Source organism: Shewanella sp. 125m-7 (assembly GCF_052977045.1).
This window is the reverse complement of sequence record NZ_JBRILQ010000005.1, coordinates 1-115,343: the sequence shown is the minus strand read 5'-3', so window position 1 is coordinate 115,343 and position 115,343 is coordinate 1. Positions and strand designations below refer to the sequence as shown.

The following is a 115,343-nucleotide window of genomic DNA, read 5'->3' as shown; positions in this document are numbered from 1 at the left end:
CGTTGATTTAGCCTCTGGCGCAGGCACCATGTTCGTTAATATGATCATGATGTTAGTGGTGCCTTTAGTTTTCGTCAGCATCGTTTGCGGTGTGAGTGAACTAAAAGATCTCAATAGCTTTGGCCGCCTAGGCGGTAAAACATTCGGTTTTTATATCATCAATACCTTAGTGGCAATCTTCGCAGCCTTAGGCGTGGCGTTATTGCTCGCTCCTGGTAAGGGCGTCGATATGTCTAGCGGTGGCGGTGTCGATATCGTCGCAACAGAGCTGCCTAATCTGGTTGATTTAGTCGTCAGCATTGTGCCGAGTAACCCTATTGCGGCATTCGGTTCAGGCAACATGCTACAAGTTATCTTTATGGCATTGTTACTTGGTGGTGTGATTAAGTCTCTTGGTGACGCGGCGCAAAGTGCGGTAAAGGGCTTTCAAGTCGCAAACAAGATCATGATGAAGCTCATTAGTGTCGTGATGCAGCTTGCACCTATTGGTGTATTTGCGTTAATGCTAAAGCTAGGCGCGACGCTTGAAGCAGCCATATTTGGCAGCGTGCTTGAATACCTAGGACTGATTTTAGGGCTACTACTGCTATGGATATTTGTAGTGTATCCCTTTGCCGTAAGTCTGTTTACTCCGGTATCGGCAAAAGAGTTTCGTGCTAAGACTCGTGAGCAAATTTTGTTTTCATTGTCGACAGCGAGCTCAAATGCCACTATCCCTGTGACCATGCGTACGCTAACCGATAAGCTAGGTGTTAGTCGTGCTGTAGCAGGTTTTGGTGTGCCGCTTGGCGCAACCATGAACATGGGCGGCGTGTCGATTTATATCACGATTGCTATCTTCTTTGTGGCGAACGCCTTTGGCGCACCTATCACGATGGAGCAGCTACCCGCATTGATGTTTAGTGTTTTCTTACTGTCAGTTGGCGCCGGTGGCGTACCCGGTGGCGGCATGGTGATGATTGGGGTGCTTATTCATCAGATGGGTCTACCTATCGAAGCATTCGCTATTGTGGCAGCACTTGATCGTTTAATCGATATGGTACTGACCTCTTGTAACGTGGTGGGTGACACTGCTGTTTTGACCATCGTTGATGAAACAGAAAAGAGCAGCGAGGCTAAGGTCGCAGCAGCTCAGGCTCAAGCTTAAACTGCACTAGAACCGCTATTTCACGATAAAAAATGCCAGCAATTTGCTGGCATTTTTGTGTTCGGTTTACAGCATAGAAGCTGCTTATTCTGCTTTGCTTACTTTTCTTTAGTGATGCGCCGACTTAACGCGCTTTGGCTAATGCCTAGCATTTGCGCCGCTGCGGTTTGATTGTTAGCGGTGCGGTTCAAGGCTTCGTGAATTAATGCATCGCTCATTTGTGCTAATGTCGGTAAATTCTTAGGGAAGATAAGCTGGTCGCTATCAGATGAGCTCGCGGGTTTGCTTAGATTAATCGCTTCCATAAACGGGGTGATATTGAGTGAGATCCCATCACTGCGACTGACAGCATCAAACACCATACCTTTAAGCTCATGCAAGTTGCCTGGAAAATCATATTCCGATAACTGCTGCGCCAGTGAGCTGGGTTGTTGCGGCTCTGACAGCCCCATCTCCTTCGCAGCTAAACAAATAAAGTGATTAATAAGCATAGATAAGTCGAGCTTACGTTGTCTCAATGGTGGCAGTTTGATGGTGTGTGAGCGTAGGCGATATAAAAGATCGCTTCTAAATTTTCCTGCTTGATTAAGTGCAAGCAGATCATGCTGGGTTGAGGTAATGATTTTGCACATTACTGGATAGGCTCTGTCGCTGCCGATGGGGTAATACTGTTTATGCTCAATCACATCCACAAGTTTGGCTTGCGCTTCAATCGGCAAATCACCCATTTCATTTAAATACAGTAACCCAGATTGCACCTGGTGCAATACGCCTGCTTGAGCACTGATCTGGCCATCGTCTTGAGTATGAATTTGGCCAAATAACTGCAGCTCAAAGGCTGAAGTGCTAATACCCGCTAAATTGACGTTAATAAACGGCGCATCGGCGCAAATAAGTTGATGGCACGATTTGGCAAACTCATCTTTACCTGTACCACTTTCACCTTGTATAAGGATAGGTTCAGGGCTTAAGGCGACTGCCTCAAGATAGCGGAATTGGTCCAGCAACGCAGGCTCACAGGTGAGGATATTATTAAATACTTCTGGGCGGTTTAAGGTGCGGCTCAGAAAGCGCTCTTTAATTCTTAAGTAGTTGCGCTCAAGGCCAACCACTTCTAATGCGCGGCGCACAGTACGGGCAAGGTCGTCGACCTTATCGGTTTTAATAAAGTAGTCGTAAGCGCCATTTTTAATGCAGCGCACGGCGGTGTCGACTTCGTTCACGCCGGTGACGATTAACACGCGTGTCTTAGGAAACTCACTGCGGATCATCTCTAGTAAGTCTTCGCCAGAGTGAAACGGCATGGTCAGATCGAGCAGCACAAGGGCGTAGTCACCGGTCTGTAATCGACTCATCACTTGGCGGCTATCGACGCAGGTATCAATTTTCGCTTCCGGTACTAGGCGGTTAAGCGTGATAGAAAGCGTTCTAAGCCAAGAGGCTTCATCGTCAACAAGAAGAATATTTCTAGCAAGTTTCATGTGATACCAATCCTATTAAATATCTGTTCTAGAGCCTCTGAGGCTTTTCAATTTAAGGCGTATTGATGAAGAAATTAGTACTCAAGCGGAAAGCGTATTTTGATCACCGTCCCTTCGCCAAGGCGGGAGGTGATCTGCATATCGGCTTTATGCTCTTTAATGATGCGACTACACACAGTTAATCCAAGCCCTGTACCACCACTTGAGCGGCGGGTGGTAAAGAAAGGCTCGGTAATTCTCTGCAGTGTGGCTCTGTCCATACCTGCGCCTTTATCGCTAACAATTAAGCAGATATGTTTGTCTTCGACACAGGTTTTGATATTGATATGATCGCGACTTTCATAGCTGTCGGTATCTTGCCTGATGGCGTGGCAGGCATTTTGAATCAAGTTGATTAGCACTTGATGCAGTTGCTGTGCATCACCGAAAACAACCGGGCTCGGGATCATGAGGTCGGTGGTAACGATAAATATCTTGGTCTGATTGGCGGTTAGGCGCAGCGACACTTCAACCACCTCATTAAGGCTAATGGGTTGATATTCATTAGTCAGTGTTGGCAAGGCGTAACGCTTAAGGTCGTTAACGATACGGCTTATGCGCTGAGCACCTTCGTGGATTGACTGACTGCTTAAGTCGAGCTCGTTTATCGCCAATTCCGGTGCCATTCCTGCAACTGACCAAAAAGGGTTTTGCAGCTGATAGTTATGGCTCGCCTCAGACAAGTCTTTCAGGGCGTCGCTGATAAAGGCGATTGAATGGATAATGATGCCTGTGGGGTTATTGATCTCATGGGCAATACCGGCAGAGAGCTCACCAAGTGATGCCAGGCGGCTGGCCTCATCATTGGCTTGGCGAAGCCTGTGCTGTTCGGTGGCTTCTTCTAGCAATATAACCACCTGTTGTTTGCTGATTGGGTGTAGCTGCAGTTGCCAATATTGGTTGTTGATCTGCATATCCGCGGTTTGTGACTTTTGCTCAATCAGCGCGCCTGAGAGTGCATGGCTTAAGTTAAAGCTTTCGCCATCAATATAGTGAAACTCAGGGTTTGTCAGTAGGTCGTTATTATTGTCGTTACTCCACAGGCATTCGCCTTGCTGATTAAACAGGGTAACGCCATGGGGAATGCCATCGAGTACAGATTGGAACTGGCTCGACAAGCTTGAAATCGCCTCTTCGGCTTTTTTACGTTGTGCTAATTCTTGCTTAAGTGCCTTGGAGCGTTTACGTAGGCTAAGGCTGATAAAGCCAGTTAAAAGCATGCCGACAGCAGAGAGCAGGCTGACAAAGATGGCGAGTGACAGCATTCTTTTTTGAGCAGAGTTAAGGTCGACTTTCTCGCGGCCGGTACCAAACCACTTATTGACTAACCGGTCGTACTCCCCCGAGAGCTTTAATTGTCTGAGGGAATCATTTATCTGGGCCATCTCCTCAGCATGTTTATAGTTACTGACAAAATTAAAGGCACCATAGATCAAGGGATCGCTAGAGCTTCTAATAGACGGATACAGCGGCATGAGTCGCCGAGCAACAAAGTTCTCGGCAATCACCACATCAACTTCACCTTTTATCAGTAACTGAAAACCCGTTTCATATAGGTCGACATCGACACGGGTAAAGTCCTGCTTTTTACCTGAGATATACACATCGACAAAGGCCCCTTTTTTAATCGCCACACGCTTACCTTCCAAGTCGTCCCAGCCATTGATAAATGACTTGCCCTGTAAGGTATACGCTTTGGCGTGGGTGGCATAAATGGGGTCGGACTGACTTAGCTCGCGATCGATAGTGATAGGGCTGACCACAGCGATAACATCAATGAGTGAGTCACGGTCATGTACATCGTTAAGCAGTTGTTGAAAGCTTTTGCGGCGGATCACAATGCGTTTGCCCATGAGCTGACCGATGCGGTCCATTAACTCAAGGTTAAAGCCTTGATCGACGCCATTGTTACGCCACTCTAATGGAGCCGTCTTTGAGTGAACGCCAAACACGATACTTTGCTTTTCATGTGTCGGTTCGGCATGGACGGCAAAAGAGAATGCCATTAGGTAAAGAGTGCAAAGGCTGCAAACTAAGTTAACAAATGTTTTCATATTTGAATCTTAGCATGAGCTTATACAGTATAACTGTGCGGAGTTTCTCGCTTTTAAAGCAAGATTTACTGGCTTTAAGTGCTAATGAACCCTTGGTTTAACAGGTTTTTTCATTTCCAGCATATTCAAATTTTGATATTAACTGGATTTGTGATCTCGTTAACCTAGTCTTATGCATTTTTGCATAACTGCCTATCAGGTTATGCATGTTTGCATGGCCGCTTTTACAAGCTGTGATCGAGTGTTCAGTTTCTCAAGCTACTTGGTACATGCAGTTGATGGCTTAACGCAATAGGCAGACAATTACCTCGAATTGAGTATTTAAGACAGCGTTTATGACTGTCGTATATAACGTGATAGCTTTTTGCGCTGCTAAGAACAGCAATAAAAAGGCGAGGAAATGAGATGAAAAACTTTAAAAAAGCAGTGTGTATTGCAACACTTCTCGGCTCAGCAGGCCTTATGTCTAACGCCATTGCGGCAGACAACTTGGCAGAATTCCACGGTGAAAACCAAGAGTGTGATAGCTGCCACATGCCAGATGGTGAGCTTTCAAACGACAGCTTAACCTACGAGAACGAACAGTGTGTAGCTTGTCACGGTACACTCGCTGAAGTTGCTGAAGAAACTAAACATGAGCACTACAATGCCCATGAATCTCATTTCCCTGGCGAAGTGGCTTGTACTTCTTGTCACAGCGCTCACGAAAAATCGATGGTCTACTGTGACTCTTGCCATAGCTTCGACTTTGACATGCCTTACACTAAGAAGTGGGAACGTCATGAGCCAAGCATCGATGAGTTATTAAAAGACACTGAAGATCGTCAAGCAGCCCTTGCTGCAGCGCCACATGACACAGTTGATGTGGTTGTTGTCGGTTCAGGTGGCGCAGGTTTCTCTGCCGCAGTATCTGCAGTTGATCACGGCGCTAACGTGATTCTAATTGAAAAAGAACCTGTTATTGGCGGTAACGCTAAGTTAGCCGCGGGTGGCATGAACGCCGCATGGACTGATCAGCAAAAAGCCAAAGGCATCAAAGACAGTGTTGAGTCTATGTACAAAGACACTATGAAAGGTGGTCGTGACCTAAACGAGCCAGCGCTAGTTGAAGTACTCACTTCACACTCTAAAGGTTCTGTTGATTGGTTAACCGCAATGGGCGCAGATCTTAACGACGTAGGTCGTATGGGCGGCGCATCAGCCAACCGTTCACACCGTCCAACAGGTGGTGCAGGTGTGGGTGCACACGTAATCCAAGTACTTTTTGATAACGCGGTTAAGCGTGATGTTGATATGCGTATGAACACCCGTGGTATCGAAATTCTTAAAGACGATAAAGGCAATGTTAAGGGCCTACTCGTTAAAGGCATGTACAAGGGTTACTACTGGATTAAAGCTGACGCAGTTATCCTAGCAACAGGTGGTTTTGCTAAGAACAACGAGCGTGTATCAAAACTTGATCCTAAGTTAAAAGGCTTCATCTCAACCAACCAACCTGGTGCCACAGGTGACGGTATTGACGTAGCAGGTAATGCTGGCGCGGCGATGACAGATCTACAATACATCCAGGCTCACCCAACATTATCTGTTAAAGGTGGTGTGATGGTTACTGAAGCGGTTCGTGGTAACGGCGCAATCTTGGTTAACCGTGAAGGTAAGCGCTTCGTCAACGAAATCACCACACGTGATAAGGCTTCTGCAGCGATTTTGAACCAAACAGGCAAATCAGCCTTCCTAATCTTTGATGACTCAGTACGTAAGTCACTAAGTAAGATTGATAAGTATATCGGTCTAGGTGTTGTACCAAGTGCTGACTCGCTAGTTAAGCTAGGTGAGCAGACAGGTATTGACGGTAAGAACCTAACTGAAGCTGTTGCACGCTACAACACACTTGTTAAGAGCGGTAAGGATGCAGACTTTGAACGTCCTAACCTACCTCGTGCTCTTAACGAAGGTAACTACTACGCAATCGAAGTGACTCCAGGTGTTCACCACACTATGGGCGGCGTGAAGATTGACTCTAAAGCTGAAATCATGAACGCGAAGCAGCAAGTTATTCCAGGTCTATATGGCGCAGGCGAAGTCACTGGTGGTGTTCACGGTGCTAACCGTCTAGGTGGTAACGCTATCTCTGATATCGTCACCTTCGGTAGAATGGCTGGTGAGAATGCAGCAGCTTATTCTAAGAAGAATTAGTCTAAGAAAAACTAATCTTAGATTGTTAGTCGGGGTTGGGATTTGAGTTAAGTTTCAGCCTTAGACTAGAAAACAAAAGCCTTCATCTTATAGATGGAGGCTTTTTTGTATCTGCAACTTTTGCGTTTAGTTGCATAAGTCTCAGTGCAATCAAACTTCGTTTGATAAAGGTCGTGGCGTTGCCACATTGGTAATGCATCAGGCTGAGCCTGACCAACGTCGTGGGATTCCATCCCACCCCCAGGCAAGGAGGACTGTTCGTCCTTATCCTCCTTGCATCCACCATGACGCCCCGACGAAGTTGTTGATCCTCATACTCCAATAAAAATTGCCTAACGGCTCAGATGGGACATCCATGTCCCCCCGAGCCTGAACCATCATCCATGATGGTTCCACGGCATTTTCATCTACGTATTTCGGCAACTCCGATGGGGATTGGGTGTTTCCTGTGAGTGTGGCAGCTCGATTTTGCCCCAAAACGTGTTTACCTTTGTGTAAAGGTGAAGCTAATCGCCTCCAGCGGGGGAATGTGCAGATACTGCTGAGGCTCGCTGCGAGCACGTCCTTGTGAGCTCAACGAAAACGTCCCTGTTTTCGACGGCCTCAACCGCATCTACACTGGGTAATTGGTGCCTTCATTTGGGCCGTATAGGTTTGATTGCTAGCTTGGGAATGCCCCAAAACGTGTTTACCTTTGTGTAAAGGTGAAGCTAATCGCCTCCAGCGGGGGAATGTGCAGATACTGCTGAGGCTCGCTGCGAGCACGTCCTTGTGAGCTCAACGAAAGCGTCCCTGTTTTCGACGGCCTCAACCGCATCTACACTGGGTAATTGGTGCCTTCATTTGGGCCGTATAGCGGTTTGTTGTCTAACACGGAAATGCCCCTTTCCTTGTTAGTGAACTGATTTTTCTTGGCTCAATCATGTACTATTTGACTTAATTTTTTTCATATCGGTAATGTAACCAGTAGTTTTAAGACAGTACAAGGAATCGAGTAGTGCTAAATAAAGAAATCGAAGATCTAGGCTTAGAAATTGATATTGCATGTGATAACAATGATGTTTCAAAGCTAGAGGAACTGCTAGTTAGCTGTGATTCTCTTATGGAAAATGAGATAAGCGAGAATTGTTCAGTCTTGTTTTTCTATAAAGCCAATTGTTATGCAGCACTTCGTATGATTGAGCGAAAAGACGTAGATGATACTTGGAGTTGGTATCAGGAAAGGCAAGTTGCCGAGATACTTAACCTGCGAAAGGCCGTCGCAGAGTCTGGCTTTGAGAAACTTCATGAGATAATGCAGTGTAAAATACTGACAAATATAGCTAACGGAATGAGTTCACTAGGGCGAGCAATTGAATCAATTAACTACTATGAAAAAGCCCTGTCTCGTATTGATAATTTTGCTATGGCACTAGGTAATAAAGCAATTGCCCAAGTCCACTATGGACAGCATCTATATGACTATGGGCATAGTGGTATTTTCTTTTTCCATGCCCATAATGAGCTAAATCGTTTTGGTAGTGAGCCGCTACTATGGGATTGTGGTATTCAACAGGATGCTCTAGAAGCTTTTATTGGTTATAGAGACTTCACGGAAGACGTTCTAGAGGATATTGAGTTCGAACGTAAATTTGATTTTAATAACTTCTCATTAGGTAAGCACCAAAAAGAGCAGGATTACAGAAGATGGTGCTTACAACATAAGCTATTTATAAACCCTTTGAATGATGTGTTTACCGCTACAATTGCTGCAAATGATATTCTGCACTTACCTAGTCATGTCTACGACATCGGAGAAGAGCCTAGATTTCCTAAGTACTTTAACTTGCTAAAGCAAGAGTTCATAGTTGCTCGACATATGCTGTACGAGTTTACTACCGCCGATTTCGAACACTATTCTGACAATGACGTTCTGCTACAGAATGGTTTGGATGGTGTGCATCTGGGGTACCGAAATGAGTTACTGAAAAACTCGTTGAGAGTTTCGTATTCTATCTTCGACAAAATAGCTTTGTTCTTAAACGACTATATGAACATTGGATTAAAGGTAGACTCTGTAAATTTCCGTAATATTTGGGGAACGTACAATAAGAAAAAGAAAGCGCTAGAAATCAATCCATGCTTCCTAGAACGTGAAAACTGGCTATTACGAGGTTTATACTTCTTATCGAAAGATTTGTACGACCCAAACTTTACTGATGTTGCTGAACCAGAAGCTAGAGAATTACATAGCATTAGAAAAATGGCAGAACATAGGTATCTGGGTATTCAGGAGTACCCAGCTCAAGTCGATGATACTGAGTACATGAAGTATATAACTGTTGATGACTTAGCCGATAAAGCATTAAAGATGCTGAAATTATCCCGTGAAGCATTGATTTATCTTTCTTTAGCAATGCACACAGAAGAGCGTCAACGTGAAGAAGCAAGGGGTGATGGAATCGTAATGCCTATACAATCAACACGTCTTTAAAATGGTTGTAATTCTAGCCAATTAGAAAGTATCTGATGTCGTTATAGTTGGCACTTTCTAACTCGAAAGAGTATATGTCGGGTCAGAGTAAACATTCAAACACCTAGCTTGACGTTCACGATTTAGCCTACAGAAAACACCTATTCCCCATCGAAGTTGCCGAAGTACGTAGATAAAAATGCCGTGGAACCATCATGGATGATGGTTCAGGCTCGGCGGGACATGGATGTCCCATCTGAGCCGTTAGGCGATTTTTATAGGAGTATGAGGCCCGTATCTAATGCATGTAACTTCGTCGGGGCGTCATGGTGGATGCAAGGAGGATAAGGACGAGCAGTCCTCCTTGCCCGTGTGTGAGCTGGAAGCTCACGACTTTGGTCAGGCGTAGCCTGATGCATTTAAAGCTCGGGTGCGGGCGAAGCGCCGCGACGTTAGTTGTTAGACGAAGTCTAACTTAAAAGTCAGGCGCAGACTGATAGCGATAAGCCCCAGCGCCAGAGCTAGGCGAAAAAAGTTCGGCGCAAAAAAAAGCGCAACCCTAATACCATAGGATTGCGCTTTTTCTTTGATTTCCCTAGGACCTAGAACTTAGAACCTAGGACCTAGAACCTATCTTACCCTAGAACCTATACAGCAGGTTCTTCGCTGTAATCAATACCATGATATTCAAGACACGCATCAACTTCATTGGCTGAGCCTAAGATAACCGCTACACGTTGGTGAATCTCAGTTGGCTCAATATCCATAATGGTTTCATAACCCGTAGACGCTTTACCGCCTGCTTGCTCTACCAAGAATGCCATTGGGTTAGCTTCGTACATTAAACGTAGCTTGTATGGCTTTTCTGGGTTCTTATTATCTGTCGGGTAAGTGAAAATACCGCCGCGACAAAGTACGCGGTGTACGTCGCCAACCATGGCCGCAATCCAGCGCATGTTAAATGACTTTTCACGTGGGCCAATTTGACCTAGCAGCAAGTCGCTGATGTAAGTCTGCATTGGCGCTTCCCAGAAGCGTTGGTTTGACATGTTAATCGCAAACTCGCCAGTGTCTTTGCTGATAGCCATTGCGCCATCTGTTAGCAAAAACTCGTTAGTTTCTGGGTTTAGGGTAAATAGCTGTACGCCTTTACCTGTGGTTAGCGCTAGCATAGTTGATGGGCCGTATAACACGTAACCTGCTGCAACCTGGTTGCGACCTGCTTGTAAAAAGCTTTTCTCGGTTAGCTCACCTGCTGGCGCTGGCAATACTGAGAAGATCGTGCCCACAAGTGAGTTAATGTCGATGTTTGATGAGCCATCTAGTGGATCAAAACACACTAGAAACTCACCGTTGGCATCGGCTTCAACCACGTAGTCTTCTTCTTCCGATGCGATACCGCGCACTGTACCGTCAGCCTTGAGAGCATCTTTGAGCATATCATTGGTGATGATATCAAGTTTCTTCTGCGTTTCGCCTTGAACGTTTTCTTGCTCAGTTGCGCCTAACACGCCTGCTAGTGCGCCGTGGCGTACTGCGTGGCTAATCTCTTTTGAGGTGTTCGCTAGGGTCAGGATCAGTTTTTCAAGAGTAGGAGAAATTGCTTGTGATGTCAGGTTTTCAGCCAGAGTTTGCATCTTGTTTCCTATGACAATTCAACATTAGTAAATTGAGTTTAAGGTCGGGTTCTTTGATACACCCAAATAGCACCTTGGGTATATTCATTATTATTGTGGCGATGATACCCCAGAATGCTAGTTTTTTCAGCCGTAAAGATTTGCTTTTTAACTGTGAACGCTTGCTTATTTACGCTAACGGCTTGCTTCACCGCGCTAAGGGCTTCCTTCTCAGGGCTAAAGGCTTCCTTCTCAGGGCTAAAGGCTTCCTTCTCAGGGCTAAAGGCTTCGACGAGGTGGGGGATTTTTGTTTTAACGGCGATTAAGGCACAATGTAGTCGAATTTTCAGCCGAACTTTCAGTTAAATTTTAGTTGAAGACTATTTAGCGATTAATCCAGGGAATAATAATGACAAAAAATTGGATGAGTTTACTGTTGGCGTCCTTGCCAATGGTGTTAACGCCAGCGGCTATTGCCCAAGCTTCTCCTGCGCTTAAGGGCGGCAGCGAACCATTAACCATTGAACGTATGTATGCTTCACCCGCTCTTGCGGGGAGCAGCCCACGCGGACTAAAACTGTCACCAGATGGTAAGCGGGTTACCTATCTTGCTGGGCGTAAAGATGATCAACACCTATACGACTTGTGGCAGATGGATGTGGCAAGTGGCAAGCAGAGTATTCTAATCAACGCCGATAAGCTTGAAGCGGGTGAGCTTTCTGATGAAGAAAAAGCCCGTCGTGAGCGTCAACGAATATATGGTCAAGGGATCATGGAATACTTTTGGTCAGATGATAGCGCGGCGATTTTAATCCCTGCCGCGGGTCAGCTGTATTACTACTCTGTAGCCGATAATAAGGTCAAATTGTTGGAGACGGGTGAGGGGTTTGCGACGGATGCCAGACTGTCACCAAAAGGCCATTTTGTATCGTTTGTGCGTGAGCAAAACCTCTATGTACTGGAGTTAAACACCCAAAAAATTACCGCGTTAACGACCGATGGTGGCGGCGCGATTAAAAACGCCATGGCCGAGTTTGTTGCCCAAGAAGAGATGGGCAGAATGACGGGTTACTGGTGGGCGCCCGATGAATCTGCGATTGCCTATACCCGTATCGACGAGTCTGGCGTTGAGTTGGTGACTCGCAACGAGATTTATGCCGATGGAATTAAGCTGACCGAGCAGCGTTATCCCTATGCCGGTGAAAATAACGTTAACGTTGAGCTGGGCGTCGTATCACTTAACAGTAAAAAAGTGGCTTGGGTTGATTTAGGTAAAGACACTGATATTTACCTGCCGCGAGTAAAATGGTTACCTGACAGTAAGCACTTGTCTTATCAGTGGCAAAGCCGCGATCAGCAAGCGTTAGATCTGCGCGTGGTGGCGATTGATGATATTAAAAACGATAGAGAATTAGTTAACGAGCGCAGTGAAGCTTGGGTAAATCTTAATGACGACCTGCATTTTTTAAAGCAGCAAAAGGCATTTATCTGGGCGTCTGAGCGAGATGGCTTTAATCATCTGTATTTGATCGGCCTAGATGGCAAGGTTATTCGTCAGCTAACCTCTGGTGATTGGGCGGTTGATGCGGTTGAATATGTTGACGAAAAAGCTGGCGAAATTTACTTTACCGGTCGCAAGACTAAGGTGACTGAAAAGCAACTTTACCGTGTGGCACTCAGTGGTGGCAAAGTTGAATCTATTAGTCAGCGCAGCGGGATGCACGAGGCGGTATTTGCCGACAATAAACCTGTGTACCTCGATTATTTTAGTAGTCTTTCACAGCCGCCACAGGTGAGCCTGCACGACCGTAGCGGTGAGCGCCTAGCCTGGGTTGAGCAAAACGAAGTTAAAAAGGGCCACCCGTTATATAACTACTTTGGTTTATGGCAGGTACCTGAATTTGGTGAACTAAAGGCTGAAGATGGCCAGATGTTGCAATATCGCATGTTCAAACCGACGAACTTTGATGCATCGAAGAAGTATCCTGTGGTGGTGCGCGTTTATGGCGGCCCACATGCGCAGCTGGTGGTGAACAGTTGGAGTCATCAAGACTACTTTACTCAGCACCTGTTGCAACAAGGCTATATTGTTTATCAGCTCGATAACCGTGGCTCGGCGCACCGTGGCACCAAGTTTGAATATGTGATTTATAAGCAGCTGGGTGAGGTAGAGGTTAACGATCAGAAGGTGGGCGTGGATTACCTACGTACTTTGCCTTTCGTCGATTCTGATAATATCGCAATTTATGGCCATAGCTATGGTGGTTACATGGCGTTAATGAGCCTATTTAAGGCGCCGGATTACTTTAAGGCGGCTATTTCAGGTGCGCCAGTATCAGACTGGTCACTTTACGATACTCACTACACTGAGCGTTACTTAGGCCACCCTGAGACGAATGCAGAAGGTTATGAGGCCAGCAGTGTGCTGCCGTATGTGACCGGCTATCAGTCAGGTTTGCTGATGTACCATGGTATGGCTGATGATAACGTATTGTTTGAAAACAGTACGCGCGTGTATAAGGCGCTGCAGGATGAGGGTAAGTTGTTTCAGATGATCGATTATCCGGGCTCTAAGCACTCAATGCGTGGTGAAAAAGTGAGAGTGCATTTATATCGCTCGTTAGCAGACTTTTTAGACCGTCAGCTAAAGTAATTGGTTTGTTCTTGATTATTAAGTGTAAAGCGTAGTGGTGATTAATTATTAATGATCATTGCTACGTTTTTAATAATGATGAATTTGGAATTAAATATTATTAATTATAAATTTTAGAGTGAAAATTATAGCAGCGAGCCACTGAAGTATTGGTAAATAGTATTCGATTTTTACACACAACTTTTTTGAGTTAATATAAAATAACTACTACTTTATAGGTAGTGTGGCGGTTGATTGCTTGGTAGGGAAAAACTTTCCTCTAAAGCAGTATTAAATTTCAGCCTCAGTTAAGCTCTGTTTTATTTAAGTAGATACTCTAATTAAGGGCGGTGTTATTGCGCCTCGTTGCAATGATTCATAACCGTATAGACATAAAAAAAGCCAGTCAATTGACTGGCTTTTTTCTCTGTACTGATTTAACTATACAGATTTAATATAGCTATCAGCGCAAATGCAGAGGCTTAGAATTAATCTTCTAAGCTACCGCAAAAACGGTAACCTTCACCGTGGATTGTTGCGATGATTTCTGGCGTATCAGGCAAGCTTTCGAAGTGCTTACGGATGCGACGGATTGTTACGTCAACAGTACGGTCGTGTGGCTTAAGTTCACGGCCAGTCATCTTCATTAGAAGGTCTGCGCGGCTTAAGATCTTACCTGGGTTCTCAACAAAGTGAAGCATAGCGCGGAATTCACTGCGCGGTAGCTTGTATGACTCACCTTGTGGGCTAACTAGAGAACGACTGTTGATTTCAAGGCTCCAACCGTTAAAACGGTAGAACTCAACTGCGCTTTTCTCTTCTGAATCTGTACCAGTGCTATTAACGCGAGTTAATAGGTTACGAGCACGAATAGTCAATTCACGTGGGTTGAATGGCTTAGTGATATAGTCATCAGCGCCAATTTCAAGACCAAGGATCTTATCAACTTCGTTATCACGGCCTGTTAGGAAGATTAGACCGATATTATTAATTTCACGAAGTTCGCGAGCTAATAAAAGACCATTTTTACCTGGTAAGTTAATATCCATAACGACCAAGTTAATTTTGTTGTCTTGCATAGCCTTATGCATTTCAGCGCCATCATTGGCTTCAGTTACCACATATCCTTCTGCTTCAAAAATACTTCTCAGTGTGTTTCTTGTAACGGCTTCATCTTCAACAATAAGAATGTGCGGGTTTTGCATATTAATTACCTAATTTCTGTCTATTTCTAACCATGAGTATAATCAATTTTATACTCCATCTAGTTATGCTGATAATTCACTGATACACGTAGGTGCTTTCAAAACTGGCTCGAAACAGCAACACACTGCATGATTAGCAAAAGTATGGGTATCTCACATATGGAAAAACGTGAACTGTATAAACTTCGATTAACAATAATAGGAAAAAGTTCCTTAACTACCGTTTACTATGAAGTTTAAATGTTAAATCAAACATAGGTCACATTTGATACAGCTGTGTGGATTACTCTTCTAACTGTTTCAGATATGTGTAACAAAATGTGTTCGTTACATGTATTCAGTGTGAGTCAATCAACAAGCCCTATTGTACTCGTTTTAGGCATTTGTTAACAAATGAAATGTTAACAAAATTCCTCGATGATATGATTTAGATCACTATTTATTATTTATCTATCTGATTATATTATGTTTGATAAAAACGTTGACTGTGACCTGCATCACGTAGCTAGGAGGGGCCAACGAGTTTGCTATAATAATTCCACCTAAATTGGAGAATTTGTTAGCAATGAATAACTCAGTCGACAACCTTTGGCGCTATTATCAACAAACAGAATTCTTGGTTACTCAACCTTTATCTGCTCAATTATCCTTCGCTATTATCACTGCATATAACCCAAGAGGAGTGGTACTGACTCCTTGCCAAAATGGTCTTTTGGACCGAAAACTTCAACATGAAATACACAGATCGGGCTTTCCCTATCGGGCAATGATAGGCGCATCTCAAGATAGAAAGCATATGGAAAAGAGTTGGGCAATATCATCCGATAAGGCCTCGGCCATTAAACTCGGTTGCCAGTTTAATCAAAATGCCATTTATTATGTTGAAGCAGATCAATTGCAGCTTGTTCCTTGCTTGCTGCCTTGCCAAGAAACATTGTTGGGCGCATTTTCTCCTCGGGTCAATTGGGTGATGGAGCTTCCTGATATAGTATGAAATTAAATCATCTAAGATTTCCATTGACTTAATTGGTTATTTTTTGATATTTTTTAACCTGTTATTTTGTATACAAAGCAGCTTTTTTCGAAAGCAATTTACTTCATACAAGGTAAGTACAGAAGAGGAGCGCTAACTAGGTAGTAAGTTGGAGGGGGCCAAACCCCTATGATGGCTTATGAGGGAGATTAGCGCCGAGATATTCAATGCCATTTGGTCAGGCTTGAATGTTGGTTGTGCAGGCTGAATCCTGTCGATTGTCACCAATGTTTTTTATGGTGGAGAGCTTCTGGTGACGATCGCTGTTTCCCAATTTTTTTGGGGGGCATATCATGGCACCAGGCTCTTCGAACGAAGTTAGTTCGGAGCTTATTTCATGTTAGTTATTCAAAATACCCTATTGAGTCAGTGTCAGCCGTTTCTATTGAGTGTGGAGGCGGGTCTATGTCGTTAGTCTCATCTTCAGTTAGCTCGCAGACGCAACCACAATTAAATGTCGCCAAGTTCGGTGGCACCTCGGTGGCGGACTATGACGCTATGCAGCGCTGCGCCGATATCATTATTGCTAATCCGCAAACTCGTGTGGTTGTTGTGAGCGCATCGAGTGGCGTGACCAATCACTTAGTTGCGCTAACCCAAGAGACAACGTCTAGCGAAGACACTAAAGCATTAATCAAGCAAATCGCATCTATTCAATATCAAATTCTAGATAGCCTTGGAAACCCAAGTGATATTGCCGCTAAAGTCGACGCTATTTTAAGTCATATCTCAACCTTAAGTGAGCGCTTAAGCTTGACTCGCAGCAAAGCGGTAATGGATGAACTTTTATCCCAAGGTGAGATGTGCTCATCGGTATTCTTTGCGGCGGTTTTGAGAGAAAAAGGCGCTAGTGCTGCAGCATTTGATGTACGCCAAGTACTACGTACCGATAGCCATCATGGCCGCGCTGAGCCACAAATAGAACAAATTGCACAGCTTGCTCAAACGCACCTTAAGCCACTACTTGCAGAGCAAGTGATTGTGACTCAAGGGTTTGTGGGCGCAGATAGTGAAGGCAACACCACAACCCTTGGCCGTGGTGGTAGTGATTATTCAGCCGCATTGCTGGCCGAAGCATTGCAAGCGACAGCCGTTGAGATCTGGACCGATGTTGCCGGCATTTACACTACAGACCCAAGACTTGCACCTAATGCGAGTCCTATTGCCGAAATTAGCTTTAATGAAGCCGCTGAGATGGCGACCTTTGGCGCTAAAGTTTTACACCCTGCAACAATATTACCTGCTGTAAGACAAAAAATTCAGGTGTTTGTTGGCTCAAGCTGGGCCCCTGAACAGGGCGGCACTTGGATCCGCCATACGGTGCAAAGTGAGCCGGTATACCGCGCCGTTGCAGTGCGCCGGGATCAAACGTTACTTAATCTTCATAGTTTGCAGATGCTACATGCTCAAGGTTTTCTTGCTGAAACCTTTGCCACGCTTGCACGCCATAAAATCAGTGTTGATTTGATCACCACCTCAGAAGTGAACGTGGCATTAACCTTAGATAAAACAGGCTCTGACTCAAGTGGGCAGGGCTTACTTAGCGAGGCGTTATTGCAAGAGTTGTCGCAACATTGCCGCGTGCGTGTCGAAGATGGGTTGGCCTTGGTCGCCGTGATTGGCAACAATATCGCCTCCACAGCGGGTGTCTGTCGCCGCGTGTTTGAAGTACTGGAAACCTATAATGTACGTATGATCTGCCAAGGCGCGAGTCCACATAACTTGTGTATTTTGGTTGATGAGGCCGAAGCGGCTAATGTGATCCGCGCCTTGCATGAAAACTTATTTGAAGCATAGTAAAGCCAACGCCAACGAGGAATTTTGCATTTTATGGAATTTACCCAATCGAGCCTGAAAGTCGGTGAGTTGGCAACGGGACAGGAACTTAATGTTCCTGTTTATCGTATGGTCGGCAAAGATCTCAATGCACCTAAGGTTTTTATCCAAGCGAACGTACATGGCGCTGAGGTGCAGGGCAATGCGGTTATTTTTCAGTTAATGAAACGACTGGAAAAACTAAATGTAATCGGCGAGATAACTCTACTTCCCTTAGCTAACCCGCTTGGTATCAATCAAAAAAGTGGTGAGTTTACTCTAGGGCGCTTTGACCCGATCACCGGGGTTAATTGGAATCGTGAATACTTAGATCACAAGATTGATGTGGCAAGTTGGTATCAACGGCATAGTCACTTAGATGATAAAGCCTTGATTCAGGCCTACCGCTTACATTTAAGTGAATTATGCCAAGCCCATTTAAACAGTGAATGGGGCGTAACAACAGGCAAACGATTGGCGGTCAGCTTACAATCATTGGCTCATGAAGCTGATATTGTGATTGACCTGCATACCGGACCTAAATCGTGCAAACATCTATATTGCCCTGAATATGATGTCGCCTCAGCAGCCTATTTCTCGATCCCCTTTAGCTTAGTCATCCCCAATGATTTTGGTGGTGCCATGGATGAAGCGGCATTTTGCCCTTGGTGGCAATTAACCGAATTTGCACAGTCTCAAGGTCGTTGCTTCACGGTGCCAGTATCGGCATTTACCTTAGAGCTTGCGAGCCAAGAGCGTATCGATATGGATGATGCGGCTGGCGATGCCGAAGGCATTTTGGCTTACCTCAGTTATCGTGGAGTGGTCAGCGAAAAGATCCAAGCTGCAAAAATGGCAAGATATGGCTGCTATCTAAAAAATTATAAGAAGTTTCACGCGCCAACAGCGGGGTTGGTCGAGTACAAAGCCGTATTAGGTGAATCGCTCAAAGCGGGGCAGCCACTGGCGAACATTTTAAGGCTGGATCTATATGGCACAGATAAAGAGTTTACGCCGTTAAGCTTGAAGCAAGACTGTGTACCTATCCTGCATTTTGCCTCGGCCTCGGTCTACCAAGGCACGGAACTCTATAAGGTGATGACCAATCTGTTTGAGCTATAGTTGGTCGAGAGCCAAGCTTGCGGCGTTGTAAAGCCTAATTCATGTTAGTCATGCCGTTCACTTAAGGAAGTCACTCAAAGAAAATTCGATGACTTCGAAAGATAAGAATGGACCACGAAGAAAAGCCACCCCGAGTTTTTCTTTTCTTGGTGTCTTCAGTGTAGCAAACGAAGTGAGCGCTTCGTCGTTTATTGCTTTTGTTTATTAATCTGTATCGGGCTCAACTTACCAGCATTAAACCCATATTAGCCTTTTTACTGGCAATTTAGATTACTCGCTTTTATTGCCAGCTTTGGGAATTGCCTATGGCTTAACCGCCCGTACGATGGGGTTCTGTAAACTGATGAGGGTTTCGGTCGATTGGATCTCATCGATAGACTGAATACGATTAATCAGCACATGCTGCAGACCATCGATAGACTGGCACATTACCTTTACAAACACACTGTAGTTCCCCGTGGTGTAATAGGCCTCAACCACCTCTTCTAGTGCATTGAGCTTAGAGATGGCGGCAGGGTAGTCGCCTGCGCTTTTTAAGTTAATGCCGATAAAACAACAGACATCATAACCCAGAGCTTTGGGGTTGACGGTAATTTGCGCCCCAGTGATGATCCCTGCTTGCTTCATTTTTTCGACGCGAACATGGATGGTGCCGGCGCTTACGCCGAAACGTTTAGCTAATTCTGCGAATGGTGTTCTGGCTTCTTTCATTAACGCAGACAGAATTTGATTATCGAGAGAGTCTCGTTGAAATGGGGCTTCCATAATAAATAGGTCGATTGCTTATTGGTTAGTTAAACAATTTACGTATTTTTTGATGAATATTCTACTGATTTGTCAGATAAGTAAGTGACTGAGTTCACTTGCATGAAGTATTTATCATGCTTGAGTGCTATCGACTGGTTTATATATACCCAAACGACTTGAACATGCTCATTTCAGAGGCCTTGCGCAAAGCCTTCTTCGATGGGGTTTAATGCACTTTCTGCTGCGTTATTGATCTTGCTAAGGGAACAAGCATTAACTGCAATCAACGCCTTGCTTAAAGCGCATTAAATTCCCACTGAACCCTGCATCTTCAGGTGGCTTGGGTATAAGCCTATCGCTCAGCGTTATGACTAATGACTATTTAACTCGTCGAGATAGAACACGCCAACGACTAAGGAGATAGCGGTTGACGTTTTGTTCGCGCAATAGGCTTATTCGTTACCATTTCAAGTACCATCTCTGTTATCAAAGAGGCTACTGCTCACCCTCGGCATCCATAAATGGTGCATCACAACTAAACGTCATCTTTTGTTTAGTGTAAGGATGAGTAATCGTCAGTGACTGCGCGTGTAACAATAGACGCGGCGCGAGTCGTTTAGCGAGTGGATCGGCATAGAAGTTATCACCAAGAATGGGGTGACCTAACGCCATCATATGCACGCGCAATTGATGCGAGCGGCCGGTTATCGGCGTGAGTTTAACTAAGGTCGAACGCTTGCCATAACTGATCACTTCATAATGGGTTTGCGATGGCTTACCTATCTTATGGTCGACCTTTTGTTTAGGGCGATTAGGCCAGTCACAAATAAGTGGTAGATTAATGGTGCCGTGAGTCTCTTTTACGTGACCTGCCACTCTCGCATAATAGGTTTTTTTGGTTTCTCTATCTCTAAACTGACGTTTTAGCTCTGATTCAGCGCTACGCAATAACGCCACCACTATCACACCTGAAGTGGCCATATCTAAGCGGTGTACAATTTTTGCGTGAGGAAATTCAGCCAGTACGCGGTTGTAAGTGCTGTCGGCATGGGCTGGGTCTCGACCCGGTACCGATAATAACCCTGATGGCTTATTAACAACCATGATGTCTTTATCTTGATGAAGTTTTTCAAGCCAAGGCGTTGTAGGAGGAGAGTAGACAAAATCAGTCATGATGGAACCTTATTAAAAATGCGCGGCAAAGATACCTCTTTGGTGCTTCTTTATGCAAGCAGATTTAAGATAATTGTGGCTACAATCAATACCCATCGAGATCCGTCAATGCAGACCTGGCAAAGAGTTGAGAGCTGATGCAATAGCGTTATGAAAATCCATTACCGTTGACATGCATAATCGCAAAGGTCCAAACCACAAAGGCTAGGGCGCAGTGGATTAAGGCATAAAAAGATTGATCGAGACGGCTCATACTTCTAGCGTCCCAAATGAGTAAACCGTGTAAAAATATTACGATAGGAAAAAGAGCGAGCAGAGGGTAGAGACTTAACACGCTAGCGTCACCAAAGACCAGTCGACTGAGTAACGCCCATACCACCATGAAGCCTGTGATCATCGGTGGGAGTGCGATTCGATACTGCTCTGGGTATGGAAACATACTGTGCCTCTTATTAAGTCCTGTTTACCCCAACGGCTTTTTCGTAATAATTTGTGCTTTATAACTGGCGTTGGGTAATTCTCCGAATAGATCTTCAGAGTAATGTAGGCAGCTCCAGTTAGCAAATATTGCTTTTAATTCACCCGTTTTAAGTAAAAAGTCAGGATTTCGAGGACGACCAATTTGAGCTTGCTGCTCGGTAAACGTTTCGTAAATAATAAGACCGCCAGGCTTTACGCTATCCATAATCTGCGTAAATAGCGCACGGTGTAAATAGTTAAAAACGAGCACTATGTCGTATTGTGCGGTGGCAAGTGTTGGTGCACTACCGTCTTCGAGATCCCACTCGAGCCGCTCGATAGCAGTTGAATCATTTGGCGCAGAGACATCAAGCCCACTGAGATTCTTATCGAGATAGCTGACATGACAACCTTTATCGCTAAACCATTGTCCGTTGCGGCCGCTGCCGCAGGCTAGATCTAGCACCTGACAGCAGGGGCTTAGATAGTCTGCTAAATCGGTAAATTGGGTGATTAACGCTGCGGCGTTAGCCTTTAACTTCTTTTCTGCCATCAATTCTGCGTCCATGTACTATTGAAAAATGTCTTAAGCCTGCGGGGCCATGTGATACTACAACTGATAATAACACCACAAAAATAAGCAGCTCAGGTTTATAAGCCGCGAAAGGGATAAACAGCCCAAGCAAACCTAGCTTAACAATGGTGAGCACCCCCTTTAATTGGATCAGCCAGCGCCAGTCGCGAACGACTTCCCATAGCATCATGGCTGAGCCCGTTGCCATGGCCATTATCCAATAGGTAAGCCATTTCTCTTGGGGAACATGCAACAAAATACCACCGCCGGCACCTGTGATCCCCAATATATGTAGAGCACGTAGGGCTGTTTTTGAAAAACGTTGGATCATAAATTGTTTTTCGCTGAGTTCTTTTCTGGCCATATTAACGGTTCTTATGCGGTTAGCTGTCGGCAAATATTATCAGGAATTCACTAATTAAAAAGCGTATAACGCTCACAATAGCTAATTGTTACTTTTGCGGAGCGTAAATCCTAACCTTTGTCATTACTGTCAGGCATACGGCAAATTTGTGAAGCAGATATCGATACCTCTTTATAGATAGTGCTAATCTAGCCTCCATAAGCTTACTCCCTACAGTAACTGGTTTTTCCATGCTCAACCAGTTGTAGCGATGATCTGAAAATAAGAAAACGTATCCTTTCTTCATTTCAGAATAAGCAGAAAAGCGAGCCGTCAGGGGCTCGCTTTTTCTTTAAGCAATGCAATTGCTATCAATGAGGCATAGATCAATAGCCCTCAAGACAAATCTGCTAATATCACATAAACTGTTCACGTTTTCTTACTCATATTAGTTAAGGTTTCGACAATGAAAATAGGCTTTTTTAGCGCTAAACATTACGATATGCAGCATTTTGATCGTACCAATATCGCATTTGACGCCAGCATTGAATATTTCGATTACCGTCTTTGTATGCAAACCGTCAAACTCGCAGAAGGATTTGAGGTGGTTTGTGCTTTTGTAAACGACTCTTTGTGTGAAGAAGTATTAGTTGAGTTGGCAAAAGGTGGCACTAAGGTTATTGCTATGCGTTGTGCAGGCTTTAACAATGTGGACCTAGCGGCGGCAAAACGCTTAGGCATGAAAGTGGTTAACGTACCTGCGTACTCACCAGAATCTGTCGCCGAACACACAGTGGCATTAATGCTAACTCTGAACCGTAAAATTCATAAAGCGTATCAGCGCACTCGCGATGCTAACTTCTCTTTAGAAGGGTTAGTGGGCTTTAATATGCATGGCCGTACGGTAGGCGTAATTGGCACGGGTAAGATTGGTCTCGCGACGATTAAGGTATTACAGGGTTTTGGCTGTAAAGTGGTAGCGCATGATCCTTATCCTAACCAAGCTGTAATCGACCTTGGTGTAGAGTATCTTTCATTGGACCAGCTGTATCCTATTTGCGATGTGATTAGCTTGCATTGCCCACTGACGCAAGAGAATCATCATCTATTAAGCCAAGACAGCTTTGCTAAAATGAAACCAGGGGTCATGGTGATCAACACTAGCCGTGGTGGACTGCTCGATGCACTCGACGCGATGGAAGCACTTAAATCTGGTCAACTGGGCTCACTAGGCTTAGATGTTTACGAGAATGAGAAAGAGCTTTTCTTTGAAGATAAGTCGAGTGAAATCATTCAAGATGATGTATTTAGACGTTTATCTGCTTGCCACAACGTGATTTTTACTGGTCACCAAGCCTTTTTAACCGAAGAAGCATTAGGCGCGATAGCTCACACAACCTTAAGCAATGTTAAGCAGCTTCTTACCGGAGAGCATTGCCCTAACGAGTTGTATTAGCGTTTAAAGCTTAAACTAAGCAGTCGTTTCTTTAGTGCTAGAACACTTAAGTGCTACTGCTTTTTTTATCGCTAATCGATGCTGGCTGCTTTAGTCTATGTAACAGTATTATTAGCCAATCACGCTAAGTGATAGAGGTTGTATTTAATTATCTGACTCGCTTAAGGAAAGCCGATGATCATTACTCAAGAAGTTCATGATATCTCAACCGCTACTGGACCTATGCGCACTTATTTATATCGCCCTGATTGTGAAGGGCAGTTCGCCAGTATCATTTTCTACTCAGAGATTTTTCAACAAACGGCGCCGATTGCCAGAGCTGCAGCGATACTCGCTGGACACGGTTTTGTGGTATTAGTGCCTGAAGTTTTTCATGAACTAAACCCAATAGGTACCGTGCTTGAGTACGATGACGAGGGTAAAGATAAAGGCAACGCGGATAAGTTTGCTAAGCCACTTGAGCAGCATGATAGTGATACAGAAGCACTGGTGGATTTTGCCCGTAGCTTAAGTTTTTGCAGCAGCAATATTGGCAGTATGGGGGTGTGTATTGGTGGGCATCTAGCTTATCGCGCGGCGCTCAACCCAGATATCCAAGGGGCATTTTGCTTGTACCCTACAGACATCCACTCTAATACCTTGCCTTGCGACGAGGGTAACGATTCCTTGACTCGAACGGGTGATATCGCTGCCGAACTGGTTATGGTGTTTGGAAAGCAAGATCCTCATGTTTCTAGTGAGGGACGTAAATTACTCTATAACCAGTTAGAAGCGAGTGCGCGCAAATTTAATTGGCTGGAAGTGAATGCGCAACATGCCTTTATGCGAGATGAAGGTGATAGGTATGATCCGGCTTTAGCGCTGCAGATGTACTTGCAAGCGGTAGCGTTTTTTCAGCGAACGCTGAAGTAACGAGCTAAGCATAAAACGCTAACAATAAAATGTGTAATAGGACAAGACAGCGAATAAAAAAAGGGCCAGTATTACTGGCCCTTTTGTATATCACGGAGTAAATACTAATCATTAACCTTGCTGGTAAGCTGCAAGCTCATCAGTGCTGACGCGAGCAATGAAAGTGTTATCTAGGTAAAAATCAACATGGTCGTCTTGCTTAACACCAGACATAACTTGCTGGCTGCCATCTTCATAAACCAATGTCATTGCTAACGAGTTTTCGTCAGTCGCAGTCATTGAAGCGCTAGTTAGCTTAATGTTTTTAAGTGGCGCAGTAGTTAGGTCGCCATCAATGTGTTGGTTAACCTTGAAAATAGCTTCTACAGGCATATCAACTACAGCAGGTGAACGGCCGGTGATTGGGTTGGTACCCGTCCAGAATTCGATGCTGTTAAGCACAAATAAATCGGCTGTTGCTGCGAAACCGTAGATAGGGCTCATTAAAATGAACAGGCCGGCACGGCCATAACGATTGTCAACGGCACTTAAGTTGCCTTTCGTTACCATAGCACTTAGGCCCATTTGGCCCATACAACCGGTAAGTTGAGTGCTTAGAATTGCCGTTAGCGCGACGGCAGAAATAGTCTTTTTCATTGGTTTAATTTTACTGAATTGAGAATGGCGCTGATTGTATGTATAAGCAAAAAATGAAATGTGACAGCGCCAGCAAATCTAGGTTGGTAAATTGTAGTGTTTGTCTTGATCTTTGCGGTGCTTGTTTGCTCGGTGTGGTATTTGTTTTTAAGTTTGGCTTCGTGCTGTTTTTCGTCTGTTTATGTGTGTTAATTGTTGCTGCGCATGCGCGCTATCAGCACTTGTTACATCTAGAACGTCACCATTTTATTAAAGTACTATTTAACGCATAATAGTTAACGCATAATAGCGCCCCAAATATCGGAGCGCGCATGTCAGACTATCAAGTATTACACCAAACCCAAGACGAATATGGTCCGCTTATCGTATTAGAAGATAAGGAAACACGGATCCTCGCGTTTGGTGACAACGACGAGCAGAGCAAATTGCTTAAAGCATCGCCGCATATTCCGCAACATACCTATGTACAGGCTATGTTGCTGGTTCTGCTTTATAGCCAACCTAAGAGCGCAATTGTGCTGGGGTTAGGCGGAGGTGGACTTATTCATGCGCTGCGCCATTTTGATGCAGGCATTAAGCTTACCGCTGTCGAGCTTAGGGGCGAGGTGATTGAGCTGGCTAAGCGTTACTTCCAACTGCCGCTAAGTAAAAAGCTTAAAGTGATCAATCAAGATGCTAAGCAATTTTTGCAGTTAGGCGATCATAAGAAAGTTGATGTGGTGTTTACCGATATCTATAGCGCCGACGGTGTCGATGCTGCGCAAGTGTCTGAAGCCTTTATTGCGCAGTGCGCCGCCTTAATTAAAGCCGACGGCTACTTGGTGCTAAATTGCTGGAAAGAGCATAGCCAGAACCGAGAGTTGCTTGCCTACCTTAATATGCATTTTGTAGAAGTGCGAGCTTGCCTCACCGGCAGTGGTAATTGGGTGGTGTTTGCGGGCAAGGTTAAGCGCGATATTAGTGTTAGTGCCCTTAAGACCAAGGCGCAGTCGTTATCGCAGCAACTGGACTTTCAATTAGCGCGCTCTTTGACTCGATTTGATCTTTGGCTGTAAGCGTTTTAATTGAGTGAGGAGCTTTAGATAAAGTGGCCTCACTGCTTTAATTAACTTGCCAGCCCTGAGCTACATGGATTTCATGCGCCAAGCTTGTTTCGATTAATCCTTGTTTATTCGGCAGCACCTTACTGTTAGCTAATACATGCTGCAGATAATTTTGGTGAGTTTGTTGGTTATCCCAATAGGTAATCAGCACAAACTCCCTGTGAGTCAATCTATCTGCACCATTCAAATTCGTTCGCATTAAAAAACCACCAAGCATACCTGCTACAGAGGCCATCAAAGGGCTGCTTTGGTTTGCCTGTTGATTGATAAACTCAGCTTCATTGTCAGTGGGTACCGAGTAATTAACCATGCGAATAAACTGAGCTTGTTGAATGGATTGTAGTTTATTCGCGCATAGAGGCTGATGGGCCTTGTACTGGCTCTTATTATGGCTTGGGGTTGTTTGCGTCATCTTGTTGCCAGCCACCCGTCTGGCCAATAAACCCGCTTGAGCTGTTGGTGTTTTGCCATTGGCGTTGGCCTCGACTAAATTGTTTTTTTAACTGAGGTTTTACCTGACAGTTAATCAGCTTAATGATCAATTATTAGCTCTCCTTTTTTAGCTAACGGTACCTTACTTACTGTCAGATACAAGCTTAGTTAGCACATCTTTTATTGCTAGATTTTTACTGCTCGCTCCTCTACAGATTTGGCAAGCCACAGAGCATCTATGGCCTGAGCAACTTTAACAGCCCTCGTTCAGGTTAAATCGTCGGAGTATGACTATATGCTACAGCTTTATCATTCCTATTCGGAAAAACAGATTAGAATGATAGCTTTTATCCGTTATCATTAATTTATCGACTCCGTTAATATTCTTCCATCGAAAACGAACTGGCGTTAAGAGACTCATCATCACTCATCCAGTTTGTTGAATTTTAATAAATAGTATTTTCAACTTTAACTATTACAACGAATAAAACGGAGCATTACATGCATCAGTCAATCATCAACTCTACAATCAAGCCATTCTCTGCAACTGCTTTTCACAAAGGTGATTTCCACCCAGTGACTGAGCAAGATCTTCTAGGCAAGTGGTCTGTAGTATTCTTCTACCCAGCTGACTTTACCTTTGTATGCCCAACTGAACTAGGTGACATGGCTGACCATTACGAGAAGCTGCAAGCTATGGGGGTAGAAGTTTACTCAGTATCAACTGACACTCACTTCACTCACAAAGCATGGCACTCAAGCTCAGATACAATCAACAAGATCCAGTATCCAATGATTGGTGACCCAACAGGTACTATCACACGTAATTTTGGTGTGATGATTGAAGAAGACGGCCTAGCACTACGCGGTACGTTTGTAATCAACCCAGAAGGCGAAATCAAAGTGGCTGAAGTACATGACCTAGGTATTGGTCGTAGCGCAGCAGAGCTCGTACGTAAAATTCAAGCGGCTCAGTATGTAGCAACTCACGACGGTGAAGTTTGCCCTGCAGCATGGCAGCCAGGTGAAGCAACACTCGCACCATCAATCGACCTAGTGGGTAAAATCTAAGATTCGATTGAGTTGCCTGTAAGATAAATGGCTCGCTAGCTTGCCCCAAGCGGGTTAGCGAGACCGCTATCTTCACCAGACTCTGTGTTACTTAGGATATTCACCCTGAGTAATGAGTTGTTCAGCTTAGTGTCCCCCCTGAAATCTAAGCTGAACACATTTTTATTAAACTTCACTTTTACTGATAACTTGCTAGTCGCAAGACACTTTTATTTTTAAGATTATTTTTTCTTTTTAAGACCACTTTTTTATTTTTAGTGAGCATTAATATGCTCAGGGTAAGTGCTACCTGCTACTCACCTATACCAAATTAGCTATACCAGATTAGCTTTTAATATTTAGGAGTCATCATGTTAGATGCAAACGTAAAGAATCAACTGAACACTTATTTGCAAAACCTCAAACACCCAGTTGAGCTGGTTGTATCTATTGATGACAGCCCAAAAGCGCAAGAGCTAAAGTCTTTAGCGGCAGATATTGATAGCCTGTCTGAACTTATCTCGGTTACAGAGCAAGTAGGCAAGCGTACACCGTCAATGTCGGTGATTAACCCCGCACTAGGTCAAGGGGTTGGCAGCCAAATTACCTTTGCTGGTCTGCCAATGGGGCATGAGTTCACCTCGTTAGTACTGGCTTTGCTGCATAGCGGCGGTCACCCAATCAAATTAGATGCGGACGTGATTGAGCAAATTCGTCAATTACCCGGTGAATATCAGTTTGAGACTTATGTGTCGCTAAGTTGCCAAACATGCCCGGAAGTAGTGCAAGCACTGAATATGATGGCGGCAATAAACCCCAATATTACCAACGTGATGATTGATGGCTCACTATTTCAAGATGAAGTGAATGAGCGCAACATCATGGCAGTACCGTCTGTGTACCTTAATGGTGAGCAGTTCTCTATGGGCGCCATCAGCACGGTAGAGATCTTAAATAAGTTAGATGTTAACGCTGCTGGCCGAAAAGCAGAGCAGCTAAATGAGAAACAAGCGTTTGATGTATTAGTGGTTGGCGGTGGCCCCGCGGGTGCATCGGCCGCAATTTACGCAGCGCGTAAAGGGTTACGTACCGGTATTGTTGCCGATAAGTTTGGTGGTCAAGTGGCTGAAACTGTGGGTATTGAAAACTTTATCTCAGTTAAAGCGACCGAAGGCCCTAAGCTGGTGGCAAACCTAGAAGCCCACGTACATGAATATGATGTCGATATTATGGATAACCAGCGCGCGCTAAGCTTAAAGTCAGGCGAGCTATTTGAACTAGAGCTTGAAAGTGGCGCAGTACTGCGCAGTAAAACGATTTTGTTAGCCACAGGTGCCCGCTGGCGTGAAATGAACGTACCTGGTGAGCAAGAGTACCGCGGCAGTGGCGTAGCATATTGCCCACATTGTGATGGCCCGCTGTTTAAAGGCAAGCGTGTTGCAGTGATAGGTGGCGGTAACTCTGGCATCGAAGCGGCAATCGATTTAGCCAATATCGTTGAGCACGTTACTGTGCTTGAGTTTGATACGACGCTGCGCGCCGATGACGTATTGCAACGTAAAGCGAAATCTATGGGCAATATTGAGATTATTACTCAGGCAATGACCACAGAAGTGACCGGTGATGGGCAGCGTGTTAACGGCCTTAATTATACCGACCGTGCCACAGGCGAGAGCCATCATGTTGAGCTGGCAGGCATTTTTGTACAGATTGGTTTAGTGCCAAACTCAGAGTGGCTAAAAGACACTATTGATATGACCGCACGCGGTGAAATCATTGTTGATGCTAAAGGCGGCACTTCACTTACTGGCGTCTTTGCTGCTGGCGATGTGACTAACTCGGCTTATAAGCAGATCATTATCGCCATGGGCAGTGGCGCAACGGCATCGCTCGGCGCATTTGATTACCTCATTCGCCACAATGTTGATGAGTCTAGTAGCGAGAATATTGCAGCGTAAAGTGATTAATCGTTAGGCGGAAGCCAGCATCATGCTGGCTTTTTTTAGGTTTAAAGGTAGGGTATATTTACGCTTTAACTAATAGAGAGTTGAGCGTTATTTTTTTATCATAGCGCTAGGTAAGTCGATTCATCATGGGGCAAACTCTGAAGTCACATCAATATCAAGCGCAGCTGAAGAGTGAAACCTTCGCAATTATTAAACGTGGCATTGTTTGGGCCACGTACGTTAGCGGTGTCCTCGCAATTGTTGTACTGATTAATTCTTTTTACTTTGATAGTGATTATTTTGAAATAAAGGCATTGCATATCAAGTTTGTGCCGCTGTTGATGGTGATAGGGCTGGGTCTTGTTACGGTAAAAACTCGCGTTTTGCAGCGGGTGACCATTAAGCAAGCGTACACTTACCTAGTATTGCTTGTTGCTGGATGGTGCTACCTGCTTTTGGGGTTAGCAGGGCTTTCTGATCAGAATATGCCGGGCATAGAATCATTGGCAGATGTCTTAGTACTTGTCTTTGCATTGGCGCTATTTCCAAATCGAAATGTGATGTTCCTCGGCATTTTACCTTTCTTAGTGTTTAGTTCGGTTTACCACTCGCTTCAGTACTCGACAGTGTTGATCTATCCGATCACTAAATTCCTCTGTTTTATGGGTATCATCTTGTCAGGTCAGAAAATCATCTCAGGTTGGTTCTTTAAAGCGGTTGTTCGTAATATCGAAAAAAAGAAGCTCATACAACAATTTAAACGCTTAGCCCTGATTGATGGGTTAACCAATATCAGTAATCGTCGCCACTTTGATGAGGTCATCAAGCAAGAGATAAAGTCATCTGCGCGTAATGAGCAGGAGCTTGCGATTATTTTAATTGATATCGATTACTTTAAACTGCTCAATGACAGTCTGGGTCATCAAGTCGGAGATGAGTATTTAATTAAAGTGGCCAAGGTGCTGAACAGCGCGCTTGAACGGCCAAGAGATCTGGTTGCGCGCTATGGCGGCGAAGAGTTTGTGGTGGCACTGCCTGATACGGATTTAAAGGGTGCAGTTAAAGTCGCTGAAAAGATCCAACGTGCATTAGCTGAAGCTAAACTCGTGCATCCGAGTTCTACAGCCTCAAAATATGTCACCGTCTCTCAAGGTGTGGCGCGGTGGCAAATGGCTATGGAGCCGGGCGAATTATTACGGGTCGCTGACCGCCTGTTGTATCAAGCAAAGTCAGCGGGTCGAGATAGGCATTGCTATGAGTCAATCGACAGTGTTAATCAGTGCCGAGAGCCTCAAGATGAAGCGAGTTAGGCCGTAGTATTAATATTATTGCCTGTGTTACCGACAGGGGCTGGAGTGGCCGGCATTGCGGCATTGATCAAGCTTAACGCAATTTCCCCTTGAACTTCTTGCTGCTCTTTAGCCATTTGCGCGACTTTAACGCCCACACTGCCATGGCTCATGTTAGGTTGAAGATTCGCACTCGAGATAGTAACTGCCATATATAGCTCGATTAATTAGGAATGTTATTTAGTTATCGGCGCGCACTTTAAAGACTTAAGGTCAGTAGTGTTACAGAGTGTATCGGGTTTAAAGCTAAGACGGAAAATAAGGCCCTAGGAAAACAGGTTCTAGGTCCTAGGAAAAGCAAAGACGGTTCACGCTAAGACGGGAAGAGCCGGACGGCCAGCGGCCTAGGGAACGTGACAGCGTCACTTACGGAGCGCTCACGGAAAAAGCGGTAAAGCTAAGAAAGAGCAAAGATGATAAAAGCAAAGAAGAGCAGCCAGAAAACATATTCTCTTTTGTAGGTTGGGCTTTAGCCCATCAATCATGGTTTTATACTAGATTTGTCGGCATAAATACCGACCTACGGAAAAGAAGGCCCTAGGAAAACAGGTTCTAGGTCCTAGGAAAAGCAAAGACGGTACAAGCTGAGATGGAAAAGAAGAGGCTAGGAAAAGCAAAGGGCAAAGACGGTTCAAGCTGAGACGGAAAGGCATCGCTTTATTCTTTTGTAGGTTGGGCTTTAGCCCATCAATCATGGTTTGATACTAGGCTTGTCGGCATAAATACCGACCTACGGACAAGAAGCGTTCTAAATGGAAGACAAAGACGGTACAGGCTGAGATGGGACAAGCTAGGACGGTTAAAAGCTGAGGCTACAAAAGCAATTCACCGCGAAGGACACGGATATCACGGAGAAGAGCCACAGCCGAGGCCCGTTAAGCTCTTTATCTTTACCTCCGTGTTCTCCGTGAAAGCGCAGCGCTCCGTGGTGAGAACAGTGCTTTGTAAAAAATGATGTTAACGCTAAATTTATGCGTTAGGTAAGCACACTTTGGGGCAAAAGCAATTCACCACGAAGGACACGGAGATCACGGAGAAGAGCCACAGCCGAGGCCCGTTAAGCTCTTGATCTTTACCTCCGTGTTCTCCGTGAAAGCGCAGCGCTCCGTGGTGAGAACAGTGCTTTGTAAAAAAAGATGTAAATGCTAAATGTATGCGTTAGGCAAACACACTTTGGGGCGTGCGACGTGAGGTCGTATGAAGCGCTGTTCACCGCTTTTGAGTGAACCATCTGTATCACCAGATGAACCTAAGAGCCTGAATAAAGTAGCGGCTCTGACAATGTAACGAAGATTGGTTATAGACCAATCGGGATCTGAATCGTGAGAGAACGATCCTCCTGATAACCACAAATCGGGTGAGTGCTAGGTAGTCAGTATGATGAACATAAGTGAATCCGCATAAGGTGCGTTATGTGATGAAACAGCGGAAGTGGTTTATACGCTGTGGCCAAAAGGCAATGAGAGTTGGAAAGAGATTGCCCCATGCTCTTTCGTGATCAATATAACTCTTCGCACTATAGCGGGCATCTACCCTGACATTGCGCGACATACGGAACACGGTAAGCCTATATCGCTCCCACTGGGAAAGCTTTTATGGCCGATAGCGATGTAGGTATAGGAGGTTGGAAAAAGCGAAAGCTGCATTGTAACGATGCAGATACAGACTGGTGTCTGGTCACGAAAGTGAGCCCACTTCCGACTGGTCTCCCGTTGCAAGATAATTTGGAGAACTTTATTCAAGGAGAAACGCAAATGATGATTTCAACAGAAATTAGTGCCTCTCCTTACGGCGCTCAATGGCAGTCCATAGACTGGAAATCCGTTGAACCGCATGTATTAAAGCTTCAGATGCGTATTGCAAAGGCAACTCGAGAAGGTAAACGCAGCAAAGTGAAAGCGTTGCAGTGGATACTGACTCACTCGCGTTCAGCAAAACTTCTTGCTGTTAAGCGTGTATCACAAAAGAAAGGCAGTAAAACGCCTGGAATAGATGGTGTTATCTGGAATACAGATACCCGCCGCATGAAAGCAGTAAATCAATTGAGCAGGAAGGCATATCTAGCCAAACCACTCAAGCGTATCTACATCCCCAAAAGGAATGGCAAACTTAGACCTCTTGGTATCCCATGCATGATAGACAGAGCACAACAAGCGCTCCACCTTCTTGCATTAGAGCCTATATCGGAGACGTTTGCTGACCCAAACAGCTATGGATTTAGACCAAATCGTAGCACTGCCGATGCAGTCGATCAGTGCTTCAAATGTTTGGCTCTAAAGAGATCAGCTCAATGGGTTCTTGAAGGGGATATCAAATCCTGTTTCGACAAAATCGGGCATCAATGGCTAATTGATAACATCGCCATAGATAAACGCATGTTGGAACAATGGTTAAAGTCTGGTTTTATGGACAAAGGGCTGTTTTATCGTACTGATGAGGGCACACCACAAGGAGGGGTTATATCCCCAACCTTGATGCTAATGACTCTTGCAGGACTCGAACAGCGCATAAAGTCTACAGCACTCAAAAAGGGTGCCAGAGCTAACTTTATTGGATACGCCGACGATTTCGTCGTCACCTGCGCTTCAAAGGAAGTGCTCGAGAACGATATCAAACCGTTGATATCTGATTTCTTAGCGGAAAGAGGCTTAACACTCTCCGAAGAGAAAACGCACATTACCCACATCAATAATGGTTTTGACTTCTTAGGGTTTAATCATAGGAAGTACAAAGGGAAATTGCTCATTAAACCGAGCAAGTCCAATACCTTGTTGTTCTTAAGTAACCTGCGCGAACTCATCAAAAAGCACGCAACCATCCCTGTTAACGATCTTATCAAATTGATAAATCCGAAACTAAGGGGTTGGTCGAACTATTATCGACATTGCGTTGCTAAACAAGTATTCGGGTATGTTGGGCACAAACTATTCTATACGTTATGGCACTGGGCAGTAAGGCGCCATCCAACAAAGTCTAAGACTTGGGTAGCCCTTAAATACTTCATCAACCGAAAAGGCCAATGGCAATTTCACGGTTGGCAGAAGGTCAAGGATATGGATTGCCAATTTAATCTATTCCAAATAGCCAAAGTGCCCATTGAGAGACATGTAAAAATCCGAAATGCGGCTATACCGTTCGATCCTCAATACCAAGAATACTTGGCTAGGAGAAAATTGAAAAGGCAAGCTCGTAACTCTTGGAATGAACCTGCTCTCACTGCTTTATAAGTTGCTGGGTATCAAACGATACCTTTGTGGAGGCTTGAGCCTAGTGCAGTGAAAGTTGCACGCTGGGTTCTTAGGAGGGCGGCACTTGGTAACAAGTGTCGTCTATCCGACAAAAGCAATTTAGAAATCGAACCACCATGGCTAAATGAGTGCACCAATTATCCGGTGTAGATACGGCCGTGACCGTCCATGACATGGACGTCATGGCCGAGCTTCCAAGGATGGACTTGTTGCGTGTCACGGCAGTGTCTGCACATAAGGTCGTTCCTTCACATCCATGTGATCACGACATTCGGACGTCCTGTCCAGCACCCGCTGCAGGCGATTGATAACTCTAAAGCGACAATTTGAATTAGCAGCCCTGTAGCCACAGCTCAGAAAAAAATGTAATCACCTTTATTCGAAGGCTAACGAGCTTTGGGGCAAAAGCAATTCACCACGAAGGACACGGAGAAGAGCCACAGCCGAGGCCCGTTAAGCTCTTCATCTTTACCTCCGTGTTCTCCGTGAAAGCGCAGCGCTCCGTGGTGAGATTCATGCTTTTTGAAGAGGTATGTCTGTCCTAGATTTTTACAAGCTTAACTCTTCAGTTAAGAAAACTATGATTTTGCAATCCGAGCCTTCTCAATCCCCTTGCGAATAAGGGTAATGATAAAGGTCAGCACGATAGAGCTTAAGATAAGGCCAATCGCTAAGGCCACATTTTGCAGCGCCGTTGGGTCGATGGCTAACATGCCGCCTAAGCCCATCATCATAATGCCCGACATTAGCTTAAGGGTCTGGCCCTCTTTTTCGGTGAGCTTACGCTTACCAAGTGACACACTGAAGGCAATAACAATCGCAGCCAGTGGGATGACATAAACCACGTTGTACATCACCAGATACATGTAACGCTCAAATGTGTCTAGGTCATGCATCGACAATACGCTGGTGTAGATCATCGGGAAGCCTGCCGTACACAGTAGCTCATAAGCATTGGCAAGAATCGATAGCACCACTGTACTGGCTATCATAGCGGTCATGCTGCTGGCACTGGTGAGTTTCCCCATGCGTTTAATCAAACCGGTGCGGTTCTCTGCAGACATGGATAAAGTGACTTCGCCTTTAGTAAAGAAGTAGTCTTTGATGTTTACCGCGCCTGCGACGAGCGCCAACATACCCGCCCCGAGAATAATCCAGCCGCCGTCGCTACCCGCGCCAAGCAGTTGGAAGATGTTGAGCCAGGCGCTCATAAAGATGAAGTAGATAAAGCCTGAGAAGAACACAAAAATACCGCCGACAATTAGCATGCGTGTGCGGCTCTTGGCGTTAACCATGATTGATAGCAAGAACAGCAATACAAAGAAAGCGCAAGGATTAAAGGCATCGACGCCAGCCAGTACCACGGTTAATAGCGGTAGCGACATCTGCTCTGGGTGTACGACACCGATTAGCGGTAATTCCACGGGTTGTACATCAGACGAGGCGACTTCGCTGGTGGTCTCTAACCCTAAATCACAGGTGCCTTCGCTATCACTGCTGCTTTCTTTACAGGTTGCAAATAAGCCTGCAGAAACGGGGGCGGCAGTGACGTAGTCGCCTTTAACCTCTGGCGCTAAAGTGCCACCAAGCGAAACGTAATAAGACTTTAATCGTTGCACTAAGAACTCACCGGTAACGGCTTGACTGCTGTAGCCCACAACGGCTTTTTCACCACTGGCAAAGTAAGGCACTGAACGTGCTTCAGTTGCTGTTGCTTTGGCTATCTGTTGCCATGTTTCCATTGTGCCGGGAGCGGTGATCATATGATCTTCCACTTCAATCCAAGGGTAACGCTCTGGCAAGCTGTCAATAAACGGGTGGGCTTCAGCGCAGTGTGGGCAGGTTTTAGACCAGAAGAAATACAGTTTTACCTTTAACTCCCCTTGGGAATTAGTGTAATGCCACATATTGGCTTCATTAATGGCATTGGTATTAATAGAAGTGCTATCAACAGAGCTATCAGCGGCAAAGCCGGGCATTGAAAGGCTTGAGAGAAATATAGTGATGAATAATAGAGCTGATTTGACCATGGGAACTCCAAAAGGCAAATTAAGCATTAATTGATACTTAGGTTACTAATACTCTACTTTATTGGGTGGTAATTGCTAAATTAATGTATTGCTTTTGCTACTGAAATCCCGAATAAATTACTTTTGGGAACTAAGGCCAATTTCCCGTGATAAAAGTAAACTTTTTCCAATAATTATAATTACTTGATTAAGCTTTATGGATATAGGCTGTTAGCGCTGCTAATGGTTTTGCTAATGGTTTTGCTAACAGGTTTTGCTAACAGGTTTTGCTAACAGGTTTGGCGATAGGTTTTGCTAACAGGTTTGCTAATGGGTTTGCTAACAGGTTTGGCGATGGGGTTAGTTGGCTGATAACTGTGTTTAACAATACTGTGTTAAAGAATGGCTTTGAAAAATGTGAGGTTATTGGGTAGGAGAATATTGACATGATGAGGGAGACGTCCCGAGCTTATTAACATTATTTAAATTGTTAACACTTTGAATATGATGCAAATCAAAACTCACTCATTCAAAACCACTCATTCAAAACTCACTCAAAACTAAGCCTCTCAAAACAAGCCTCTCAAAACAAGCCTCTCAAAATAAATGAGTGTTTAGATAGAGCTGCAACTAGATAAAGCGGGAATGATGCTGTGGCTATTACTCATCTTTACTGGCTATCTGAATCGCTGCTTGCTCGCTTTCATCTGCACACCAAACGACAACAACACTGCGATCGATATCTGTACTGGCAGTCAAAATGCGAGTAATGACCGGCGCTGGGTAATCGGCATTATTAAGGTGAGTTCGCACTCTCTCGATTCGACGTTCCGCAAGCCACTTATTATAGCGACGAGCTTCTTCGCTGGCTTGTTTTTGGCTGACTTTGAATTCGAGTAGCAGATAGCCGGCGTCAGCCTGGGCGCTTTTGCTTAGCTCATCGAGCTGAGAAGCATATTGCCCTGCAAAATAAGAGCTATTTTTAGCGTAGGGAATATCAACAATGTGGGTTTGATTATCGCACTGTGCGATAGCGCCACCTGCGAACAATAAACAAACAGCTGCTATAGACTTCATCTCGTACGTCCTTGATAAAATAAAAATCTTTTTGAGGTAGTTAAGAAGTGCCTAAATAGCGGAACCTTTCAAAACCGAATGGAATTTATGCTTTTTTCCGTTGAAATGCAATCTTCTTTAGATTAATTATTCTAATGATGGTAGCCCTTAAATGATATTGGGTTAAGCACCACTAAATCGATGCATCGGTGTCGTTTAGCGTGGCGAGAGTTCTATCTGGAACAGACAAGATATTGGCTTAAAAAATGGCACGGTTTTATTGTAAATTTAGCGGTCGATTTTTAGCGGTAACACAAGTATGTTGTGTACAATGTATTCTATTGATTACCGAATAGAGCTATCTAGATTATGACAAAAGACCAAGCACAAGAGCTCTTGAGTCTCGATAAGCAGATCTGTTTTTCGCTTTACAGCGTAACGAATGCCATGGTGCGCGCGTATCGGCCATTGCTTGAGGGGTTAAAACTCACCTATCCACAGTATTTGGCTATGCTGGTACTATGGCAACAAGATGGCTTGAGCGTGAAGCAGCTAGGCACAGCGTTACATTTAGATTCTGGCACATTAACGCCGCTACTAAAGCGTCTAGAGGCTAAAGGCTTAGTGACTCGAGGACGCAGCGAACAAGATGAAAGAGTCAGAGTGCTGCACACGACCGTTCTAGGTAAAGAATTGAAGTCACAGGCGGCGGGTGTGCCTGAAAAGTTGCGTTGCCAGCTGCAGGTGTCAAACGAGAAGCTGATGCAGCTTAAGCTTTTGTGCGATGAATTGTATGCCGACTTAGGGCAATGACGTTATTCATTCGATTCAGATTGAAATAGCGGTTAAAGAAGTTGAACAAAAGACTCACCCAAGGAGCTGACATGGAGACAGTTGATCTTCTCATTATAGGCGGCGGTATTAATGGCGCGGGTATTGCTCAGTGCGCGGCGGCGGCGGGCTATAGCGTATTATTGCTAGAAAAAGAAACCGTTGCAGCGCAAACATCTGCTAATTCAAGCAAGCTTATTCATGGTGGGCTGCGTTACCTTGAGTCTGGACAGCTGCAATTAGTCAGAAAATCACTCGCCGAACGCAAGGCCTTACTGCAACTAGCGCCTTCTTTGGTTAATCCTATTCCATTTTATATTCCTGTTTATGCCACTGGCCGCCGCAGCTCTTTGGCTATTAGAGCGGGACTCAGTTTGTACGCCATACTGAGTGATTTTGATGCTCTGAGCCAGTTTAAGTCACTTCCCGCTGTACAATGGTCAAAAATCAAAGGCCTTAAACTCAATGGCCTTAAGGCCGTCTATCAATATTGGGATGCGCAAACAGATGACAAGTTACTCACTGAAGCTGTGATCAAAAATGCCCGCTCACTGGGTGCACATGTGATTGAACATGCTAAATGTACTCATATTAAGCACTTGCAAAGCCATTGTGTCGTGCATTATCAAGCCCAAGGGGCAGAGCAAGAGATTGAAGCATTGGCGGTGGTGAACACGGCGGGTCCTTGGGTAAATCAAGTGCTTGAAAGTGTGTCACCTCCCATTGCTGCCGAGCCCATAGAGTGGGTGCAGGGCAGCCATCTATTGCTCGATATACCGGCTAATGACGGCATTCTTTATCTCGAATCATGCCTTGATAAACGGGTGGTTTTTGTGATGCCTTGGAATGGCCAAACGTTAATCGGTACCACAGAGATTGTGCTAGATGAGCTTAGTGGAAAACCCCAGATAACAGCTGAAGAAGTCGATTATTTACTGACTATTTATCATCATTACTTTGCCGGCTTTGGCGGTGTTGATACCTTGAAAGGGCGGGTCGTCGACAGTTTTTGTGGGGTTAGAGTCCTGCCAAAACAGGCGGGTAATGCGTTTGATCGCCCAAGAGACACATTGCAAAAAAGCCAAATTAGCCACCCTAAGCTATTAAGTCTTTATGGCGGTAAACTCACAACGTATAGAACCACGGCAACCGAAGTGCTTCAATGGTTAGAAGATACGGTCGGCGAACGACAGCCTTTAGCCGATTTCGATAAGCTATTGTTAGATTGAGAAATCACTTAATAATTAAAGGGTTGACGCCTGCTTAGTGTGATAAATTGTAACGTTTTAATGAGCTTCATTAATCTGTAACTTAAGTGTCATATTCTTTGTGGGTGGTTTATTTTAACGCGTCTTTATTACGCCTATTTATGGATGGTTATGTTTCAAATTTTTCTACGTTTTTTCTCGTTGGGCTTAGTTTCTTTCGGTGGGCCCGCGGCGCACATTGGATACTTTAGGCAAACCTTTGTGCAGGAGCTCAAGTGGCTCGACGATAAGCACTATGGCAGCTTAGTGGCGCTAAGCCAGTTTATGCCTGGGCCGGGCTCAAGCCAAGTTGGTTTTGCCATTGGTTACCATCGTGGTGGGTTATTAGGTGGTATAGCCGCCTTCTTAGGGTTTACCTTACCGTCATTTATTTTGCTATTTCTATTGGCTGTTACCAGTAGTCAGTGGCTGGATTACTCGTTCACTCAAGGGATTATTCACGGACTTAAATTATTGGCAGTGGTGGTGGTTGCCGACGCGATCTGGATCATGTTTAAACAGTTTTGCCAGCGTAAGCCTGCCAAGTTATTAATGGTGCTGAGCGGCGTGGTTATCTTGTTGCAGCCTTCGATGTTAGTGCAGTTTGGCTTGCTGATCACTGCCGCCATTGTTGGCCGATATTACCTGTCAGGTGAGGCCAATGAGGACGACGCTTCAGCTATCGCGCAGCAGCCAGTAAAGCTTAACTTGTTTTGGCTAAGTCTATTTAGCGGGTTGCTCATCGCTTCACTGGTTACTATTGGCTTATCAAAGCAGACTGGGATCTCGAATCTAACCGAGTTGTTTAGCCAGTTTTATCAAGTTGGCAGTATGGTATTTGGTGGTGGGCATGTGGTACTGCCTTTGCTGCAATCGAGTGTTGGCGATGCGATAAGTAACGATCAGTTTTTAACGGGTTATGCGCTAGCTCAAGCCGTTCCTGGGCCAATGTTTGCACTGGCTGCCTTTTTAGGGGCTGAGATCTGGGTATCGCAGCCTTTAATTGGTGCGTTAGTGGCGACCTTAGCTATCTTTTTACCGGGTTTTTTATTGATGTTAGTCGCGCTTAAAAGCTGGCATGCGATTAGTGCAAGGCCGCAGGTCATTGGTGCAGTTGCGGGAGTGAATGCTTGCGTGGTGGGCTTCTTGCTCGCGGCGTTGTATAACCCGATATTTACCAGCGCGGTCCTATCACCGCTTGATATGGCGTTAGTGGTACTGGGCTTTGGTTTGTTTAAAATCTTCAAACCCAATATCTTTATCCTAGTGGCAGGTTTTGGGGTGACAGGGGCGATTATCGCTACATTTACGGGCTAAAATCGTCATAGAGATTTAGTCTAAACGTTACTAATAAAAAGGCCGTAAGCACATGCGCTTACGGCCTTTTTTGTATTTCATTTTTATATTTAAGGTTGAGAGGCGACTAAACGAGTACTGTCTCGCCCACTTTATCAGCCTCAACCACTTTCTCAGCTTTGACGGCGCACACCTTAAACTCTGGGATTTTAGCCACCGGGTCGAGTGCGTTGTTGGTTAGTTTATTTGCTGCCGACTCAGCAAAGTGGAACGGCAGGAATAACACGCCAGCTTGTGCTCGTCTGGTGACAAAGGCTTGGATCTGAATTTCGCCGCGCCTTGTGCTCAGCTTTAACCTATCGCCGTTATTGACCCCTAACTTCTCAGCATCAAATACCGAAATCATCACCTTAGCGCTACCTAGCTGATTGAGACCCTCCGTTTTTCGGGTCATGGTACCTGTGTGGAACTGCTCTAGTAATCGGCCTGTCGATAACACCAGTGGATACTCTTCACATGGCATTTCGGCGGGAAGACGATAGTGCACCGCACGCATCTTACCTTTGCCATGAGTGAACTCTCTGGTATGTAAAATGGGTGTGCCAGGATGGCCTTCTGCAGGGCATGGCCATTGCAGACCTTGAATGCCGTTGCTGCTTAGGCTATCTATTACCTGCCATGTTATGCCGCGGTATTGCGGAGTAACATCGGTGATCTCGTGCCAAATCTGCTTTTCATTTTGGTAACCCCACTCTTCGCCCATCTTGCTAGCAATGAGCTGGATGATCTCCCAGTCATTTTTAGCAAGACCTGGCGGCGTAACTGCCGGTAGTAGCTGCTGCACTCGGCGCTCGGTATTGGTAAAGTGACCTAACTTTTCGGCAAAGGCCGCCGCTGGCAATACCACATCGGCAAGCTCGGCAGTCTCAGTTAAGAAGATATCCTGCACCACCACAAACTCTGCCGCAGCTAAGCCTTGCAGTACATGCTTTTGGTCAGGATCGCTGAGCACAGGGTTTTCACCCATGACATACAGGCCTTTTAACTCACCATGAGATAACGCGTGCATCATTTCTGTGGCGGAGAAACCGATATCTGCGCAAAGATCTTGCTTGCCCCAAGCTTCACGGAAGCGCATCTGAACCAGTGGGTCGTCAAGCTTCTGGTAGCCGCTAAAGTAATTGGGTAATGCGCCCATATCACAGGCGCCTTGCACGTTACTCTGGCCGCGCAGTGGATTAATACCGGCTCCTTTAGCGCCAATATTGCCGCACAAAAGCTGTAAGTTTGAAATAGCGGTAACGTTATCGTGACCCGAGGTATGCTGAGTGATCCCCATGGCATAGTAGATAGCCGTTTTTTCTGCAGTGCCGATTAAGCGCGCCATCTCGATGATGTCACTCGCACTAATGCCAGTAATCACTTCAGCGTTTTTAGGGCTGTAATCGGGGCTCATGACCTCATCATACAGCTGACTAAAGCCTTCAACTCGCTCTTGGATGTAATCTAAATCATGCCAATCGTTTTTAATGATCTGCTGCATAATGGCATTCAACAGCATCACATCTGAGCCCGGTCTTTGCGCCACATAAAGCTCGGCTTTATCGGCAATAGAGACACGCTTAGGATCGGCAACAATCAAGCGTGCGCCATGTTCGCTAATCGCTTGCTTGATACGGGATGCAATAATTGGGTGAGCGCTTTCGGTATCCGAACCAATGATAAAGATAAGGTCGCTATCTTTTATGCCGGGGATATCGTTGGTCATCGCGCCGCTACCTAGGCTTTCACGTAGGGCGGTAACGGTTGAGGCGTGACATAAACGCGCACAGTGGTCGATGTTGTTGTTACCAATCACACTGCGGAAAAACTTTTGGAAAACGTAGTTATCTTCGTTAGTGGCTTTGGCCGACGATAGACCCGCAAGAGCCTTGTCGCCATAAGTGAGTTTTATCTCACCAAAGCGCTGGGCTACCACTGAAATCGCTTCTTGCCAGCTTGCCGGAACAAGCACGCCATTTTTACGAATAAGTGGGGTGGTTAGGCGCTTATCGCTACCAACAAAGTCAAAGCCAAATCGACCTTTAACACACAGCATGCCTTCATTCACTGGCGATGACGTGTCACCGCTAATATGACGAATTTGATTCTTTTGCTCATCAACATGCAAGTTAACTCGGCAACCAATACCGCAATAAGTACAAATAGTAGAGACGGTTTTAAGCGGCGCTTTTTGTGCTGGTGTCAGCCCTTGAGTCTTATCGCGGGCATCAACTAGCGCGCCTGTTGGGCACACCTGCACACAGTTACCGCATTGTACACAGTCACTGTCGCTCATGCTGGCGCTAAAGCCGACTCGCGGTGCGTGGCGTACATCAGCTTGGCATGAGGTCGGCAGGGCATGATAATGATCTTTGGCAAACGATATCGCATGGTGTCCGCTGGCGCCTTTACAGGTTTCGACGCAGGCGCCGCAGCTGATACAGCGGTTAGCATCAAAAGTAATAAATGGTGCGCTGGTGTCGATACTAAAGTGCTGCGCTTGGCTAGTATCGAGCTCGCTGGCTTTGACCTTATATTCGGTAGCGTAATCGCGTAGCTTGCAGTCGGTGTTGGCCTGACAGGCACACTCTAAACAGCGCGCGGCTTCTTTCATGGCTTCATCGGCGGCAAAGCCAAGTTCCACTTCGCTAAAGTTCAGCGCGCGTTGTAGCTTATCAAGCTCAGGCATTAGGCTGCGAGGTTGCACACTTGACGCTGGATACAGTGCATCGGCCTTAAGTGATTTTAGCGCGCTGGTTTTAGCCGCCTTAGTGGCGTTAAAAGGCTGCTTGACTAACTCACAGGTTAGCCCTTGTGTTAGTAACTTCTCAATGGCATCCGCCGCCTTACGACCATCGGCAACAGCAGCAACAGCGGTAGCAGGACCGGTACGAGAGTCGCCAATCACAAATAGTTTATCTAGGCCGGCAGATTGCCCGGCTGACATAGTGTGTTCACAGCCTTCAAAGGTATTCCAACGCGTGAGGGCGACTTCACCAGTGGCTAACTGGCTTTGAGGGTGCTCAAGAAACGCCATATCAGGCATTTGTGATACGGCGGGAATAACCGTATCGAAGTCTTCGACAAAGGTTTCACCCGTTGGCGTTGGGCTGCGACGGCCAGAGCTATCAGGCTCGCCCAGTGCCATCACTTCAAAGGTAACCTTGGCAACTCTGCCGTTTTCGTCGCTGTGATTTTCAACCGGATTAGTCAGGAAGTGGAACTTAATCCCCTCTTGCTCGGCCTCATGAATTTCATAGTCTTCTGCTGGCATCTCATCGCGAGTACGACGATACACTAGTGTTACCTCGGCGCCATCACGTTTGGCGGTGCGGGCGCAGTCGATAGCGGTATTACCACCACCAATCACTGCGACTTTTTTGCCAGTAGTGTAATGCTTATCGGTGCAGTAATCTTTGAGGTAATCAACACCTAAATAGCAACCATCAAGCTCGATGCCAGGGTAGTTCATCGGTACCGCTTTTTGCGCGCCAATAGCCAAACAAACGGCGTCGAAACTTTCGATTAAACCATTAAGGTGGATATCACGGCCAAGGCGGGTGTCGGTTTCAATGTTAAGGCCATTTTTGCACAATAGTGCAATCTCTTTATCGAGAATGGCTTTTGGTAAGCGGTACTCAGGAATACCGTAGCGTAACCAGCCACCAGCTTGGGGCATTGACTCGAAAATCGTTACATCATGGCCATTGTTAGATAGATAATATCCCGCTGAAATGCCCGCTGGGCCACTACCGATAATAGCGACTTTCTTATTGGTAGCTGGCAGTCGAGGTGGCACGTATGGCGCGTCACCTTCTAAATCTAAATCGGCGGCATGGCGCTTTAGTTGGCGAATCGCCACGGGCTCGTCAACTAAGCCGCGGCGGCACTCAGTTTCGCAAAATGCAGGGCAAACACGGCCAATAGACAGTGGCAAAGGTAACGTCTGCTTAATGACTTTAACGGCTTCGCTGTGGTCACCTTGGGCAATATGATACAGGTAAGACTGTACGTCGACGCCAGCTGGGCAAGCCGTTTGGCAAGGCGCTTCGCAGTCGGCAAAGTGATTGGATAAAATGGTATGTAGCGCCGCTTTGCGCTGTTTACTTAGCGCCGCTGACTGGGTGATGACTTGAATGTTTTGCGCTGGAATATCGCTAATTAATGTTTCACAGGCGCGTACATTGGTAATGCTGTCATCATCACCGTGCAGTTCGACATGGCAGAGGTTGCAGTGTTGCTTGCTGTCATGGACTAAGGCGCTGGCTTTGCTCTTACACAGGTTTGGGATCGCTATATCTGCATTAAGCGCAACGTCTAACAGAGAGTCTTGTTGATTGGCAACTAAGGTCTTGCCATCAATTATTATTTGTTTCATCGCATTGGCCTTTAATTATAGGGTCGCAGCTTGATTGAATACGCTTAACTAGCATCAGAAAAACTAGGCGTAATATCAGCATTCATAGAGAACGGACTTGGCGAAATCATTATAAGTTTGAGTATACCTGTGGCCTTTTTTTACACTGCTAATGCCGTTTGATTTTGAATTGAAATTGCGGGATTGCTCACGGCTTGAGAGGGAAGTGTGCGTGCAAACTGCTATAGCTGGTCAGATGTGTGATTAGCTTCTCGGCTTTGATGGTTTTATGGTGTGGCGCGTCAAGCAAATAGTGATAACCCGGGCTTAACCGGTCACCTTTTTGACATAAAACACCACTAGTCACGCGATGGTAAAGCTACCCGTAAAGGCCTCAAAAGCTGCAATGGCTCGGGATAAGCCTATAGAAGTAAAGTCGCCGTAGCCTAGGGGGTAAAGATCACGACTGACTAGTCAGTACAGTTGAGCAGTAGCACTAAATTGGCGCTTGAATTCTGACGAAGGCTAAAGACGTGCTCTTAGTCGTCATCAACAATTAGGCTTTGGCCGACATTCTTAATAATAGATGTTAATCGTAGGCAAAGGTTAGCTTGAGCGCGAATATTGGTTAAAGATTGCTTTTTAACGCTTGAGTTAGCTTTGTTGAATAAAATTGCTGTTTTGTTCGCTTTTGCCGCTATGTTTCGAGCAAAGCATGGGTTAAAATAGCGGGTTTTCTATCTGTGAATAATTGAGCCGATAATCGATGGCGTTGTGACGTCATTGCTTAGTTAGCCAAAACTCATTTAAAAGTTGATTAAATCATGTTTGAAGTAAATCCAGTTAAATTCAAAATCAAGGAGCTCGCTGACCGTACCGACCTTCTTCGGGGGTATCTTTGACTACGATGCCAAGAGTGAGCGTCTAGAAGAAGTTAGCCGAGAGCTTGAAAGCTCAGAAGTTTGGAACGATCCAGAGAACGCCCAAGCCTTAGGCAAAGAGCGTGCAGCCCTTGAAGCGATAGTAAAAACTATCGACGATATGGACAGTGGCCTAGAAGATATCGAGGGTTTACTCGAGCTTGCCGTTGAAGAAGATGATGAAGACACCTTCAATGATGCCGCCGCTGAATTACAAGGTCTTGAGAAACGTTTAGAGGAACTAGAGTTCCGTCGTATGTTCTCGGGTCCACATGATGCGTCAGATTGTTATTTAGATATTCAATCAGGTTCAGGTGGTACAGAGGCTCAAGATTGGGCCAATATGGTACTGCGTATGTTTTTACGTTGGGGTGATGCCCATGATTACAAACCTGAATTGATTGAAGTGACGGGTGGAGATGTTGCCGGCATTAAAGGCGCAACCATCAAATTTACTGGTGAATATGCGTTTGGTTCGCTACGTACCGAAACCGGTGTACACCGTTTAGTGCGTAAGTCACCATTTGACTCGTCAGGTAAGCGTCACACCTCTTTCTGTTCGGTATTTGTTTACCCAGAAATTGATGATTCGATTGAGATTGATATCAATCCATCGGACTTAAGAATTGACACCTACCGTGCTTCTGGCGCGGGTGGTCAGCACGTCAACAAAACTGAGTCGGCGATTCGTATTACCCACGTACCGACCAACACAGTGGTGCAATGTCAGAATGACCGTTCACAGCATAAAAACCGTGATGCGGCCATGAAACAGTTAAAAGCAAAGCTGTATGAGCTGGAAATGCTTAAACAGAATGCTGATAAGCAAGCCGCCGAAGATGCCAAGTCAGATATTGGCTGGGGCAGCCAGATCCGTTCATACGTGCTCGATGATGCGCGTATTAAAGATCTACGTACCGGCGTTGAAAACCGAAATACCCAGAGCGTTTTAGATGGCGATCTGGACAAGTTTATTGAAGCTAGCCTGAAATCTGGCCTTTAACGAGAGAAGAAGATGACTGAACAAACCCAAGACGAGAACAAGTTAATTGCAGAGCGTCGTGCTAAATTAGAGCACATTCGTACCAACTGCCCTGCAAACGGTCACCCGAACAACTTCGATCGCAAGCACAAAGCGGCAGACATTCAAGCTGAATTTGGTCACAACACCAAAGAAGAGCTTGAAGGCATGGGCATTGAGCGTTCAATCGCTGGCCGTGTTATGGCTAAGCGTGGTCCTTTCTTGGTTATCCAAGATGTGAGCGGTCGTATCCAAGCTTATGCAGGTAAAGACGTTCAGAAAGATCTAAAAGAGAAGTTCCAAGGTCTAGATATCGGTGACATCATTGGTGTCACAGGTCAGCTACACCTGTCTGGAAAGGGCGACCTATACGTGAACATGGAGCAGTACCAGTTGCTAACTAAAGCACTGCGTCCACTGCCTGAAAAGTTCCATGGTCTAACTGACCAAGAAACGCGTTACCGTCAGCGTTATGTTGACTTGATCGTTAACGAAGAGTCTCGCGAAGCCTTTATCATGCGCTCTAAAGTGGTTTCGGCTATCCGTAACTTCATGGTGAAAAAAGAGTTCATGGAAGTTGAAACACCAATGATGCACAGCATCCCTGGTGGTGCTTCGGCGCGTCCATTTGCAACGCATCACAATGCGCTTGATATGGCGATGTACTTGCGTATCGCTCCAGAGCTATACCTTAAGCGTCTAGTGGTTGGTGGTTTTGAGCGTGTGTTCGAAATCAACCGTAACTTCCGTAACGAAGGTCTATCTCCACGTCATAACCCAGAATTCACTATGATGGAATTCTATATGGCGTACGCTGACTTTAACGATCTAATGGATCTGACTGAAGAGATGCTAAGCTCTATCGCGACTGAGCTATGTGGTTCGCCACAGCTTCCATACGGCGAGCACACGGTTGACTTTGGTGGCCCATATGCACGTTTGAGCATGTTGGATGCAATCAAGAAGTACAACCCAGACAACGCAACCATTCAGGCGATGACTTACGAAGAAGTTAAAGACGTTGAATTTATGCGTGACTTGGCTAAGAGCCTAGGCATGACGGTTGAGAAGTTCTGGACTTGTGGTCAGCTACTTGAAGAGATCTTCGGTGAAACGGCTGAAACTCAGTTGATGCAACCTACGTTCATCACTGGCTACCCAGCGGATATCTCTCCACTAGCACGTCGTAACGATGACAACCATTTCATCACCGACCGTTTCGAGTTCTTTATCGGCGGCCGTGAAGTGGCTAACGGTTTCTCTGAGCTTAACGATGCTGAAGATCAAGATCGTCGCTTCAAGGCGCAGGTTGATGCTAAAGATGCCGGTGATGACGAAGCAATGTTCTACGATGCTGATTATATTCGCGCACTTGAACACGGCTTACCGCCAACAGCGGGTCAAGGTATCGGTATTGACCGTCTTGTGATGCTATTTACTAACACGCACACGATTCGTGACGTGATCTTATTCCCAGCTATGCGCCCACAAGCGAACTAATAGCCGAGATATTGCAGAAAAGTCAGTGGCGTTTATGACGCTAACTGGCATTAGCAAAATTGAAAACCAGCTCTAGGGCTGGTTTTTTTATGGGCAAAATTCGAGATTAACTTGAGATGATGGTATTGAGAGAGAAGCGCTGCAGGTTATTATCGCTAACTGAATGTATATATTTAATGTGATTGCTATTAGGTAATAGCGCGGAATGGTCGCCTTATACATATTGTGATGCTGTAAATGATTCTGAGTGCTTGATTGTTGTAATCTGACTCTCTGGTTTACACCTAATGCGCTAGATGAGATCTCAGCGATAGGATTTGTTTGATGTAAATGTTAACTTGCTTATCTAAGTCTATGACAAGCCAATCTTTAGTATCGCTGAACTGCAGAGTTTAGCTGCCCTAATTATCAGGATGTATATCTATATTTTTGAAGTTTACAGCACGCATATTATGGCTGCTGTCGGCTTGTCTTTGTCATGAATTTTGTTTGGTAAAGTGTGTAAACGCTAGCATATAGCCATAGAAGAAGCGTCGATAATTAATGAGACGTTTTGCCCATTTAAAAAACTGATAGGAAATTGAGTTGATTAATATCCATATAACGCAAGCACAACGGGATGAATGGCAGCAATCTATCGATATGCTGGCACGAATAGCCCAGTGCAAGGCCGCGTTATTACAGATAGATCAAGCAGACCAATTTGTTGCTATTAGTTATGCCAATATGACAATGGATCAGCTTAATCAACTGCAAGTCAGTCTTGAGCAAGATCATTGCCAATCTGAGTTGGCGCTATTTACAAATCGACTTGATGATAGCGAGTCTTATGACGCTTCACAGCGGTGTTTATTTCCCGTTAATTGGCCTTCTGGGGCCTTGTTTGGCTATCTCTGCATCATTACATCGGCTGATAGTCGTCAGCAACATGTAACGATTGAGTCTGCAGAACACGCAGTCACTCATTCTGAAGCTCCCTTGGTAAATCAAGGCGATCTACGACGCTTACTCAAAGTGTGCGGCAACAGTATCGAACAAAGTTTGGGCCATGTTTACCGGCAATTTAAACGCAAACAGAATAAGGTTCGCAAGGTCAGTGAAAGAGCTAGTGATGTGAGCTTACAGGCATTTATTGATTGCATGAAAGAACACGTGTGGATGAAAGATGCATCTGGGCGTTATGTCATGGTGAATCAAAGTGTGGAGCTTGCCTGGAATCGTCCACGGGAGCAGATCCTTGATTATACCGATGAGCAATTATTTGAACCCCGGTTAGCCAAGCATTTTATGGCTAGCGATGTTGAATCTATCCGGAAAGGAAGAGAGGTCAGTGCTGGGGAATGTGAAGGCTTAGATATTGGTGATACCGAGTCTTGGCTAGAAACCACCAAGGTCCCAGTTATGGATGAGAATGGTGAGCTAACTAGCATCATTGGCATTTCACGTAATATCTCTTCTCATAAAGCCGCGCAAGAGCAGCTTGAGTTAGCCTCACGAGTGTTTGAAAACTCGGAAGAGGGCGTGATCATCACAGATGTTGATGGCACTATTGTCAACGCTCATGGCGCTTTTAAAAGTATTACCGGTTTTGAAAAAGAGCAACTGCTAGGGCAAAACCCTAGAGTGCTTAACTCTGGACGCCATGACAAAGCATTTTTTACTAGTATGTGGGATGACTTGCTGACTAAAGGTAAGTGGCATGGCGAGATTTGGAATCGGCGTAAAAACGGCGCAATCTTCCCACAGATGCTCAATATCAGTGCTGTGTATGATGAGGTGCATAAAACTCGCTTTTTTGTGGCGGTATTTCACGACATCTCGGCCCAGAAGCAAAATGAAGCTCAGCTTGCTGAAGTGGCATTTCATGATCCGCTGACAAAACTGCCTAACCGTATGGCGCTAACGGCACGCTTAGAGCAAGAGCTAAACTTGGCAAGCCATAATCAACATCGTCTCGGCGTGGTTTACATCGATGTGGATCTGTTTAAGCAGATAAACGAAAGCTACGGTCACCCAGTGGGTGACGAAGTGCTATTTGAACTGAGCCAGCGATTTAAGTCAGGATTAGACAACCTCAGCACCGCGGCAAGGCTTGGCAGTGATGAGTTTGCGGTTATTTTATCGAATATCGATAGCAGCGACATGTTGTTAGTCAGCGTGAATAAGCTCAGAAAAATGTTTGATAAGCCTTTTGCTTTGGGTGAGCATGGTCAAGCACGTTTAACGGCGAGTATGGGGGTGGCGATTTATCCTGAGGATGGTCAAGACTCAAGCACTCTACTGGTTAATGCTGAAGTCGCTATGCATCGTGCCAAACATGATGGTCGCAATAACTACGCTTTTTATACCGAGTCGTTGACTCAGGAGTCGGTGGCAAAGCTTAAGCTGCAAAATGCGCTGCATGATGCACTTGAACTTGATGCTTTTCATTTAGTTTTCCAACCTAAAATCAATTTAGATTCAGGCAAGGTCGTCGGCTTTGAAGCGTTACTGCGCTGGAACGATCCTGTGCTTGGCAATATCTCGCCAGCGATTTTTATTCCCTTGGCGGAAAAGATTGGTCTAATCCAAGATATCGGCCGCTGGGTACTGAAAGAAGCCTGTGAACAGGGTCAGCGCTGGCATCAACAAGGTGTTCATTTTGGTCGGATTGCGGTTAACGTAGCGGGGCAGCAGCTACAGCGTAGTAGCTTTATTGATGATGTTTCAGGAATGTTGAAACAAACAGGTTTACCCGCCACGAGCTTAGAGATAGAGGTGACAGAAAGCTGCATGATGTCAGATCCGTTAATGGTTAGCCAAGATCTGGCTAAACTTGGTGCGATGGGGGTTGAAGTATCAATCGATGACTTCGGTACTGGATATTCCTCACTGAGTTATCTTAAAAAATTACCTATTCATAAGCTTAAAATTGACCAATCCTTTGTTGCCGGTTTACCGTTTGATACCCACAATACAGCGATTGCCAAAGCCATTATTGCGATGGGCCATGCGCTTAATTTAAAGGTGGTGGCTGAAGGGGTTGAGACTCAAGCGCAAGCGGACTTTTTAAAAGAAAGCGATTGCGATGAAGCTCAAGGCTATTTTTACAGTCGTCCTAAATTAGCCGAAGAGTTAACGAGCTTTCTCAAGCACTAGCCTTATACGATTGCTATTAGACGCTAAGCCGTTTTACCGCGATGACATCACCTGGCTGCATGCTGTTGAGCTGAATATTACCAATCCGGACTCTCACCAGTCGTAGGGTTGGTAAACCGACCGCTGCGGTCATTTTTCTCACCTGTCTATTTTTTCCTTCAGCGATAGTGACAGCAAGCCAGCTCGTGGGGCCGTGGCGAGGATCGCGGATCTTTTTTCCCCTAGCAGGCAAGCTTGGCTCTGGAGTTAATCGCTCAACTTTACATGGTAAAGTCTGATATTTTCCGCCACTAATGCCAATCTCTACGCCTTGGCGAAGCTGCAAAAGTTGCTCCTGCGTTACTTCACCATCAAGCTGTACATAGTATTCCTTTTCAATGGTTTTACTACGAATAAGGTGGCTCTGCATGCCATCGGTTGTGAGCAGTAGTAAACCTTCAGAGTCATGATCCAGTCGGCCAATGGCCATGGTTTTATCAGGAAAGTCGTATAGCTCACCGAGTAGTGGCTTGCTCTTACGAGATTCAGGTACAAACTGGCTTAAGTATTTATAAGGTTTATAAATAATAAAGTGGCAGTGGGGTTGCTCTGTGGCTGTACCTGAGTCGGACATAGTTGAAACTCGAAATTTGTGGACAGGTTAGTATAACCTGAATTGCGCGTGATTAAGCTATTTAGCCGCTGGGAAGAGATAGCAATGATTAAATAATAGCTAATGACAGCGTTGTCATTTGAGGTTATAGTTATGTTACATAGTTAACTGCGAGTGCCGTTTTAGTCTCTTAGCACTAATGGTTTTAAGCCAAACTCAGCGCTTGCGGGCTGAACTTAGTTAACTGCATCGTTTCGGATTTCGCTTGGTTGACTACAGCTAACACATATTGGATTAAGTTTATGCAAATCGTAATATTAAAAGACAGTGCCTCGGTAGCTGAATACGGCGCCAACATTTTTATTAAGCAGCTGCAACAAAAGGCTGATTCGGTATTGGGTTTAGCAACAGGCTCAACGCCGGTGTCCTTGTATCAAGGTTTGATAGCAGCCAATAAAGCTAAGCAGATCTCCTTTAAAAATGTCACCACTTTCAATCTAGATGAATATCTCGGACTTGAGGGCACTCACCCGCAAAGTTATCGCTACTTTATGAATGAGCAGCTGTTCGACCATATCGATATTGATAAGTCGCAAACTTGTGTACCGCCAGGTGACGCGGCAAATCCAATTGAAGCCTGCCAGGGTTATGAGGCGCAAATTAAGGATGCTGGCGGCATTGATATTCAACTACTCGGTATTGGCCGTAACGGCCATATTGGCTTTAATGAGCCGTCATCAGGCTTGATGTCGCGTACACGAGTAAAAACCTTAACTAAAGCGACCATTGACGATAATGCGCGTTTCTTTGAAGCGGGCGAGTATCAACCGCACCTTTCAATCACCATGGGAATTGGCACTATATTAGATGCCAAGAAGGTGGTGTTATTGGCTACAGGCGAAAATAAAGCTGATGCAATTAAGGCGACAGTTGAAGGCGCATTGACTGCAGCCTGCCCAGCATCTGCGTTGCAATTGCACCAAGATGCGGTGTTAGTCATCGATGAAGCGGCAGCCTCTAAGCTATCAGATTGTGATTTTTACAAGCATATCGAAGCTGAAAACCAGAAGCTGATGGCAAAGCTGGGCTTATAGGTGCCTAGAAGCAGAACGTATAAATCGTATTGCATTTTGCAGACATCAAGATAGATAGAAAAGACAAGCTGAGCTTGTCTTTTTTTTGTCTTTTTTTGCCAGGTGTTTGCGTAGCTTTAGTTTTAGCCTTCCTCTATTAGCGAGTTGAGATCTAGGCCTGATTTGCCATTGCGTTAATAACGTATTAATAATAGGTTTATTGTTAATTCATCTCGTATGGCAGCAGTGTAAACAGGTCATGCTTCTCATCAAAAAGAGTCAATGATAATGCTGAAAAAACTGCTGATTTTGATATCTGTGCTTATAGTCGCGCCCTTTATTGTGGCTTTGTTTGTTAAGAACAATTATTCGGTGACGTCGCAAATCACCATAGAAAAACCGATAGCGGAGGTGTTTGATTACGTTAAATACCTTAAAAACCAAGATAACTTTAGTGTTTGGGCGCAGATGGATCCCGACATGCTGAAAACCTATCGTGGTACCGATGGCATGGTGGGCTTTGTGTCTACTTGGGCTAGTGAGCAAGAAGAGGTCGGTGTCGGTGAGCAAGAGATAATGCGGATAGATGACGGTAAACGTATCGACTACGAACTGAGATTTTATCAACCCTTTGAATCTACCGATTTAGCCTATATGCAGACTGAGGCGCTTTCAGCTAACGAAACATTAGTGACATGGGGCTTTGATGGGCACCTAGACTACCCAATGAACTTGATGTTTCTGTTTATGGATGTTGAAGGCATGATAGCTAAAGATTTAAATCAAGGTCTAGCGCAGTTAAAGTCTACACTAGAGGCTAAATAAATAAGTCACCGCTCAGGATCTGTGGGCTAGTGTGCCAGCATAGAACGCAAGCTCAATGACAACAATAAGCAGATGAAAGGAATGGATATGAGCCAAGCACATCACCCTCTTAACGACTTTATTGAATACCCCCAAACAGAGATGCTTAAGCGCGCTGAGCAAAACTATCAAGACGTGCAACGCCGTCACTCTATTCGCAAGTTCTCTGATAGAGCTGTACCGCAAGAGATCATTGAAAAGTGCATTCTCGCGGCAGGCACTGCGCCTAATGGCGCTAACCATCAGCCTTGGCATTTTGTCGCGATTAATAGGCCAGAGATCAAGGCGCAAATTCGCCATGAGGCCGAGGCGCTAGAACAAGCCTTCTATGCTGGCCGTGCCGGTGAAGAGTGGCTCGATGCGCTTAAGCCACTAGGCACTAATGCTGACAAACCTTACCTTGAACATGCCCCATGGCTGATTGCTATTTTTAGCCAAAAACGCAGTGAGGAGGAGGGCGAACAAAAAGCTAACTATTACGTGCATGAGTCAGTGGGCATTGCCACCGGATTTTTAATTCAGGCGCTGCATAACGCGGGACTTGGCACCTTAACGCATACGCCAAAACCCATGTCATTTTTAACTAAAGTCTGTGGCCGCGACAGCAACAATGAGCGCCCTTATATGTTGATTATTGCGGGTTATCCAAGTGATGATGCAACCGTGCCTGAACATGCCCTGCAGAAAAAGCCGCTAGCAGAGATCTGCACCATTTTATAATCAGAGTCGTTCATCGCTGTTGATAAGGCTGGGCTGGTTCATAAATAGATTATCCACTTGAGTAGAGTCATAATTGAGCGTAATGCTGATCGGTATAACAATTAAAGAGAGGCGAAATGGAAAAGCACAATATCTTTAAAAAACTGCCACAAGACTTAATTGAAGAGGCGTTTGAGCCGCTGGTGGAGCAAGGTGAGCTGCTCATTGAACGCATCATTTCTAAAGCACATATTACCCCTTTAGGAGAGTGGTACGATCAACATCGCAGTGAGTGGGTGATGGTGATGCAGGGCGCAGCTAGGCTGGAATTTATTGATGGTGAAGTGGTTGAGCTCAGTGTGGGAGAGCATCTTAATATTCCGGCCCATGTAAAACATCGCGTCGCCTGGACCAGTGAAGAGGTTGAGACTATTTGGTTAGCGGTTCACTATTAATTGCTACAGTGATAATTGCATTTGGCTAATTGTCACTGTGATCATCGCCCTTAGATAATAGCTACTGTGATCATCGCTACTCCGACCTATAGCGAATCGCTCAAAAATTGATTTTATATTAGCTAACGCCAAAGCTCGGCATTTTTGCTATAATCTTCGCCCAAAATATCTGTGTTAACCCTTATTTGAGTGATTTTTATGAGCAATGTTGGCATCTACAACCCTAGCGATAAGTCCGGCGACAAGCCTACTGGCGAGATGCATTCTCCATTAGAGATGCAAAATAATCGTCTAGAGCTGCTGGCTCCAGCTAAAAATGCCGATTATGGTATCGAAGCCATTCGCCATGGTGCTGACGCGGTATACATTGGTGGTCCAGCCTTTGGTGCACGTGCCACTGCGGGTAACAGTGTTGAAGACATTGCGCGTTTATGTACCTTTGCTCATCAATATCACGCCCAAGTGTTTGTCGCTATCAATACTATTTTGATGGACGACGAACTCGACGCGGCGCAAAAACTCATTTGGCAAGTGTACGAAGCGGGCGCCGATGCGCTTATCGTGCAAGATATGGGCATATTACAGCTCGACCTACCGCCAATTGCATTGCATGCCAGTACGCAAATGGATAACCGTAGCCCAGAAAAAGTCGCCTTTTTAGAGCAGGTGGGTTTCTCACAAGTGGTACTTGCTCGTGAGTTAGGTTTAAGCCAAATTCGTGATGTTGCCGCTAACACTAACATGCAGGTTGAGTTCTTTATTCATGGTGCATTATGTGTGGCTTACAGTGGTTTATGTAACTTAAGCCATTCATTCAGTAACCGCAGTGCTAACCGCGGTGAATGCTCACAAATGTGTCGTTTACCGGGCGAGCTTAAAACCCGTCAAGGTGAAGTGCTAGCGCAAAACGAGCACCTATTATCGCTTAAAGATAATAATCAAACAGACAATCTAGAAGCCCTGATTGATGCGGGCGTGCGCTCGTTTAAAATCGAGGGACGATTAAAAGATTTAAGCTACGTTAAAAACGTCACCGCTCATTATCGCCAAGAGCTAGACAAGATCATGGCGCGCCGTAGTGAATTTGTGGCGTCATCTCATGGGCGTTGTGAGCATAGCTTCACACCCGATCCTGAAAAAACGTTTAACCGTGGCCGCACCGATTACTTTGTTAATGAGCGTAGCCAAGGGGTGAGTGATTTCCGCTCACCTAAATATATTGGTGAAGAGGTAGCGACGGTTAAACGCATTGGCCATGACTTTATTGAAGTTAACTCGACAGAAACCTTTAATAACGGCGATGGCTTGTGTTTCTTCCCAAGTGATTACGCCGAAGCCAAGCAGTCAGATGACAAATTAAAGGGCCTACGAGTTAACCGCGCCGAAGGATTAACTTTGTTTGTGGCGCGTATGCCAAAAGAGCTGAAAGCAGGCATGACCATATACCGTAACCATAACCAAGCGTTTGAAGCTGTACTGGCTAAAGAGTCGGCTAAACGTATTATTGGGGTTGATTTGGTATTGGCCGACACCGCTGATGGGGTGTCGCTGACCATGACCGACATTTATGGTCATAGTGCCACCCAGTCATTAGCAATGGTGAAAACGGCAGCGACCGACATAGAAAAAGCCCAGCAAGGCTTGCGAAAGCAGCTTTCAAAGCTAGGCAGCACCGACTTTACCGCGCACAATATTTTGATTGAAACCGCCGAGACTTGGTTTATTCCAACCTCGATATTGAACGGATTACGCCGTGACACTGTGGCCGCTTTAGAGCTAACACGAGTAAATGATTACCAGCGCCCTAAAGCGTGGAAATATAATCAAGACGCCGTCTATCCGGTTAAGCATTTAAGCTATCTTGGCAACGTGGCAAATGAGCAAGCAAAAGCGTTTTATCAGCGCCATGGCGTGATTGAAATTCAAGACACCTATGAGAAAAATGGTATTAGTGAAGACGTGCCATTAATGGTGACTAAGCACTGCTTGCGCTTTAACTTCAATCTTTGTCCAAAAGAAGTACCAGGCATCAAAGCCGATCCTATGGTGCTCGAAATCGGTAAAGACGTACTTAAGCTAGTGTTTGACTGCCCGAAATGTGAAATGATGGTGGTAGGCGAGAACAGACAAGTTCGCTCACCAAATTAACTACCGAGCAAGAGCACCGATAGCGATTCAACTATTAAGGAAAATAGACGATGGGATTATTAGATTCACTAATGGGCAACGCATCAGAGGTTAACCTCGACGAGCTAACCCAAGAGTTAAGTCCAATTATGGCCGACGACGAGTCGCTAACCTTGGCCTATAAGGTTATCCGCGATATGTTCGTGTTTACCAATAAACGTCTTATCTTAATTGATAAGCAAGGCGTGACGGGTAAGAAGGTGAGTTATCACTCGGTGCCATATAAGTCGATAACCCATTTTGAAGTGGAAACTGCCGGCACGTTTGATATGGACGCCGAGTTAAAAATTTGGATCTCAGGCCAAAAAGATCCCTTGGTTAAAGAGCTAAAACGTGGCACCGACGTAGTCGGTATTCAAAAGACCATAGCAAATCTGTCTTTATAGCTCTTCTTGATAGGCAGCTTTATAAGGAACGCTCTGTAAAGCTTGAATTGAGGCGCATTCAGTAACGAGAAATCAGTTACGGCTGCGCCTTTATTGTTTAAGGTCATAGCAAGACCTCATTGAAGGCTTTTTGGATAAACACCGCTAAAGGCTCTTTATAATCTCCGCTCAAGGCTCTTTATAATCTCTGTTGAAAGCTAATACCATTCACTTCAAGAGATTACTCATAGATAACTCGATGATTTCGAAAGATAGCAATTGACCTCAAAGTACACGAAAACAATCCAGCAGAGCTTTTCTTTTCTTGGTGTCCTCTGTGTAGTGAGCGCTTCGTGGTTTATAGCTTTTAAAGCAAAGAACCCCGCTTATGCTGGGTTCTTCTTTTTATGTACGGTAGGGCACGGCTGTGCGGTGCGCTATTTTTGCTTGTGTTGACTGTTATTTACGCACTAAGCTACCTTAGGTTTTCGAGTATTGCACCTAGGTGCTCGAATAAGCTGAATGCATGAGTGGTACTCATGAGACAAAAGGAGTTTGTTATGTGGTCGGTGACTTTTCAAAATGAAAGAAGGCGCACAGCATCTTACAAGACTGAAAAAGGGGCATTAAAAGCGATTTGGAAGTGGTTAAAGCTCAATGATGGTCAAGCGATCTTAGTTAGCCCTGAGGGGGAGCCGCAGATCATCGATGATTGGGAGTCGCTGCCGTTTACTGAGTCAGAGCCAGATTTTTATAACTCTAGAAAATGGTTAATCATCCGCGCTAAAGCCTTTGAATTGTACGGTAACCGCTGCGCTTGCTGTGGCATAACGCCCTCGCAAGGTGCCATTATGCATGTCGATCATATTAAGCCACGCTCTCTTTATCCTGGGTTAGCGCTGGATATTGATAATTTGCAGGTCTTATGTGAAGCCTGCAATCAAGGTAAGTCTAATTTATCGGAGAAGAAGTGGCGCGCTTGACATCGCTTTTAAGCCGCAGATTTTATCGCTTTAGCCAGTGCCAGTAGGCCATTAGTGCGCGATGGACTTAGCTGACCTTGTAGTCCAAGCTGGCTAAAGTAGTTATCTGGGTCAAATGCGCAGATGTCACTGCTACTCTTGCCATTACAGGCTATTAGTAGCAGTGCGATTAATCCTTTTACGATACGGGCGTCGCTGTCAGCGATAAAGTAATGTTTACCCTCTATCTCACAGTGATATAGCCAAGCATTGCTTTCACAGCCGCGCACTTGAGCACCCTCTACCCGAAAGTGCTCATCGAGTTTAGGTAGGCTTTTACCGAGCAACATGATCTGACGATAGCGCTCTTGCCAGTTACCGGCTTGTTCAAATAGCTTTAGTGTCGTTTGAGCATCACTTTCAAGTGTTAATGCTAAAAACTCTGCTTGGGTGGGCTTTACTTGCTGACTCATACTCGACCTAATTTGAATGATTAATATAACAATAAATAAAACTGTGTTGGGTTTTGCTTTCCGTCTTAGCCTTTTCTTGCACCTAGAACCTAGAACCTTCTTATTCGCAGAATCTAGAGCGCTCGTATACTCGCTGCGAGGACGCTTCGCGGCTAGAGCGGACTTCGTCCTGCTATACAGTCAAAAGATGGCATTGTGTATTAAATGTAGGTTGGGCTTTAGCCCATCAAAGATGACGGCATAAATGCCGACCTACTTTAGAAGAAGGTCCTTGGTTCTAGGGCGTTCGCCTTCTATTAAGCAAAACAACACCAGTAACCTTTCTTACACTCTTCTGCTTTTGCCTTTCCGGCTCTGCTCGTACCGTCTTGGCCTTTCCTAGAACCTGCTTTTCCTAGGACCTAGAACCTTTTTTTAAATCAACATCTCTTTTACTGATTTCATGGCATTAATAAAGTTATCGATATCGGCCTTATTAGTATAAACCCCGATAGAGGCGCGGCAGCAGCCTTTTAAGCCTAAACTTTGCATCAAAGGCATAGCGCAGTGGTGACCACAACGCACCGCTATACCTTGCTGGTCGAGTAAAATCCCTACATCTTGATGATGCTCATCCGCCAAGTTAAATGCCACTGCGCCAATATTGTCTTTATGGGCGCCGTAAAGTATCACCTCACCTAGAGCTGATAATTCATCTTGCAGGTAGTTTAATAAAGCGAGCTCGGCAGCGTGGATTTGCTCGCTGGGTAATGCATTGATAAAGTCTATCGCTGCACCTAATCCTATCACTTCGGCAATTGGTGGGGTGCCCGCTTCAAGGCGATTTGGCAATCGATTAAACTCGGTACCGCTAAAGCTGACGCTTTTTATCATCTCGCCGCCAGTCATTAATGGGCTTAAGCTGTCTAGAATGTCGAAACGGCCGTACAGCACACCTACGCCCGTAGGGCCATACATTTTATGGCCCGAGAACACATAAAAATCACAATCTATGCTTTGTACATCGACGCTCATATGGGCGATAGCCTGAGCGCCATCGACCAAGGTGAGGGCGCCCGCTTGTTTGGCTTTTGCCACTAACTCATTAACTGGGTTTAGCGTACCTAGGGCGTTAGACACATGACAGAGCGCCACAATAGCAGGCTTTTCTGTCAACAAAGCCGCGAAAGCATCAATGTCTAAACGGCACTCTTGCGTGAGCGGAATAGGCTTGATGATCGCGCCGGTACGTTTGGCCAGTTCTTGCCAAGGGACAATATTGGCGTGATGGGCGGCGCTATCAATTAAAATTAGGCTGCCAGCTTTGATTTGGCTGGTTAAGCCATTGGCGACGATATTGATTGATTCTGTAGTGCCGTGGGTAAAGATAATCTCTTCAGCTTGCTTGGCATTAATGAATAGCTTTAGTTTTTCGCGCACCGCTTCATATTGGCTGGTGGCGCGGGCCGACAACTGATGAGCCGCGCGGTGCACGTTGGCATTATCAAATTGATAATAGCGATTCATGGCGTCAATCACTGACTGCGGTTTCTGGCTGGTGGCCGCGGTGTCTAAATAACACAGTGGGTAGCCATCATTAGACTGAGCAAGAGTTGGAAATTGTGACCGCAGCGTTGAGAGATCCATTAATCCGATCCGAGGTTATCGATAAAATAAAAAGGCGCTTAGATCTTGTAAGATCTAAGCGCCTAAAGCAAGGTTAGACTGCTAAAACAGCCTGTTTTTATGGGCAAGGCAGACGATAAATTAAGGCTAGCTCGTCTAAACGCTGTATCAGCTCAGGTGAAATCGTGCAGTTTACACTGTCTATATTCTGCTTGAGTTGCTCAAGGTTAGTCGCGCCAATAATATTTGAAGCAACAAATTTTCTTGAATTAACAAAGGCTAGCGCCATTTGTGCTGGGTTCATATTAAATTCACGCGCCAGTTCAACATAGGCTTTAGTGGCCTCAAGTGCTAGCTCAGTACCGTTGTAACGTGCAAAACGCTTAAATAGCGTCATTCTCGCACCTTCTGGCCATTGGTTATCAAGGTACTTACCCGATAGTGCGCCAAAAGCCAGCGGCGAGTAAGCCAGTAATGGCACTTCTTCGCGGTGGCTAATTTCAGCCATCCCCACTTCATAGCTGCGATTGAGCAAATTATAGGGGTTTTGCACCGAGACTATTTTCGGTAAGTCATGTTTCTCGGCTAAGCGTAGATACTCCATAAAGCCCCAAGGCGTTTCATTGGAGATCCCGATATAGCGGATCTTTCCTGCATTGATAAGATCCGATAGCGCTTCTAAAGTATCGATAATCGGTGTCAGTTTCTCGTGTTCATCTTGCTGGTTATAGCTAAGCTCACCGAAAAAGTTACTGTTTCTGTCTGGCCAGTGGATCTGATACAGATCTATGGTATCGATTTGTAAACGCTCAAGGGATGCATCAACCGCGGCATGAATATTACGCCAGTCGAGCGCCATATTGGGGCGGATATAATCACTCTTGCCGCCGGGAGCGGCAACTTTAGTCGCAATGACTAAGTTTTCGCGATTACCTCTTTGCTTAAGATAGTTACCGAGAATACGCTCTGTTTCACCTTGAGTTACAGCCTCTGGCGGTACTGGGTACATCTCTGCCGTATCGATGAAGTTAATGCCTTCACCTATGGCGTAGTCTAATTGTTCGAATGCTTGAGCTTGAGTATTTTGAGCTCCCCAAGTCATGGTACCTAAACAGATTTGACTAACATGTAAACTTGAATGCGAAAGACGTCTATATTCCATAAAAACTCACTTATGTGTGAATACTTCTTACTTTGAGGCTAGCAAGCTTTAGCGATAAAAACCATTAACTTATGTTTGCAAAACCGCATATTTTAATCGGTTCGATTATTCCGCCGTCAGTGGCAGTATCATGGCTATCTCACAGGCGTCATGGCCCGTGTTGCCCATAGGTGCATCTAAATGGCTAAAGCCTAGCGATTCGTACAGTTTAATTGCTTCAATAAGATTGGCTGTGGTTTCTAAGTAACAGCTGGCATAACCTTGATCGTTCGCAAATGCTATCGCTTGCAGTGCAAGCCGCCTCGCAAAACCTATGCCGCGCAGTTCAGTGGTAAAATACATCTTCTGTAGCTCGCAGGTGCCTGCGTGTCCTGCCAATGGGGCAATACCTGCCCCGCCCAGAACCTTACCTTCTAGCTCTATCACCCAGTAATGGGCATTATCAGCCTTATAGACTTCGCTTAAACAGTCTAGTGTCTTATCTGCTACGCCATAGCCTTTATCTGCGGTTAGGCCATATTCGGCTGAGACTTGGCGGATCACCTGGGCTATCTGTGCATTATCTTCTGGCGTGATGCTTCTAAGGCTATAGCCTAGCTGAGATTTAGACTGTATTACCGCGTTATTATAACGCCTTAGCGACAGCTCTAATTCTGAAATATGCTCTTTTGGCAGCTGCGCCAAAATCTCGCTGAACCTCTGGTTTTGCTGCTGGTTTAACTTAACTAACTGCTTTTTACCCTTGGGAGTAATTTGCACCACTAAACTGCGGTTATCTCGTGGATTTGATTGCGACCTGGCGAAACCTTTATCGACTAAGTGGCTAACGGCTCGACTGGCATTGGATTTATCGATATTAACAAGGTCAGCCAGTTGTTTAATGGAGTAGCTATTTTCGCCTAATTCAATCAAGGTGTGCGCTTGAACGGGTGAAAGAGGTTGAGCACCACAAGCGGCATCCAACAAACCAAGCTGACGGATAAGTTGCCTAGACAGGCGACGTAGCTGGGAAGCGACACAAGGAGTTGTAGGTATTGCTTGATTCATCGAACAGGTCTTATTTAGTTGCGATTAACACCTAACTTACGAGGACTACTTTTCAAAATCAAGTATCTTAAGATAAAAATAATAAAGCGATGACTAATTAATGTACAGATGCGGGTGTAGCATAGGCGCCATAGCAAGAATAATCGCTTGGGTATAGTTGCCTTGGCGCGTTGCGTGGCCCTCAGTTAGCAAGGCTATGGCACCCCCTTTTTGTTTAATATTAACGGTATTGAATATGTTGTCCATAACATGACCCAATTCTTGGCCTTGGGTTAAGGCTTGATAAACCGGCATGGGGAGGGGCAGCTGTGCACCGCGGCCAACACTGACTTGTGCCTTATGCGCGATGGCGATATAGGCAAAGGTTGCTGGGCCATGATCAAATAGGTCAACGCCGCCTTCCATCGCGATATAGTAGTCAGCTTGATAGTGATCTTGGCAATATTTGACTCGATTGATTGCGCCTAATCTTGTTTCTGCTTCAGTCATCGGCTGATCAGCCACTAACGACGGCGCATCAACTCCCTGACACTCAATCTGGCTATTTGGAAACAGTGTTGATAGCGCCGCTTGAGCTGCACCCACTTTAACGGGGTTCTTTGAACCGACGATGATGCTTATATTGTCTTTCATTTTGGTTATCTTTTCTCGAGTAGGGAACGCTTTTGTCACAGCAGTTTATTGTATTTTATCTGTATTTTCACCATTAAATAATTGGCCTGAAAAGGGATTAATTGTCTGGATTTAACGTTGGTTAACTAATGTTCAATATAAATTAACAAAATTTATCATTAGATTAGCTAATGAGAGGGTGAATATTGCCTATTAAAGCTGTGACACGCTTCAAAAACCGACATTGAGTTGATGGCCAGTGTCGGTAAATTGGTATTTTTGCGATCTATGTCCGTTCAGAAGTTTTCAAGATTAGAGGCTATACATGAGTATTTCATGATTTACGTAACCTTAATGTTAAGTTAAGGTTCGGTTGCGTTACGGCAGTAAAGAACAAATGAAAACTTATTACATCAAATAAGCGATCTAGCTCTCAATTTGATTACGATTTGAAAATCAATTACAGAATGTGAACCCAGATCAATATTTAGCATATGCATTAGGATATTCTTAACCGCGAAATTACTCCTGAGATAAGAATTAAACGGTGCCTCAGCACCTTTAAGGTAACAAGAATGCAAAAAGACGCGATCTGTACAGAAGAAGTGGTACAAAATGATACGGCAACGACTAAGTCAATGCCTTGGACACGTCAAGATACGACTTGGATGTTGAGTTTGTTTGGCACAGCTGTTGGTGCCGGAATTTTATTCTTACCAATTAACGCAGGTATGGGCGGTTTTTGGCCATTAATGATGATGATTGCTATCATCGGTCCAATGACTTACCTCGCTCACCGTGGCTTGTCGCGTTTTGTTTGCTCATCAAGCAAGCCAGGCAGTGACATTACCGACGTAGTGGAAGAGCATTTTGGTGTGGGTGCGGGCAAGGCAATTACTTTGCTGTATTTCTTTGCTATCTACCCAATCGTTTTAATCTACGGCGTGGGTATTACCAACACTGTTGATAGCTTTATTGTAAACCAGTTAGGCATGGCATCGCCACCACGCTTCATTCTGTCAGGCGTGCTTATTCTTGGCATGATGTCAGTGATGGTTGCTGGCGAGAAGATGATGCTTAAAGTGACTCAGCTATTGGTATACCCATTAGTTGCGATTTTAGCATTCATGTCTGTGTATCTTATTCCTGATTGGAAAACAGACGCACTACAAGTTGTGCCAAGCACTGTAGACTTTTTAGGTACGGTTTGGTTGACCATCCCAGTACTTATTTTTGCCTTTAACCACTCTCCAGCGATCTCACAGTTCTCTGTGTCATTGAAGCGTGAACATGGTAAAAATGCAGCACGTAAAGCAGACGTAATCTTACGTAACACCACATTTATGTTGGTTGGTTTCGTGATGATGTTTGTAGTTTCATGTGTATTAGCACTATCGCCAGCACAGCTTGCTGAAGCTAAGTCACTGAACTTGCCAATTCTTTCTTACTTGGCAAACGTGCATGAAAGTGGATTTGTAAGCTACTTTGGTCCATTCATTGCTTTCGTTGCGATTATCTCTTCTTTCTTCGGTCACTATATGGGTGCGACTGAAGGCATGAAAGGTATCATTACTAAGCAACTACGCACGAGTGGAAAAGAAGTTTCTGATTCTAAACTAAACAAGTTTATTTTAGGTTTCATGTTCTTCACTATCTGGGGCGTGGCAATTATCAACCCAAGCATTTTGGGTATGATTGAAGCGCTAGGCGGTCCAATCATCGCTGCGATTCTTTACCTAATGCCAATGTATGCGATTCACAAAGTGCCAGCGCTAGCTGCATACCGTGGTCGTTTCAGCAACATCTTTGTTGTGATTGCAGGTCTACTTGCAATGACTGCAATTCTGTTTGGTATGATGTAAAAAGATAACGCTAAAAGCTGGGTTGTTTCTTTATGCGATAGCATTTTGAGATAGCCTGGCTTTTTAATGTTTAAGCGCTTATTTGAGCGTTAGTCGTTAAGTTTTATTATTCCATTATTGTTTTACTAGGCCTGGAGTTCTCCTGGCTTTCCTCTTTTTTCGAGGTGTTTTTATGTTTAGCGCATTTGATATTTTTAAGATAGGTGTGGGCCCATCGAGCTCTCACACTGTCGGGCCGATGAAGGCCGCCAAAGAGTTTATCGATGATGTACGTCAAACCGGTCAGTTTGAACAAGTGACACGTTTGAGCGTAGAGATTTTTGGTTCTTTGTCGTTAACCGGTAAAGGGCACCATACCGATATCGCAATTATTGTGGGCTTAGGTGGTAACTCACCGCACGATGTAGATATTGACGGGATCCCAGGCTTTATTGCTGACGTCGAAACAACGCAGAAGCTACCAATGGGCAGCGAAAAGCAGTTAGTAGACTTTGGTCACGATGCGGTTATCTTCCATAGCCACGCATTACCATTGCATGAAAACGGCATGATGCTGCACGCATACAATGGCGACGACGTAGTATTAAGCAAAACTTACTATTCAGTGGGTGGCGGCTTTATTGTTGAAGAATCACAATTTGGCAAAGAAGTTGAAAACCCAGTTGAAGTGCCATACCCGTTTAACTTTGCAGAGGAGCTACTCGCGACCTGTAAAGAGACCGGGCTAAGCATCAGCACTATCATGCTCAAGAATGAATTGTGTTTCAACAGTGAAGAAGCGATTTACGATGGCTTTGGCGCAGTATGGGCAACCATGCATCAAGCCATTGAAAAAGGCTGTCAAACTGAAGGCGTACTTGCCGGTCCGCTACGAGTCGCTCGTCGCGCTCCAGCACTTTACCGCCAGTTACAAACGGGTGAGCGTCTATCTAGCGACCCAATGGAAATCGTTGATTGGATCAACGTATTTGCAATGGCAGTGAGTGAAGAAAACGCAGCCGGTGGCCGCGTAGTGACATCACCAACAAACGGCGCTGCAGGTATTATCCCTGCGGTATTGGCTTACTATGACAAGTTCATCAAGCCTGTTGGCAAGCAAGAGTACACTCGCTTCTTCCTAGCAGCAGCTGCAGTAGGCTCACTATATAAGCGTAATGCTTCTATCTCTGGCGCCGAAGTGGGTTGTCAGGGCGAAGTGGGCGTGGCGTGTTCTATGGCTGCAGCGGGTCTTGCTGAAATCATGGGCGCTAATGCTGAGCAAGTTTGTATGGCAGCTGAAATTGGCATGGAGCATAACTTAGGTTTGACCTGTGACCCGGTTGCTGGCCAAGTACAAGTACCCTGTATCGAGCGTAACGCTATCGCTGCTGTTAAGGCGATTAACTCTACTCGTATGGCAATGCGCCGTAACTGCGCACCAAAGGTGAGCTTAGATAAAGTTATCGCGACTATGTATGAGACGGGCAAAGATATGCACGTTAAGTACCGTGAAACGAGCCAAGGCGGATTGGCAATCAAAGTAACCAGCATTTGTGGTTAATTTGAATTAGGGCCTGTTTATTAGGCTCTAAAATCGCTCTAAGATAGAAAAGGCCATCAGTTGATGGCCTTTTTAATTTTATGCATTTGCAGTTTTAATCTGTTTATTATTTTTCTTCGTACATCAAATAGTAACTTTGCTCCATGCCTAAGGCGCTATAGGTACGCTGAGCATTGGTGTTCTCTTTCTCTACATACAATCTAAAGCTAGCTGCGCCATCATTTTGTGCGGCGATATCTTTAACGGCTTGATAGAGCTTGCCATAGATCCCTTGGCGGCGGTTTTCAGGGCGAATATACACGCTCTGGATCCAGTAATAGTCTTTAGCACGCCAGTCACTCCACTCAAATGTCACCATCAGTGAGCCGGCAATGTCACCGTCAATCTCTGCGACAAGGTAGAAACCTTTTTCGGCTGATGTCAGTAGAGTATTAACCCCTTTGGTTAGCACTTGCGCATCTAAGTTTAAACCTTCTGTTTCTTCAGCCATAGCTTGGTTAAAGTTAACTAGCGCTTGTAAATCTGCCATCTGGCCTTTACGAATGATCATCTATTGGGCTCCTTTTTTCGCTCACTTTAACATGAACCTTAAGTCACTCAGATATTTATTTAACTATCGTTATTCGACTAAAGTCTAATCATTGTCATTCGACTAAAGTCTAACTCTGCTAGACTTTTTCTATGGTCCTCATTTCAGTGGAGTCGCGATGAAAAAGGCGCAATTAAGAGTTTCAAGCTCAAGGGTCATTGTAGATGCTGCAACATCTGCTAAATATAAAAACCAGCCTCAGGCTGTGGTTAGAACACAAGAGATCAGGCATGCATGGCACTTTGCACTGACGTTGCTGACGCTGGGACTGTGGGGGCTTGTTTGGTGGTGGTTGATTTTACGTGCAGAAGGCAAAGCGATTTTTTCCGGCTTTGATGACGCCTATTGGAGCTATCTTATCGAGCGCGAACAACCTCCTGCAGCACTTTATAAAATGCGCTTCTCCAAAAATAATAAAAACTCAAAATTTGATGCCTAAAATTATGAATTCTTCAGTGCACTAGCTGTTTTTGTTATGGTTAATCCATGGAATGTATCAGCGTGATACAGATCATCTCTCGCTTCTAAAGCATATGCTAAACTGCCGCGTTATTTTTTGAGCTAGTCAAGCACTGGTAGTCCTCCCTTCAAACATTTCAAGGTTTAAATATGTCGAGTCAACAAGCTTCACTTTTTAAAAAAGTGTGGTCGAGCTGGATGTCTGTGCCCCTATGGCTACAGATAATGATTGGTATGCTGTTAGGTATTTTAACGGGCATAAGCTTAGGTGAGCAGGCGACCAACTTGAAACCAATTGGAACGCTATTTGTTAACACAATTAAGATGTTGATTGTGCCATTAGTATTCTGTTCTTTAATTGTCGGCGTGACCTCTATGCAAGATACTGCAAAGATGGGCCGCATTGGTTTCAAGTCGTTCGCTTTCTACTTAGGCACAACCTCTATCGCAATCACAGTTGGCTTAGCCGTAGGTCACTTTATGCAGCCCGGTGTTGGCTTAGATATGGTGGCACACGAATCGACAGAGGTGATTAAACAAGCGCCATCAATCATGCAAACCTTGATTGATATCGTGCCTACAAACCCGATAGCAGCACTAGCAAGTGGTCAAATTTTACAAGTTATCGTATTCGCTGTAGCTCTTGGTGTTGCTTTGGTACTCATTGGTGAGCATGGCAAACCTGCCATCAAGGTGTTCGAAAGTTTAGCCGAAGCCATGTATAAGCTGACTGATATGGTGATGAAGTTAGCACCATACGGTGTATTTGGTTTGATGGCTTGGGTAGCTGGCGAGTATGGCGTCGATATGTTGATGCCGTTAATCAAGGTGATTATTGCCGTTTACATTGGCTGTTTCTTGCATGTTGTGGGCTTCTACAGTTTTGTTTTAATCGTGTTTGCTAAGCTTAATCCGATTCAGTTTTTTAAAGGTATTAGCAACGCGATTGCCGTGGCGTTCACGACATCAAGCTCGGCGGGTACACTGCCGGCAAGTATGAAATGTGCCAGTGAATACTTAGGCGTTAATAAGAAAATCTCAAGCTTTGTATTACCACTAGGCACCACCATCAACATGGACGGTACCGCGCTTTATCAAGGTGTAACAGCGCTGTTTGTGGCACAAGCTTTTGGTATCGATCTGACGTGGGTTGACTATATCACCATCATCTTGACTGCAACGCTTGCCTCTATCGGTACCGCGGGTGTGCCAGGTGCGGGTCTAGTGATGTTGACGCTAGTGTTAACCACTGTGGGTTTACCGCTTGAAGGTGTTGCTTTAATTGCGGGTATCGACCGTATCTTAGATATGGCGCGTACCGTAGTGAACGTATCGGGTGACTTAGTGGCCACCACTGTGATTGCTAAGTCAGAAGGTGAGATTGATGTTGAGCATTACAACGCCAATGCTGAAGACAGTGCTGAAATGGCCGAAAAGTTAAAGTCTTAAACGCTGTTTCCACTTAAGCTAGCCCCCATAAAAAAACCGCCAAAAATGGCGGTTTTTTTTATGGTTAAATGAGCCTATTTATCAGGCTCATTTATCACCAGAAAGCTACTTTTTACTCAGCACTAAAACGGTGTTGTCTTCAGCATCTTTTAGTACAAGTTTGCCTTTTTTCATTTCTGCTTGAGTGACATTTGGCATCGCTTGCATCACGCGCTGTTCTTGCGCCATTAAAGCATCAACACAGGCTTTCATTGTGCTGCCAGCAGGCTGTAGCTGCAGAGATTGACCTGTTAGCACATAGCCGCCGAAAAAGTTATTACAGCTATTATTGCCGGTTAGATTACCTTCGGCTGCAAAAGTCAGTTCCGCAGGGCTGTAATCGATGACGGGCTGGCCTTGTGCTGATTCAATGTGCCATGTACCTTCGATGGCTAAGTCTTCTACTTGAGCTTGAGGGCTAGACTGGCAAGCGGCTAAACCGAATAGCAAACTTGCTACGATAATCGATTGTTTTATCATGTTCTGGATCCAAAGTAGTTAATATCGATATATTGTGAATATATTAGTCTAAAATCAATATAAAAAGGCGGCTTGTAGTGCAAAAAAATGTAATTAAAATCCTAAAAATATTACATTGGATAGGGTTTAGCATGTTGTTATGTGCCCTTGGTATCTATTTTTTGTCTGATATATCACAGCAAGTTAGTGGCATGGTGATTGTTGCGACTTTAGCCGGGCTTGGTATGGTGATGATGTCGCCGTTTCCAATCGCACTATTTTTAGAGTGGGCACAAAAGCAAAATCAACAATAGCGGTTTAACTTTGAACCTAGAACCTAGAACCTAGAACGCTCGAAACTCGCTGCGAGGACGCTTCGCGGCTAGAGCGGACTTCGTCCTGCTATATCCTCAACAGACGGCATTGTGTTTGTTAATCTAGCTTGGGCTTTAGCCCATCACAGATGACGGCATAAATGCCGTTCTACACAAGCGTCTATGTGGTCTTTCCGGCTCTTTTCCGTCTTTGCCTTTCAGCTTTTACCGTCTTAGGATTTTCTAGGACCTAGGACCTAGGACCTAGGACCTAGGACCTAGGACCTAGAACCTAGAACCTAGGATCTTCTATTAACCCTGCTTTCCTTACATCCAGCACCTTCTGTTAACCCCTATTTTTTTCAAGATCCGCAGTCGCTTGTTCTTGCATAGGGATCAAGGTTAACTGACTATCTGGCGTAAAAAAGCATTTACCGGCGACAAGGTTAATTTCCGGAGCTTCTCTATTGAGTCGCTTACGTAATCGTGCAATTAAGCTATCAAGATTGGACTCGTTATCAACAAAGGCAAGAATAACAAATTGCTGATCTTGAATACGCGCTGAAATATCGGCTTCACGCATGCTTTCTGAAATCACCCGCGCCATAATGCGAATATGCTGCGAATCGCTATATTTGTATTGATATTGAGGCGAGGGACTCCCTTCTAAAATAATAATGCCGGCATGGGAACCGAAGCGGCGACTTAAGCTTAACTGCCTTGGTGCCATTAAATTAAAACCATAAGGGTTAAGCATGCAGGTAAACTCATCCTGCACCGACATTCTCTGTAGTTGCTCCATCATGTACATCTGCTTCAATTCACCTTGGATCAGTGCCTTTACGGTTTCGCAGATTGTGGCAGAGGTCGCACTAATTTGCTCCTTGGCGGGGTCGCAAATCACCAAGCAGCCAAATAGCCTACCGTCAGGCCAATTGAGCTTGATAGCGAGCAATGTGTTGAAACCAGCAAAGCGACCACCCACTTCCGCGGGGGGGAATGGAGCTAATCCATAGCTGACAGTTTCGCAAATAGCATCAATAAGCCCTTCTCTTTCAAGCATATCCCCAGCGGTAAAGGCATTATCAGCTTGGGTACTACAGCAGGTTATTTGGCCTTTACTACCGTTAGACTGAAGAATAACGGTAGCTTTAGATTGATAAAGGTCATCAATTAAGTCCACTTGTTGTTGCCATCTCGACAAGCTAATAGCAGGGTGGTCTAGTTCTCTAATCCAAAGATTATGATTGATTTTTTGGGCTAACATGAGTGAGCTCGCTTATGTTATTAGGGCCAATATAGGCTTTATCAAGCTAAATTGTTGAATAACTATACGAGTTTTTATTGGTTGTTTAAATGTTAAATATGTAAAAGCTTGATCTGTGCTCGCCTAAATAACACTCATCGGGTCACTTTGTTTAAGGATTTATATTTTTATGTACTTCCTTAAAAAATAACAAGAGTTTGAAGCCTAACGACCCTCACGATTATTCAGTTATAATTGCAAGCTAAGTAGTGTTTTTACTCCAACAGAATTCAGATTGAGTGTAGAAGACAAAGATGAATATAAGACGAGCAACATCCGCCGATATCGCAACCTTAGTTGCGCTGGAGCAAACACACTTACAGGACGAGCTTGTTGTCGATAAGCGTGATAATTCACTTGAGGGTCAATCGTTCACTCAGGCCGATTTAACGACATTAGTGAATCAGCATTGGGTGGTTGTGGCAGAAGTTGAAGGCGCAATAGTCGGCTATGTTATTGCTGGTCGATGGTCTTTCTTCAAGCAATGGCCTATCTATCGTAATTTGCTAAATCGTTTACCTCGCCTTGATTATGAACGCGCAAAACTCACCGAGAAAAACTGCTGTCAATATGGGCCAATATGGATTGATAGTCGTCATCGCGGCCAGGGGATTTTCGAAGCGTTAGTGGCGTTTATTAAAAAACGGGTCGCTAATGAACTGCCTTATATGCTGACCTTTATTGCCGAAGACAACGCAGGCTCGTTTGCCGCACATACTCGCAAAGGCGGTATGCAAGTTGTCGATTATATTAGTTATGATGGCCGTGATTATTACTTGCTTGTATTGCCAACCAGCGAAAGCTTTTTTTAAGGATTTTTATGTTATCTGAATCAGTAGCAGCCATTTTCTCTCCGTATCTAACATTAAACTTATCTGGGTTTGATAACCTTAAATTGGTGGTTGCAGTATTAACGGCTCAAGGCGAAGAATGTCATGGCTTGCAAGCTGAAGTGACCTTTGAAGATAAACCACAAACGGCTTATCTAGTGCGTTGGCACACGCATTTTATCTTTTGTGGCCGCACAAATTCTTACGGCAACGTGATTGATGAAGTGGCTAGTTTAGAAGACATTAATCCAGAGTCGATTCAGGTGTTGCAACCGCCAGTGCTGTCTATGCAACAGCTGGAGTTTATGTGCATGGAGAATGCACATTTTGACCATTGTTGATAGAGAGTGTCAGCCTCTTGTTCACACTCTATAAAGCGGGGCAACGGCTTCCTCTGTTTACGCTCTTTTTATAAATAGTTTCCAATCCATTTCGATAATCGCCATAGATAACAGCTGTTTTTTATGGCGATTGGAGTTTGCTCAACGGAATGGTTATTCGGCATAGAAGAGTCGCCAACTTTCTTTTGTACAGTTTCAGACATTGTAGCGGCTAACATGCTGAGTCTCAGTTATGTTTGAACAAGAGTGACACCTGAGGTAGAAAAAGGTATTTTTACGCCCCTGTACGCGGTTTAGTATCAATGCTGGCATCATAGAGTGGCTAGTCTAAGATCATAGAAGCAGCGCTGGTTTATCTTTAAATTTTTTTCGAAGCTTGCATGCTTCGCCTGGAAAACAACATATGAGTAGTACATCGACACATAAACCTCGGCCTATGGTTGACCTGTTAGTGAGCATCGCTATCCCCGCTTTTATTCTAATGAAGCTAAGTGGTGATGATCAGCTAGGGGCGAGTGGTGGATTAATGTTGGCGTTAAGCTTTCCGCTAGGGTGGGGCATATTTGAGCTAATAAAGTATAAGAAGTTTAATTTTATTGCCTTGCTTGGCTTAGCTAATGTGATGTTAACCGGTGGCATTGGTTTACTGGAGCTTGACCTTAAGTGGTTGGCAATCAAAGAGGCCGCGATTCCAGCCGCGATCGGAATTGCTGTTCTTGTTTCGACCTTTACCTCTAAGCCACTAATTAAAGCCATTGTATTTAATCCAGCGGTGATGGACGTTGATAAAATCATCGAGCGACTACGTCAGAATAATTGTATGGCCGCATTTGAGCAGAGACTACTTACGGCCACCTATTTGGTCGCAGGCTCGTTTGCGTTCTCCGCCATCATGAATTACGTGCTGGCTAAATGGATAGTCACTAGCCCAATGGGGACTCCTGAGTTTAATGCACAGTTAGGAGAGTTGACCTTATACAGTTACCTGATGATAGCCATGCCGTCTATGGTGATGATGATGGGCATTTTTTATTATTTGTGGCGCACTATTCATGATTTAACTGGGCTTAAACTGGAAGAGGTTTTGGCCAATCAGTAATGGTTGTCAGGTTGCGGCTGACTTTACGCTTTACAGCGGGAAGCAATCAAACTTCGTTTGACCTTTGAGTTAGACTGCGTCTAACAATTAACGTCGTGACTTTGTCACTTATCAGGCTGCGCCTGACTTCTAAGTTAGACTACGTCTAACAACTAACGTCGTGGGATTCCATCCCACATCCTAGCGGGTAATCAAACTTCGTTTGATAAAAGTCGTGAGCTTCCAGCTCACACACGGGCAAGAGGGGGACAACAGCTTCCCCCTCTTGCATCACCCGAGCCGCCCCGACGAAGTTGTCTCCCTCGTACTTATGGATAAATCGCTAACGCTTCCGATGGGGCATCCTGCCCCGCGAAAGCTACACCGACATCCATGTCGGCATCACGTGATTTATTCCAACGCACTTCGGCAACTCCGATGGGGAACGGGTGTTTTCTGTAAGTCTGACTCGCTTATTTTTTTAAGGTATTACTTATTGAGCTTAGAAATAGTTGGATTTCGCCAGTTCCAAACTACCTTATTTGATTTATCTTCTTTAAGGGGTTCGAAACTTCTTTCTATTTGTTCTTTATTCTTCTCAAGATCTTCAATATCTATTGAAGTTAAAGTAAAACAATATCGATTATCTACTAATGTGAACTTTTCTGGAGATTCAATCTCAATAATTGCTTCATACTTTCCCTGTTTCCATGAGAATGAATGTCTTATGTAACTGAATAGTTCAGACATTTCTTGGCTTTTTAAATATTTAAGATAATCGAAAGAGCCTTGTTCTTTGAGGTAACTCATTCTTTTTATGGTTTTTGACTCATACTGAAATTTATTATTGAGGAATGCAGTCTCTTGACATTGGACTGCTCTTTCTTCGATAGCATTTTGATTCAGTTTTATGGCTAGTACGGTATGCTCTTTTTCATTTGGCATGATTCCACCATCAGGAGTGGTCATCGTTGATAACTGCTGACGCATACCTTGCCATTCAAATATTCTTTCTTCTCCGCTCTCATGAATTAGTCGAATCTTCAAATCTGAAATAACAATATCATCATATTTAACGGCAAAGGCTAACCGTAAGTTAAATATTGGCCCTAATGTTGAAAAACCAATTTCACCTCTTTTACTGGCAATTATTCTCACTTGAGGTTTTGTCAGAAGCTTTTTTATGAGTGAAATTAAATGTGGTGACCAAGCAAGAGCACCTAAAATAGCAATCCAATCTATGATTTTCACATGAAGTTCCATTTGAATTATTTAAGCTTTTGAGTTTACTTATTATTTTTTTGCTATCAAGTGCTGACTATAGCAACACTAAGAAATCTAATGAAAATGAGTTATTAAACTCGAATGTAACCCTAAGAGGAGTGATAAATAAGGGGGGAGGGGTAAATTTTTTAAGTAAGTAAGTAACTTCAGTGCTAAATAATACTGCTTTTCTAACTTGGTGTAGATACGGCCGTGACCATTCATGATTTGGTGAGAGATAACCAAGTTATCAAGCTTTCGAACGAGAGGCTAGGTGCCGAACTGGCCTTTTAGCAGGGATGCCATTCGTCATGGCCGAGCTTACAGGGAGGTATTTATAGCGTGTCACGGCAGTGTCTGCACATACACCGCTGAAAGCGATTAGGTTGACGTTTAATCAAAGGCAAACATGCTTTGGGGCAAAATTAGTCACTGAACATACAGATAACACCAATTCCCCATCGGAGTTGCCGAGGTCATTGAAGACAATCGCGTGAGCGAGGCATGGATGCAGAGGTAGCCTTAGGTGAGCCATGGATGGCGAATATGAGGCGATAGCGATTTTCGAAAATGACTGAGGATCAACAACTTCGTCGGGGCGGCAGGGACTCTTTATGGATGAAATAGGCAAGAGGGGATTGCTGTAGATCCCCTCTTGGCCGTGTGTGAGCTGGAAGCTCACGACCTTTATCAAGCGGAGCTTGATATGTGGCATGGCCACGACTTTAGTTGTTAGACGAAGTCTAACTTGAGACTTTTTAGGCCGTAAGGCCTCAAATAAAACGAAAGCTATCGTTCAATAGGCTCAGTAAACCCCATAAGAACAAGTTCATTATCGGAACTTTGATATTTCAAAAACAACTGTTCAATATCACTGGGTGCTGATGTTATAGCGAAAAGTCTGCTTAGATAGGAGTCGTCGACTTGAATATTTTTCAAGTTAATTAAGTATATAATTTGCTAGATTTAGTGAGCGCTAATTTAAGGTTCAAGGATGAATAGAATTATGTCTAAGTTAACACTTGCTGTTCTTTTTCTGCTTTTTAGCGGGACTGCCAATACATACCCTCCCTGTTTTGATGAGCCTTGTATCAGCTATGACAAAGGAACGGTCAGTTATCAAATTGACGATACGCTTGCCGATGGCACACCAGTTAACATCTCGAGCGAAATAGAAGTGAGTTTTAAGGTGAGTCAGTTTCGAGGAGAAATTATCAACCAACCCACCTTGGCTAAACCGATAGATACCACTATTACGATTGTCTGCGAGGATGATGTTGACTGCGATTCTATGGATGGTTTAAACCGTCATGCAGGTGAGAGACTTATATTTTATAACGATTATCTAAGAGAGAAGCCTTTCCTCGACTTAGTTGCAGCGAAACACTTTGTTTATCAAGCTGGAAAAACAGCGTTATTTACGACGACTAATTCACTCAGCACAAGTCGAAAAGAGCTTTTGAGCGCTCTGGCGAAAAACTTTGTGGATAATTTGATTACTCAAGCTGGATCTCCAATCGTTTACATCCAGTTGAAAGGTGAGAACGGACTAGTACTGCATTTAAAATTAGAGCTAAGTAATGATTACTGGAAAATAGTAGATACAGCAGAGGAAGGGGGACGAGATGAGCAAAATCAACTTACCATTCATTTTAATCAGAGTGAGTATGAGGCATTTTATGGTAACCGTCCGTGGAGCGACCATTTTCTACAAGGGAAAATAAGAATGAAGAGTTGCAGAAAAACAACTGTCACTTCAACAGTTGTGGATCCAGACGGTAGCCCGACTCGAGTGACTCGTACGGTTACGTCCTGTTGGTATGAATACAGATAACGGAACACTCTTTGCCTCCCTCAATAATACTCATGAGCAGGGCATTCATGGGTATTGTTCGTTGTGGCTCGTTCACTGAGCCTGTCTAAGCCGCTGAATTATTTAAATAAATAAAACGAAAGCTATCGTTCAATAGCACCAGCTAATCCCATTAAAACAAGTTCCTTATCAGAACCTTGATATTTCAAAAACAACTGCTCGATATCATTTGGTGCTGTTGACGCAGCGCTAAACCCATGTTTCGCATAAAACCCTTCCAAATGCGCCAAAGCAAAAATATACGTCTTACCATCACTGAGAACGGATGAAAGTTCATCCATCAACTTATGCCCCACACCTTGGCCACGAAAATCAGGATGCACCAACATGCCAGTTAAAATAGCTAACTGACCAATAGGCCGAATACGCGCACTAGCGACTATCTCAGAATAAATAATTTGCTTAGAATTGGGTTTCATATCGTTAGCTAAAATGCAGTCGGCTTGAGTCAACACGCAGAGTGACTCTTTCTGCAACAAGCGTGCATAAGGCATGTGCTGGCGGTAGAACTTCTTCACCTCGATGCGATCATCAGGCGCTAACCAAGTTAATTGCAATGTGCTGTTTATCCTTACCGATTAAAAAAAATTATGATGCTAAGCCAATTTTATACTACTTGCGATAGCTCTAGATTTTGTAGAGCAAACACCTGAGGTTAGGTCATGTTGCTTTTCTAACCTAGTGTAGATGCGGCCGTGACCGTCCATGACATGGACGTCATGGCCGAGCTTACAGGGATGTATTTATAGCGTGTCACGGCAGTATCTGCACATACGCCGACCGCAGGTCATTGGAACCACTACAGTTGGAAGTTAACTGTAATACGCAATTTATGGCGTCTTGCGTAATTGTGTCACTCTAATGTAAAACCTAATTTTGCAAACACAACGACGATTTATTATTTTGAAAATTCATCCATGGCAAATCGTCATAAATGTTCCAGACACAACGACGATTTATTATTTTGAAAAAGTCATCCATGGTAAATCGGCATAAATGTTCCGGACATAACGACGATTTTTTGCCATCCATGGCAAATCGTCATAAATGTTCCAGACATAACGACGATTTTTTGCCATCCATGGCAAATCGTCATAAATGTTCCAGACATAAAAAAACCGCCAAGTGGCGGTTTTTATTGGCGTTGAACAAACAACGCCGAACTAATCGATAACGATTAAAGACCAGCGTCAGCGCGTAGTGCGTCAACTTTGTCTGTTGCTTCCCATGGGAACTCGTTACGACCAAAGTGACCATATGCTGCAGTCGCTTGGTAGATTGGGCGAGCTAGGTTTAACATCTCTGTTAGACCGTATGGGCGTAGGTCGAAGTGACGACGTACTAGGTCAATCAATAGCTCTTCGCCAACTTTAGCTGTGCCAAATGTTTCGATGCTGATTGACGTTGGCTCTGCAACACCAATTGCGTAAGACACTTGGATCTCACAACGGTCTGCAAGACCTGCTGCAACGATGTTCTTAGCAACGTAACGTGCTGCGTATGCTGCACTACGGTCAACTTTTGATGGGTCTTTACCAGAGAAAGCACCACCACCGTGACGTGCCATGCCGCCGTATGTGTCTACGATGATCTTACGACCCGTTAGACCACAATCGCCTACTGGACCACCGATAACAAAACGGCCAGTTGGGTTAATGAAGTACTTAGTGTCTTTAGATAACCACTTAGCCGGTAACACTGGCTTGATGATGGTTTCCATTACACCTTCAATCAGGTCTGCTTGAGTCACATCTTCGCTGTGCTGCGTAGAAAGGACTACCGCATCGATACCAGCAATGCTGCCATCTGGGTTATAAGCAAAAGTCACCTGACTCTTAGCATCTGGGCGTAACCAAGGAAGTGTCTTGTCTTTACGTACTTCAGACTGGCGCTTAACGAGCTTGTGCGAATAAGTAATAGGCGCAGGCATGAGTACGTCGGTTTCGTTGTTGGCGTAGCCAAACATTAAACCTTGGTCACCAGCACCTTGCTCTTTCGGGTCTGCACGGTCAACACCTTGGTTGATGTCTGGAGACTGCTTACCAATCACGTTTAGGATTGCGCAAGAATCGGCATCAAAACCCATATCTGAGTGAGTGTAACCGATGTCACGTACAGTCTTACGGGTGATCTCTTCGATATCAACCCAAGCTGAAGTGGTAACTTCGCCGCCAACCATAACCATGCCAGTTTTGACATAAGTTTCGCATGCTACACGCGCTTTTGGATCTTGCTCCAAAATTGCGTCTAGTACCGCATCAGAAATCTGATCGGCGATTTTATCTGGATGACCTTCTGAGACCGACTCAGAGGTGAACAAGTGCTTTGCCATAATGGAAAATCTCGTCTTTAAACAATTTGAATGTGTAGAAGTATCTACATCTAGACGGCTATTCTAGTGTAAAACAGAGCCGATGACACCCCTTTCACTAAATTTTGTGCAGTCACGCGCGCAATTTGTCTGATAGATGCATGCTCAATAGAGGTTATGGTTTAGCTTAGCATTATGTTAGTAAAGGAAATTACATCTATTTTTCTGACCCTGTTCTGTTTTAGAAATGATCAATTATTGAGGTTGACGCGCTTGGTTTGCCAAGAGAGTAAGCCGCTTAAATAGAAAAAAGCTGCTATTTGATGACGTTAACTTGCTCAAGCTTTGTCCATCTCACTTAAAAGTGCCAAAAATTTTCATTCTGGGTGAATTAAATTTGCGTCCTACTGGCGAGTAGGCGAAAATATGGCTCCAAAATTTGCTGTAGGGAAGGGAAAAGCAAATACAAATTTGTGGCCCTTTTCTCAATCTAAGCCTCAATACCTCAAAACGAAGCAGGAGAGAGCATGTCATCTCGTAAAGAACTCGCAAACGCAATCCGCGCATTGACCATGGATGCTGTTCAAAAAGCCAATTCTGGTCACCCAGGTGCACCAATGGGGATGGCTGATATTGCTGAAGTGCTATGGAACGATTTCCTAAAGCACAACCCAAACAACCCAGACTGGGTTGATCGTGACCGCTTTATCCTTTCTAACGGCCACGGCTCTATGCTTATCTACTCTTTGCTGCACCTTACAGGTTATGCATTACCTATCGAAGAGTTGAAAAACTTCCGTCAGCTTCACTCTAAAACACCGGGTCACCCAGAATACGGTTACACACCAGGTGTTGAAACGACAACGGGCCCACTAGGCGCTGGTATCAGTAACGCTGTAGGTATGGCTATTGCTGAAAAGACACTGGCTGCACAGTTCAACCAGCCAGGTCATGACATCGTTGATCACTTCACATACTGCTTCCTAGGTGATGGCTGTTTGATGGAAGGTATCTCTCACGAAGCGTGTTCTCTAGCCGGCACTTTAGGTCTAGGCAAGCTAGTCGCGTTCTGGGATGACAACGGTATCTCTATCGATGGTCACGTTGAAGGCTGGTTCACTGACGATACGCCTAAGCGTTTTGAGTCTTACGGCTGGCATGTTATTGCAAACGTAGACGGCCACGATAGCGACGCTATTCGTGCGGCTATCGAAGAAGCTAAGTCTGTTACAGACAAGCCAACCATGATTTGCTGTAAAACGACTATCGGTTTTGGTTCACCAAACAAGTCTGGCAGCCACGACTGTCACGGCGCACCACTAGGTGATGCTGAAATTGCAGCTGCACGTGAATTCCTTGGCTGGAACCACGGTGCATTTGAAATCCCAGAAAACGTTTACGCGGGTTGGGATGCTAAAGAAGCTGGTCAAGCTAACGAAGCTAACTGGAACGATAAGTTCGCAGCTTATGAAGCTGCATTCCCAGAATTGGCGGCTGAATACAAGCGTCGTGTTATTTCTGGCGACCTACCTGCTGACTTTGAAGAGAAAGCACAAGCTTTCGTTCAAGAGTGTCAAGATAAAGCAGAAGGTATTGCTAGCCGTAAAGCATCACAAAATGCGATTGGTGCATTTGGCGCTATCCTACCTGAAATGCTAGGTGGCTCTGCAGATCTAGCCGGTTCTAACCTAACGCTTTGGTCTGGCTCTAAAGGCATTCAAGACGATCCTGCTGGTAACTACATCTATTACGGTGTACGTGAATTCGGCATGAGCGGTATCATGAACGGCGCTTCTCTGCACGGCGGTTTCATCAACTACGGCGCGACGTTCATGATGTTTATGGAATATGCACGTAACGCAGTACGTATGTCTGCATTGATGGGCATTCAGAACATCTTCGTTTATACCCATGACTCTATCGGTCAAGGTGAAGATGGTCCGACTCACCAGCCAGTTGAGCAACTTGCTAACCTACGTATGACACCAAACATGACGGTATGGCGTCCATGTGATGCGGCTGAAACAGCGGTGTCTTGGAAGAATGCAATCGAGCGCCGCAATGCGCCGACATCGCTAATCTTCAGTCGTCAAAACCTTGCTGCGCAAACACGTACTGCAGAGCAGTTAGCGAACGTCGTTAAAGGTGGTTATGTACTGAGTGATTGCGCTGGCACACCAGACCTAATCCTGATTGCTACTGGCTCTGAAGTTCAGCTAGCACTTGATTCTGCAAAGGTACTTACCGAGCAAGGTCAAAAGGTACGCGTCGTGTCTATGCCATCAACTAATGAGTTTGATAAGCAAGATGCAGACTATAAAGAGTCTGTATTGCCACGTAGCGTCACTAAGCGTGTTGCTATCGAAGCCGCTCACGTTGATTTCTGGCATAAGTATGTCGGTTTCGGCGGCGCGGTAGTGGGCATGAGCACCTTTGGTGAATCAGCTCCTGGTGGCGACTTGTTGAAGTACTTTGGCTTTACTGTTGAAAACGTTGTTGCAACCGTTAACGGACTATAAGCAACTTACGTGTTAAGGCATTTGATGCAATGGCTGAGTAATCAAATGGGCAACCTTAAGATTAATCGGTGTATTGCATCAGTATATTGCTCTATGATGCAGAATAATGGCTTGCGTGTTTTGCACGTTAAGCACTTATGATACAGCGGCTTACCTAGTTTGGTAGGCCGTTGTTGTATCAATAGCTAAGTAGTTTAAGGAATGAAAAAGCTTATATGATCAGAGTTGCTATCAATGGCTATGGCCGTATCGGTCGTTCAATTCTTCGTGCCGTGTATGAATCTGCGAAGCGCGATCGCATTCAGATAGTAGCGATTAATGAGTTGGCTAAACCTGAAGCAATGCTTCATTTAACTCAGTACGACACCACCCACGGCCGCTTTCACACGCAAGTTACCCTCGATAATCAACACATGATTATTGGCGATGACGCCATTAAACTGCTGCATGAACCCAATCCCGAGAACCTGCCTTGGAAAGAGTTAGGTATCGATATTGTGTATGAAGCCACTGGCGTGATTAATGACCGCGCTGAATGTGAGGCGCACATTAGAGCTGGTGCCAAACAAGTGCTGATAAGCCATCCATCATCTAGTGATGTCGATGCCACCATTGTTTATGGTGTTAACCAAGATTTACTTAAAGCCGATCATACAATTGTGTCAAATGCATCATGCACTACAAACTGTATCGTACCGGTGATCGATGTGCTCGATAAGCACTTCGAAGTCAAAAGTGGTGCGATTACCACTATCCATTCGGCGATGAATGACCAACAAGTCATCGATGCCTACCATGACGACTTACGTCGAACTCGCGCCGCGGGTCAGTCAATTATTCCGGTAGATACTAAACTTGCTCGGGGTATTGAACGCATCTTGCCACACATGAAAAATAAGTTTGAAGCGATCTCTGTGCGTGTGCCTACAATCAACGTCACTGCAATCGATCTTTCCGTTACGCTCAATAAGCGCGTCGATATCGAAACCGTGAACCGAGTGCTTAAACAAGCAACTGAAGGTTCATATTCTGGCGTGGTCGGATTTACCAATGAGCCGTTAGTATCGTGTGACTTTAACCACGACCCACGTTCAAGCATTGTTGATGGCACGCAGACCCGCGTTAGCGATGGTCATTTAGTGAAGCTATTACTCTGGTGCGATAACGAATGGGGTTTTGCTAACCGTATGCTCGATACCAGCTTAGAGATGATGAAGGCGAAAAAGGTTTAAAGAAGGTTCTAGGTTCTAGGTCCTAGGAAAGTCAAAGACGGTAAAAGCAGGTTAAAGGCTGAGAAGGTCCTAGGTCCTCGCAGCTAAGCGTCCTAGGATCTAGGTCCTTGCTTTAAAGTAGGTCGGCATTTATGCCGTCACCTTTGATGGGTTAAAGCCCAACCTACATAAAAAACACAATGCCGTTTTTTGATTGTATAGCAGGGCGAAGCCCGCTCTAGCCGCTCTAGCCGCGAAGCGTCCTCGCAGCGAGTTTACGAGTGCTCTAGATTCTAAAGAAGATAAAGCCGAAAGAGCAGGTGATACGTCGAGAATAGCTGAGACGGCAAAGGCAAGATGGTAAAACAAAAGCTGAATAGACAGAGAATCAACGGCAGCGGAAAACGAAAGATTATAAAGAGCCGGCTTGGTGTTGTTTGGTATGCAGAACCTAGAACCTAGAACCTAGAACCTAGAACCTAGAACCTAGAACCTAGAGCCTAGAACCTAGAACCTAGAGCCTAGAACCTAGAACCTAGAGCCTAGAACGTTGGTGTTGTGCCCCGGCGGTCTATCGATAGCGTTTTTTGAATTTTGCTCAACTTAAATTTTTTAACTTTAACTTTAACTTTAACTTAAATAGTAAGGAAGCATGAAAATGACGATTCTTAATATGAAAGATTTAGACCTTCAAGGTAAGCGTGTGCTTATTCGTGAAGATCTTAACGTACCAGTAAGCAATGGCGTAGTCACAAGTGATGCCCGTCTACGCGCCTCGCTACCGACTATCAAGCTTGCCCTTGAAAAAGGCGCCGCGGTAATGGTGATGTCTCACCTCGGTCGTCCAACTGAAGGCGAATTTAACGCTGAGTTCTCAATGCAACCAGTGGTTAACTACCTGACAAAGGCGCTTGAATGCCCTGTGCGCCTAGCAAGCGAATACCTAGACGGTATCGACGTTGCTGTAGGTGAAGTGGTTGTATTTGAGAACGTGCGTTTTAACGTGGGCGAGAAGAAGAACGACGAAGCGCTGTCTAAGAAAATGGCTGCCCTTTGTGATGTCTACGTGATGGATGCCTTTGGCACTGCACATCGCGCACAAGCATCGACTCATGGTGTCGGTCTTCATGCGCCAATCGCTTGTGCTGGCCCATTGTTAGCGGGTGAGCTTGAAGCTTTAGGTAAGGCGCTTGATAATCCTGCACGCCCAATGGTAGCCATTGTTGGCGGCTCAAAAGTGTCGACAAAACTGACGGTACTTGAAAGCCTTTCGACCAAAGTTGACCAACTGGTTGTTGGTGGCGGTATTGCCAATACTTTCGTTGCTGCAGCAGGCCATCAAGTCGGTAAGTCACTGTATGAAGCAGACCTGATTGAAGAAGCTAAACGCCTTGTTGCTAACGCTCAAAGCCGTGGCGGTGATATTCCGGTGCCAACTGATGTGGTTGTAGCGAGTGAGTTTAGCCCGACAGCGACTGCAAAATTGAAAGATGTTAGCGAAGTCTCTGACACCGACATGATTTTCGATATCGGTCCAGACAGCGCTGAAGCACTTGCTGAAATCATCAAAAATGCCGGAACTGTGGTTTGGAATGGCCCGGTTGGTGTATTTGAGTTTGATCAATTTGGTGAAGGCACTAAGCGTATCGCTCAGGCAATTGCTGAATCTAAAGCTTTCTCTATTGCTGGCGGTGGTGACACATTAGCGGCGGTTGATAAGTATGGTATCGCAGATAAAGTGTCTTACATTTCAACGGGTGGCGGTGCATTTCTTGAGTTTTTAGAAGGAAAAGAGCTGCCTGCAGTGGCAATGCTTGAGAGTCGCGGCGCGTAATCGGCTCTATTTATCGGTGATCGACTCAAATTGACTCTAATCGATAAGAAGCGACAAAAAAATTACCAAACTGTTTGTTGGCGGGCTTTAAATCGACATTTGTCGGAGTTACACTAGCCGCCAATAAAACAGTGATAAACGTTGTGTATCCAAGCAGTTTAAAAATCCGATACAGCAACTGATATAAAAATAATAAATAACAGTAACCGTTTTAGTGTTAGTCGGCTTTGTGCTGGCAACGTTAGAGCATAAAAATCAATCCAAACGATAGCGACCTCGGTGTGGCAACTCACCCTATTATTGGAGTAAAAAATGGCCTTAATTTCCCTACGTCAAATGTTAGATCACGCAGCAGAACACGGATATGGCGTTCCTGCATTTAACGTGAATAACCTTGAGCAAATGCGTGCAATTATGCAAGCAGCTGAAGCAACTGACAGCCCTGTAATCGTTCAGGCGTCAGCGGGTGCACGTAAGTATGCTCGTCCACAGTTCCTTAAGTATCTAATGGCTGCAGCACTTGAGCAGTATCCAGATATCCCAGTATGTATTCACCAAGACCACGGTACTGATCCTGATATCTGTCAGCGTTCAATCCAGCTAGGTATGTCTTCAGTGATGATGGACGGCTCTTTGATGGCTGATGGTAAAACACCTGCATCATACGAATACAACGTAGACGTGACTCGCCGTACTGTGGCTTTTGCTCACGCTTGTGGTGTGTCAGTTGAAGGTGAAATTGGTTGTCTAGGTAGCCTAGAAACCGGTGAAGCGGGCGAAGAAGATGGTATCGGCGCTGCGGGTATCTTAACGATGGATCAAATGCTAACAACACCAGAAGAAGCGGCGCGTTTTGTTGCTGACACTCATGTTGATGCACTAGCTATCGCTATCGGTACTAGCCATGGTGCTTACAAGTTTAGCCGTAAGCCTACCGGCGACGTGCTACGAATCGATCGCATCAAAGAGATCCACGCACGTATTCCTAACACCCACCTTGTTATGCACGGTTCATCTTCAGTACCGCAAGAGTGGCTAGAGATCATCAACCAGTATGGTGGTGCTATCCCTGAAACTTACGGTGTGCCACTAGAAGAGATCGTTGAAGGTATTAAGCACGGCGTGCGTAAAGTGAACATCGATACCGATCTACGTTTAGCATCGACAGGTGCTGTACGTAAATTCCTTGCTGAAAACCCTGCAGAATTTGATCCGCGTAAATTCTTGAAGGCGTCTATGGAAGCAATGGCAGATATCTGTACTACACGTTACGAAGCCTTTGGTTGTGCTGGCATGGCATCTAAGATCAAGCCTAAGTCACTACAAGCTATGTATAAAGCTTACCAGTCAGGCGAACTTGATCCACAAATCAAGTAAGGTTAACTGTAAGTACGACTTCGACTAAAGCACCTATGCTTTAGCATAAGAATACCTGCCAATGTGCAGGTATTTTTTTGCCTGAAATTGACAACTAAGGCAACTATCTAAACCGGTAAGTCTATGGTTAGAAATATTCAGTTTGCTATAAGGTGAATGGTGTACTACCCGTTTTCAATTGTTAGAACAAAATGTTAATATTGCGCCGATTTTTAGGGAATATAGTAAACGGAGTACTAATAATATGAAAAAAATGCTTACAGCTTTGGCAGTGGTAATGGCAGCTCCTTTTGCTGCACACGCAGGTGCTGACTTTGTAGAAGGCGATAAGACTTTCGCAGGTGAAGCTGAGCTGGGTGCGACTTTAACCACGGGTAACACTGAAACCTCTTCAGTGAAAGGTCGCTTGAACATGCTTCAAGAGCTGGGTAATTGGGAGAACCAGTACCTGTTCGAAGGCTTGTACAAGGAAGATACGGGTGATGTTACCGCTGAGCGTTACTATGGCGGTATTCAGGGAGATTACAAGTTCGATGAAAAGAACTATATCTATATCACCGGCAACTACGAAGTAGACCCATTTACGGGTTACGATTATAAAGCTGTCGCTTCGGCGGGTTATGGTCATAAGTTCATCGATAGCAGCGACATGTTCCTAAGTGCCGAAATCGGTCCAGGTTATATTTTTAAGAAGCTCGATGAAGAACAGTCAGCATTATTAGGTTTTGATAATGAAGACAGTGTTATTGCCCATGGTGCGGTTAACTTTACTTATGATATTAGCGAAAGCTCTAAGTTCACCCAGTTATTTGTTGCCGATTATGGCGATAGCTTAGAAGGTCGTTCTGAAACTGCTATTACAGCTAATATTATCGGTGCCTTAGCAATGAAATTTGCCGTTATCGTACGTTATAACGATAAGCCATTAGATGATAAAGAAAGTACAGATACAGAGACAAACATGACTCTGTTATATGCCTTTTAAAGGCGTTGACAAGCAACTTAACTCGGTGTTTGAAATGAGTACAGCTGCTTAGTAACTGTAAATGTTTGTCAATAAAGGTACCTATTCGGTACCTTTTTTGTTTTTGGTTGGTGGTGTTTTGTGCAGTGTTTTATTTGAAATGTGAGCCGTTGCAACCTTCGGCTTACCAACGTAACGGACTGTTACTTGCATTTGTTAAGTAACGATGATTTTTATGTGCTAGAACTCACGAAAGCAGCATCAGCTCTGCTTTAGCGTTATTTAATCACGGACTCCGCCGAGGATTCACAGTAAACTGGATACAATTATTAGGTAAGAGTCGTTAACGTGTATATAGGTCCATACCGATTTGATCTCACACTGCAAGAGTTGGTTCATAGCCGCTTAAAGTCAGCGCCTGGGTTCAAGTTATCCAACATTGAGTTTTTGGTATTACATCAATTGATGTCATCAAGAGGCCAAGTTGTATCTACTGAGTTTATGTGCGAAGAATGCTTGCCTACAGTAGTGACCCATCACGACATCGCTACCGCGGTACAAAACATTAAACGCTTTCTTGGTGCAGAACATGCTAGCTGGATTGAAGCGATTAATAAGCAGGGCTATCTATTGCATATTAAGGCACAAGAAAAGCCGATATTTAACTGCACTCTCAATTCAATTTCAATTAAAAACTATGTGCTTTGCATCATTCTTGGGATCTTACTGATCATTTTCTTAGCGACTCATCTGCAAACAACATCGGATATTAGCTTGTCGATACCCGATAAAATAAAAATTGCAGGAACCGAGTCGATACTCGTACCTATATATACAAGCGATAAAGATAAAGACAATTTTCACAGTAGAGTTAAGGAGTTGTCGCAGCAGTTGGCGAGCTGTGACAAGCTGAAGTGGCAGCGGGTTTATATTGCGCCGTCGAGTGATGGCAGTCGACTTGAGTTCTTGATGAATAATTTAGCCGATGACGGCCAGGCTTGTAATAATTTAAAAGTGAATAATGTGGCTAATGATTGGCGCTTTATTGATGAAGCATGGCTAAAAGAGGTTGGACTGTGTGAGTAAAGGATTAAATTGCGGGCCATTTTCAGGCTTCAAATCTACGCCAATTCTAGCAACATTAACCTTTATCTTTGGTTTATGTCTGCTACTTGATCATGCCATTGAGCCTGATGATAATTCAAGCCTGTCTTGTACCTCGGGTTCCTACCGTGTAGGCACCGGTTTTGAAGCGACTCAACGGCTAGAAATGAAAAATACCAGTCAGGGAATAGAGATATCGCTAAGCTTCTTTAAGGGAGACAAACTGACGCACAAGATCCTGGCGACCGGGGCGGTTAAAAAAGTTAAGGCACCGATTCTGACCTATGAAGTTAACTTGGAACGTGGTCAGTACCTAAGAGGTTTATTACAGACGAATGAGAGTGCGACGGTGCAAGAAGCGGTAGATATTGCACAAAATGTCGTGGCAGATAAGCAGAGCCGTTCATTTCTCATCAAAGTCCTGGAGATGAATAAGGCCGTAGGTGTCGTCACAATTCAAATCGAGCCTGGTAATCACTTATGGGCTTGTAAGATGAATTTGGCTTAATATCTGAGTAAAGCATTACTTAGTACAATTAGTTAAAGCTACAACAAGCGACTTATACTGTTTGGTATCAATATCGGTTAGACTCAATAGAGCCTATGTCGATTATTGAAGGTGTTGCTTGTTAGCCTGTCGCTCGTTAAATATGGCATTAGCGTGCGATTATATGCTTAGACATCTAATCTCATTTTACCATCATTTTCTCAGTCATTTAAAAGGTGTTTGTGTCTAAAGTCAGAGTAAAGCAAGAAGAAGCACTGTCGATTAAATTTCTTCACCAGATGGAAGTCGGTGATAACCGTCGCCTCGATCTGTATTTTTTTCTTCCTAAAGAGATGGGCATTAATCCGCAAAGCTTAAACGAAGAGGAGTATTATCACTCCTCTATCGCTGGGCGCCGTTCTTACTATTCATCAGGACTACATCTACCGTTGGTGCAAAGTCGCTTTGTTAGCCAAAAAAAGCGCACTGTGGAGGAGTTTAGGCTCTACCTAAACTTGTTTGCCTACCAATTTGCAGTGGCGATAGAGACCGACAGTAAAGAGCTGGCTCAAATAGAAGGTTTTGAAAAATTCTACAGTTCACTTGATGAGTTGAGTGAGCAAGTGATTCATCTGCTTAAGCGTTTTAGGCGTAACGAACCCAGCGACGAAAAGTGGAAGTCATACTTCGAAAATGCCGATAATTATCTCTCTTGGCTATGTGAACAGCGCTTGTTGAAGTTGCTTGCTCATGCTCCTAGAACCAGCGATTTCAATGAAATTCACGATAGGGTCGTTAGCCTCTGTCGTGCAGAAGCTATTTATCGCCAAGAGCGCAATTACAACTCATCACAAACCATCAAAGATCCCAATCGTATTGCCAATAAAATGCTGTTATTAAGGCGTCTTATTCAGCAAGGTGTGGTGTTAAAAGAAGAGCTCAAGACACTGGGTGTTGGCTTAAAGAAAATGACTACGGGTGTCGCCACCGGGATGGTGATGTTGGTCGTGTCGGCGCTCATAATTAAAGCCCAAGGTTTCTTTAGTGGATTAACCATAGCCTTGGTGCTGACCCTCGCGGTGATTTATGGCTTTCGTGAAATCTTTAAAGATGATATTCGCAATGCGTTGTGGCGTGCTATCCAAAAGGGGCGGCCTCGTTGGAGCCGAATACTGAGGGACACCACAAGTAAGGAAATGATTGCCCGTCAGTTAGTATGGCTGGAGTTTATGCGTAAAAATGAGCTACCAGACACAGTTGCTACGATCCTGACTAACCGCCATAGCCAAAATAAAATCGATGCTGAGATCTTGCATTATGGCATTCATACTCGGGTTTCGCACAAAGACTTCCTAGTGGGATACTCGACTATTCAGGAGCAAGTTAACTTTAGCTTTGTGCCATTTGCACGTAATTTAGAGCGCGGTAAGGATAAGATTTATAAAGAGCAAGACGGAAAAATCAGTAATGAATCTGTTGAGCGCCGCTATCAAGTGAACCTGATTTTAGTATTGCGAGAAGGTAAGCTGGCGCCACAATATGCGCGTTATAAAATCACCATGAATCGCTCGGCAATTATTGAGATCACCGAGAGCACATTGCCCTCGGATGTGGCCACAATGGAAGAAGCGCCTTTTAGGGAGGAGCTTAAAGATAAAAGCCCTTTAGCCGAATAAGGCTAGAGGGCTATTTCTAACGGGATATACGTTAACCCAGCAGGCGAGTGTAAGCTTGGCAAATATTTTGCTCACCAGTTTGCTTAGCACGTTTAAGTGCCACTTCAGCATTCCCAATGAGTTGCTCAAGGGTTTGGCCTGATTGATAAGAGGCAATACCGATACAAATCCCTTCACCTAAGCCATTATCATTAAGCTTGTTTAAGGTATCGATGGCAAAGTAATGCGCCTGATCCGAGTCTGTATCGGGTAATACCACAATTAACTTACCGAGTTGCCAATGAGACATCTGATAGCGATGAGGCAGGTCGCGAAGTAGATGGATCTCAACTTCTTTTTGGCGCGATTCGAGTTGACCAATATCGCTCATATGGCTCAACATATCTTCGGCGCTAATATCGATCATTAATAAGCTAGAGAAGTCTTTGCAATGTTGGCTTAATTTGTTGAAATAGCGTTCTAAGTCATCTTTATGGTTGAAGATGGTGCTACGAAGAGGCGCTGCACTACGGGGATCTTTGTTAGAGGCCTTAACCATGGCTTGTTCAAAGCTACATAGTATGAACTCAAGCTCGCCTGAGCTATCTAGGTGCCCTTGCAATGTGGCTTGCAAGCAACTGTCTTGTACATGATTCATCACGGCAAAAACTTGTCCCTTCCAGTAACCTTGGATCTGTAGTTGCTCGGAAATTTGTGGCCAGTGATTGCTAAACTCTTCACTTAAAAAGTTATTTACATTGAGATCTTTACTCTCTTCAACTTGTAACATCGCGTTGAAGGCTGTGTTTGATTTGACGACAATGCCTTTAGCATCGGTGAGTACGCTAGCGGTTGGGCCATTGTGGAGCAAACGGTTTAACATAGCCTCTTCTTGGCTTTGTTTTAATTCGCTTATATCTTCAAAAGTGACCAGCATATAACGGCGCTTGTCATCTTTACTGACCTCTATTCGCACACGGATCTTTAGCCAAATATTAGGCGTTGTATCTGTGTATAGCTCGGTTTGCCAATGCTCTGTTTTATCAACTGTCTCAATAAAATCAAGGTATTGGTCGTCATCTAAATTTAGAATGCGCTGTAAGCTGCGATCGGATAGTTCATCGATAGGCAGACCAAGCAATTTAGATGCTGAAGTGTTGGCTGTTAGTACGCGGCCACTATCGTTAGCGATGACGCAACCTAAATCACTATCAAATAGACGACTCGTCATATCGATACTGAACTCACGTGAGCGTTGCTCTAAACGATACAAGTGGGTTAAGAAAATCACCAGGCAGCCAAGTAATGTGAGTAGGAAAGCCCCGATTAAAAGAATATTACGCCATTGATAAAACTTAGCAGAGATGTCGGTATTTTTAATATATGACACCAAAAAGTATTCCCTGCGAGTTTCATACTGCGTGGTGAGTTCTACTTTCAAGTAAACAAATGTCGCCACATCGCCATGGAATTGACCAAAATTAGTCATCGCCATTTTGCGCCAAAGGGCGGGGTAAGATTGCTTTAGACTACCGCCCATGGTTTCAGGTAGGCGGGTCACACCAGCGTGCTGTTTTGCTCCGGCGTACAGTAAACCTTGGGTATCGAGCATCATTAGTGGTGCTTGCTTGCTCGAATAAGCAGGCTTAATACTTTTAAGCATTTTAGCCATAGAGTTATATGTCACTAGGTAGCCACGAATACTCTGGTCTGGGTTTTCAAGCCAAGCAAATTGGTACAGGTACGGCTCAAGTTGGCCCTTAATAGGGGTGAGCTCTAATGGAGAGGTGTATATCTCGCTGCCGCCCATGTTTCTAGTGGCCCCGAGGAGGGCCGGCGGTAGGCTCTCTGTACCAAAATCTGCACTGGTGGCAAACCTGTGTTGCCCTTGGGGATCGTAGAGAGCGATGCCGAATAACTCAGGGATATTGCTAACTAATACTTCCCAATTGTTCAAAAGCTTATCTTGGTTTGCTGGTGTTGGCAGTGACAGGTAGTGTTTTAGCAGTTCAGATTTAGCGAACATCTGGGTTCTAAATTGCTGAAATGACACTTTATCAGAGATAAGCGCGCCAACAGCTTGAAGTTCACTGTAGCGCTGGGTTGCCCAGTCTTCCTGCAAACGCCTTTCACCTAAGGTGATAATGATATTCGTCAGAATGATCACCGAAACCAGCAGCATACAGATCTGGCTAGCAACGGCTAATATACGAGATTGGGACCAATGGATCCCCTGATCACTGATTAATAAAGGTTGTTTGCGGGTTAGCATGTATTGATTTTTATAACAGTTATTATGCTTCGTATATTAACACGAATTAACATTTGAGCTAATCTTTGTTAGCCATGTTTGTTGCCAGCGAAGCATTAAATTTACTTGTCGTTTTGGATAATGGTTAAAGCGCCATTTTAGCCGACGATATCTAATTCTCTTTGTTTAAAACTGGCCCCTCTGGTTTCAACCCGTTGACGGCACGCCTGAATATCGACACCTTGTAAGCCATTAATCGCTGAGACTTGCACATCATCAATAAATTGTGGTGCGAGCGCAATAAACTCCAGTAAAGCTGCGTAGGCACCAGCCAATTTAGGGCGGCAATGTTGCAGATAAAGGGCTTCGGTATCGGCGTTGAGAGAGATAGATAGGCTATCAACGCAGTTAGCTAACTCTGGCAGAATATTGCGTTTATGGAATAAATTGCCGAGTCCATCGGTGTTCACTCTTACCTTACCGCCGCGGCGTTTAATCTCAGTAGCGACAGCGACTAAGGTGGTTAAGTTAAGAGTGGGTTCGCCGTAACCGCAAAATACATACTCTTCAAACAGGGCAACATCACCAAGCTGGGTAATCAACTCTTCGGCTTTGGGTTGACGATTAAGATCAAGCTGATATTCATGTACCTGCTTACTACCATTATGTTTTGGACAAAATTGGCAACGTAAGGTGCAGCGACCAGTAATATTAAGGTAACGGCTATTACGAATATCGTACACAAGAGTGGGTTGGCAAACAGTCATGATCTCGCCTATCTAAAATTGATATCTTTAAAGGATAATGTTTTGGTAGATTAAAATCTGTTTGCTGGATCGAATTATACCAATCAGTATTGACCTTGATTGAGCTAATAAAAAGGGAGGCTATTTGCCTCCCTTAGCTTTTTACTCGGCTTTAACTCAGTTTTTTGCTCAGTTTTTTGCTCAGTTTGTAACTGGGTTTCTCTACTAACTTAGGCCACTAGAGCAAGATTAATTTTGCGCTTCAGACACAGGCGCATTATCTGATTTTGGTCGCCACCACCAGTGATAGAAGCGGCTAACCCCTCGTCTGAAATCATCTAAGATGATGTACAGCAGCGGCACCAGAATCAAGGTCACGACAGTAGAGAATAAAATACCAAAGGCGAGTGATGCAGCCATGGGGATCACAATTTGTGCCTGCAGGCTTTTCTCTAGCAAGATAGGCACTAAGCCGACAAAGGTGGTTAATGAAGTCAGGATAATCGCTCTAAAGCGGTAACAGCCTGAATCAACAGCGGCCTTAATAATGCTGTCTCCTTCGGCGCGGGCGCGGTTTACAAAGTCGACTAAGATCAGCGAGTCATTCACCACCACCCCGGCTAATGCCACGATGCCACACAGGCTCAAAATACTCATATTCAAACCTAAGATAAAGTGGCCAAACAGGGCTCCAATCATGCCAAATGGAATAACCGACATAATGATCAAGGGTTGGCTGTATGATTTGAGTGGAATGGCCATCAAGGCATAGATAGTAAATAGCGCGAAGAAGAAACCTTGTAACAGACTCACTAAGGCGCTTTGCTCGTCGGCGCTGCCACCATCGAGTGCAGTAGAGATACTAGGATACTTAGCCTGTAGCGCAGGTAAGAACTCTTCTTGGATCTCTGCAACCACTTTAGAGGGTTCAACCTTATTGGTATCGGCGTTGGCGATAATGCTAATCGCTCGTCGGCCATCGACACGAGTTATTGATGAGTAGGAGTCTCCAAGCTGTAGCTCTGCTACGGTAGAAAACGGTACCGCCACGCCATTTGGAGTACGAATTAGCATATTCTCAAGGTGGCCAATAGTGCGACGTTGCTCGAGTGGATAGCGCACCATCACCTTAACTTCTTCCTTGTTGCGCAAGATCCGCTGAGCTTCATAGCCATAAAAGCCATAACGTACTTGGCGAGCAAGATCTGACAAGGTTAAGCCTAGAGCCTCCGCTTCTGGGCGGATCTTCAGCTTAATTTCCTGGCTACCAGAAGAGAAATTATCGGCAATATCATAAACGCCCTCATAGCTTCGCAGTTTCTGCTTGAGCTCTTCAGAAGCTTGTGACAGTTGCTCAAGATTGCTAGAGGTTAATCTAAAGGAGATATCGCCACCGGCATCATTGGTACTGGCATTAATATTGAGCTTTTTAACCGCCAATAACTCTGGCAACTTTTTACGCCACGCATTAGCAATCGCTTCGCCATCGACATCGCGATCTTCACCCTTGGTCAGTTCAGCAAACAAGAAGGCAGAAGTACGAGAACTCATATTAATAAAGCTATGTTTGACTACTGGGTAGCCGAGCTCTTGCTCCATATCGGCATTCATCGCATAGAGGGCTTCTTCGACTTGCTGCACCACTTTTAAGGTGTTCTCTTCCGAGCTACCTTCATCCATTTCAAGATTGACCTGAATAAAATCAGACGGTAGGTCAGGGAAAAACACCCAACGAACCTGGCCACTAATGACCAAAGCGAAAGACAGGATCAGCACGCCGACAAAAATCGCCACCGTATTGTAGCGCTGCACGATACAACGTTCTAAAAACGACCTGTACTGATGATGAATAAAGTACTGCATTTTATCGTTTAGTCCCGCTTTTAAGCGGCCGAGTAAACCTAATTGCTCACGGGGTTTACGCGGTTTCATATGGGCTAAGTGAGCAGGTAAGATCAGTTTGGATTCAATGAGTGAAAATATTAGGCATAAAACGACTACCATACCGATGGATTTCCAGATAATCCCTTGCGGACCAGAAACCATCAGCATTGGCATAAAGGCGGCAATGGTAGTGAGTACACCAAAGGTGGCCGGCATGGCGACTTTCTTGGCACCTTTAATCACATTATCAAGCGAGTGACCATTTTCCTCTATCTCACTGTAAGCACTTTCGCCAATGACAATAGCGTCGTCCACCACAATCCCTAGCACTAGAATAAATGCAAATAGGGTTAACAGGTTGATTGACAGCGAGAAAGGCTCTAACGGCATAAATAACATGGCGCCAAGGAAGCTAATAGGCAGCCCCATCATTACCCAGAACGCCAGCTTTATTTCTAAAAATAACGCCAAAATGAGGAACACCAACAAAGCACCATAGAACATGTTAGACAGCATCATGTTCAAGCGACCTTTAAGGTAGTGAGTCAAGTCGCCCCAGGTATCGAGCTTTGCGCCTGTTGGTAATACATCACGCTTTTGCTCTATGTATTGTTTGATCTGCGCTGAAATATCCAGTGCGTTTTGGTCGTCGACACTGAGAATTTCGATAATTGCGGCTGGCTGACCATTAAAGCGAGTGTATTCAAGACGCTCCTCAAAGCTGTCGTTAATGGTCGCTACTTGCGGTAACATCACTCGGCTACCGTCTGGGCGAGTACTGACGACTATCTTAGAGAAGTCTTCGCCGGTATAGGCTTGACCTTTGGTGCGCAGCAAGATATCACCATCTTTAGCGCGAATAGAGCCGCCTGGTAAATCAATTGAAGAGTTTTGTACTGCTTGGGCGACTTGTGAGAAAGTGAGGCCATACTCTCGCAGTTTATCTTCAGACAGTTCAATGCCGATTTCGTATTCGCGTACGCCAGTAACTTGTGCTTTTGTCACCGCTGGTAGCGCGGCAACTTCATCACGAATTGTCTTGGCGAGTTCTTTCATCTCTTGCAGTGATTGATCGCCATAGACCGAGATCCAAATAACATTATTCTCAGGTTTTATGCGGAAAATATTGGGTTTTTCGATATTAACGGGAAAGGTTGAAATCGCGTCTATACGTAGCTTGGCTTCATCGAGAATATCCTGCGGATCATAGCTATCTTCAACCTCAATAGTTACTGCGCCGACCCCTTCACTGGCGACCGAGGTAACTTTTTTGATGCCGTTAATATCTTGAATGGCTTCTTCAATTTTAATATTGATGCCTTCTTCAATCTCTTGCGGCGCCGCGCCCGGGTAGGCAACGGAAATCTTTAGATAGTTAAGTTCGAAGGTGGGGAAAATTTCTTTATTGATGATCAGTGCACTAAATAGACCACCAATAATTAAAATCCACATCAATAAGTTAGATGCCACATTATTTCGGGCAAACCAGGCTATCATGCCTTTTTGAGATTCATTTTCAGTGGTCATTATTGCACACCTGCATTAGCCAGTTGCTCTTGGCTGCTGTCTGCATCAGTATCTTGAGTCGAATTCGCCTCTTCGCCTATGACTTTGACCATCTGACCATCTTCAGGGTTGGTAAGGTTTGTCAGTGATATACGCTCACCACTAGTAAGGCTGTCTTTAATGTATACATTTTCGAGATCGCTTTTGACAACATTGACCTCTCTCAGCTCAATGCTGTTATCGCTGTTAACGATAGTGACTTGATTATCTCGAACTAAATGACGAGGCAGCTTGACGATGCCCTCGACAGTGCGGCCTTTAATGATAGCGGTAACAAAGGTGCCGTACTTAAGCGGCAACTGCCCTTCGTTGCGCTCTCCACGAAGGTATGGGTCTTTCACTTCAGCGACTAAATAAACCATGCGGTTTTCAGCATCGATAACGCCTTCGCTGCGAACTATTTGTCCTTGCCATGTAATGGTCTTTCCGGCTAAGTCAGCACTTAATGTTACATCTGTGTCAGGGTTGTCGACTGACTCAAGATAAGCTAGGTCGCTGTTTGATAGAGGTAGCCTCACCTCGGCAATGCGCGTGTCATATAGCTCACCTAAGTTTGTTCCTAGAGTGACATACTGACCTAAATCGACATTACGGGCTTTGATAATGCCATCGAAAGGTGCACGAATAACGGTGCGTTCTAAGTTACGTTGCGCGCGGGCTAGGGCGGCTTGCTGGAACTTAACGTTAGCTTGTTCTTGCTTTAGTTGCGGTAGACGTAGGCCAAGTTCAGGGGGAATGCCGCCATCGTAGCCTTGCCAATCATTTTTAGCGACTTGGCCTTTAGCGCGTTCCTCTTCGAGTGCGGCCTTAGCCTGTGCTAAGGATGCTTGCGCTTGCATTAAATCGGCTTCGTAGTCTGATGGCTCGATAACGGCTAGTTCGTCGCCTTTCTTTACCACACCGCCAGCAACAAAATTATTTGAGATAGATTGCATGCGACCTTGGACTTCGGTAACTAACAAGGTTTTATATTTAGGACTAACCACACCATAAGATGGCAGGTTTAATGATACGGTTTGTACTTGAACTTCAGTGACATCAACAATTGGAACTGGGACTTCAGTCGCTTTTTGTTCAGGTGCTTCTTTGGTGCTTATCAAGAGTTGAGCCGCAACAACGAAAGCAAAAAGAATAAAGAGAGGCGTCATTCTCCGAAGTATGGTTTTTATTTTATTTATCATCTGATTCTGCTTATCCATGCAAAGGCTTTTTCTGATTGTATAAATTACCAGAGTCAGACTTAAGGTGGAATCTTTATTTGTAACAAACATGTTTCATTTTATGGGTGTTAGTGTAATTCAGACTAAGTCTTCGATTATCTAACTTGAATATTTGGCACCATAGCAATTGTATGACTAAAGTAGTAAATAGCATTGATAGAGGTGACTTGGCTAAGCGTTACTTTGGAGTATATCGGCCTGGCAGCAATCTCATATTGATGCCAATGGGATAATGACAAATGGATATAAATGGTGGGTAATTATGCTTAACGCAATTAAAACCAAATTTCACCCGAGCCACCAAACTCACAAAGAAACGCTGATAAAGTTCATTGTTTTACTGGCGATTATTGTTGTTTATTTTGGTTATATGAGTTGGAAATATAATGCGTCTACAGGATTTGCATTAGCGATATTAAGCTGGAGTTTTTTTGTGCTATGCACCCCCGTTGCTGATGGTGGATTTCTTATCGCGTTTCCAGTGCGTTTACTGTTTAACGTCAAGATGGCGATCACTCAAATCGTGCTGTGGTTTATTGCTATTGGGGTCAACATTTACTTTATCAACTTTTCTGAATCGACTTATCAATTGACGTTTCTCACTCGATTATTACAACATATTCTGACTCAACCCATTCCTTATTGGAGCATTTTAGCCATTAGTGCTCTCGGTACTTTTTTGTCGATCTATTTTGGAGACGAAATGATGGATGTAGTGACACATAAGGACCGAGTACAACATCATCAGCATGGCTTTAAGTACCGCGTTCTTCTCGTTGTCGGTATGGGGGCGGTAACCATCACGGCCTATTATTATTTGTTGCGCAGTTTGGGTGTACATATACCAGAGTAACGGACATAAAAAAGGCCACGTAAATGTGGCCTTTTTTATGTTGAAAATAGAAGTTGTATTTACTTCTTCTTTTTCTTTTTGTTCTTTTTGCTGTAGTGCTTACCTTCTGGAGCGGCTTTTTTCTTTCCAGGAGGCTTAGCTTCTTTGTTCTTTGGACGCAAGTCTTTAACGAAACGGCGTTTTAGCGGCTGCTCGATATAGCGCTCAATTTTACCGACTACGCGGATATCATGGGCTTCAACCAGTGATATTGCCGTACCTTTAGCGCCAGCGCGGGCAGTACGACCGATACGGTGTACATAAGTATCGGCAGAGCGTGGCATATCGAAGTTGATAACATGGGTAATATCGTCAACATCGATACCACGTGCGGCAACGTCCGTAGCTAGCAAGATATTCACTTCGCCTTTAGTAAAGCGGCCTAGTGCTTGAAAACGTGCTTTTTGCTCCATATCACCACGCATAAATGCACAGGTGATACCTTCTTTTTGTAGTAAGCCTTCAAGGCTCGCTACGGCTTCACGTGTCTTCACGAAAACGATCGTGCGTTGTACGTCTTCTTGCTTTAATAGCGCACATAGCAAAGCAAACTTGTGCGCTTTGTCGTCGGCAAGGTGGATCCACTGGTGGATTTTAGCTTTTTCGCTGCGCGGTGCTTCAGCTTCAAGCTTAACGGGGTTAGTAAGCAGCTCGTGTGAGAAACGGCCAACGTCGCTGCCTTCAAGCGTGGCAGAAAATAGCATGGTTTGCTTACGGCCCACAGACTCGATAGCGATGGTTTCTACAACTGATGAGAAACCCATGTCTAGCATACGGTCAGCTTCGTCGATAACCAGTACTTCAACTTCTTCGGCGTTGAAATGACCTTTATCTAGGTATTCCATCAAACGGCCTGGGGTTGCTACGAGTACGTCAACGTTCTTTTGTAGCGCTTCTTCCTGAGGGCCATATGGCATACCGCCAGTGACGATAACGATATCTAAACCTAAGCCGGTAGCAAGGTGACTGGCGTAACGGTGAATTTGGCTAGCAAGTTCACGAGTCGGAGTCAGGACTAATACGCGCGCACGACCGCCGTATCGACGTGGAAAGTCGAGAAGGTGTTGCAACGCAGGCAGAAGAAAACTGGCCGTCTTGCCTGTACCCGTTGGCGCGCGAGCTAAGATATCTCTTTGCTCCATTGCGACAGGGATTGTTTGTTGTTGTATGGTAGTGGGCTTGTTATGACCCATTGCTTTCAGTGACTCTAACAAACGAGGGTCAAGCTGGAGATCTTCAAATTGCATGCGTGGCATCTCAATAAATAATAGCCGGATATTATAATGCTTATAGAGGCGACTTTAAACGATTAGATCGCCAGATCCTTAAAGCTTTAAATAAAAATCCTGACTCAACTGGGTAAAGGCTTCACTGTACTGACCGTTTTTTTCTCGGATAGTGAGCTGCTGCTCGAATGATGCTTGAGTTTGAGCATTGGACTGCTGAGCTTTTTTATCCTTTAAATCATGGCCTAACAAGAGTACTTGTCGGTTAGGCGTCTTGCCAGCAACGCTGGCAGCCAATAAGCGACCTCTAAGTGTTAAGCCTAAAGGCTCAATTTTACTTTCGAGCAAGTGTACCGATTCAGTAGGCAAAATTATGCTGGCTTGGCCATCGGCTGCCAATAATTGTTTAATGGCGCCTAACAAGCTGTCAAAACTTAAGCTGTCTGTATGGCGCGCAGTGGCCCTTGAGGTCTTGTTGGATTGAGGCCCATTAGCAAAGTAAGGCGGATTACAGATGATATGGTCAAACTGACGGGGCTGGTTTTGACAATAGCCTTGAATATCACTGCACACCAATTCTAAACGTCCAGCCCATGGGCTAGCACTGAAGTTATGCAAGCAGTCGATGGCGGAATCAAGGTCAAGTTCAACCGCGGTAATTCTGGCTTGGCTGCGCTGGGCCGCCATCAAACTTAATAGACCACTGCCTGCGCCAATATCTAAAATGGTGTTGGCTTGGCTTAGTGGTGCCCATGCACCGAGTAATACTCCGTCGGTACTAACAGGCATGCCGCAGCGGCTGTCATCAATATGAAAACGTTTAAAGGTAAATGGCATGGATATAAAGGTTAGTTTTAACAGTGTGAGCAATTGTACGCTAATCAAGCCAATGCTGAAATTGATGCATTAAAGGAAAGGGTTAAATGTTAAGGCTGTTTTTAACTTGAGGCGGGTGAGTGGTCACTCGCTTTAAAATGCTTGCTGGCTATTAAAGCGGATGTATCTGGTTGTGGGTGCTAATAGGGTGAATGTAAGTTGTGAAAAATAATTGTTAATACGTGGTTGTGATTTGTATCGAGAGTGCGGCTTATTCAGCATGACTGCTTGTTTATTAAATAACACTCTGATAATAGTATGCCCCTCTTTACTAAGCAAAAGCTTAGTTTTAGAGGAGGTAAACCAGTTTTAAAGCAATTTAAGCGTTAGTTTTTCCGCTGCTGTTCATAAACTCGCCAAGTATCGGCCGTATTTACCACGGAGCTGTGTAAAGTAATAATTACACCATTTGTTGTCACCCTAAATGTGATGGCTTAGTGGCGTGATGGCATGAAATCGTTAACCAAAATAAAATCTAGATGGGGCATAAAGTGCAAAACAATCAAATGAGTATCGCAGATACGTTAGGGTTAGGGTTTATGACCTTCGCGTTCTTCTTAGGCGCGGGTAACCTAATTTTTCCGCCTTTAGCTGGCTTTATGGCCGGTGAAAATATCACCCTTGCCATGTTCGGCTTTCTTATCACAGCCGTCGGTTTACCACTGATCACTCTTATCGCTGTCGCTAAGGCGAACGGTAGAATTATGCAATTGCTGCCTCCCATCGCTGCAACTGCATTAGCCGTGTCGATTTTTATTATTATAGGCCCTGCGTTCGCAGCGCCAAGAACCGGTTTGGTTGCTTATGAAGTGGGTTTTAAGCCGTTTCTAGAAGATACCTCGGCAACCTTTATGATTGCCGGCTTAACGCTAAACATTACACAGTTATTATATACCTTAACCTTCTTTGGTCTTTCAATGGTACTTGCGTTATTCCCAGGCAAGCTACTTGATAGTGTCGGTAAAGTATTGACGCCAATTCTTCTCATATTACTCGTGGGTCTAGCGATTTCAGTTATCGTGATCCCTGGTAGCGATATTGGTGTGGCTGTTGGTGATTATCAAACGAACCCACTTACGAAAGGTATCTTGGAAGGCTATAACACCATGGATACTTTAGCGTCGTTAATCTTCGGTATGTTGATCATCGATATTTTACGTAAAAAAGGTGTCACCGAGCCAAAAGCACAGACTAACTATTTGATTAAAGCGGCCTTGATTGCTGCAAGTGGTTTAGCATTTGTTTATGTATCACTCTTCTATTTAGGCGCGACAGCGGGCGATTTAGCGGCTGGCGCAGAGAATGGCGGCGTGATCTTAACTAACTACGTTGTTGCTAAGTTTGGCGCGAGTGGCATGGTATTGCTGTCATCTGTTGTTACGCTTGCTTGCTTAACAACTTCAGTAGGCCTTATCAGTGCCTGTGGTGAATACTTTAACGAGTTAGTACCAAAGTTCTCTTACCGCCGTTTTGTTGTATTGGTAAGCCTTGTTTGTGCAACCGTTGCTAACGTTGGTTTAGCGCAGTTAATAGACATTAGCGTACCTGTACTGATGACGGTTTACCCTGTCGCGATTGCATTGGTTGCGGTAACCTTCTTAACAGAATGTTTTGCTTATCCAAAAACAGCGCATCGCTTAGTTGTTGGTGTTGCACTATTCTTCGGTATTATTGATGGCTTTAAAGCCGCGAAGGTAGATGTCAGTGTGTTTAACTTTATGCCGCTACATAACGAAGGTATGGCATGGTTGTTACCTACTGCTATCGTGATTATTGGTTGTTTGTTGGTTAGAAAACCAAAAGAGGCTTTAGCTGTTAGTTAATGCTGACAGCTGAGTGTTAGCGTCTAGCTAACCTCAACGCGATGACATAATATTGAGGCGGTGATTCATAGAATCATCGCCTTTTTTTATGGCAAGAAGGTTTAAAAGAAGATGCTAGGTTTAAAGAAGGTCCTAGGTGCTAGGTTTAAAGAAGGTCCTAGGTGCTAGGAAAAGCAGATCCTAGGAGAAGCCAAGCCGAGAAAGGCCGCTAAGGCTAAGACGGATAAGACGGATAAGACGGATAAGACGGATAAAGCCGGAAAACAAAAGATAACAGCTTGAAGCTTTTGGTTTTTGTTGTTCCTCGCAGGGCTTTAGCCCGTCCTAGCAGCGAAGCGTCCTAGATTCTAGGTCCTTCTTTTAAAGTAAATAGGAATGATAAGTGGCCGATAAGTACACGCCCGATAGCTTAATTGATCTGTTTTTAGATGAACTTTGGTCAACTAAAGGTCTAAGTGATAATACCTTAAGTGCCTATCGCACCGACCTGCGCCATCTTGATCGCTACCTGCAAAAGCAGGGCAGGACGCTATTATCTTGCTCTCAACTTGAGGTGCGTGACTATTTGGCTGAACGTTTCGATAAAGGTTTTGCTAAAACCAGTAGCGCTCGCATGCTAAGTAGTTTGCGTCGGTTTTATGGCTACCTCATCGTTAAAAAGCGTATCGATACCGACCCTATGGCGCTGATTGAGTCGCCTAAATTGGCTCGCAAATTACCTGACTCCCTCAGTGAAGAAGATATCGACCGTTTGTTGGCAGAGCCGACGGAGGACGACCCCGTAGAGTGGCGCGATAAAGCCATGCTTGAGCTGCTGTACGCTACAGGACTGCGAGTTTCAGAGCTAGTGGGCTTGACTATGGAGCAGCTGAGCTTACGCCAAGGCTTAGTGCGCATTACGGGTAAAGGTGGTAAAGAGCGGTTAGTGCCATTGGGCGAGCTTGCCGTGACAGAGATAGACACTTATCTTAAGTTTGCCAGAGCCGAGCTACTTAAAGGCAAGCAAAGCGATGTGTTGTTTCCTTCAAAACGGGCACAGCAGATGACGCGGCAAACCTTTTGGCATCGAATCAAGTTATATGCATTAAGATCCGGAATTAGTACTGAACTGTCGCCACACACCTTAAGGCACGCCTTTGCGACTCACCTATTAAATCATGGTGCAGATCTTCGCGTAGTGCAGTTACTGCTGGGGCATAGCGACCTGTCGACGACACAAATATACACGCATGTGGCGACGGCGAGGCTGGCGACGTTGCACAGTGAACACCATCCTAGGGGGTAGTGTTTCGATAGATTGCTTGCATTAAGTTCACTCCCGCTGACGCTGAGCCGAAGTTTGTTAAGGGGGTAATTTATTTCATTGAATCTAAACTTTCCTAAAATATATGATGGGTTTCACGTCTGAATGATTTAGTTACAGCAAATAATTTGCTTTAACTTGGCTGAGTCTGTAACTTTTCAGCTCCAAACTAGGTCTAATTGTTTATACCCATAAGTCCGACCCATACAGAGAGTAGGAATACCAATGAAGTTCACTCGAACATTTTCTTTGATGATCGCAATGATGATTGCGCCAGCTGCATTTGCAGCATCAAATAGCACTGATGAAACCGCGGCATTAAAGCAAAAGCTAAGTGAAGCATTAAGCGTTGAAGTGATATCTATTAGACAATCACCTATCTCAGAGCTTTATGAAGCCTTTACTGATCGTGGCGTACTGTATATTACTAAGGATGGTTCAAAGCTATTTCACGGTAATCTTTATGATCTTGATAAAGGCATGAAGAACCTAACCGAAGCGGCCATGGCAGGTCCTCGTGTGGATATGATGAAGCCACTTGAAGACAATATGTTGGTTTACAAAGCCAAGAACGAGAAACATGTGGTCACTATTTTTACTGATGTCAGCTGTGGTTACTGCCGCAAGTTACACAATGAAATGGACGATTATAATGATCTTGGCATTACCGTACGTTATTTAGCGTTCCCGCGTGCAGGTGTTCCGTCTGCCAATGCTGATGAAATGGAATCAGTATGGTGCGCAGCCGATCCGCTAAAGGCCATGGGCGCAGCGAAAAACGGTAAAGCGGTTAAGCAAGCTAAATGTGATGCCAAAATCAAAGAGCAATATAACCTAGGTCAAGCATTTGGCATCAATGGTACGCCAGCAATTATTCTTGAAGATGGTACCTTAATTCCAGGCTACCAGCCGCCTAAGGCGCTATTGCGTACGCTTGAGTCGGCACAGTAAGCTCAAAGCCGCGAGTGTAAAAAGTTATAGTCAAAAAGGTGAGTCTAGGCTCACCTTTTTTGTGCCCCTTTGGCAGCAGTCTTTGTTATGCTGGCAGGGTTTATATGCTGACATTATTTATATGAGGGTTTAATCCAACGTGATCCATAAGATAGTTCGCCGCCCTAGAGTGGATGATAGTCACCTTCCTGATACATTTTCGCCAATCTTAAAACAGATCTATGCCAGCCGTGGCGTAAGTGCGTCTGACTGTGAACTCAGTCTAGCTAAGTTACTTAGGCCCGATACCATGGCCGGATTGAGCGAGGCCGCAAAGATCGTCGCCGATGGCATAGTGGCGCAGAAAGCTATTTTAATCATGGGTGATTTCGATGCCGATGGCGCGACCTCGACCAGTGTATGTGTGCTGGCGCTGAGAATGATGGGCGCGCAAAAGGTGGATTACCTGATCCCAAACCGCTTTGATTACGGTTATGGATTAAGCCCTGAAATTGTTGCGGTTGCGGCGAGTAAAAATGCTGAACTGCTAATAACCGTCGATAACGGCATCTCTTCAATCGAAGGGGTCGCCGCAGCTAAAGCGCACGGCATGACCGTTGTTATCACCGACCATCACCTGCCGGGTCATACCTTGCCGGATGCCGATGCTATCGTGAATCCGAATCAGGACGGCTGCGGATTTGCCAGCAAGTCTATTGCTGGAGTTGGCGTCGCCTTTTATTTGATGTCGGCGCTTAGGGCTGAGCTTCGACGCCGTAACTGGTATTTAGAACAAGGTATTAGCGAGCCTAACCTTGCGCAGTTACTGGATATTGTCGCGTTAGGCACAGTTGCCGATGTGGTATCGCTGGACACTAATAACCGTATTTTGGTTGAGGCGGGTCTGCAGCGCGTAAAAGCCGGGCGCTGCCGCGTGGGGATTACTGCACTGCTTGAAGTGGCTAAACGTACACCGTCGCGTATCGTCGCCGCAGACTTTGGCTTCGCCGTGGGCCCAAGGCTTAACGCCGCAGGTCGACTCGACGAAATGGCATTAGGTGTCGAAACCTTGCTGTGTGACGATATTATGCTTGCTAGGCGCATGGCATCTGAGCTTGATGGCTTGAATGCAGAGCGCCGTGACCTTGAAGCTGATATGCAGCAAGAGGCGCTTAAGAGTCTTGAAAGTATCGAGCTGAATGAAGCCGAGTTGCCGTGGGGCATCGCTATTTTTCAAGCCGATTGGCATCAAGGCGTGATTGGTATTTTAGCCTCGCGGATTAAAGATAAATATCATCGCCCGGTGATTGCCTTTGCCGAAGCGGGTGACGGTGAAATCAAAGGCTCGGCGCGCTCGATTAAAGGGCTACATATGCGCGATCTACTTGAGCTGATTAACACTCGCCATCCAGGGCTTATTTTAAAGTTCGGTGGTCACGCTATGGCTGCCGGCTTATCGATTCAAGCGGGCCAGTTTGCGCTATTTGCCGATGCTTATGATAAAGCGGTGCGCGAAGTGTTAGCGCCAGAGTTATTAACCGGTGAGTTAGTATCAGATGGCGAGCTTGTTCCAGAGCAGTTTAAGTTAGATCTTGCAACAGAGCTGAGAAATGCCGGTCCATGGGGGCAATCATTTACCGAACCCTTATTTGATGGTTATTTTAGAGTTATTCAACAGCGCATCGTCGGCGAAAAGCATCTTAAGTTGATACTGGAAACGGAATGCGGCCGGGTGATGCTCGATGCAATAGCCTTTAATGTGGACTTGAAGACCTGGCCCGATGCCACGATTCAGTATGCTCAGGTGGTGTATAAACTCGATGTGAATGAGTTTAGAGGCAATCAGAGTTTGCAGCTGATGATTGAGCAGATAGAGCCTAAGTAGACATTAACTGACTTGATATAGAAAAGGATGCACTGGTTGCATCCTTTTTTGTTTGCTTTACATAGAAGGTAATTAAGCAGGCTTTAATGGTAAAACCGTGCTGAATTTTAATGACTCCATGGCAAAGGTGGAGGTGACATTGGTTAAGCCAGCCACTTGATTGACCAAGCGTTTATAGAAGTGATCAAATGCCGCCATATCTTCAACTTGTACTCGCATCATATAATCATATTCTCCAGCCATGCGATAAAACTCCATCACCTCAGGCATGGCGTATACGGCTTTAATAAAGGTTTCATACCAAGCATGGGAGTGGTCACAGGTCTTAACCTGCACGAATGCGGTGAAGTCGACGCCGATTTTACTGGGGTCGAGCAGGGCGACGCGCTTGTTAATCACCCCTTCTTCTTCTAAACGCTTTAAGCGTTTCCAGCAAGGCGTGGTGGTTAAATTAACGGCTTTAGCTAACTCGTTAAGAGATAAGGTGACATCGTGTTGCAGCATGGTGAGCAGCACTCGGTCTACTTTATCTAGTTTTACTTTTTCAACCACAAGCTTCTTCCTTACAGATATTATCTATTGTTCAATTACTGATTATTTAACGGTTATCTAGTGATTATGCATTATTGCTTATTTAAGCATCTGCATAACTTATGATCGCATTGTAATAGAAAATATTTCTCTTTTATGTCTCATTGCTAGAAAAAATGGAAAAATAATTCTTCAGGCAATCCATTACAATGAGACAAAGATTGCAATGACTTTATTCCAAATAGTGTCGATTACTAAAAGCGAGTAGAACGATGAAACAACACTTATGGCCTTTATTCCTTGAAGCAGTTAAACGCGATGTGGTTCCAGCCCTTGGCTGTACCGAGCCTATTTCTGTGGCATTAGCCGCTGCAATTGCTATTGATGAGCTAGGGATAAAAGACCCAGCCAGTAGCGTTGAGCTGGACGTTAAACAGGATGTTTTGCAAGACATTAAGATAGACGTCAGCGTTTCTGCAAATTTAATGAAAAATGGCATGGGTGTGGGTATTCCTGGCACAGGAATGGTTGGTCTGCCTATTGCGGCAGCAATCGGCGCCGTTGCTGGTGAGCGTCACGCTGGTCTTGAAGTGTTAAAAAGCCTTACCGCTAGCGATGTTCAAGTAGCCAAATTGATGCTTGAAAACAATCAAGTGACAGTCGGTGTTGCCGATGTGGCTAATGTCTTGTACGCCAAAGTGACAGTTTATTATCAGCAGCAAACGGTAAGCGTCACCATTGCCGATAGTCACACCAAGGTGGTCGCAATAGATAAAAATGGCGAGCAGTGTTTAGTTACTCCAAAGATTGAAGCTGTGAAAGACAACAGCAAAGCTAGTCCATTTACAGAGGCAAAACTGCAAGATATTTATGATTTTGCCATGCACATTCCTTTGGACGACATTCGTTTTATTCTGCAGGCAAAAACATTGAATGATGCTTTGTCTAATGAAGGCCTAACGGGTAACTACGGTTTAAAAATCGGCGCGACTTTCATTAAAAACCAGCAGCGAGGTTTACTGTCTGGCGGCTTATTGACTGAAGTATTAACCCGCACCGCTGGCGCGTCTGATGCACGCATGGACGGCGCTATGATGCCAGCTATGAGTAATTCAGGCTCTGGAAACCAAGGTATTGCGGCAACTATGCCTGTGGTTGCCAGTGCTGAGTTTCTAAAATCCAGCGAAGCGCAAACCATCCGTGCGTTAATGTTGTCGCATTTAACGGCTATCTACATTAAGAGCTATCAAAACAAGCTCTCAGCCTTATGCGGAGCGACAACGGCAGCTATGGGATCAGCAGCTGGCATTACCTATTTGCTTGATGGTGAGTTTGAGCAGGTAAGTGCTGCCATTTGCAGCATGATTGGCGACGTTAGTGGCGTTATTTGTGATGGTGCCAAAACAGCTTGTGCAATGAAAGTGTCTTCATCGGCAGGTGCAGCGGTAAAGTCTGCCTTAATGGCCATCGATGGCATTCGGGTGACGGGTACTGAAGGTATTGTTGCTGATGATGTTGATCAAACCATCCGTAACCTTGCTGCATTGGCTAATGGCGCAATGACACAAACCGATGTGCAAATCTTAGAGATTATGATGCACAAGTAAGTACAGGTTTTTTGATAAAGCCTAGTAAGAGCTCTATTAAGATAGTTTATCAATAAACTAAAGCTTGAACATAAAGCCAAGTCGGTACTCAGTTAACTGTCACTGTTAATTGAATGTCGATTTGGCTTTTTAGTTTTCCCTGCGAAAAAGAATCCTAGAAAGCTATTTCAAGACAGCTAGTTTCAATAAAAAGCTAACCTCCATCAGCGACTGGCTTTATGTGTTCTCTCACTTCTAATAGAACCGCCAAGCAAACGATTACTTGATTGATTTTTATGCTAATTTTAACTGTGTGTGGGCTAGTGATATTGCTCACGCATTGATTTGCTTTAGCTGTGCCCATCACTTTAATTCGTGAAATGTGCGCTACACCTCTCTAAGTTAAAATCTAAAATATTGAAATAAGTCACGTTTTTGCGCTGTTGTAAGCTGAAGATTAATGACTAATAAGGTGAAGGACATCAAACTATTGGGCGGTTAAAAGTGATTAACTCTTGATCTGGATCAGTACAGATAAACCATGTGAAAAAATCACTGAATTGAGAGTATTTTTTGCTAAAACTACGCCAATGGCTATGAATTTTAATAAAAAAATTCTCTCCATCCTTGAGTATGCTCAGGCCAAGCAAACGCAGTACTAACCGTGTTTGACCTATACCCATAATTATAATTTTTATCATTTCAGTGGCTATTGCCAAATTTAATGGAATTGACTGATGAGTGAAGTAATTCAAGGTTCACCAACTGGTGACATGCAAGCGAAACCTCTGCACGAACGCGCTAATATGACTAAGGCAGAATGGCAACAAGCGATCAAGTTTGACAGTGTCGACCTTGGTTGGATAGTGATGAGCATAGGTATGGCCATCGGTGCCGGTATTGTATTTTTACCTGTTCAGGTTGGCGTAATGGGATTATGGGTATTTTTGTTGTCGTCCATCATCGGTTACCCAGCAATGTATCTATTCCAAAAGTTATTCATTAATACCTTAGCCGAGTCAAAAAAATGTACTGACTATCCAGGCGTTATTGAAAACTATCTCGGCAAAAACTGGGGCATAGCACTAGGCGTGCTTTACTTCTTGATGTTGGTTATTTGGGTGCTGGTTTACTCGTTAGCGGTAACGAATGACAGCGCCTCTTACCTGCATTCATTCGGGGTGACAGAGGGCAAGCTTAGTGACAATGTATTCTACGGTTTAGGTTTAATCTGCGTACTGGCATTTATCGGTTCAAAAGGCGAAAAGTTACTGTTTAAACTATCAGGCTTTATGGCGGTAACAGTACTGACATTGGTGGCGGTAATGGCTGTATTACTGATGGCGCGTTGGGATATGGCGAATATTCCAAGCATGGGTGAGTTTGGCCCAATGCTGAAAAATGCCATTATTACCCTGCCATTTACCTTAACCTCGATTCTGTTTATCCAATCGTTAAGCCCAATGGTGATCTCGTATCGCTCACACGAAAAGTCGATTGAAGTGGCACGTTTCAAGGCTGAACGAGCAATGAAAATTGCCTTCGCTATTCTGTTTGTGGTGGTGTTCTTCTTCGCAATATCGTTTACCTTTGCTATTAGCCAAACCCAAGCGACTGAGGCGATGAACCAGAATATCTCGGCATTGGCAATTATTGCGCAATACTTCCCTGGCAGCTGGGCGACAGTGACGGGTATCGTGATTAACATCTTTGCGGTAGTGACCTCATTCTTCGGGGTGTTCTTAGCCTTCCAAGAAGCGTGTCGTGGCATTGCAATGAACATCTTGCTGCGTAGCCGTAAAGAGTCACAGATTAATAAAGAGTTAGTGAATAAACTCATCACTGTATTCATTATTTTACTGGCTTGGTCTGCGATTGCGTTAAACGCACCTATCCTATCGTTCACTTCTATCTGTAGTCCAATTTTTGGTTTGGTGGGTTGTTTAATTCCAGCTTACTTGGTGTACAAGGTGCCACACTTGAACAAGTACAAAGGTTGGGCGACTAACTTGATTATTGTGACGGGGGTTTTGTTGTGTATCTCACCGTTGTTAGCCTTTATGTAATCATGGGGAGGTAATTGCTGATTAGCAATTTGGGTAATCAAGCTGGCGCTTGGGCTTTAGTAATCAAACTTCGTTTGATGAAAGTGATTAAGTTAGACTGCGTCTAACAACTTAAGCAATCAAGCCACGCTTGATAAACGTCGTGGGATTCCATCCCACACCCGGGCAAGGAGGACTGCTCGTCCTTATCCTCCTTGCATCCACCATGACGCCCCGACGAAGTTACATGCGTTGGATACGGGCCTCATACTCCAATAAAAATCGCCTAACGGCTCAGATGGGACATCCATGTCCCCCCGAGCCTGAACCATCATCCATGATGGTTCTACGGCATTTTCATCTGCGTACTTCGGCAACTTCGATGGGGAATCGGTGTTTTCTGTATGAATGGTTAAGCGATTTACCCTAAATTGTTATAAATAATTGAAATTAACCTTGGCGATGAATTAAGCGACAACTTCAAATTTATTCTGGTACTCCCCATTAAAGCATTGAGTTATATTGCTATAGGCTATCCGATATTATTAATTTACTGAGTTTTAAAAAGGAAAAATTGTGACTCAAAATACTCTTAATCTATTTATGGGGGCTTTTTACGTTATAGCTATATTAATAGCAATAGGCTTCACATCATGGATGGTGATTGTCAAACGTAAGAACATGGCTCTGATGAAGAAAAACGTTCTAGGTAAACTCTCATCGGGTTTTGAACTCTCCTCAAAAGATATCGTTCATATTGGCCGTGGCTTTGGACTTACTCCATATCAATCCAGAAATATTATTTATAAAATCCACGGTGACATAATAGATAAAGATGAGTTTTATAGGCTAAAAAATCTTATCGAAGATATAGAAAAAGAAGAACCTTTTGACGAACTACCTGATGAGGTAAAGCCATCTTTAATACGTCTTACTGCTATCACATCAAACTCAAGTAGTGAAAGTGATCGACATTTGCTTAGCCCTATTGTCCACACTTTAAGTAAATATATGGACATGACCTCAGAACAGGAGAATTTAAAGAAAAAGACCAATAGAGCATACATACTTACCGTCGTAAGCTTTTTAATAGGTGCAATTAGCTTTTATTTTACATTGCAATCGCCTTCAGCAGAGCAAATTGCAACGGAAATACAAAAGCAAAGTCAGAGTGCGGGCATAAATAAAGATAACAAGTAAATTCCGTGAGGATATGTGGGGTCAATGTAAACCTTATTTAATTACCATTTCCGGCTCTTCTCCGCTTTAGACCTTAATCATTAACTTGCTTCTACACAGTAACAAGCTAGGGCTATAGCCATAACACTAAATTTCAAAGATTATGCTTTTCAACCTAGTGTAGATACAGCTGAGACCTTCGATGGCATGGATGCCATCGCAGAGCTTACAGGGACGTACTTGCAGCGAGTCTCAGAAGTGTCTGCACATACGCCTGCCGCAAGCAATTGGAACCACTTTTGTTGAATGCCACTCTCAGCCTAAAAATATATCAAGTCTGTCTGGGCGTTGTTATCAAACGTAGTTTGATTGATTTAAAGTTGTTAGACGGAGCCTAACTCTCAGTCAAACCTCAGGGGTGAAAAGGGAGTGAGATCCAAACAGGTTTCCTCTTTGGCTATAATCTCGCTGACCAGTTTACCCGTTATCGGGCCTAAACTTAGGCCCATCATGGCGTGTCCCGTTGCTAAGGTTAGGTTAGCTAACTTATCGGCTTTGCCGATAATCGGCAGGCCATCAGGGCTGCATGGGCGAAAGCCTGACCAAAACGCCTCTGACTTTACTTGGCTGGTATCTAAGTCTGGTAGATAGCGCGCTGCAGACTTTGTTAGCCCCTTGATTCGGTTTTGGCTTATGCCAAGTGTCTCTAGGCTCGATAACACGCCGAGCTCCATGGTACCGCCAAATCGAATGCCGTTGTCTAGCGGGCTGACTGCGACTTTGGCTTCACTTAAGATAAATGGGGTACGGCACTTAAGCTTAGCGCCCTCTTTGATAGGGGGCTTATCGAAGCTGATACAGATCCCTTTGCCAGATTGTACGGGTAAGCTGAGGCCTAATAGCTTGGCAAGCTTGGGCGACCAAGCACCGTTGGCGAGCACAAACTCACCGGCGTTAATCTCGCCGCTTGCGGTTGTTGCAGCGGTAATTGTTGTGTTGTCTATATTGGTTGTGAAACCTGTGATCTCAGTGTGTTCCCTAAACTCTACCCCTTGAGCTGCTAAGTAGTTTTTCATCGCTAATATAAATTCGAAGGGGGCAATATGCGCATCTTCTGGGTAGAAGCTTGCGCCGATAACATCTAGTTGGATATTGGGTTCGAGTTGCTTTAAGGCTTGGGGGGTGAGCATTTTCGCTTTCAGACCGAGCTTGTTGGCTGCCGCCACCGTTACCACTTCATCGTTTAACCCTTTAAGGCTGTTACAGAGCATCAGCAGGCCATTTTGATGGAACTCAAAATCAAATTCGTTTGCTTGATGCAGTGTTTGATATAGCTCAAGGGATTTAAGGTTGATGTCTAAAATCGCCTGCTGACTGGCAAGGGTATGCTGCACCGTACACTTTTTAGCGAATGATAATAGCCACTTTAAAAAGTCGATATTTAAACTTGGGCGCACATAGAAGGGGCTTTGTGGGTTTAGCATCCACTTTAGCCCTTTTTGGATCATGCCTGGAGCAGCTAGAGGAATGAAGTGGCTCGGGGTAATGTAACCCGCGTTACCAAAGGAGCAGGCCTTACCTATCTCATCTTTGTCGATAACCACCACCGACTTACCCGCCTTATGAAGATAGTAGGCACTGCAGACACCAATAATGCCGCCACCTATCACTACCACATCGTTAGCTGCCGTGTCGTTAATTGCAGGATCGTTGGGAGTGTTGTTTATCTGCTTATCCATCATCTTCTTTCCTTGAGCGCGCGTGTTAAGGGATAACCTACAGCGCTGAGTCGAATCCGGTTTGTTCTATATCAAGTGTTGTTAATAAACCGAGCCAAGATGAATTCTTTTAATGATGGCAGGCGTTAACGTAAGGCTTAAAGTATCTGAGTGCTAACAGGCACACTCATAGGAACTTGCTGTTTACGCTTAGCCAAGGTTTCATTATCCAACTAGCGGGTCATCATTAGATAAAGCCTGTTTTAATGAAAAAAAAGCCACTCAATGAGTCAATGCCGATCGTTTAAGAGGACTTGACCGATCCTGCAGATGAAAGATAATCCCTACCAGTATTCTGGTGGGGATTTTTTTATGTTTGCGCAAGAGCTTGAGCTAGTTCATGAGTCTGTTGAAGAAAGTGGGTCTTATGGTTCTGTAATGGAGGCTATCGATTCAGAATGGATCGAACAGTCATTACTCTCAGCCAACAAGGCAAGCATCCGTAATCGCCGTCTGCCAGCACAGCAGGCAGTCTGGCTCGTGCTATGGATGGGGTTAATACGTAATCAGTCCATCAAAGAGGTCTGTAGTTCTATGGATATTGCACTTCAATCAGGAGACAACACTTGGTCTCGTGTAGCACCGAGTGTACTGACGGATTGCCGACGACGCTTAGGCGAAGCCCCTATGTCGTACTTATTTAAATCCACAGTCTCAGCCTGGCTTGAGCAAGCTTTGGGGGACAATAATGAGCTGGGGCTTACAACTCTTGCCGTTGATGGAACCGTGTTTCGTTGCCAAGACTCTGAAGAAAACGCAAATGAGTTTGGTTTTATTTCAAAAACACACAAACCCTATCCTCAGCTTCGATTAGTTAGCCTTATATCGACTGAAACCAGAATGGTATTAGGTGCTGCCTTTGATGGCTGCCACGTAGGAGAGGTAACGCTCGCCCAGCGTCTAGCTCAAGAAGCTTCAGATAACTCCTTAACCCTATTTGACCGTTGTTATTTCTCTGCTGACTTGCTACTAAACTGGCAAGGGACTGGTGTACAGCGACACTGGCTGACACCAGTAAAGTCAAA

89 protein-coding genes, 1 pseudogene and 1 riboswitch (1 of these 91 running past the window's edge) are annotated in these 115,343 nt (G+C 44.7%); of the genes and pseudogenes, 53 read left to right on the top strand and 37 right to left on the bottom strand.

The window, feature by feature from the left end:
* Positions 1 to 1,147, top strand: partial view of a dicarboxylate/amino acid:cation symporter gene (locus ACVBIL_RS03860; RefSeq protein WP_447165671.1) — the 3' portion only. Its footprint begins 110 nt before the window's first position; the window shows 1,147 of its 1,257 coding nt (coding positions 111-1,257); the start codon falls outside the window, past its left edge; the stop codon is at positions 1,145 to 1,147.
* A gap of 98 nt (positions 1,148 to 1,245) precedes the next feature.
* Here the strand turns inward: ACVBIL_RS03860 and ACVBIL_RS03855 are convergent, their stop codons facing one another.
* Both ACVBIL_RS03855 and ACVBIL_RS03850 read right to left on the bottom strand, forming a co-directional pair.
* Positions 1,246 to 2,628: a sigma-54-dependent transcriptional regulator gene (locus ACVBIL_RS03855; protein WP_447165670.1), complete on the bottom strand. Its 1,383-nt coding sequence runs from the start codon at positions 2,626 to 2,628 to the stop codon at positions 1,246 to 1,248.
* 74 nt (positions 2,629 to 2,702) lie between these two features.
* Positions 2,703 to 4,721, bottom strand: coding sequence for an ATP-binding protein (locus ACVBIL_RS03850; protein WP_447165669.1), 2,019 nt, complete (start codon positions 4,719 to 4,721; stop codon positions 2,703 to 2,705).
* 405 nt (positions 4,722 to 5,126) lie between these two features.
* On the opposite strand from ACVBIL_RS03850, the gene ACVBIL_RS03845 reads away from it, so the two are divergent.
* Both ACVBIL_RS03845 and ACVBIL_RS03840 read left to right on the top strand, forming a co-directional pair.
* Entirely contained in the window at positions 5,127 to 6,917 is a 1,791-nt protein-coding gene (locus tag ACVBIL_RS03845; RefSeq protein WP_447165668.1) for a flavocytochrome c, read from the top strand.
* Positions 6,918 to 7,914: 997 nt separating this feature from the next.
* A complete protein-coding gene (locus ACVBIL_RS03840) occupies positions 7,915 to 9,390 on the top strand; it encodes an LA2681 family HEPN domain-containing protein (RefSeq protein ID WP_447165667.1) in 1,476 nt (491 codons plus the stop codon).
* A gap of 626 nt (positions 9,391 to 10,016) precedes the next feature.
* On the opposite strand, the gene ACVBIL_RS03835 is transcribed toward ACVBIL_RS03840, so the two are convergent.
* On the bottom strand, positions 10,017 to 11,006 hold the full coding sequence (locus ACVBIL_RS03835) for a class 1 fructose-bisphosphatase (protein WP_447160967.1): 990 nt from the start codon (positions 11,004 to 11,006) through the stop codon (positions 10,017 to 10,019).
* 388 nt (positions 11,007 to 11,394) lie between these two features.
* Here ACVBIL_RS03835 and ACVBIL_RS03830 point away from each other — a divergent pair, with 388 nt between their 5' ends.
* Positions 11,395 to 13,638, top strand: coding sequence for a DPP IV N-terminal domain-containing protein (locus ACVBIL_RS03830; protein ID WP_447165666.1), 2,244 nt, complete (start codon positions 11,395 to 11,397; stop codon positions 13,636 to 13,638).
* Positions 13,639 to 14,105: 467 nt separating this feature from the next.
* Here ACVBIL_RS03830 and arcA read toward each other — a convergent pair whose 3' ends face one another.
* Positions 14,106 to 14,822 carry a two-component system response regulator ArcA gene (gene arcA / locus ACVBIL_RS03825; protein WP_447165665.1) on the bottom strand — a complete coding sequence of 239 codons (717 nt, stop codon included), beginning with the start codon at positions 14,820 to 14,822 and terminating at the stop codon, positions 14,106 to 14,108.
* Between the two features lie 565 nt (positions 14,823 to 15,387).
* Here arcA and ACVBIL_RS03820 point away from each other — a divergent pair.
* From ACVBIL_RS03820 to ACVBIL_RS03810, 3 genes are all read left to right on the top strand, one after another.
* Positions 15,388 to 15,816, top strand: a complete 429-nt coding sequence (locus ACVBIL_RS03820) for a DUF3293 domain-containing protein (RefSeq protein WP_447165664.1) — start codon at positions 15,388 to 15,390, stop codon at positions 15,814 to 15,816.
* A gap of 114 nt (positions 15,817 to 15,930) precedes the next feature.
* Positions 15,931 to 16,113: riboswitch (Lysine riboswitch) on the top strand.
* A 147-nt stretch (positions 16,114 to 16,260) separates the two neighbouring features.
* Positions 16,261 to 17,652: a lysine-sensitive aspartokinase 3 gene (gene lysC / locus ACVBIL_RS03815; protein ID WP_447165663.1), complete on the top strand. Its 1,392-nt coding sequence runs from the start codon at positions 16,261 to 16,263 to the stop codon at positions 17,650 to 17,652.
* Positions 17,653 to 17,685: 33 nt separating this feature from the next.
* Complete coding sequence (locus ACVBIL_RS03810) at positions 17,686 to 18,792, top strand: succinylglutamate desuccinylase/aspartoacylase family protein (RefSeq protein ID WP_447165662.1); 1,107 nt, start codon at positions 17,686 to 17,688, stop codon at positions 18,790 to 18,792.
* Between the two features lie 303 nt (positions 18,793 to 19,095).
* Here ACVBIL_RS03810 and asnC read toward each other — a convergent pair whose 3' ends face one another.
* From asnC to ACVBIL_RS03785, 5 genes are all read right to left on the bottom strand, one after another.
* Positions 19,096 to 19,557: a transcriptional regulator AsnC gene (gene asnC, locus ACVBIL_RS03805; RefSeq protein WP_012275918.1), complete on the bottom strand. Its 462-nt coding sequence runs from the start codon at positions 19,555 to 19,557 to the stop codon at positions 19,096 to 19,098.
* A 477-nt stretch (positions 19,558 to 20,034) separates the two neighbouring features.
* Complete coding sequence (rluA, locus tag ACVBIL_RS03800) at positions 20,035 to 20,712, bottom strand: bifunctional tRNA pseudouridine(32) synthase/23S rRNA pseudouridine(746) synthase RluA (protein ID WP_447165661.1); 678 nt, start codon at positions 20,710 to 20,712, stop codon at positions 20,035 to 20,037.
* Between the two features lie 148 nt (positions 20,713 to 20,860).
* Positions 20,861 to 21,151 (bottom strand): hypothetical protein, encoded by a 291-nt coding sequence (locus ACVBIL_RS03795; RefSeq protein WP_447165660.1) that lies wholly within the window; start codon positions 21,149 to 21,151, stop codon positions 20,861 to 20,863.
* Positions 21,152 to 21,175: 24 nt separating this feature from the next.
* Positions 21,176 to 21,724, bottom strand: a complete 549-nt coding sequence (locus ACVBIL_RS03790) for a class I SAM-dependent methyltransferase (protein WP_447165659.1) — start codon at positions 21,722 to 21,724, stop codon at positions 21,176 to 21,178.
* A complete protein-coding gene (locus ACVBIL_RS03785; protein WP_447165658.1) occupies positions 21,699 to 22,109 on the bottom strand; it encodes a hypothetical protein in 411 nt (136 codons plus the stop codon). Before ACVBIL_RS03785 ends, ACVBIL_RS03790 begins: the two co-directional genes overlap by 26 nt.
* A gap of 445 nt (positions 22,110 to 22,554) precedes the next feature.
* On the opposite strand from ACVBIL_RS03785, the gene ACVBIL_RS03780 reads away from it, so the two are divergent.
* Positions 22,555 to 23,544, top strand: a complete 990-nt coding sequence (locus ACVBIL_RS03780; protein ID WP_447165657.1) for a 2-hydroxyacid dehydrogenase — start codon at positions 22,555 to 22,557, stop codon at positions 23,542 to 23,544.
* A gap of 174 nt (positions 23,545 to 23,718) precedes the next feature.
* Positions 23,719 to 24,456 (top strand): dienelactone hydrolase family protein, encoded by a 738-nt coding sequence (locus ACVBIL_RS03775; protein ID WP_447165656.1) that lies wholly within the window; start codon positions 23,719 to 23,721, stop codon positions 24,454 to 24,456.
* Positions 24,457 to 24,567: 111 nt separating this feature from the next.
* Here ACVBIL_RS03775 and ACVBIL_RS03770 read toward each other — a convergent pair whose 3' ends face one another.
* Positions 24,568 to 25,092: a DUF3332 domain-containing protein gene (locus ACVBIL_RS03770; RefSeq protein WP_447165655.1), complete on the bottom strand. Its 525-nt coding sequence runs from the start codon at positions 25,090 to 25,092 to the stop codon at positions 24,568 to 24,570.
* A 311-nt stretch (positions 25,093 to 25,403) separates the two neighbouring features.
* Here ACVBIL_RS03770 and ACVBIL_RS03765 point away from each other — a divergent pair, with 311 nt between their 5' ends.
* Positions 25,404 to 26,147, top strand: a complete 744-nt coding sequence (locus tag ACVBIL_RS03765; RefSeq protein ID WP_447165654.1) for a spermidine synthase — start codon at positions 25,404 to 25,406, stop codon at positions 26,145 to 26,147.
* 46 nt (positions 26,148 to 26,193) lie between these two features.
* Here the strand turns inward: ACVBIL_RS03765 and ACVBIL_RS03760 are convergent, their stop codons facing one another.
* Entirely contained in the window at positions 26,194 to 26,607 is a 414-nt protein-coding gene (locus tag ACVBIL_RS03760; protein ID WP_447165653.1) for an antibiotic biosynthesis monooxygenase family protein, read from the bottom strand.
* Positions 26,582 to 26,737, bottom strand: coding sequence for a DUF4937 domain-containing protein (locus tag ACVBIL_RS03755; protein WP_447165652.1), 156 nt, complete (start codon positions 26,735 to 26,737; stop codon positions 26,582 to 26,584). The genes ACVBIL_RS03760 and ACVBIL_RS03755 overlap by 26 nt, the downstream gene beginning before the upstream one ends.
* Before the next feature lie 391 nt (positions 26,738 to 27,128).
* On the opposite strand from ACVBIL_RS03755, the gene ahpC reads away from it, so the two are divergent.
* The 3 genes from ahpC (at position 27,129) to ACVBIL_RS03740 (ending at position 30,933) form a co-directional block, all read left to right on the top strand.
* Entirely contained in the window at positions 27,129 to 27,698 is a 570-nt protein-coding gene (gene ahpC / locus ACVBIL_RS03750; protein WP_447165651.1) for an alkyl hydroperoxide reductase subunit C, read from the top strand.
* Between the two features lie 350 nt (positions 27,699 to 28,048).
* Complete coding sequence (gene ahpF, locus ACVBIL_RS03745) at positions 28,049 to 29,635, top strand: alkyl hydroperoxide reductase subunit F (protein ID WP_447165650.1); 1,587 nt, start codon at positions 28,049 to 28,051, stop codon at positions 29,633 to 29,635.
* A 134-nt stretch (positions 29,636 to 29,769) separates the two neighbouring features.
* Entirely contained in the window at positions 29,770 to 30,933 is a 1,164-nt protein-coding gene (locus ACVBIL_RS03740; protein WP_447165649.1) for a GGDEF domain-containing protein, read from the top strand.
* Here the strand turns inward: ACVBIL_RS03740 and ACVBIL_RS03735 are convergent.
* Positions 30,930 to 31,124: a cytoplasmic protein gene (locus tag ACVBIL_RS03735; RefSeq protein ID WP_447165648.1), complete on the bottom strand. Its 195-nt coding sequence runs from the start codon at positions 31,122 to 31,124 to the stop codon at positions 30,930 to 30,932. The genes ACVBIL_RS03740 and ACVBIL_RS03735 overlap by 4 nt on opposite strands.
* Positions 31,125 to 32,726: 1,602 nt before the next feature.
* Between ACVBIL_RS03735 and ltrA the strand changes: the two genes are divergently transcribed.
* Entirely contained in the window at positions 32,727 to 34,199 is a 1,473-nt protein-coding gene (gene ltrA / locus ACVBIL_RS03730; protein WP_447162723.1) for a group II intron reverse transcriptase/maturase, read from the top strand.
* A 599-nt stretch (positions 34,200 to 34,798) separates the two neighbouring features.
* Here the strand turns inward: ltrA and ACVBIL_RS03725 are convergent.
* A complete protein-coding gene (locus ACVBIL_RS03725) occupies positions 34,799 to 36,250 on the bottom strand; it encodes a cytochrome C biosynthesis protein (protein ID WP_447165647.1) in 1,452 nt (483 codons plus the stop codon).
* A 639-nt stretch (positions 36,251 to 36,889) separates the two neighbouring features.
* Positions 36,890 to 37,306, bottom strand: a complete 417-nt coding sequence (locus ACVBIL_RS03720) for a hypothetical protein (protein ID WP_447165646.1) — start codon at positions 37,304 to 37,306, stop codon at positions 36,890 to 36,892.
* 348 nt (positions 37,307 to 37,654) lie between these two features.
* Here ACVBIL_RS03720 and ACVBIL_RS03715 point away from each other — a divergent pair, with 348 nt between their 5' ends.
* The 3 genes from ACVBIL_RS03715 to chrA all read left to right on the top strand — a co-directional run bounded on the left by ACVBIL_RS03715 (position 37,655) and on the right by chrA (position 40,680).
* The gene (locus tag ACVBIL_RS03715) at positions 37,655 to 38,098 is read left to right on the top strand and encodes a MarR family winged helix-turn-helix transcriptional regulator (protein WP_447165645.1); all 444 of its coding nucleotides are present in this window, start codon (positions 37,655 to 37,657) and stop codon (positions 38,096 to 38,098) included.
* A gap of 71 nt (positions 38,099 to 38,169) precedes the next feature.
* Positions 38,170 to 39,345, top strand: coding sequence for a glycerol-3-phosphate dehydrogenase/oxidase (locus ACVBIL_RS03710; RefSeq protein ID WP_447165644.1), 1,176 nt, complete (start codon positions 38,170 to 38,172; stop codon positions 39,343 to 39,345).
* 150 nt (positions 39,346 to 39,495) lie between these two features.
* Positions 39,496 to 40,680, top strand: a complete 1,185-nt coding sequence (chrA, locus tag ACVBIL_RS03705) for a chromate efflux transporter (RefSeq protein WP_447165643.1) — start codon at positions 39,496 to 39,498, stop codon at positions 40,678 to 40,680.
* Between the two features lie 106 nt (positions 40,681 to 40,786).
* Here chrA and fdhF read toward each other — a convergent pair whose 3' ends face one another.
* On the bottom strand, positions 40,787 to 45,079 hold the full coding sequence (gene fdhF / locus ACVBIL_RS03700) for a formate dehydrogenase subunit alpha (RefSeq protein ID WP_447165642.1): 4,293 nt from the start codon (positions 45,077 to 45,079) through the stop codon (positions 40,787 to 40,789).
* A gap of 342 nt (positions 45,080 to 45,421) precedes the next feature.
* Positions 45,422 to 45,591, bottom strand: a pseudogene (locus ACVBIL_RS03695) (pentapeptide repeat-containing protein); the annotation flags it as partial.
* Between the two features lie 291 nt (positions 45,592 to 45,882).
* Here ACVBIL_RS03695 and prfB point away from each other — a divergent pair.
* The 3 genes from prfB (at position 45,883) to ACVBIL_RS03680 (ending at position 51,637) form a co-directional block, all read left to right on the top strand.
* Positions 45,883 to 46,981 (top strand): peptide chain release factor 2 gene (gene prfB / locus ACVBIL_RS03690; RefSeq protein ID WP_447165641.1). Its coding sequence is split into 2 segments (ribosomal slippage): positions 45,883 to 45,957 and positions 45,959 to 46,981, totalling 1,098 coding nucleotides; the frame shifts between segments, so codons are not numbered across the junction.
* A gap of 12 nt (positions 46,982 to 46,993) precedes the next feature.
* Positions 46,994 to 48,499, top strand: a complete 1,506-nt coding sequence (gene lysS, locus ACVBIL_RS03685; protein WP_447165640.1) for a lysine--tRNA ligase — start codon at positions 46,994 to 46,996, stop codon at positions 48,497 to 48,499.
* A 585-nt stretch (positions 48,500 to 49,084) separates the two neighbouring features.
* Positions 49,085 to 51,637 (top strand): EAL domain-containing protein, encoded by a 2,553-nt coding sequence (locus ACVBIL_RS03680; RefSeq protein ID WP_447165639.1) that lies wholly within the window; start codon positions 49,085 to 49,087, stop codon positions 51,635 to 51,637.
* 16 nt (positions 51,638 to 51,653) lie between these two features.
* Here ACVBIL_RS03680 and ACVBIL_RS03675 read toward each other — a convergent pair whose 3' ends face one another.
* Positions 51,654 to 52,250 (bottom strand): pseudouridine synthase, encoded by a 597-nt coding sequence (locus ACVBIL_RS03675; RefSeq protein WP_447165638.1) that lies wholly within the window; start codon positions 52,248 to 52,250, stop codon positions 51,654 to 51,656.
* Between the two features lie 281 nt (positions 52,251 to 52,531).
* Between ACVBIL_RS03675 and nagB the strand changes: the two genes are divergently transcribed.
* The 7 genes from nagB (at position 52,532) to ACVBIL_RS03640 (ending at position 58,855) form a co-directional block, all read left to right on the top strand.
* Complete coding sequence (gene nagB, locus ACVBIL_RS03670; RefSeq protein WP_447165637.1) at positions 52,532 to 53,323, top strand: glucosamine-6-phosphate deaminase; 792 nt, start codon at positions 52,532 to 52,534, stop codon at positions 53,321 to 53,323.
* A gap of 267 nt (positions 53,324 to 53,590) precedes the next feature.
* A complete protein-coding gene (locus ACVBIL_RS03665; RefSeq protein ID WP_447165636.1) occupies positions 53,591 to 54,127 on the top strand; it encodes an SRPBCC family protein in 537 nt (178 codons plus the stop codon).
* 87 nt (positions 54,128 to 54,214) lie between these two features.
* Positions 54,215 to 54,886, top strand: a complete 672-nt coding sequence (locus ACVBIL_RS03660) for a nitroreductase family protein (protein ID WP_447165635.1) — start codon at positions 54,215 to 54,217, stop codon at positions 54,884 to 54,886.
* A gap of 116 nt (positions 54,887 to 55,002) precedes the next feature.
* Positions 55,003 to 55,320, top strand: a complete 318-nt coding sequence (locus ACVBIL_RS03655; RefSeq protein ID WP_447165634.1) for a cupin domain-containing protein — start codon at positions 55,003 to 55,005, stop codon at positions 55,318 to 55,320.
* A gap of 258 nt (positions 55,321 to 55,578) precedes the next feature.
* Positions 55,579 to 57,468 (top strand): peptidase U32 family protein, encoded by a 1,890-nt coding sequence (locus ACVBIL_RS03650; RefSeq protein ID WP_447165716.1) that lies wholly within the window; start codon positions 55,579 to 55,581, stop codon positions 57,466 to 57,468.
* Between the two features lie 50 nt (positions 57,469 to 57,518).
* Positions 57,519 to 57,893 (top strand): PH domain-containing protein, encoded by a 375-nt coding sequence (locus ACVBIL_RS03645; protein WP_447165633.1) that lies wholly within the window; start codon positions 57,519 to 57,521, stop codon positions 57,891 to 57,893.
* 539 nt (positions 57,894 to 58,432) lie between these two features.
* Positions 58,433 to 58,855, top strand: a complete 423-nt coding sequence (locus ACVBIL_RS03640) for an HNH endonuclease (RefSeq protein WP_447165632.1) — start codon at positions 58,433 to 58,435, stop codon at positions 58,853 to 58,855.
* Between the two features lie 8 nt (positions 58,856 to 58,863).
* On the opposite strand, the gene ACVBIL_RS03635 is transcribed toward ACVBIL_RS03640, so the two are convergent.
* The 5 genes from ACVBIL_RS03635 to yjjX all read right to left on the bottom strand — a co-directional run bounded on the left by ACVBIL_RS03635 (position 58,864) and on the right by yjjX (position 63,754).
* Positions 58,864 to 59,307: a SufE family protein gene (locus tag ACVBIL_RS03635; RefSeq protein ID WP_447165631.1), complete on the bottom strand. Its 444-nt coding sequence runs from the start codon at positions 59,305 to 59,307 to the stop codon at positions 58,864 to 58,866.
* 414 nt (positions 59,308 to 59,721) lie between these two features.
* Complete coding sequence (locus ACVBIL_RS03630) at positions 59,722 to 60,933, bottom strand: cysteine desulfurase (protein ID WP_447165630.1); 1,212 nt, start codon at positions 60,931 to 60,933, stop codon at positions 59,722 to 59,724.
* A gap of 97 nt (positions 60,934 to 61,030) precedes the next feature.
* The gene (locus tag ACVBIL_RS03625; protein ID WP_447165629.1) at positions 61,031 to 62,074 is read right to left on the bottom strand and encodes an NADP(H)-dependent aldo-keto reductase; all 1,044 of its coding nucleotides are present in this window, start codon (positions 62,072 to 62,074) and stop codon (positions 61,031 to 61,033) included.
* A gap of 105 nt (positions 62,075 to 62,179) precedes the next feature.
* Positions 62,180 to 63,121, bottom strand: coding sequence for a bifunctional helix-turn-helix transcriptional regulator/GNAT family N-acetyltransferase (locus tag ACVBIL_RS03620; protein ID WP_447165628.1), 942 nt, complete (start codon positions 63,119 to 63,121; stop codon positions 62,180 to 62,182).
* A 93-nt stretch (positions 63,122 to 63,214) separates the two neighbouring features.
* A complete protein-coding gene (yjjX, locus tag ACVBIL_RS03615; protein WP_447165627.1) occupies positions 63,215 to 63,754 on the bottom strand; it encodes an inosine/xanthosine triphosphatase in 540 nt (179 codons plus the stop codon).
* Between the two features lie 554 nt (positions 63,755 to 64,308).
* Here yjjX and ACVBIL_RS03610 point away from each other — a divergent pair.
* Both ACVBIL_RS03610 and ACVBIL_RS03605 read left to right on the top strand, forming a co-directional pair.
* Positions 64,309 to 65,595, top strand: a complete 1,287-nt coding sequence (locus ACVBIL_RS03610; protein ID WP_447165626.1) for an aromatic amino acid transport family protein — start codon at positions 64,309 to 64,311, stop codon at positions 65,593 to 65,595.
* 172 nt (positions 65,596 to 65,767) lie between these two features.
* Positions 65,768 to 67,135, top strand: a complete 1,368-nt coding sequence (locus ACVBIL_RS03605) for an L-serine ammonia-lyase (protein WP_447165625.1) — start codon at positions 65,768 to 65,770, stop codon at positions 67,133 to 67,135.
* Positions 67,136 to 67,241: 106 nt separating this feature from the next.
* On the opposite strand, the gene ACVBIL_RS03600 is transcribed toward ACVBIL_RS03605, so the two are convergent.
* Entirely contained in the window at positions 67,242 to 67,685 is a 444-nt protein-coding gene (locus tag ACVBIL_RS03600) for an N-acetyltransferase family protein (protein WP_447165624.1), read from the bottom strand.
* 157 nt (positions 67,686 to 67,842) lie between these two features.
* Between ACVBIL_RS03600 and ACVBIL_RS03595 the strand changes: the two genes are divergently transcribed.
* On the top strand, positions 67,843 to 68,163 hold the full coding sequence (locus ACVBIL_RS03595) for a hypothetical protein (protein WP_447165623.1): 321 nt from the start codon (positions 67,843 to 67,845) through the stop codon (positions 68,161 to 68,163).
* 170 nt (positions 68,164 to 68,333) lie between these two features.
* A complete protein-coding gene (locus ACVBIL_RS03590) occupies positions 68,334 to 69,632 on the top strand; it encodes a dicarboxylate/amino acid:cation symporter (RefSeq protein WP_447165622.1) in 1,299 nt (432 codons plus the stop codon).
* Between the two features lie 105 nt (positions 69,633 to 69,737).
* On the opposite strand, the gene ACVBIL_RS03585 is transcribed toward ACVBIL_RS03590, so the two are convergent.
* Complete coding sequence (locus ACVBIL_RS03585) at positions 69,738 to 70,151, bottom strand: META domain-containing protein (RefSeq protein ID WP_447165621.1); 414 nt, start codon at positions 70,149 to 70,151, stop codon at positions 69,738 to 69,740.
* A 77-nt stretch (positions 70,152 to 70,228) separates the two neighbouring features.
* Between ACVBIL_RS03585 and ACVBIL_RS03580 the strand changes: the two genes are divergently transcribed.
* A complete protein-coding gene (locus ACVBIL_RS03580) occupies positions 70,229 to 70,444 on the top strand; it encodes a hypothetical protein (RefSeq protein WP_447165620.1) in 216 nt (71 codons plus the stop codon).
* Between the two features lie 346 nt (positions 70,445 to 70,790).
* Here the strand turns inward: ACVBIL_RS03580 and ACVBIL_RS03575 are convergent, their stop codons facing one another.
* Positions 70,791 to 71,711 (bottom strand): GGDEF domain-containing protein, encoded by a 921-nt coding sequence (locus tag ACVBIL_RS03575; protein WP_447165619.1) that lies wholly within the window; start codon positions 71,709 to 71,711, stop codon positions 70,791 to 70,793.
* A gap of 293 nt (positions 71,712 to 72,004) precedes the next feature.
* Here ACVBIL_RS03575 and ACVBIL_RS03570 point away from each other — a divergent pair, with 293 nt between their 5' ends.
* The 3 genes from ACVBIL_RS03570 (at position 72,005) to ACVBIL_RS03560 (ending at position 74,020) form a co-directional block, all read left to right on the top strand.
* Complete coding sequence (locus tag ACVBIL_RS03570; RefSeq protein WP_447165618.1) at positions 72,005 to 72,562, top strand: N-acetyltransferase family protein; 558 nt, start codon at positions 72,005 to 72,007, stop codon at positions 72,560 to 72,562.
* 8 nt (positions 72,563 to 72,570) lie between these two features.
* Entirely contained in the window at positions 72,571 to 72,921 is a 351-nt protein-coding gene (locus ACVBIL_RS03565; RefSeq protein WP_447165617.1) for a hypothetical protein, read from the top strand.
* A 403-nt stretch (positions 72,922 to 73,324) separates the two neighbouring features.
* Complete coding sequence (locus tag ACVBIL_RS03560; protein WP_447165616.1) at positions 73,325 to 74,020, top strand: VC0807 family protein; 696 nt, start codon at positions 73,325 to 73,327, stop codon at positions 74,018 to 74,020.
* Positions 74,021 to 74,488: 468 nt separating this feature from the next.
* On the opposite strand, the gene ACVBIL_RS03555 is transcribed toward ACVBIL_RS03560, so the two are convergent.
* Complete coding sequence (locus ACVBIL_RS03555; RefSeq protein WP_447165615.1) at positions 74,489 to 75,250, bottom strand: hypothetical protein; 762 nt, start codon at positions 75,248 to 75,250, stop codon at positions 74,489 to 74,491.
* A 1,018-nt stretch (positions 75,251 to 76,268) separates the two neighbouring features.
* Between ACVBIL_RS03555 and ACVBIL_RS03550 the strand changes: the two genes are divergently transcribed.
* A complete protein-coding gene (locus ACVBIL_RS03550) occupies positions 76,269 to 77,096 on the top strand; it encodes a hypothetical protein (protein ID WP_447165614.1) in 828 nt (275 codons plus the stop codon).
* A 122-nt stretch (positions 77,097 to 77,218) separates the two neighbouring features.
* Here ACVBIL_RS03550 and ACVBIL_RS03545 read toward each other — a convergent pair whose 3' ends face one another.
* On the bottom strand, positions 77,219 to 77,692 hold the full coding sequence (locus ACVBIL_RS03545; RefSeq protein ID WP_447165613.1) for a GNAT family N-acetyltransferase: 474 nt from the start codon (positions 77,690 to 77,692) through the stop codon (positions 77,219 to 77,221).
* Positions 77,693 to 78,312: 620 nt separating this feature from the next.
* The gene (metK, locus tag ACVBIL_RS03540) at positions 78,313 to 79,467 is read right to left on the bottom strand and encodes a methionine adenosyltransferase (RefSeq protein WP_447165612.1); all 1,155 of its coding nucleotides are present in this window, start codon (positions 79,465 to 79,467) and stop codon (positions 78,313 to 78,315) included.
* A 506-nt stretch (positions 79,468 to 79,973) separates the two neighbouring features.
* Here metK and tkt point away from each other — a divergent pair.
* From tkt to ACVBIL_RS03500, 8 genes are all read left to right on the top strand, one after another.
* The gene (gene tkt, locus ACVBIL_RS03535; protein WP_447165611.1) at positions 79,974 to 81,965 is read left to right on the top strand and encodes a transketolase; all 1,992 of its coding nucleotides are present in this window, start codon (positions 79,974 to 79,976) and stop codon (positions 81,963 to 81,965) included.
* Between the two features lie 215 nt (positions 81,966 to 82,180).
* Positions 82,181 to 83,197, top strand: coding sequence for an erythrose-4-phosphate dehydrogenase (gene epd, locus ACVBIL_RS03530; RefSeq protein ID WP_447165610.1), 1,017 nt, complete (start codon positions 82,181 to 82,183; stop codon positions 83,195 to 83,197).
* Positions 83,198 to 83,834: 637 nt separating this feature from the next.
* Positions 83,835 to 85,010, top strand: a complete 1,176-nt coding sequence (locus tag ACVBIL_RS03525) for a phosphoglycerate kinase (protein WP_447165609.1) — start codon at positions 83,835 to 83,837, stop codon at positions 85,008 to 85,010.
* A 312-nt stretch (positions 85,011 to 85,322) separates the two neighbouring features.
* Positions 85,323 to 86,387, top strand: coding sequence for a class II fructose-bisphosphate aldolase (gene fba / locus ACVBIL_RS03520; protein ID WP_220759160.1), 1,065 nt, complete (start codon positions 85,323 to 85,325; stop codon positions 86,385 to 86,387).
* 244 nt (positions 86,388 to 86,631) lie between these two features.
* Complete coding sequence (locus tag ACVBIL_RS03515) at positions 86,632 to 87,372, top strand: DUF481 domain-containing protein (RefSeq protein ID WP_447165608.1); 741 nt, start codon at positions 86,632 to 86,634, stop codon at positions 87,370 to 87,372.
* A gap of 327 nt (positions 87,373 to 87,699) precedes the next feature.
* Positions 87,700 to 88,437, top strand: coding sequence for a winged helix-turn-helix domain-containing protein (locus ACVBIL_RS03510; protein WP_447165607.1), 738 nt, complete (start codon positions 87,700 to 87,702; stop codon positions 88,435 to 88,437).
* Positions 88,430 to 88,963 carry a hypothetical protein gene (locus tag ACVBIL_RS03505; RefSeq protein ID WP_447165606.1) on the top strand — a complete coding sequence of 178 codons (534 nt, stop codon included), beginning with the start codon at positions 88,430 to 88,432 and terminating at the stop codon, positions 88,961 to 88,963. The genes ACVBIL_RS03510 and ACVBIL_RS03505 overlap by 8 nt, the downstream gene beginning before the upstream one ends.
* A gap of 221 nt (positions 88,964 to 89,184) precedes the next feature.
* Positions 89,185 to 90,618 (top strand): hypothetical protein, encoded by a 1,434-nt coding sequence (locus tag ACVBIL_RS03500; RefSeq protein WP_447165605.1) that lies wholly within the window; start codon positions 89,185 to 89,187, stop codon positions 90,616 to 90,618.
* A 31-nt stretch (positions 90,619 to 90,649) separates the two neighbouring features.
* On the opposite strand, the gene ACVBIL_RS03495 is transcribed toward ACVBIL_RS03500, so the two are convergent.
* From ACVBIL_RS03495 to ACVBIL_RS03480, 4 genes are all read right to left on the bottom strand, one after another.
* A complete protein-coding gene (locus tag ACVBIL_RS03495; RefSeq protein ID WP_447165604.1) occupies positions 90,650 to 92,869 on the bottom strand; it encodes a PAS domain S-box protein in 2,220 nt (739 codons plus the stop codon).
* Between the two features lie 137 nt (positions 92,870 to 93,006).
* Positions 93,007 to 93,615, bottom strand: coding sequence for a TatD family nuclease-associated radical SAM protein (locus ACVBIL_RS03490; RefSeq protein ID WP_447165603.1), 609 nt, complete (start codon positions 93,613 to 93,615; stop codon positions 93,007 to 93,009).
* Between the two features lie 228 nt (positions 93,616 to 93,843).
* On the bottom strand, positions 93,844 to 97,005 hold the full coding sequence (locus ACVBIL_RS03485) for an efflux RND transporter permease subunit (RefSeq protein WP_447165602.1): 3,162 nt from the start codon (positions 97,003 to 97,005) through the stop codon (positions 93,844 to 93,846).
* Positions 97,005 to 98,225 (bottom strand): efflux RND transporter periplasmic adaptor subunit, encoded by a 1,221-nt coding sequence (locus ACVBIL_RS03480; protein WP_447165601.1) that lies wholly within the window; start codon positions 98,223 to 98,225, stop codon positions 97,005 to 97,007. Before ACVBIL_RS03480 ends, ACVBIL_RS03485 begins: the two co-directional genes overlap by 1 nt.
* 301 nt (positions 98,226 to 98,526) lie before the next feature.
* On the opposite strand from ACVBIL_RS03480, the gene ACVBIL_RS03475 reads away from it, so the two are divergent.
* Positions 98,527 to 99,117, top strand: coding sequence for a hypothetical protein (locus tag ACVBIL_RS03475; RefSeq protein ID WP_447165600.1), 591 nt, complete (start codon positions 98,527 to 98,529; stop codon positions 99,115 to 99,117).
* Positions 99,118 to 99,176: 59 nt separating this feature from the next.
* Here ACVBIL_RS03475 and srmB read toward each other — a convergent pair whose 3' ends face one another.
* On the bottom strand, positions 99,177 to 100,403 hold the full coding sequence (gene srmB, locus ACVBIL_RS03470; RefSeq protein WP_447165599.1) for an ATP-dependent RNA helicase SrmB: 1,227 nt from the start codon (positions 100,401 to 100,403) through the stop codon (positions 99,177 to 99,179).
* A gap of 78 nt (positions 100,404 to 100,481) precedes the next feature.
* The gene (locus ACVBIL_RS03465) at positions 100,482 to 101,219 is read right to left on the bottom strand and encodes a tRNA1(Val) (adenine(37)-N6)-methyltransferase (RefSeq protein WP_447165598.1); all 738 of its coding nucleotides are present in this window, start codon (positions 101,217 to 101,219) and stop codon (positions 100,482 to 100,484) included.
* A 518-nt stretch (positions 101,220 to 101,737) separates the two neighbouring features.
* Here ACVBIL_RS03465 and brnQ point away from each other — a divergent pair.
* The 4 genes from brnQ (at position 101,738) to recJ (ending at position 107,199) form a co-directional block, all read left to right on the top strand.
* Complete coding sequence (gene brnQ, locus ACVBIL_RS03460; protein ID WP_447165597.1) at positions 101,738 to 103,081, top strand: branched-chain amino acid transport system II carrier protein; 1,344 nt, start codon at positions 101,738 to 101,740, stop codon at positions 103,079 to 103,081.
* 382 nt (positions 103,082 to 103,463) lie between these two features.
* The gene (gene xerD / locus ACVBIL_RS03455) at positions 103,464 to 104,366 is read left to right on the top strand and encodes a site-specific tyrosine recombinase XerD (RefSeq protein WP_447165596.1); all 903 of its coding nucleotides are present in this window, start codon (positions 103,464 to 103,466) and stop codon (positions 104,364 to 104,366) included.
* Between the two features lie 243 nt (positions 104,367 to 104,609).
* Complete coding sequence (dsbC, locus tag ACVBIL_RS03450; RefSeq protein ID WP_447165595.1) at positions 104,610 to 105,335, top strand: bifunctional protein-disulfide isomerase/oxidoreductase DsbC; 726 nt, start codon at positions 104,610 to 104,612, stop codon at positions 105,333 to 105,335.
* A 139-nt stretch (positions 105,336 to 105,474) separates the two neighbouring features.
* A complete protein-coding gene (recJ, locus tag ACVBIL_RS03445) occupies positions 105,475 to 107,199 on the top strand; it encodes a single-stranded-DNA-specific exonuclease RecJ (protein ID WP_447165594.1) in 1,725 nt (574 codons plus the stop codon).
* Between the two features lie 72 nt (positions 107,200 to 107,271).
* On the opposite strand, the gene ACVBIL_RS03440 is transcribed toward recJ, so the two are convergent.
* Positions 107,272 to 107,751 carry an Lrp/AsnC family transcriptional regulator gene (locus ACVBIL_RS03440; RefSeq protein WP_447165593.1) on the bottom strand — a complete coding sequence of 160 codons (480 nt, stop codon included), beginning with the start codon at positions 107,749 to 107,751 and terminating at the stop codon, positions 107,272 to 107,274.
* A 251-nt stretch (positions 107,752 to 108,002) separates the two neighbouring features.
* On the opposite strand from ACVBIL_RS03440, the gene ACVBIL_RS03435 reads away from it, so the two are divergent.
* The 3 genes from ACVBIL_RS03435 (at position 108,003) to ACVBIL_RS03425 (ending at position 112,561) form a co-directional block, all read left to right on the top strand.
* Complete coding sequence (locus ACVBIL_RS03435) at positions 108,003 to 109,337, top strand: L-cysteine desulfidase family protein (RefSeq protein ID WP_447165592.1); 1,335 nt, start codon at positions 108,003 to 108,005, stop codon at positions 109,335 to 109,337.
* Between the two features lie 752 nt (positions 109,338 to 110,089).
* A complete protein-coding gene (locus ACVBIL_RS03430; RefSeq protein ID WP_447165715.1) occupies positions 110,090 to 111,382 on the top strand; it encodes a hypothetical protein in 1,293 nt (430 codons plus the stop codon).
* A gap of 555 nt (positions 111,383 to 111,937) precedes the next feature.
* Positions 111,938 to 112,561, top strand: coding sequence for a hypothetical protein (locus ACVBIL_RS03425; protein ID WP_447165591.1), 624 nt, complete (start codon positions 111,938 to 111,940; stop codon positions 112,559 to 112,561).
* 380 nt (positions 112,562 to 112,941) lie between these two features.
* Here the strand turns inward: ACVBIL_RS03425 and ACVBIL_RS03420 are convergent, their stop codons facing one another.
* The gene (locus ACVBIL_RS03420) at positions 112,942 to 114,279 is read right to left on the bottom strand and encodes an NAD(P)/FAD-dependent oxidoreductase (protein WP_447165590.1); all 1,338 of its coding nucleotides are present in this window, start codon (positions 114,277 to 114,279) and stop codon (positions 112,942 to 112,944) included.
* A gap of 351 nt (positions 114,280 to 114,630) precedes the next feature.
* On the opposite strand from ACVBIL_RS03420, the gene ACVBIL_RS03415 reads away from it, so the two are divergent.
* Positions 114,631 to 115,343, top strand: a 713-nt coding sequence (locus tag ACVBIL_RS03415; protein ID WP_447165714.1) for an IS4 family transposase, incomplete at its 3' end; no start/stop codon positions are given.

Coding starts and splice junctions, on each gene's coding strand:
- ACVBIL_RS03855 (WP_447165670.1), bottom strand. CDS start 2,628: ATGAAACTTGCTAGAAATATTCTTCTTGTTGACGATGAAGCCTCTTGG.
- ACVBIL_RS03850 (WP_447165669.1), bottom strand. CDS start 4,721: ATGAAAACATTTGTTAACTTAGTTTGCAGCCTTTGCACTCTTTACCTA.
- ACVBIL_RS03845 (WP_447165668.1), top strand. CDS start 5,127: ATGAAAAACTTTAAAAAAGCAGTGTGTATTGCAACACTTCTCGGCTCA.
- ACVBIL_RS03835 (WP_447160967.1), bottom strand. CDS start 11,006: ATGCAAACTCTGGCTGAAAACCTGACATCACAAGCAATTTCTCCTACT.
- ACVBIL_RS03830 (WP_447165666.1), top strand. CDS start 11,395: ATGACAAAAAATTGGATGAGTTTACTGTTGGCGTCCTTGCCAATGGTG.
- arcA (WP_447165665.1), bottom strand. CDS start 14,822: ATGCAAAACCCGCACATTCTTATTGTTGAAGATGAAGCCGTTACAAGA.
- ACVBIL_RS03820 (WP_447165664.1), top strand. CDS start 15,388: ATGAATAACTCAGTCGACAACCTTTGGCGCTATTATCAACAAACAGAA.
- lysC (WP_447165663.1), top strand. CDS start 16,261: ATGTCGTTAGTCTCATCTTCAGTTAGCTCGCAGACGCAACCACAATTA.
- ACVBIL_RS03810 (WP_447165662.1), top strand. CDS start 17,686: ATGGAATTTACCCAATCGAGCCTGAAAGTCGGTGAGTTGGCAACGGGA.
- asnC (WP_012275918.1), bottom strand. CDS start 19,557: ATGGAAGCCCCATTTCAACGAGACTCTCTCGATAATCAAATTCTGTCT.
- rluA (WP_447165661.1), bottom strand. CDS start 20,712: ATGACTGATTTTGTCTACTCTCCTCCTACAACGCCTTGGCTTGAAAAA.
- ACVBIL_RS03795 (WP_447165660.1), bottom strand. CDS start 21,151: ATGTTTCCATACCCAGAGCAGTATCGAATCGCACTCCCACCGATGATC.
- ACVBIL_RS03790 (WP_447165659.1), bottom strand. CDS start 21,724: ATGGCAGAAAAGAAGTTAAAGGCTAACGCCGCAGCGTTAATCACCCAA.
- ACVBIL_RS03785 (WP_447165658.1), bottom strand. CDS start 22,109: ATGGCCAGAAAAGAACTCAGCGAAAAACAATTTATGATCCAACGTTTT.
- ACVBIL_RS03780 (WP_447165657.1), top strand. CDS start 22,555: ATGAAAATAGGCTTTTTTAGCGCTAAACATTACGATATGCAGCATTTT.
- ACVBIL_RS03775 (WP_447165656.1), top strand. CDS start 23,719: ATGATCATTACTCAAGAAGTTCATGATATCTCAACCGCTACTGGACCT.
- ACVBIL_RS03770 (WP_447165655.1), bottom strand. CDS start 25,092: ATGAAAAAGACTATTTCTGCCGTCGCGCTAACGGCAATTCTAAGCACT.
- ACVBIL_RS03765 (WP_447165654.1), top strand. CDS start 25,404: ATGTCAGACTATCAAGTATTACACCAAACCCAAGACGAATATGGTCCG.
- ACVBIL_RS03760 (WP_447165653.1), bottom strand. CDS start 26,607: ATGACGCAAACAACCCCAAGCCATAATAAGAGCCAGTACAAGGCCCAT.
- ahpC (WP_447165651.1), top strand. CDS start 27,129: ATGCATCAGTCAATCATCAACTCTACAATCAAGCCATTCTCTGCAACT.
- ahpF (WP_447165650.1), top strand. CDS start 28,049: ATGTTAGATGCAAACGTAAAGAATCAACTGAACACTTATTTGCAAAAC.
- ACVBIL_RS03740 (WP_447165649.1), top strand. CDS start 29,770: ATGGGGCAAACTCTGAAGTCACATCAATATCAAGCGCAGCTGAAGAGT.
- ACVBIL_RS03735 (WP_447165648.1), bottom strand. CDS start 31,124: ATGGCAGTTACTATCTCGAGTGCGAATCTTCAACCTAACATGAGCCAT.
- ltrA (WP_447162723.1), top strand. CDS start 32,727: ATGATGATTTCAACAGAAATTAGTGCCTCTCCTTACGGCGCTCAATGG.
- ACVBIL_RS03725 (WP_447165647.1), bottom strand. CDS start 36,250: ATGGTCAAATCAGCTCTATTATTCATCACTATATTTCTCTCAAGCCTT.
- ACVBIL_RS03720 (WP_447165646.1), bottom strand. CDS start 37,306: ATGAAGTCTATAGCAGCTGTTTGTTTATTGTTCGCAGGTGGCGCTATC.
- ACVBIL_RS03715 (WP_447165645.1), top strand. CDS start 37,655: ATGACAAAAGACCAAGCACAAGAGCTCTTGAGTCTCGATAAGCAGATC.
- ACVBIL_RS03710 (WP_447165644.1), top strand. CDS start 38,170: ATGGAGACAGTTGATCTTCTCATTATAGGCGGCGGTATTAATGGCGCG.
- chrA (WP_447165643.1), top strand. CDS start 39,496: ATGTTTCAAATTTTTCTACGTTTTTTCTCGTTGGGCTTAGTTTCTTTC.
- fdhF (WP_447165642.1), bottom strand. CDS start 45,079: ATGAAACAAATAATAATTGATGGCAAGACCTTAGTTGCCAATCAACAA.
- lysS (WP_447165640.1), top strand. CDS start 46,994: ATGACTGAACAAACCCAAGACGAGAACAAGTTAATTGCAGAGCGTCGT.
- ACVBIL_RS03675 (WP_447165638.1), bottom strand. CDS start 52,250: ATGTCCGACTCAGGTACAGCCACAGAGCAACCCCACTGCCACTTTATT.
- nagB (WP_447165637.1), top strand. CDS start 52,532: ATGCAAATCGTAATATTAAAAGACAGTGCCTCGGTAGCTGAATACGGC.
- ACVBIL_RS03665 (WP_447165636.1), top strand. CDS start 53,591: ATGCTGAAAAAACTGCTGATTTTGATATCTGTGCTTATAGTCGCGCCC.
- ACVBIL_RS03660 (WP_447165635.1), top strand. CDS start 54,215: ATGAGCCAAGCACATCACCCTCTTAACGACTTTATTGAATACCCCCAA.
- ACVBIL_RS03655 (WP_447165634.1), top strand. CDS start 55,003: ATGGAAAAGCACAATATCTTTAAAAAACTGCCACAAGACTTAATTGAA.
- ACVBIL_RS03650 (WP_447165716.1), top strand. CDS start 55,579: ATGCATTCTCCATTAGAGATGCAAAATAATCGTCTAGAGCTGCTGGCT.
- ACVBIL_RS03645 (WP_447165633.1), top strand. CDS start 57,519: ATGGGATTATTAGATTCACTAATGGGCAACGCATCAGAGGTTAACCTC.
- ACVBIL_RS03640 (WP_447165632.1), top strand. CDS start 58,433: ATGTGGTCGGTGACTTTTCAAAATGAAAGAAGGCGCACAGCATCTTAC.
- ACVBIL_RS03635 (WP_447165631.1), bottom strand. CDS start 59,307: ATGAGTCAGCAAGTAAAGCCCACCCAAGCAGAGTTTTTAGCATTAACA.
- ACVBIL_RS03630 (WP_447165630.1), bottom strand. CDS start 60,933: ATGGATCTCTCAACGCTGCGGTCACAATTTCCAACTCTTGCTCAGTCT.
- ACVBIL_RS03625 (WP_447165629.1), bottom strand. CDS start 62,074: ATGGAATATAGACGTCTTTCGCATTCAAGTTTACATGTTAGTCAAATC.
- ACVBIL_RS03620 (WP_447165628.1), bottom strand. CDS start 63,121: ATGAATCAAGCAATACCTACAACTCCTTGTGTCGCTTCCCAGCTACGT.
- yjjX (WP_447165627.1), bottom strand. CDS start 63,754: ATGAAAGACAATATAAGCATCATCGTCGGTTCAAAGAACCCCGTTAAA.
- ACVBIL_RS03610 (WP_447165626.1), top strand. CDS start 64,309: ATGCAAAAAGACGCGATCTGTACAGAAGAAGTGGTACAAAATGATACG.
- ACVBIL_RS03605 (WP_447165625.1), top strand. CDS start 65,768: ATGTTTAGCGCATTTGATATTTTTAAGATAGGTGTGGGCCCATCGAGC.
- ACVBIL_RS03600 (WP_447165624.1), bottom strand. CDS start 67,685: ATGATCATTCGTAAAGGCCAGATGGCAGATTTACAAGCGCTAGTTAAC.
- ACVBIL_RS03595 (WP_447165623.1), top strand. CDS start 67,843: ATGAAAAAGGCGCAATTAAGAGTTTCAAGCTCAAGGGTCATTGTAGAT.
- ACVBIL_RS03590 (WP_447165622.1), top strand. CDS start 68,334: ATGTCGAGTCAACAAGCTTCACTTTTTAAAAAAGTGTGGTCGAGCTGG.
- ACVBIL_RS03585 (WP_447165621.1), bottom strand. CDS start 70,151: ATGATAAAACAATCGATTATCGTAGCAAGTTTGCTATTCGGTTTAGCC.
- ACVBIL_RS03575 (WP_447165619.1), bottom strand. CDS start 71,711: ATGTTAGCCCAAAAAATCAATCATAATCTTTGGATTAGAGAACTAGAC.
- ACVBIL_RS03570 (WP_447165618.1), top strand. CDS start 72,005: ATGAATATAAGACGAGCAACATCCGCCGATATCGCAACCTTAGTTGCG.
- ACVBIL_RS03565 (WP_447165617.1), top strand. CDS start 72,571: ATGTTATCTGAATCAGTAGCAGCCATTTTCTCTCCGTATCTAACATTA.
- ACVBIL_RS03560 (WP_447165616.1), top strand. CDS start 73,325: ATGAGTAGTACATCGACACATAAACCTCGGCCTATGGTTGACCTGTTA.
- ACVBIL_RS03550 (WP_447165614.1), top strand. CDS start 76,269: ATGTCTAAGTTAACACTTGCTGTTCTTTTTCTGCTTTTTAGCGGGACT.
- metK (WP_447165612.1), bottom strand. CDS start 79,467: ATGGCAAAGCACTTGTTCACCTCTGAGTCGGTCTCAGAAGGTCATCCA.
- tkt (WP_447165611.1), top strand. CDS start 79,974: ATGTCATCTCGTAAAGAACTCGCAAACGCAATCCGCGCATTGACCATG.
- epd (WP_447165610.1), top strand. CDS start 82,181: ATGATCAGAGTTGCTATCAATGGCTATGGCCGTATCGGTCGTTCAATT.
- ACVBIL_RS03525 (WP_447165609.1), top strand. CDS start 83,835: ATGACGATTCTTAATATGAAAGATTTAGACCTTCAAGGTAAGCGTGTG.
- fba (WP_220759160.1), top strand. CDS start 85,323: ATGGCCTTAATTTCCCTACGTCAAATGTTAGATCACGCAGCAGAACAC.
- ACVBIL_RS03515 (WP_447165608.1), top strand. CDS start 86,632: ATGAAAAAAATGCTTACAGCTTTGGCAGTGGTAATGGCAGCTCCTTTT.
- ACVBIL_RS03495 (WP_447165604.1), bottom strand. CDS start 92,869: ATGCTAACCCGCAAACAACCTTTATTAATCAGTGATCAGGGGATCCAT.
- ACVBIL_RS03490 (WP_447165603.1), bottom strand. CDS start 93,615: ATGACTGTTTGCCAACCCACTCTTGTGTACGATATTCGTAATAGCCGT.
- ACVBIL_RS03485 (WP_447165602.1), bottom strand. CDS start 97,005: ATGACCACTGAAAATGAATCTCAAAAAGGCATGATAGCCTGGTTTGCC.
- ACVBIL_RS03480 (WP_447165601.1), bottom strand. CDS start 98,225: ATGATAAATAAAATAAAAACCATACTTCGGAGAATGACGCCTCTCTTT.
- ACVBIL_RS03475 (WP_447165600.1), top strand. CDS start 98,527: ATGCTTAACGCAATTAAAACCAAATTTCACCCGAGCCACCAAACTCAC.
- srmB (WP_447165599.1), bottom strand. CDS start 100,403: ATGCAATTTGAAGATCTCCAGCTTGACCCTCGTTTGTTAGAGTCACTG.
- ACVBIL_RS03465 (WP_447165598.1), bottom strand. CDS start 101,219: ATGCCATTTACCTTTAAACGTTTTCATATTGATGACAGCCGCTGCGGC.
- brnQ (WP_447165597.1), top strand. CDS start 101,738: ATGGGGCATAAAGTGCAAAACAATCAAATGAGTATCGCAGATACGTTA.
- dsbC (WP_447165595.1), top strand. CDS start 104,610: ATGAAGTTCACTCGAACATTTTCTTTGATGATCGCAATGATGATTGCG.
- ACVBIL_RS03435 (WP_447165592.1), top strand. CDS start 108,003: ATGAAACAACACTTATGGCCTTTATTCCTTGAAGCAGTTAAACGCGAT.
- ACVBIL_RS03430 (WP_447165715.1), top strand. CDS start 110,090: ATGCAAGCGAAACCTCTGCACGAACGCGCTAATATGACTAAGGCAGAA.
- ACVBIL_RS03420 (WP_447165590.1), bottom strand. CDS start 114,279: ATGGATAAGCAGATAAACAACACTCCCAACGATCCTGCAATTAACGAC.